55 protein-coding genes and 2 pseudogenes (1 of these 57 running past the window's edge) are annotated in these 115,343 nt (G+C 41.0%); 29 read left to right on the top strand and 28 right to left on the bottom strand.

Features of this window, described 5'->3' with window-relative positions; all coding sequences use genetic code 11:
* Nucleotides 1–195: 195 nt before the first annotated feature.
* The 6 genes from IPI99_08415 to IPI99_08390 form a co-directional block, all read right to left on the bottom strand.
* A complete protein-coding gene (locus tag IPI99_08415) occupies nucleotides 196–14,715 on the bottom strand; it encodes a T9SS type A sorting domain-containing protein (protein ID MBK7340536.1) in 14,520 nt (4,839 codons plus the stop codon).
* A 244-nt stretch (nucleotides 14,716–14,959) separates the two neighbouring features.
* Nucleotides 14,960–27,385: a DUF11 domain-containing protein gene (locus tag IPI99_08410; GenBank protein ID MBK7340535.1), complete on the bottom strand. Its 12,426-nt coding sequence runs from the start codon at nucleotides 27,383–27,385 to the stop codon at nucleotides 14,960–14,962.
* Between the two features lie 119 nt (nucleotides 27,386–27,504).
* A complete protein-coding gene (locus IPI99_08405; GenBank protein ID MBK7340534.1) occupies nucleotides 27,505–29,619 on the bottom strand; it encodes a hypothetical protein in 2,115 nt (704 codons plus the stop codon).
* Between the two features lie 26 nt (nucleotides 29,620–29,645).
* Entirely contained in the window at nucleotides 29,646–32,249 is a 2,604-nt protein-coding gene (locus IPI99_08400; protein MBK7340533.1) for a hypothetical protein, read from the bottom strand.
* Nucleotides 32,250–32,467: 218 nt separating this feature from the next.
* Nucleotides 32,468–35,173 (bottom strand): hypothetical protein, encoded by a 2,706-nt coding sequence (locus tag IPI99_08395; GenBank protein ID MBK7340532.1) that lies wholly within the window; start codon nucleotides 35,171–35,173, stop codon nucleotides 32,468–32,470.
* Nucleotides 35,174–35,389: 216 nt separating this feature from the next.
* On the bottom strand, nucleotides 35,390–35,734 hold the full coding sequence (locus IPI99_08390) for a hypothetical protein (GenBank protein MBK7340531.1): 345 nt from the start codon (nucleotides 35,732–35,734) through the stop codon (nucleotides 35,390–35,392).
* Between the two features lie 57 nt (nucleotides 35,735–35,791).
* Here IPI99_08390 and IPI99_08385 point away from each other — a divergent pair.
* From IPI99_08385 to IPI99_08370, 4 genes and pseudogenes are all read left to right on the top strand, one after another.
* Nucleotides 35,792–37,251: pseudogene (locus IPI99_08385) on the top strand (IS1182 family transposase).
* 199 nt (nucleotides 37,252–37,450) lie between these two features.
* Nucleotides 37,451–37,897: an erythromycin esterase family protein gene (locus IPI99_08380; protein MBK7340530.1), complete on the top strand. Its 447-nt coding sequence runs from the start codon at nucleotides 37,451–37,453 to the stop codon at nucleotides 37,895–37,897.
* A complete protein-coding gene (locus tag IPI99_08375; protein ID MBK7340529.1) occupies nucleotides 37,894–38,691 on the top strand; it encodes an erythromycin esterase family protein in 798 nt (265 codons plus the stop codon). Before IPI99_08380 ends, IPI99_08375 begins: the two co-directional genes overlap by 4 nt.
* 130 nt (nucleotides 38,692–38,821) lie before the next feature.
* Nucleotides 38,822–40,356, top strand: a pseudogene (locus IPI99_08370) (IS1182 family transposase).
* Nucleotides 40,357–41,081: 725 nt separating this feature from the next.
* Here the strand turns inward: IPI99_08370 and IPI99_08365 are convergent.
* Nucleotides 41,082–44,909 (bottom strand): hypothetical protein, encoded by a 3,828-nt coding sequence (locus IPI99_08365; protein MBK7340528.1) that lies wholly within the window; start codon nucleotides 44,907–44,909, stop codon nucleotides 41,082–41,084.
* Nucleotides 44,910–45,436: 527 nt separating this feature from the next.
* Between IPI99_08365 and IPI99_08360 the strand changes: the two genes are divergently transcribed.
* The 6 genes from IPI99_08360 (at nucleotide 45,437) to IPI99_08335 (ending at nucleotide 51,845) form a co-directional block, all read left to right on the top strand.
* On the top strand, nucleotides 45,437–45,823 hold the full coding sequence (locus IPI99_08360) for a BlaI/MecI/CopY family transcriptional regulator (GenBank protein ID MBK7340527.1): 387 nt from the start codon (nucleotides 45,437–45,439) through the stop codon (nucleotides 45,821–45,823).
* A gap of 26 nt (nucleotides 45,824–45,849) precedes the next feature.
* Nucleotides 45,850–48,066, top strand: a complete 2,217-nt coding sequence (locus tag IPI99_08355) for a M56 family metallopeptidase (GenBank protein ID MBK7340526.1) — start codon at nucleotides 45,850–45,852, stop codon at nucleotides 48,064–48,066.
* 233 nt (nucleotides 48,067–48,299) lie between these two features.
* On the top strand, nucleotides 48,300–48,833 hold the full coding sequence (locus IPI99_08350; protein ID MBK7340525.1) for an IS30 family transposase: 534 nt from the start codon (nucleotides 48,300–48,302) through the stop codon (nucleotides 48,831–48,833).
* A 112-nt stretch (nucleotides 48,834–48,945) separates the two neighbouring features.
* Nucleotides 48,946–49,266 carry an IS30 family transposase gene (locus IPI99_08345; protein ID MBK7340524.1) on the top strand — a complete coding sequence of 107 codons (321 nt, stop codon included), beginning with the start codon at nucleotides 48,946–48,948 and terminating at the stop codon, nucleotides 49,264–49,266.
* A gap of 98 nt (nucleotides 49,267–49,364) precedes the next feature.
* Entirely contained in the window at nucleotides 49,365–50,282 is a 918-nt protein-coding gene (locus IPI99_08340; GenBank protein MBK7340523.1) for a carbohydrate binding family 9 domain-containing protein, read from the top strand.
* A gap of 294 nt (nucleotides 50,283–50,576) precedes the next feature.
* Nucleotides 50,577–51,845: a hypothetical protein gene (locus tag IPI99_08335; protein MBK7340522.1), complete on the top strand. Its 1,269-nt coding sequence runs from the start codon at nucleotides 50,577–50,579 to the stop codon at nucleotides 51,843–51,845.
* A 40-nt stretch (nucleotides 51,846–51,885) separates the two neighbouring features.
* On the opposite strand, the gene IPI99_08330 is transcribed toward IPI99_08335, so the two are convergent.
* From IPI99_08330 to IPI99_08310, 5 genes are all read right to left on the bottom strand, one after another.
* The gene (locus tag IPI99_08330) at nucleotides 51,886–52,794 is read right to left on the bottom strand and encodes a hypothetical protein (protein ID MBK7340521.1); all 909 of its coding nucleotides are present in this window, start codon (nucleotides 52,792–52,794) and stop codon (nucleotides 51,886–51,888) included.
* Nucleotides 52,791–54,380 carry a hypothetical protein gene (locus tag IPI99_08325; GenBank protein ID MBK7340520.1) on the bottom strand — a complete coding sequence of 530 codons (1,590 nt, stop codon included), beginning with the start codon at nucleotides 54,378–54,380 and terminating at the stop codon, nucleotides 52,791–52,793. The genes IPI99_08330 and IPI99_08325 overlap by 4 nt, the downstream gene beginning before the upstream one ends.
* A gap of 109 nt (nucleotides 54,381–54,489) precedes the next feature.
* Complete coding sequence (locus IPI99_08320) at nucleotides 54,490–55,458, bottom strand: di-heme enzyme (GenBank protein ID MBK7340519.1); 969 nt, start codon at nucleotides 55,456–55,458, stop codon at nucleotides 54,490–54,492.
* 305 nt (nucleotides 55,459–55,763) lie between these two features.
* Nucleotides 55,764–63,206 (bottom strand): T9SS type A sorting domain-containing protein, encoded by a 7,443-nt coding sequence (locus IPI99_08315; GenBank protein ID MBK7340518.1) that lies wholly within the window; start codon nucleotides 63,204–63,206, stop codon nucleotides 55,764–55,766.
* Entirely contained in the window at nucleotides 63,151–71,010 is a 7,860-nt protein-coding gene (locus IPI99_08310) for a hypothetical protein (GenBank protein ID MBK7340517.1), read from the bottom strand. The genes IPI99_08315 and IPI99_08310 overlap by 56 nt, the downstream gene beginning before the upstream one ends.
* Before the next feature lie 376 nt (nucleotides 71,011–71,386).
* Between IPI99_08310 and IPI99_08305 the strand changes: the two genes are divergently transcribed.
* Both IPI99_08305 and IPI99_08300 read left to right on the top strand, forming a co-directional pair.
* Entirely contained in the window at nucleotides 71,387–71,743 is a 357-nt protein-coding gene (locus IPI99_08305; GenBank protein ID MBK7340516.1) for a YraN family protein, read from the top strand.
* 37 nt (nucleotides 71,744–71,780) lie between these two features.
* A complete protein-coding gene (locus tag IPI99_08300; GenBank protein MBK7340515.1) occupies nucleotides 71,781–72,194 on the top strand; it encodes a hypothetical protein in 414 nt (137 codons plus the stop codon).
* Between the two features lie 12 nt (nucleotides 72,195–72,206).
* Here the strand turns inward: IPI99_08300 and metG are convergent, their stop codons facing one another.
* The 4 genes from metG to IPI99_08280 form a co-directional block, all read right to left on the bottom strand.
* On the bottom strand, nucleotides 72,207–74,357 hold the full coding sequence (metG, locus tag IPI99_08295; protein ID MBK7340514.1) for a methionine--tRNA ligase: 2,151 nt from the start codon (nucleotides 74,355–74,357) through the stop codon (nucleotides 72,207–72,209).
* 138 nt (nucleotides 74,358–74,495) lie between these two features.
* Entirely contained in the window at nucleotides 74,496–75,578 is a 1,083-nt protein-coding gene (locus IPI99_08290) for a M48 family metallopeptidase (protein ID MBK7340513.1), read from the bottom strand.
* A gap of 278 nt (nucleotides 75,579–75,856) precedes the next feature.
* Nucleotides 75,857–76,819 carry an AAA family ATPase gene (locus IPI99_08285; GenBank protein ID MBK7340512.1) on the bottom strand — a complete coding sequence of 321 codons (963 nt, stop codon included), beginning with the start codon at nucleotides 76,817–76,819 and terminating at the stop codon, nucleotides 75,857–75,859.
* A 136-nt stretch (nucleotides 76,820–76,955) separates the two neighbouring features.
* Complete coding sequence (locus tag IPI99_08280; GenBank protein ID MBK7340511.1) at nucleotides 76,956–77,228, bottom strand: HU family DNA-binding protein; 273 nt, start codon at nucleotides 77,226–77,228, stop codon at nucleotides 76,956–76,958.
* A gap of 193 nt (nucleotides 77,229–77,421) precedes the next feature.
* Here IPI99_08280 and IPI99_08275 point away from each other — a divergent pair, with 193 nt between their 5' ends.
* Entirely contained in the window at nucleotides 77,422–77,616 is a 195-nt protein-coding gene (locus IPI99_08275) for a hypothetical protein (GenBank protein ID MBK7340510.1), read from the top strand.
* Between the two features lie 39 nt (nucleotides 77,617–77,655).
* Here IPI99_08275 and IPI99_08270 read toward each other — a convergent pair whose 3' ends face one another.
* The 5 genes from IPI99_08270 to IPI99_08250 form a co-directional block, all read right to left on the bottom strand.
* Entirely contained in the window at nucleotides 77,656–78,858 is a 1,203-nt protein-coding gene (locus tag IPI99_08270) for an ABC transporter permease (GenBank protein MBK7340509.1), read from the bottom strand.
* Nucleotides 78,855–79,895 (bottom strand): ABC transporter permease, encoded by a 1,041-nt coding sequence (locus IPI99_08265; GenBank protein MBK7340508.1) that lies wholly within the window; start codon nucleotides 79,893–79,895, stop codon nucleotides 78,855–78,857. The genes IPI99_08270 and IPI99_08265 overlap by 4 nt, the downstream gene beginning before the upstream one ends.
* A complete protein-coding gene (locus IPI99_08260; GenBank protein ID MBK7340507.1) occupies nucleotides 79,895–81,625 on the bottom strand; it encodes a hypothetical protein in 1,731 nt (576 codons plus the stop codon). Before IPI99_08260 ends, IPI99_08265 begins: the two co-directional genes overlap by 1 nt.
* Nucleotides 81,626–81,745: 120 nt before the next feature.
* Entirely contained in the window at nucleotides 81,746–83,098 is a 1,353-nt protein-coding gene (locus IPI99_08255) for a 4Fe-4S binding protein (GenBank protein ID MBK7340506.1), read from the bottom strand.
* Nucleotides 83,095–84,402, bottom strand: coding sequence for an FAD-dependent oxidoreductase (locus tag IPI99_08250; GenBank protein ID MBK7340505.1), 1,308 nt, complete (start codon nucleotides 84,400–84,402; stop codon nucleotides 83,095–83,097). Before IPI99_08250 ends, IPI99_08255 begins: the two co-directional genes overlap by 4 nt.
* A gap of 406 nt (nucleotides 84,403–84,808) precedes the next feature.
* Here IPI99_08250 and IPI99_08245 point away from each other — a divergent pair, with 406 nt between their 5' ends.
* From IPI99_08245 to IPI99_08215, 7 genes are all read left to right on the top strand, one after another.
* Nucleotides 84,809–86,323 carry a F0F1 ATP synthase subunit beta gene (locus IPI99_08245; GenBank protein ID MBK7340504.1) on the top strand — a complete coding sequence of 505 codons (1,515 nt, stop codon included), beginning with the start codon at nucleotides 84,809–84,811 and terminating at the stop codon, nucleotides 86,321–86,323.
* Between the two features lie 27 nt (nucleotides 86,324–86,350).
* Complete coding sequence (locus IPI99_08240; GenBank protein ID MBK7340503.1) at nucleotides 86,351–86,590, top strand: F0F1 ATP synthase subunit epsilon; 240 nt, start codon at nucleotides 86,351–86,353, stop codon at nucleotides 86,588–86,590.
* A 110-nt stretch (nucleotides 86,591–86,700) separates the two neighbouring features.
* Nucleotides 86,701–88,260, top strand: a complete 1,560-nt coding sequence (locus IPI99_08235; GenBank protein MBK7340502.1) for a glycine--tRNA ligase — start codon at nucleotides 86,701–86,703, stop codon at nucleotides 88,258–88,260.
* Between the two features lie 54 nt (nucleotides 88,261–88,314).
* Nucleotides 88,315–90,057, top strand: coding sequence for a hypothetical protein (locus IPI99_08230; protein ID MBK7340501.1), 1,743 nt, complete (start codon nucleotides 88,315–88,317; stop codon nucleotides 90,055–90,057).
* 123 nt (nucleotides 90,058–90,180) lie between these two features.
* Nucleotides 90,181–90,609: a hypothetical protein gene (locus tag IPI99_08225; GenBank protein ID MBK7340500.1), complete on the top strand. Its 429-nt coding sequence runs from the start codon at nucleotides 90,181–90,183 to the stop codon at nucleotides 90,607–90,609.
* A 7-nt stretch (nucleotides 90,610–90,616) separates the two neighbouring features.
* A complete protein-coding gene (locus tag IPI99_08220) occupies nucleotides 90,617–91,291 on the top strand; it encodes a DUF4956 domain-containing protein (GenBank protein ID MBK7340499.1) in 675 nt (224 codons plus the stop codon).
* Nucleotides 91,275–91,991 carry a hypothetical protein gene (locus IPI99_08215; GenBank protein ID MBK7340498.1) on the top strand — a complete coding sequence of 239 codons (717 nt, stop codon included), beginning with the start codon at nucleotides 91,275–91,277 and terminating at the stop codon, nucleotides 91,989–91,991. Before IPI99_08220 ends, IPI99_08215 begins: the two co-directional genes overlap by 17 nt.
* On the opposite strand, the gene IPI99_08210 is transcribed toward IPI99_08215, so the two are convergent.
* The gene (locus IPI99_08210) at nucleotides 91,988–92,902 is read right to left on the bottom strand and encodes a tyrosine recombinase (GenBank protein MBK7340497.1); all 915 of its coding nucleotides are present in this window, start codon (nucleotides 92,900–92,902) and stop codon (nucleotides 91,988–91,990) included. The two genes, IPI99_08215 and IPI99_08210, sit on opposite strands and share 4 nt — an antisense overlap.
* Nucleotides 92,903–93,035: 133 nt before the next feature.
* Between IPI99_08210 and IPI99_08205 the strand changes: the two genes are divergently transcribed.
* From IPI99_08205 to IPI99_08195, 3 genes are all read left to right on the top strand, one after another.
* Nucleotides 93,036–94,388, top strand: coding sequence for an amidohydrolase family protein (locus IPI99_08205; protein MBK7340496.1), 1,353 nt, complete (start codon nucleotides 93,036–93,038; stop codon nucleotides 94,386–94,388).
* Nucleotides 94,389–94,537: 149 nt separating this feature from the next.
* The gene (locus IPI99_08200; protein ID MBK7340495.1) at nucleotides 94,538–94,981 is read left to right on the top strand and encodes a hypothetical protein; all 444 of its coding nucleotides are present in this window, start codon (nucleotides 94,538–94,540) and stop codon (nucleotides 94,979–94,981) included.
* A complete protein-coding gene (locus tag IPI99_08195) occupies nucleotides 94,954–95,352 on the top strand; it encodes a hypothetical protein (GenBank protein ID MBK7340494.1) in 399 nt (132 codons plus the stop codon). Before IPI99_08200 ends, IPI99_08195 begins: the two co-directional genes overlap by 28 nt.
* A gap of 54 nt (nucleotides 95,353–95,406) precedes the next feature.
* Here IPI99_08195 and IPI99_08190 read toward each other — a convergent pair whose 3' ends face one another.
* Nucleotides 95,407–97,719: a CotH kinase family protein gene (locus IPI99_08190; GenBank protein ID MBK7340493.1), complete on the bottom strand. Its 2,313-nt coding sequence runs from the start codon at nucleotides 97,717–97,719 to the stop codon at nucleotides 95,407–95,409.
* 322 nt (nucleotides 97,720–98,041) lie between these two features.
* On the opposite strand from IPI99_08190, the gene IPI99_08185 reads away from it, so the two are divergent.
* Nucleotides 98,042–99,382, top strand: a complete 1,341-nt coding sequence (locus IPI99_08185; protein ID MBK7340492.1) for a hypothetical protein — start codon at nucleotides 98,042–98,044, stop codon at nucleotides 99,380–99,382.
* A 389-nt stretch (nucleotides 99,383–99,771) separates the two neighbouring features.
* On the opposite strand, the gene IPI99_08180 is transcribed toward IPI99_08185, so the two are convergent.
* The gene (locus IPI99_08180) at nucleotides 99,772–99,999 is read right to left on the bottom strand and encodes a T9SS type A sorting domain-containing protein (GenBank protein ID MBK7340491.1); all 228 of its coding nucleotides are present in this window, start codon (nucleotides 99,997–99,999) and stop codon (nucleotides 99,772–99,774) included.
* A 2,326-nt stretch (nucleotides 100,000–102,325) separates the two neighbouring features.
* On the opposite strand from IPI99_08180, the gene IPI99_08175 reads away from it, so the two are divergent.
* The 3 genes from IPI99_08175 to IPI99_08165 all read left to right on the top strand — a co-directional run bounded on the left by IPI99_08175 (nucleotide 102,326) and on the right by IPI99_08165 (nucleotide 104,612).
* On the top strand, nucleotides 102,326–102,487 hold the full coding sequence (locus tag IPI99_08175) for a hypothetical protein (GenBank protein ID MBK7340490.1): 162 nt from the start codon (nucleotides 102,326–102,328) through the stop codon (nucleotides 102,485–102,487).
* Nucleotides 102,488–102,504: 17 nt separating this feature from the next.
* Entirely contained in the window at nucleotides 102,505–102,675 is a 171-nt protein-coding gene (locus IPI99_08170) for a hypothetical protein (GenBank protein MBK7340489.1), read from the top strand.
* Between the two features lie 1,457 nt (nucleotides 102,676–104,132).
* Complete coding sequence (locus tag IPI99_08165) at nucleotides 104,133–104,612, top strand: GyrI-like domain-containing protein (protein ID MBK7340488.1); 480 nt, start codon at nucleotides 104,133–104,135, stop codon at nucleotides 104,610–104,612.
* Between the two features lie 53 nt (nucleotides 104,613–104,665).
* On the opposite strand, the gene acs is transcribed toward IPI99_08165, so the two are convergent.
* From acs to IPI99_08145, 4 genes are all read right to left on the bottom strand, one after another.
* A complete protein-coding gene (gene acs / locus IPI99_08160; GenBank protein MBK7340487.1) occupies nucleotides 104,666–106,591 on the bottom strand; it encodes an acetate--CoA ligase in 1,926 nt (641 codons plus the stop codon).
* An 80-nt stretch (nucleotides 106,592–106,671) separates the two neighbouring features.
* Nucleotides 106,672–107,055, bottom strand: coding sequence for a response regulator (locus IPI99_08155; GenBank protein MBK7340486.1), 384 nt, complete (start codon nucleotides 107,053–107,055; stop codon nucleotides 106,672–106,674).
* A gap of 609 nt (nucleotides 107,056–107,664) precedes the next feature.
* Complete coding sequence (locus tag IPI99_08150; GenBank protein ID MBK7340485.1) at nucleotides 107,665–109,227, bottom strand: T9SS type A sorting domain-containing protein; 1,563 nt, start codon at nucleotides 109,225–109,227, stop codon at nucleotides 107,665–107,667.
* Nucleotides 109,228–109,299: 72 nt separating this feature from the next.
* On the bottom strand, nucleotides 109,300–112,302 hold the full coding sequence (locus tag IPI99_08145; GenBank protein ID MBK7340484.1) for a T9SS type A sorting domain-containing protein: 3,003 nt from the start codon (nucleotides 112,300–112,302) through the stop codon (nucleotides 109,300–109,302).
* A 632-nt stretch (nucleotides 112,303–112,934) separates the two neighbouring features.
* Between IPI99_08145 and kynU the strand changes: the two genes are divergently transcribed.
* Both kynU and fahA read left to right on the top strand, forming a co-directional pair.
* Complete coding sequence (gene kynU, locus IPI99_08140; protein ID MBK7340483.1) at nucleotides 112,935–114,194, top strand: kynureninase; 1,260 nt, start codon at nucleotides 112,935–112,937, stop codon at nucleotides 114,192–114,194.
* Between the two features lie 234 nt (nucleotides 114,195–114,428).
* Nucleotides 114,429–115,343, top strand: partial view of a fumarylacetoacetase gene (gene fahA / locus IPI99_08135; protein MBK7340482.1) — the 5' portion only. The gene runs 342 nt beyond the window's last position; 915 of the gene's 1,257 nt are visible here — the first part of the coding sequence; the start codon lies at nucleotides 114,429–114,431; its stop codon lies off the right edge, out of view.

Below are 115,343 nucleotides of genomic sequence, written 5' to 3'. Positions count from 1 at the left end.
GCTCGGTTCTCTCATTATCTGTTGAAATCGTATTCTATAATGTCGCTTTAAGAAACCGTTTGGTCTTTCAAAGCCTACACATCATTCAAAAATTGAATCTCACTAAGATCCTTTAAGCAAAATCAAGGGTTAAACAAAATAAAAAAGCCCCTGTAGTCAAAACTACAGGGGCAAGTACAGTCAGAAAATTATCTCTTAACGAGCGATCATTATCTTCTCGGTTAAGGATTTATCGTTTGAAATCAATCTCACATAATACGTACCAGCAGAGAAGCTTGACATATCTAAAGTTTGATCCCATTCACTCTCTTTGGATGAAGTTGTATTCACCAGTTTCGTCAAAATTTTACCAGTCAAATCAAATACTTCAATAGTATGATCACCTGCATTCAATCCTTCAATATGGATAACAGTATAGTGATTCACTGGGTTAGGTTTGATTTCCATTCCCAATGTTTTGTTCACTGACACTTCAATCGAAATAATCGGACTAAATTCATAGGATCCATCATTGTCGACCATTCTCAATCGATAGTAATAAGTGCCTGCTTCAGCAACATCATAGTCAACGTATCCATATGAAGCTGCATGTATTGCCTGAACTGTTCCGATTTCGTAGAACGTCTTTTCTGATGTTTTTCGTCTTTCAACAGAGAATCGATTTACATTGACCTCATTTGCAGTAACCCAGGTTAATTGGTTATGTGTAACTGCGTTTCTACCTTCAAAGCTGATCAAGTCCAGTGGCAATGCCAAGTCCCAAATACCAGCATCAAAAGTAAAGTTATCAGTCGTGTTCACAACAAACAAATCTGTTGTTCCTGTACCAAATGTATTGGTTACATCACTATCGACATTGTCGAGGGAATTCGAAGAAACGTTTGCAGGTGCAAAATCTCGATTGAACGGCGCCACAAATTGCAAGTAATACGTCTTACCTGGTTCTACAGTAAACATATACATACCATTGTTATCGGTAGTGGTAGTTTGCAATGTATTACCCGCTGCATCTTTCAATCTTACAGTAACATTTGGTTCAGGATTTTCCCCTGGATCCTGAATACCATTCTTAAATCCCGGATCGTTTTTGTCATTGCTAGCACCAGTATCATTCCATACAAAATCTCCAATTTTAACACCTTTTATAAATCCGGCATCAATGGTTTGATTATTCGTATTTGCAATTACTGAGATATTACTAGTTGTTCCTGCACCATTGGCATTGTTCAAATCTGAATCAATTGTCGTGTTAACACCAACTATTGCAGTGGTAACAAAATAACCAGTTGGTTGAATGAACTCTACATAATAAGAACCTATAGTTAAGTCTGTAAATTGATAATAACCAGCTGTTCCGTTGCTAGGATTATTAGCAGTTATTGTTGATTTTACTAAACTACCAGCAGAGTTAAACAAGTTTACAGTTACACCATTGATACCCGGTTCACCTGTCGTTTGCAAACCATCACGATTAGTATCTTCCCAAACGTAATCTCCAATTTTATTGTCCAAATAATATCCTGCATCAAGATCAGCATAGTTTTGACCAGAAGTCAGCGTAACTGAAGTCGTCGTATTTGGACCATTAGCACCACTCAAATCTGAATCTGTCGATTCTGTACCTGTAACATTATTATTCGGAACAGTTGGAACATATCCTTGATTTGCAGGCGCAACTACTTGGATATAATAAGTTCCAGGATCAAGATTAGCAAATTGATAATATCCAGGTAGAGTGGTATTTGGATTAGTGCTGGTAACAGTAGAAGCTACGAACGTACCAGTACTTGTGTACAAATTCACCGTAAATCCATTGAGTCCTTGCTCTGTTGGATCCTGAATTCCATCTTTATCTAAATCATACCAAACATAATTTCCTAAAGTTGCTGTTCGATAAATTCCCGCATCTACCGTAAGGTCAGTTTCTCCAGATTCAAGATTTACTGTCGCTGTATTACCAGAAACTGTATTCACATCACTATCGGTACCACCAGTTACGACATTCTGAGTTGTAAAATTAAATCCATTAGGCTTCATTACCATAACGATGTAATCACCAGGAGTCAAATTTGAAAACAAATAATACCCTGCGTTACCATTGGTTGGATTATTACTCGTAACAGTAGTTTGTAATGTTGATCCAGAAACATTCTTCAACAATATGGTAACTCCATTCACTCCGGTTTCATTTGGTTCTTGAATACCATTTTTGTTGGCATCTTCCCAAACATAATCACCAAGTTTTGCTGGTATATAAACACCGGCGTCAATAGTATTCACGCTTTGTCCACTAGTCACAGTAATTGGATTAGAATTACCTGATGCATTTGGATCTGAGTCATTTGATGTATTGCTACCTGGAGCGTTCGGTTGAGTTAGCACGCTACCATTTGGTGCTACAAATTGAACAACATATGTTCCAGGATCAACGATAAATGAATAATATCCAGGATTTCCATTTAAAGGATTATTTGCAGTTAAGGTTGTGGAAATTACATTTCCAGATGCATCTTTTAAAATCACAGTTACTCCATTCACTCCGGTTTCATTTGGTTCTTGAATACCATTTGCGTTCTTATCAACCCAAACATAATCACCAATTATTGCCGGTAAGAAGAAACCTGCATCCAAATCATTATTTGTCTGACCAGGATTCAATACTACCACAGATGTATTTCCAGTTGATGAATTTGGATCTGAGTCAGTTGCATCATTTCCGCAATTCTTCGTTTCGGTATACTTATAGCTACTAGTTGGCTTTGAGAAATTTACATAGTAAGATCCTTTACAAGTAATAAATTCATAATAGCCAGCTTGCCCAGAAGTATTATTTGTAGTGACAGTTGTGGCAATGAGATTGTTTGCTGAATCATACAATTTAACTGTGACACCATTTATTCCTGATTCGTTCACCTCTTGACATCCATTTCCATTTGTATCCAACCACACAAAATTACCTATTGTAATCTTATCCTCTTCAATCACAGTAGTTGAAGCTACTGCAGTACAACCACTAGCAGTATTCGTAACAGTAACCTGATAACTACCTGGAGCACTCACATTGGTAGTTGAAGTAGAAGCCCCATTCGACCATAAATAAGAACCTCCACCAGTTGCGGTTAAGGTTACGCTTGTTTTATTACAAGTTAATGGACCGTCGTTAGTTGCACTTGCATTTGGCACACTTGTATTCACCGTCACTACTACCTGGTCTGTAGCCGTACAGCCATTGGCTGTAGTTGTTACTGTAAGCGTATAGGTAGTCGTTGCCGTTGGATTGGCTGTTGGATTCGCGATTAAGGAATTACTCAGTCCGGCAGCAGGGCTCCAGCTATACGTATTTCCTGTTACCGGAGCACTTCCGATCTGTGATCCGTTTGGATTCGTCGTACAGGTCTTCGTAAAGTCTGCTCCTGCATTCGCAGTAGGTGGTGTCGTATTCACCGTCACCACTACCTGGTCTGTAGCCGTACAGCCGTTGGCTGTAGTCGTCACTGTAACCGTATAAGTAGTCGTTGCCGTTGGATTCGCCGTTGGGTTGGACACTGTTGAACTGCTCAAGCCAGCTGCAGGGCTCCAACTGTAGCTATTGCCAGCTACCGATGCACTTCCGATCTGTGATCCGTTTGGATTTGTCGTACAGGTCTTCGTAAAGTCTGTACCTGCATCTGCTGATGGTATTGCAGTATTCACATTCACAACTATCTGGTCGCTAGCTGTACAGCCATTGGCTATGTTCGTTACAGTAACTGTATAGGTAGTAGTCGTCGTTGGATTTGCTATGGGATTAGCTATTGTTGAACCACTCAAACCCGTCGTTGGGCTCCAACTGTAAGTATTACCTACAACCATAGCACTTCCGATCTGTGCTCCGTTTGGATTCGTCGTACAGGTCTTTGTAAAGTCTGCTCCTGCATCTGCCGTAGGCGGCGTTGTATTCACTGTTACCACTACCTGATCTGTAGCCGTACAGCCATTGGCTGTAGTCGTTACTGTAACCGTATAAGTAGTCGTTGCCGTTGGATTCGCTGTAGGATTCGCGATTGTAGAACTGCTCAAGCCCGTTACAGGGCTCCAGCTATACGTATTTCCTGTTACAGGTGCACTACCGATCTGTGATCCGTTTGGATTTGTCGTACAGGTCTTTGTAAAGTCTGCTCCTGCATCTGCCGTAGGCGGCGTCGTATTCACTGTTACCACTACCTGGTCAGTAGTCGTACAGCCATTGGCTGTAGTTGTTACTGTAACCGTATAAGTAGTCGTTGCCGTTGGATTCGCTGTAGGATTTGCGATTGTTGAACTGCTCAAGCCCGTTACAGGGCTCCAGCTATACGTATTTCCTGTTACCGGGGCGCTTCCGATCTGCGCTCCATTTGGATTAGAGGTACAGGTCTTTGTAAAGTCTGCTCCTGCATCTGCCGTAGGCGGCGTCGTATTCACTGTCACCACTACCTGATCTGTAGCCGTACAGCCATTGGCAGTAGTCGTTACTGTAACCGTATAAGTAGTCGTTGCCGTCGGATTCGCTGTAGGATTCGCGATTGTAGAACTGCTCAAGCCCGTTACAGGGCTCCAGCTATACGTATTTCCTGTTACCGGGGCGCTTCCGATCTGTGATCCGTTTGGATTCGTCGTACAGGTCTTCGTAAAGTCTGCTCCTGCATTTGCTGTTGGTGGTGTCGTATTCACTGTCACCACTACCTGATCAGTAGCCGTACAGCCATTGGCTGTAGTCGTTACTGTAACTGTATAAGTAGTCGTTGCCGTTGGATTTGCCGTTGGATTTGCGATTGTAGAACTGCTCAAGCCCGTTACAGGGCTCCAGCTATACGTATTTCCTGTTACCGGTGCACTACCGATCTGTGATCCGTTTGGATTCGTCGTACAGGTCTTTGTAAAGTCTGCTCCTGCATCTGCCGTAGGCGGCGTCGTATTCACTGTCACCACTACCTGATCAGTAGCCGTACAGCCATTGGCTGTAGTCGTTACTGTAACTGTATAAGTAGTCGTTGCCGTTGGATTTGCCGTTGGATTTGCGATTGTTGAACTGCTCAATCCCGTTACAGGGCTCCAGCTGTATGTATTTCCTGTTACCGGTGCACTTCCGATCTGTGATCCGTTTGGATTCGTCGTACAGGTCTTTGTGAAGTCTGCTCCTGCATTCGCTGTAGGTGGCGTTGTATTCACTGTTACCACTACCTGATCTGTAGCCGTACAGCCATTGGCTGTAGTTGTCACTGTAACCGTATAAGTAGTCGTTGCCGTTGGATTCGCAGTAGGATTTGCGATTGTAGAACTGCTCAAGCCCGTTACAGGGCTCCAGCTATACGTATTTCCTGTTACAGGTGCACTACCGATCTGTGATCCGTTTGGATTTGTCGTACAGGTCTTTGTAAAGTCTGCTCCTGCATCTGCCGTAGGCGGCGTCGTATTCACTGTTACCACTACCTGGTCAGTAGTCGTACAGCCATTGGCTGTAGTTGTTACTGTAACCGTATAAGTAGTCGTTGCCGTTGGATTCGCTGTAGGATTTGCGATTGTTGAACTGCTCAAGCCCGTTACAGGGCTCCAGCTATACGTATTTCCTGTTACCGGTGCACTTCCGATCTGTGATCCGTTTGGATTCGTCGTACAGGTCTTTGTAAAGTCTGCTCCTGCATCTGCCGTAGGCGGCGTCGTATTCACTGTTACCACTACCTGGTCAGTAGTCGTACAGCCATTGGCTGTAGTTGTTACTGTAACCGTATAAGTAGTCGTTGCCGTTGGATTCGCTGTAGGATTTGCGATTGTTGAACTGCTCAAGCCCGTTACAGGGCTCCAGCTATACGTATTTCCTGTTACCGGTGCACTTCCGATCTGTGATCCGTTTGGATTCGTCGTACAGGTCTTTGTAAAGTCTGCTCCTGCATCTGCCGTAGGCGGCGTCGTATTCACTGTTACCACTACCTGATCTGTAGCCGTACAGCCATTGGCTGTAGTTGTTACTGTAACCGTATAAGTAGTCGTTGCCGTCGGATTCGCTGTAGGATTCGCGATTGTAGAACTGCTCAAGCCCGTTACAGGGCTCCAGCTATACGTATTTCCTGTTACCGGGGCGCTTCCGATCTGTGATCCGTTTGGATTCGTCGTACAGGTCTTCGTAAAGTCTGCTCCTGCATCTGCCGTAGGCGGCGTCGTATTCACTGTCACCACTACCTGATCAGTAGCCGTACAGCCATTGGCTGTAGTCGTTACTGTAACTGTATAAGTAGTCGTTGCCGTTGGATTTGCCGTTGGATTTGCGATTGTTGAACTGCTCAATCCCGTTACAGGGCTCCAGCTGTATGTATTTCCTGTTACCGGTGCACTTCCGATCTGTGATCCGTTTGGATTCGTCGTACAGGTCTTTGTAAAGTCTGCTCCTGCATCTGCCGTAGGCGGCGTCGTATTCACTGTTACCACTACCTGATCTGTAGCCGTACAGCCATTGGCTGTAGTTGTCACTGTAACCGTATAAGTAGTCGTTGCCGTTGGATTCGCAGTAGGATTTGCGATTGTAGAACTGCTCAAGCCCGTTACAGGGCTCCAGCTATACGTATTTCCTGTTACCGGGGCGCTTCCGATCTGTGATCCGTTTGGATTCGTCGTACAGGTCTTCGTAAAGTCTGCTCCTGCATCTGCCGTAGGCGGCGTCGTATTCACTGTCACCACTACCTGATCAGTAGCCGTACAGCCATTGGCTGTAGTCGTTACTGTAACTGTATAAGTAGTCGTTGCCGTTGGATTTGCCGTTGGATTTGCGATTGTTGAACTGCTCAATCCCGTTACAGGGCTCCAGCTGTATGTATTTCCTGTTACCGGTGCACTTCCGATCTGTGATCCGTTTGGATTCGTCGTACAGGTCTTTGTAAAGTCTGCTCCTGCATCTGCCGTAGGCGGCGTCGTATTCACTGTTACCACTACCTGATCTGTAGCCGTACAGCCATTGGCTGTAGTTGTCACTGTAACCGTATAAGTAGTCGTTGCCGTTGGATTCGCAGTAGGATTTGCGATTGTAGAACTGCTCAAGCCCGTTACAGGGCTCCAGCTATACGTATTTCCTGTTACAGGTGCACTACCGATCTGTGATCCGTTTGGATTTGTCGTACAGGTCTTCGTAAAGTCTGCTCCTGCAGAAGCTAAAGGTCGCTGATTAACAGTCAATATTAAAGCATCACTAGCAGTACATCCAACTGCATCTGTAACAGTTACAACATATGTCGTTGTAATCACTGGAGAAACGGTTTTAGGAGTGCCCGAACCTAACCCAGCAGACCAATTGTAAACATATTGAGGAATTCCATTACTTGCAGCTGCATTAATTTGAGCAGATTCACCAAAACAAATTGCAAAATCTACAGGCAATGAAACAATAACATTGCATACAAATCCAGCATCTACTGAAAGATTTGTTTGTCCCGAAATTATTGTTACAACTGAAGTATTACCTGTCAAAGGGTTGGGGTCACTGTCTATATCATCATTTCCACTATTTGCTGGGGAACCAGAATACCCTGTAGGTGTCATAAACATCACTATATAAGACCCTGGCTCAAGGTTTGTAAATTGATAATAACCTTGAGTCGCTCCGTTTGTGGCAGTTACCGTTGTAGCCAATGTTGCTCCATTTGCATCTTTCAGCAATACTGTCACGCCATTGATCCCCGGTTCTCCTGCATCCTGGATTCCATTGCCATTTGTGTCTTTCCATACGAAATTTCCTATAGTCGCTGGTCGGTAGAAGCCCGCATCAAGTGTTTGATTTGTACCTCCTGACGTCACCGTCACTGTAGGTGTTGTCCCTTGTGCATTCGGGTCACTATCATTTGTATCGACGGATCCAGGTGCGTTTGACTCCGTTGGATTGTAGCCTGTAGGTGTCATAAACATGACTGCATACGTTCCCGGCTCAAGGTTTGTGAATTGGTAATAACCTTGAGTCGCTCCGTTTGTGGCAGTTACCGTCGTGGCCAATGTTGCTCCATTTGCATCTTTCAGCAATACTGTCACGCCATTGATCCCCGGTTCTCCTGCATCCTGGATTCCATTGCCATTTGTATCATCCCACACAAAATTTCCTATAGTCGCTGGTCGGTAGAAGCCCGCATCAAGTGTTTGATTTGTACCTCCTGACGTCACCGTCACTGTAGGTGTTGTCCCTTGTGCATTCGGGTCACTATCATTTGTATCGACGGATCCCGGTGCGTTTGACTCCGTTGGATTGTAGCCTGTAGGTGTCATAAACATGACTGCATATGTTCCCGGCTCAAGGTTTGTGAATTGGTAATAACCTTGAGTCGCTCCGTTTGTGGCAGTTACCGTCGTGGCCAATGTTGCTCCATTTGCATCTTTCAGCAATACTGTCACGCCATTGATCCCCGGTTCTCCTGCATCCTGGATTCCATTGCCATTTGTATCATCCCACACAAAATTTCCTATAGTCGCTGGTCGGTAGAAGCCCGCATCAAGTGTTTGATTTGTACCTCCTGACGTTACCGTCACTGTAGGTGTTGTCCCTTGTGCATTCGGGTCACTATCATTTGTATCGACGGATCCCGGTGCGTTTGACTCCGTTGGATTGTAGCCTGTAGGTGTCATAAACATGACTGCATATGTTCCCGGCTCAAGGTTTGTGAATTGGTAATAACCTTGAGTCGCTCCGTTTGTGGCAGTTACCGTCGTGGCCAATGTTGCTCCATTTGCATCTTTCAGCAATACTGTCACGCCATTGATCCCCGGTTCTCCTGCATCCTGGATTCCATTGCCATTTGTATCATCCCACACAAAATTTCCTATAGTCGCTGGTCGGTAGAAGCCCGCATCAAGTGTTTGATTTGTACCTCCTGACGTTACCGTCACTGTAGGTGTTGTCCCTTGTGCATTCGGGTCACTATCATTTGTATCGACGGATCCCGGTGCGTTTGACTCCGTTGGATTGTAGCCTGTAGGTGTCATAAACATGACTGCATATGTTCCCGGCTCAAGGTTTGTGAATTGGTAATAACCTTGAGTCGCTCCGTTTGTGGCAGTTACCGTCGTGGCCAATGTTGCTCCATTTGCATCTTTCAGCAATACTGTCACGCCATTGATCCCCGGTTCTCCTGCATCCTGGATTCCATTGCCATTTGTATCATCCCACACAAAATTTCCTATAGTCGCTGGTCGGTAGAAGCCCGCATCAAGTGTTTGATTTGTACCTCCTGACGTCACCGTCACTGTAGGTGTTGTCCCTTGTGCATTCGGGTCACTATCATTTGTATCGACGGATCCCGGTGCGTTTGACTCCGTTGGATTGTAGCCTGTAGGTGTCATAAACATGACTGCATATGTTCCCGGCTCAAGGTTTATGAATTGGTAATAACCTTGAGTCGCTCCGTTTGTGGAAGTTACCGTCGTGGCCAATGTTGCTCCATTTGCATCTTTCAGCAATACTGTCACGCCATTGATCCCCGGCTCTCCTGCATCCTGGATTCCATTGCCATTTGTATCATCCCACACAAAATTTCCTATAGTCGCTGGTCGGTAGATACCCGCATCAACTGATTGGTCTATTTCTCCAGAAGTTACATTTACAATGCCAGTATTGCCTGTGGATTGATTTGCGTCGCTATCATTATTGTCATTACTTCCAGGAACATTTGGATCAGATAAAGTATATCCAGAAGGAGACATAAACATCACTATATAGTTGCCTGGTTCTAAACCGGTGAATTGGTAGTATCCTAAACTTGTGCCATTTGTGGCTGTGATAGTAGTTTTCAATACAATTCCATTTTCATCTTTTAATAAAACAGTGACACCATTTACACCTATTTCTGTAGGATCTTGAATCCCATTTCCATTAGTGTCTTCCCACACAAAATTTCCAATAGAGGCAGGTTGATAAACACCAGCATCTACATTTGTAACTACCTGTCCTGGATTTAAATTAATGACAGGGGTATTACCTGTAGCAAGATCAGCATCACTATCATTTGTGTCTGTGCTTCCAGCAGAATTGTCATTTGTAAATTGGTAACCAGTTGGTTTCATGAACATCACTATGTAGCTATTTGCCATGAGGTCTGGAAAAATATAATAACCTGGAAGCCCAGAAGGGCCCGTAGTGGTAATTTTTGTAGAAAGCACATTACCATTTTGATCTTTGAGTAATACTGTTACTCCATTGAGTCCAGATTCATTAGCATCCTGAATACCATCACCATCAGTATCAATCCAAACATAATCACCAATGCTTCCACAAGGAGTAACATCAACAGTCACTGAATTTGTCGCTGTACATTGTGCAGCGTCAACAACTGTCACTACATAAGTTGTATTTTGGTTTAGGGCCGGAGTGGTTTTGATGGCACCGGCACCTAATCCATTATTCCAAATATATTGAAAAGGACCACCTCTACCTCCATTCGCTGATCCTTGAGCGGTTAGGGTTGAAGTCTTTCCAGCACAAATTGGATCTGGATTTGCAGTTGCGGATACCAAAGGATTCAAAAGAGTATTCACAGTAACTGTCACCTGATCAGTTTTTGTACATCCATTGATAGTAGTGGTCAAGGTATAAGTAATACTTACCGGAGGAGTAGAAATTGGATTTGCGACTGTATTACTATTTAAATACAAATTAGGAGTCCAAAGGAAAGATGATCCGGATGGGCCGGATGGACTACCACCAATCGCAGTGGAACCTCCTTCACAAACTTCTTTGTCCGGACCTGCATTTGCAGTTGGATTTTGTGTAATATTGATGGCATGATTGTAAACAGCGTTGCAACCATTTGAAGAGGTAACAGTCAGCACTACATTTCTTGTAGTGCCTATCATTGAAATTGGCCAACTTACTGTAACACTTGAAGCAGTGCTGCTTGCAGGTGTTCCTCCATCGAAAGTCCAACTATATGTTGCGCCAGCTACCGGAGGATTAACTTGGAAGAAAGCCCCTTCAGTTGCACAAACTGAGCCGGGAGCTGATATTCCACTCACCGGTAATGGATTAACTGTAACAATAACTTGATCTGTTGCAGTACAACCGTTTGTAGTATTTGTCACCGTTACAGTATAAGTTGTTGTTGTGGTTGGGTTAGCAGTCGGATTTGCAATAGTCCCACTACTCAAACCTGTTGTAGGCGACCAAATATAGGACATGCCAGCTACTGGTGCAGTTCCGATTTGGACTGCAGGTGAATTCGCACATTTAGTTTTATCCGTACCAGCGTTAGCAGTTGGAACTGTAGTATTTACAGTGACCACAACTTGATCAGTAGCTGTACAACCATTATTTGTATTGGTTACTGTTAATGTATATGTTGTAGTGTTTAAAGGATTGGCTATCGGATTCGAAATAGATGAACTAGATAATCCTGCGGTAGGTGACCATAAATAGCTTCTAGCTGCAACAGGAGCTGTACCTATTTGAGCGCCATTTACATTTTGAGTACATGTTTTAGTAAAAGCAGCCCCGGCATTTGCTGCCGGAGGATTTGTGTTCACTGACACAACGACCTGATCTGTTGCAGTACAACCATTTGCTGTATTCGTTACAGTAAGTGTATAGGTTGTGGTGGCTGTAGGATTTGCGATAGGATTTGCAATAGTCCCACTACTTAAACCTGTAGTCGGTAGCCATGCATAGGTCATTCCTGTAACTGGCGCCGATCCAATTTGTGCGCCGTTTGGATTTGAAGTACAAGTTTTTGTAAAATTTGATCCTGCATTTGCGGTAGGAGGATTCGTATTTACAATTACCACCACATCATCTGTTGCAGTACAACCATTTGCTGTATTCGTTACAGTGAGTGTATAAGTTGTGGTGGTTGTAGGATTTGCGGTGGGATTTGCAATAGTCCCACTACTTAAACCTGTAGTCGGTAGCCATGCATAGGTCATTCCTGTAACTGGCGCCGACCCAATTTGGGCTCCGCTTGGGTTTGAAGTACAAGTTTTTGTAAAATTTGATCCTGCATTTGCAGTAGGAGGATTTGTATTTACTGTAACCACCACTTGATCAGTGGCCTTACAACCATTTGTTGTATTAGTAACAGTAAGTGTATAAGTTGTAGTGGTACTAGGATTTGCTGTTGGATTAGACACCGAAGCACTACTTAATCCGGTCGTAGGTAACCAAGCATAAGTCATTCCTGTAACTGGTGCCGACCCAATTTGGGCTCCGCCGATATTTTGTGTACACGTCTTAGTAAAATCTGCTCCTGCATTAGCAGTAGGTGGATTAATGTTTACTGTGACAATAACTTGATCTGTAGCTGTACAGCCGGAATTTGGGTTTGTAACAGTAACAGTATATGTCGTCGAAGTGGTTGGATTAGCAATTGGGTTGGATATCGCAGAATTGCTCAGACCAGCAATTGGTGACCAAGAATAAGTCATTCCAGCGACAGGACCACTCCCGATTTGCTTACCACTCGTGTTGATCTGACATGTTTTTGTAAAATCTGATCCTGCATTTGCAGTAGGAGGATTTGTATTTACAGTCACTATCACCTGATCCGTCGCTGTACATCCATTTGATGTGTTTGTAACTGTGAGTGTATAAGTTGTTGTTGCTGTAGGATTGGCTGTAGGATTTGCAATTGTCGAACTACTCAGACCATCAGTAGGTGCCCATATATAAGACATTCCTGATACAGGAGTTGAACCTATTGGTGCTCCATTTGGATTTGAAGTACAAGTCTTTGTAAAGTCAGCTCCTGCATTCGCAGTAGGAGGATTTGTATTTACAGTCACTATCACCTGATCTGTGGCTGTACATCCAGTGGTTGAATTAGTTACAGTGACGGTGTATGTCGTAGTTGTACTCGGATTGGCTGTAGGATTTGCAATTGTCGAACTACTCAGACCAGTATTAGGTAACCAAGAATAAGCCATTCCAGCGACAGGTGCGCTCCCGATTTGCTTACCACTCAAATTTATCTGGCACGTTTTAGTAAAATCCGCACCTGCATTAGCTCCCGGTATTGGGTTAACAGTAATCACTACAAAATCAGTATTTGTACATCCTGTGTTGTCAGTTACGGTTACTGTATAAGTAGTGGTATTAGCAGGGCTTACTGTCTTTGATTGCCCTGCTCCTAAACCATTACTCCAACTATAAGAATATGGAGATGTTCCACCAGAACCAGTTGCAGAAATAGTGGTGGAAGTACCTTGACAAATGCTTTTGTTGGCTCCTGCATCTACGGTTGCTGTGCAACATTCTGTTTCTACTGAAATTACCCCATTAATTGTATAAGAACCAGAAATTGCTTGTGTACAAACCTGTACATTATTGGTCGAACCTGGAACATTGGTAAAAGTAAAGTCAACATATTGAAAATCAGCACCTAAAGGAGGGCTACAATTTGTTACTGTTTGAGATTGCGAGGTTACTCCGGAAATGTTAACTGTAACCGATGCTGTGGGACCACAAGACAGATCTGAAATAGGCACCCGTACTTTCAAATCTCTTGCCCCTGTGGCTGTGCTTATAGGAATATTGTAACATGCGCTTGGGGTAGGTCCTCCAGGATAGAAAAATTGATCAATTGATTTACCTGAGGTTCCACCTCTGGTGCAATCATTCCTAAATACAATAACATCAAATGAGATTGGTTTACAAGATGTTGGAACAGTCAGAGTGGCAGTTCCCGTTGCGCCATCAATCTGAGCCCGATAACCCTTTGAAGCAGATTCTGATGAAGGGTTTTGACCATTAATATCTCCAGGGATCACATAATAAGGAGTGACTACAGATCCGGCAGCGGTTGATAAAGTAACACTTTGAGGGAAACAATTTGAATGTCCGCTAAGATCCCTGAAATAAGCTTGAAGAATAACTGACACAACATTTGATGAGTTTGGTATGGTAAGGGTATATGAGTTGCCATTCCAAGTATTTTGAAGGCCTACGCCATATTGATCAACAGATCTACAAGAAGAACACCCATAGTTCCATGAGACCATATCAGCAATTTTCGGTCCAACCGACAGTTGCAAATCACCCGCACCATTATCTCGGATGTTATTAGTTCCAGGATTGTTAACTATTACATCTCCCCAGGTTCCCGCACCAAATTGCCAATTGTTTTCCTCATAATGGTAAGCTGCACCATTGCCAAATTGCATCGTGGTATTAGGGTTACCGCTTTTAATTTCTATCTGAGCAGCATTATAAAGGCCACCTGCTACTCCATTGAAAATTAAACTTCCATATTTATAATTATACCAGCCCGCATCAGGATTTCCAGCACAACCTATCATATAGCCCGGATTCGTAGTTGTTCTACCAGACAAATTGATAACGGCGTCCCAACAAGCATTGTTGACGTAATTACCATTCCCATTAGTTCCGCAAAACCTTGCAGTAATTGTAGCTGTCCCATCACATTTTTCCACAATTTTAGGTGCTGGAGAGGGAACTACCATATGGTGATTATACTGTCCGGAATTTCCAAGAATGGCTATAGTTAATGAAGTTACAGGAATAGTACCGTCGCAATAGCCGATATTATCTAAAGCTCTGGTATAACTCAATGAACAAGGTGCCATCATTGGCGCATTTTCAAGCTTGGACAAAAACTGTTTTTTCTCTGATTTGGTCGGATTATTTCCATTTGAACCAGAAAATCCAAGCAAAGGAAATACGGCCATTACAGCAAAAAGCAAAGGCAAAAGGCCATATTCAATCGGTTTCAATTTATTCTTCATTACAATACTGTTTTTAGAATTTAATTCTTTTCTATTACTAATTTCAAAATATTATATCAAATAATTTAATAAATGGAAGTTTAATAAAATAGAATAAATATTCCATTGAGACATAACATTTCATCTATATAGACAAAATGATGAGGGATAACCCCTACGCAGACTTTAAAAATTTCTTATTTGCTTACTAAAAAAAAAAGGCCGGGTATAAATACCCAGCCTTTCAAATTCTTAAGATATTTTCTTATCTCGCCACTACAAATTTCTTGTTGATCACGCCTTGGGCGGATTCAATCATCAACACGTAATTTCCCGGCACCAACAAATCAGTGTTGATTGTTTCAGTATATCGACCCGCTTTCATTCTGCCTCCGAATGGATTGTACAATACCTGCTTTCCATTCTGGTCATATACTTTCACCTCAACATTGCTCTCTTCGCCAATCTGAAGATCTACTCTCAATCTATCATTCACCGGATTCGGATAAATGAACACTTCAAATACATTGTTCTGTGTTAACCTAACAGAAATTACCTTACTATAATTACTGCTGCCATCAAGATCTACCTGCTTGATTCGATAATAGTAGATTCCTGCTTGACTTACATTGTAATCATCATACGTATAGTTATGTAAACTCAACTCTGATTGTGAAGATGCGTCTTCTCTTCCGATTACCATGAATTCTTTCTCTGACTCGTATCTTCTTTCTATCTCAAAGTGACTGTTGTTCAATTCAACTCCTGTACTCCAATCCAACTCCGTGAATGCACCATTGTATCTACCTTCAAAGCTTAACCACTCCAATGGCAACACTTGCAATATCAAGCCTGCATCCACATTCGTCAAATTCTGGTCCGTAAGTACTCTCATCACCTCAGTTGTTCCTTTACCATTTGTACCGTCCACATCACTGTCCATTGCATCCACTCCCTGATGGGCTCTGGTAAATCCGTACTGACTTGGTGGTGCGAATTTCACATAATAGTCTCCCTGAGCGATTCCATCCAATGTGTATTGGCCGGAATTGTCAGTTGTGGACTGGCTCACAATTGCACCACTTACTTTGTAGGCGCTCACTGTTACACCGGCTACAGGTTTTTCACCTGAGTCTTGAATACCGTTGAGATTTGCGTCTAACCATACAAAGTTTCCAACTGTTGCTTTGTTCTGGAAGCCCGCACCAACATTCGGTATATGGTCACCACTGAGTACTGTCAACTTTCGTGTTGTATTGACTCCGTAGTCATGAGTGATGTCACTGTCAATATTCGGATCGGTTCCAGCCAATGCAGGTCCTGCGGCTAGATTGCCCGGGCGTTCAAATTGAACATAGTACATTCCCGGCTTCAAACACAAGCATGGGTAGTAACCATCATCAGAGAATTGGTTTGGATTGATTCCTGTAATCGTCTTACCAGCAATCTGATTTGTCATTGCATCGTAAATGATTACACTCAATCCGGCTATTCCATTCTCATCATCACGCTGGTAGATACCATCTTTGTTCAAATCATACCAAACATCTCCAGTAATACATGCACATTTCCACAAACCTAAATCCCATGTCCTATCATCTTCACCAGGACTTAAATAGGTAGTGGCGTTTGTTCCGGATCCATTGCTACCATCGACATCACTGTCTTTAAAGTCCGGACCCAAATTTGGATCTGTGACATTCCATCCTCCAGGTACAACATATTTCGCATAATATCTCATTGGCATCAACTTTTCAAATAAATAATACCCATTATTATCAGTCATAGTATTTCTGACAGGAAGATTTGTTTCTGCATCATACAAATAAACTAATATTTGACCAATACCTTCTTCTCCAGCATCCTGCATACCATTGGCATTGCGATCATGCCACACATAATCACCATACTTGGCTAATTGAACTAATCCTGCATCAATTGTACTATCTCTCTCTCCCCAATCCAAATGTGTACATTCTGTAACTCCGCTGGCATTAACGTCACTGTCCTTCGCGTCATCACCACCTTTGTTTTTGAATGTCCATCCATAGTTGCTGAAGTAAGGAGTTTTACTGTAATCAAATCTTACAAAATAATCTCCTGCGAATAATCCTTCAAAACCATAAATACCATTTGCATCTGTCGTATCTTTTTTCACTATGGAACCATCCCTGCAGTCATGTAAATAAACAACGACTCCTTGGATACCTGGTTCATTTGGATCCTGAACTCCATCACCATCCAAATCATCCCATACATAATCTCCCAGATATGCGGTCACTGTAACTCTATCTGGATCGTGATCATCTTCATCTTCATTTCCGCTGTCTGTAGTACCATTGCCATCGATCACATTGTCCCATGGATCACCGTCATGTACTTCCCTTTCTCTTGGAGAATCAGAAGCAGGATCACTATCCGCATCATCATTTGTACGATCTACTCCACTTGTATCTGTCATACTTCTTACTTCCGCATAATTCTCCCATGAGTAAATACTTACATTAGAAGCCGGAATGATTACTTCAAGGTTTAATGAAATCTGAACACTATCAGTAGGATTTAATAATCCTGTGTGAGTATATTCCAGATTTGATCCAATCAATGTCCAACCAGGATTATTCGCTGCATTAAAGCTGAATCCATTTGGCAAATAATCTCGCAATCCTATTGAAGCTGCGGGCACATTACCTTGGTTGAATACCGTAATTTTAAAGTTTACGGTTTCTCCCGGTAGGTAGAACAATTTCTCGTTTGGTACCCATTTTCTAAGAGCAAGGTCGACAATTGGCGGCGTTGCCGGATCATGGTCATCCTGATCATTTGGATCATCAATTTCATCATCTTTAGGTTCACCATCATTGCCCGGATCCGTATCCGGATGGCTATCAATGTCTACTCTAGGAGTATTAGTTGAATCTGTGAATGTCTTTATCTCCGCCAGATTGTACCAGGCATTTTGATTTCCAAGTTGAGGAACCACTTTCAAATAAATTGTAACGGCACCACTGTCTCCAGGTATAATTTTTGGAGCATAATTGGTAGTCGCTTTACGTGAAACCACGTCATATGTCCAATTTGCATTATTAGCTGCTACAAACTCATATCCCGTCGGCACATAATCAACCACCTGAGTGTTGATTGAACTCACATTACCTTGGTTAAAAATACTAATCGTAAATGGTACTATATTACCATAAGTGATTGGCAGTGTACCGGTATACTTTTTCCTCAAAGCAAGGTCAACAATTTGTGGACCTGCCGGATCATGGTCATCCTGACTTCCAACTCCTGTATCTGAGTTACTGGTAATGTTGTCATCACCAGGACTATTTGGAGTAACACCTTGTTCGTTTGGAGTATTGCTATTCGGATCACTATCAGCATCAACTCTTACTACATTATTGCTGTCTCTGCCTTCAGACACTTCTGCAAAGTTTATCCAACTCCTATATGTAGAAGAAGTTACACTTTCTAATGTCAAATCAAGAACTAGGACCACACTATCTCCAGGATTTATCCTATTAGAAATATTTCTGGTGATTGTTGGATAAGCTCCCGTCCAACCATTATTTGCACTAAAACTGTATCCTTCCGGAATACGATCTACAACTGTTACATTCTCTGCTGGTACATTACCCTGGTTGTAAACAGTAACACCAAAAGTCAATGTCTGTCCGTAACTGTAAGGCGCAGGAGTGATCATATACTTTCTGAGAGCCAAGTCGTAAACCTCAATTCTTGCAGGATCATGATCATCTTCATCTTCACCTTTCGAACCGTCTCCATTTGTTTTGTCATCATTTGGACTATCAGGTTCGCCACCCGGATCATTTGATGGATTCGTGTCTGAATCACTATCAATATCATCTCCAGGATTGCCATCCGGATCTTTAGCACCAGAAATTTCGGTATAGTTCGTCCAAGCTGTCGAAACATTTGAATAGCATGCCTTTACTCTCAATGTAAGAGTGATGGTTACACTATCTCCAGGTACTACAGGTCCTGCAATCACTGTACTTGCATTACTGGAGCCGCTATCGAATGTCCAAGTCGGATTGTTTGCTCCAATAAATTCATAACCGCAAGGTATGTAATCTACAATAGAAATCGTATTAGCTACAATACTTCCTTGGTTATAAACTCGAATATTAAATGTCACATCGTCACCATATTTAAATGGACCTGTCTGTGTTGTCCATTTCTTCTGAGCGAGATCGAATACTTCGATTCCACCTGGATCATGGTCGTCTTCTTCCCCACCGCGATCGATACTTGTGATATCATCATCCGCAGGATCTCCCGGTTCTACCGCTCTTTCATCAGGACCATCTGATCCCGGGTTGCTATCTGCGTCATCTGTATTTCTATTAGTACCTGTGCTATCAACAATTTGCTCTATTTCAGCATAATTGATATAAGCTTTTTCTGCTCCCGGAGTCATGATGATGCGAAGCTTCAAAGGAATTGTAACACTATCGCCAGGGTTTAATCTAGCTGTATACCAATAGTTAACAGTTGGATATGAACCTAACCAAAGTGGATTATCACCACTATTGTAACTGTATCCTGTTGGAATATAATCTTGGATATTCACTTCATCCATTGGCACATTGCCTTGATTTTTAACTGTAATACCGAAAGTGAGTAAATCACCGTAATGGTATGGGCCTGCTGTTTGTAGTACTTTTCTTAAGGCTAAATCGATCACTTCTATCCTAGATGGATCGTGGTCGTCTTCGTCTTCGCCAGCTTTGCCATCACCATCTTTATTGTCATCATCCGGTGTATCCGGATCACCGCCCGGATCATCATTTGGATTCATATCTGGGTTACTATCTATGTCTGTAACCACTGTTCCGGTTCCATCTAAAATTGATTTAATTTCAGCATAGTTGGTCCAGGCATTTGCTTCACCGGTATAGCAAGGTTTTACTCTTAAGAAAATTGATTTAACCGCACTATCACCAGGATTGATCACAAATGCCATGGTTGTCCTAGCCATATTAGTGCTTGCATCATATGTCCAACCAAAGTTAACTGCTGTGTTTTCAAACTCCAAACCACAAGGAATATAGTCTACTGTGCTTATAGCATATGCCGTTTGATTTCCTTGATTATAAGCGGTAATCTTATATTCTACCAAATCTCCATAACGATATGGGCCTGCAGTCACAGTTTGTTTGATTTGAGCAAGGTCAAATATTTTTGGACCTGCCGGATCATGGTCATCTTCTTCTCCACCTTTATCTGTACTTGTGATATTGTCGTCATTTGGACTTCCAGGTATCACGTCTCTTTCTTCAGGGCTATCTGAACCAGGATTACTGTCAATATCATCCAGAGTTCTATCTGCGCCTGTTGTATCCTTCATTGAAGTAATTTCTGCGTAATTTAACCAATTTGTCAAACCGCCATCTGTCATTTCCAAAGTAAGTAAGAGGTTGACAACAGCACTATCTCCAGGAGCCAATGGTCCTGCTATCGTGTAGTTCACACTTGGTGCAGCACCGCTCCAACCTGGATTACTTCCACTATTGAATGAATATCCGGTTGGAACATGGTCTGTGACAACTACATCTTCCATGTATTCATTGCCTTGATTGTACACTACTATCCTAAAGTTATGAACTTGTCCATAGCTATAAGGCTCCGATGTGGTCAATGTCTTGCGAAGCGCAAGATCAATAACTTCAATCAATGCAGGATCGTGATCGTCTTCGTCTTGTCCTGCTTTGCCATCTCCTGACTTGTTGTCATCGTCAGAGGTCAATGGTTGGCCTCCCGGATCATCGTTTAGATTTGTATTTGGTCTGGAGTCAATGTCTCCATCATTCATATTATTTCCATTGCCATCTTGGCTTCCAAAGATCTCAGCATAATTTACCCAATTTAATCTACCACCGGTTGAAGGTACAATATTGAGGTAAATAGTCAGCATTGATGAATCACCCGGCAATATTGGAGAAGTCCACGTCATATTTGCCTTTCTCGTAACAGAATTATAAGTCCACGTCGGAGTATTTGAGGCATTATTAAACTCAAAACCGGTTGGAATGTAATCCACTACTTGAATCTCATCTGCGGTTATATTGCCTTGATTGTATATCCAGATATTGAAAGGTACCAAATCACCGTAACTGTAAGGTCCAGTACCCGCTGGTTTTTTGATGAGTGCCAAATCATACACAGGTAGGCCTGCCGGATCATGGTCATCTTCTTCTCCACCTTTGTCTTGACTAGTTATATTATTGTCAGCAGTGCTTCCAGGTGTAACCGCCCGTTCGCCCGGACCGTCAGATCCTGCATCACTGTCAATATCATCATTCGTCCTGTCATTGCCAACCAAGTCTTGGGAAGATGCGATCTCTGAATAATTTATCCAGTTGTTCACACCCCCATTTGTCATGGCCAAAGTCAACACCAATGTAAGTTTTGCACTATCTCTAGGTGCAATACTGCTCGTAATCGTATTACTTATTGCAGGAGCCACTCCTGTCCATCCATTATTTGCAAGGAATGTGTACCCGGAAGGCACATAATCATTTACTACTACGTTGGTTGCTGTTTCATTTCCTTGATTGAACACAGTAATTTCGAACACAATCGGTTGACCATAAGAATACGGACCAGCAGTGATTGTTTTCTTTCTCAAAGCAAGATCCCAGATGCTGACATCCGCACAAACAGTATCTCTATCATCCGGAACACCATCGTTGTTCACATCTAAAGTGGTTCTATTGAACAATCCTTCTCCAGCTTGTGGAGTACCAGGATTTGCTGTACCACAATGATTGTAAATTTCATCACCCGCTGAAGGGCTGTCCACTAAATCAATTGTAGTTAAAACTGTAACCGTATATCTATGACTGGCTGAAGCCAGAATACTTTGATCATCTGCTAAATTCCAAGGACCACCAAGTGAAAGTGCAATCGAGCTTGGGTTGGCCGGATGTCCAGGTGCATTTGAAACATATGATGCACTCAACACCTGAAAATCATTCTCAAAACCAGGAATATCATTCAAGTCATATTGGCCTGTAGCGCCGCCTATATTCTGAACATCTATATAATATACTACTTGAAACTGATGATTGCCCAAATCAGTAATACTGGCAACTGTCTTATTATGAATCACATAAGGTAAATCTGCACACACACTGTCTCTTTGATCCGGAGTTCCATCATTATTCAGATCTAATCTTGATTCATTAAACAATCCTTCATTGGGTTGAGGATTTGAAGGGTTGCTACTACCACATTCGGTATAAACGTTGTCGCCAGGACCTGCATTTTGCAGATCAATGGAGGTATGAACGACAATCAAGTACATATCAATATCTCCGGCGGTGATCACCTGATTAGAAGCCAATGTCCAAGGTCCAGATCCAATCAAGGTGCCACCAGGTATTGTTGGCACGTCAGATGTAAAGTTTGCTCCTGTTATCACGATGTCAGAATCAAATACCGGTTGGTCCGATAAACTGTATGAACCTGAAGCACCTCCTTGATTTGTAACTGTAATCTTGTAAGTCACATCAAAAGTTCTTGCACCTGTTTGAACAGTGCTTACAATTGATTTTTCGTGAACAATTGCAGGTATATCCGCGCATACACTATCTTTTTGATCAGCGACTCCATCATCATTCACATCCATCAAAGATCTGTTGAATAAGCCTTCTCCTGCAGAAGGCACACCTGGATTGAGGCTTCCACATGCGGTGTACACATCATCCCCACCACTACCAGCTTGCAAACTAATGCTTACATCAACTGTAAGTGTGTATAATTGCACTCCTCCAGCTGCTATGGATTGATCAGTGGCCAGAGTCCACGGACCTGAGCCCGCTAGAATTGACGGGCCAGGATTACCTGTATTTCCACTTGCATCTGTTGAATAATTAGCTGCTAAAATGGTAACATCATTATCAAATACGGGTACATCTTGTAAATTGTAAGTGCCTGTCGCTCCACCTAAATTATTTACCTGAACCTGATACACTATTCTATATGAATTACCTCCAATTTGAGTCAATGAACTCACTGTTTTATCCTGGATTAAATAAGGTAAATCCGCACATACACTATCTCTTTGATCTGGCACTCCATCATCATTCACGTCGAGTAAACTACGATTAAATAGACCTTCTCCAGGATTAGGGATTCCCGGCACACTTGTACCACACTCAGTATATTGATTATCACCAGTTACTTGATCCTGCAAATTAAGGGTCAAGTTTACAGTTAGCGTGTACTGATGAGTAATTCCCGCATTTATTAATTGGTCAGCTGCCAAATTCCAAGGTGGAGTAGTTGGCAAGCCTAAACCTGGATTTCCAGGAGCTGTACTTGTATAAGAAACATTATTTATTGTGATATCATTTTCAAATACCGGTTCGTCTCTCAAATTGTATTGTCCTGTTGCTCCACCTAAATTTTGGACATCTATATGATAAGTTACATTCCAAGTATTTGGTGAAGTCTGAACTGCATTTACAAAAGTTTTGTCATGAATAATATATGGCAGATCCGCACAAGCAGTATCTCGCTCATCCACTGTTCCATCATCAAAAATATCCAATACTGATTCATTGAATAAACCTTCTCCGGATATAGGATTGCCAGTAGTTGTTTCACCACATGCAGTATAATTATTGTCTCCACCAGACGTTGCGGCCAAATTGATATTGACATCGACTGTAAGAGTATAAACATGTGTGGTATTTCCTGCTATAGTCTGGTTTGTGGCCAAAGTCCAAGGGCCTGAACCTGCCAATACCCCGCCAGGATTGCCCGGTGCTGTTGAACTATAATTTGACGATAATATGGTAATGTCATCATCAAAATTCGGAACATCATCTAAACCATAAGAACCTATACCTAATGAACTATTGGTCACTTCAATTTGATAAACCACAGAATAATTGTTTGCAGATGTCTGTGTGACAGATACAATGGATTTGTTATGAGTAATATCCGGACCAGTAATCCTTACCAGATAATCTTCAACTTCTCCATCCGGAGCAGCGCCAATTGGGCTCATGCTCGCTGCAGCATCAGTGCTCAATCTGAATCTAACCCCCAGTGGAGTATTCGGTACTGCATTAATTGGTACTGCAATAGGAACCAACATCGTGGTATTTGTCCCCGATGGTACGTTAATGGAAGCCATTTCTCCGGCATCCACCAAATCGCCATCATTATTAAAATCAACAAACATGGTCAATTTTGCTGTAATTCCAGTCATGTTCATCACAACTACCGGTACAGAAACTGTATTTCCTGTAACAAAAGCTGGTAAAATAACTCCGTCTTCGTCATCTGGTGTAACCCCACTGAAATCGTCGCCATCTGCATTTACGGAAGGGGAACCATCCGCTTCAGGGTCAACACTGAGACCCATCTTCAAGCCGCTTATTATTTTATGTGATGGACCACTGTCTGCGTTTGTTGTTTGGTAATTGTTTGAGGAAGTGCCTGCTCCTGTATCTGCTAAATCTCCTCTGTCAAATCCCATAACTGAAGCCATATAATCTTCCACTTCCCCGCTTGAGGAAACTCCCGTTGCGGACATAGCAGAAGTAAAGTCGTTGCTCAATCTAAATCGAACACCAAGATTTGTATTAATTACCGCATTATCAGGAACTGCTAATGTAAGATTTACACTACCGTTAGTTCCTGTAGGAACTGTCGTAGAAGTCATCTCTCCGAGATCGTTAAAATCTCCATCATTATTAAAATCCATAAACATGGTCAACTTTGCGTCTGATCCTGTCATATTCATGACTACAACTGGTATAGTTGCAGTTTCTCCAGCTATAAACATTGGCAAAGTAGCCCCATCCTCATCATCTACACTTCCCGTGTTACTTGAATCATCACCCGTGGCTAATGCAGATTGATTGCCGTCAATTTCCGGATCAACTGTAGCTCCAATTTTCAAACCAGAAATAATCTTATGAGCAGGGCCATTGTTTGCAGCTTGAGTTTCATAATTGAGGCTGCCTGTGCCTGCTCCACTGTCTGCTAAGTCACCATAATCAAAAGCCATCACTTGTGAAATGTAATCTTCTACTTCACCATCCGGAGCTGAACCCGTCGGGCTCATGCTAGCTGCAAAATCTGTGCTCAATCGGAACCTTACCCCGAAGTTTGTATTTGTTATCGCATTTATTGGTACTAATGTGGTTAGATTTACAGTTCCGTTAGTACCGGTTGGAACTGTGGTCGAACTCATTTCTCCTGCATCATCAAAATCTCCATCACCATTATAATCAATAAACATTGTAAGTTTCGCATCAGATCCAGTCATGTTCATGACTACAACAGGAATTGTTGCGCTGCTTCCTGCCACTAACATTGGTATTGTGACACCATCCTCATCATCTGTTCCTGAAGCATCATCACCATTGGCGATTGCTGAAGGGTTTCCATCTGCCTCTGCATCTTCTAAAGTACCTATTTTTAAAGTCGAAATAATTTTATGATTTGGACCATTATTAGCATCTAAAGTTTCGTAATTACTTGAGCCGGTTCCTAAAGCAGAATCGGCCAAATCTCCATAATCATAACCCATTATGCTTACCATATAATCCTCAACTTCACCATCCGGAGCCGGGCCGGTAGGCAGCATAGAGGCAGTCATATCTGTGCTCAATCTAAATCGAACTCCCAAGTCCATATTTAGAACAGCAGTCGATGGAACTACAATCGGAATATTAATCGCACCATTCGTGCCTGTCGGCACGATTGCGGAGTACATTTCACCCGGATCATTGAGAATCCCATTTTTATTATAATCTATAAACATAGTGAGTTTAGCGTCTTGTCCAGTCATGTTCATCACATTGACTGAAATCGTCGCTGCCTCACCTGCAACCAACATTGGCATGGTCACACCATCTTCATCCGCACCGTCACCTGTTGCTGTGGAATTAGGTTGACCGTTCGATTCAGAGTCGATTGTAGATCCTATTTTAATGCCACTTATGATTTCATGACTTGGACCAACTCCTTCACCTCCATTGGCGGTGTTAGTTGGATAGGATCCTGTTGTATTAGTATCCGGTAGATCTCCCCAGTCATAATATCTTGGACATGGCTGAACAGGTCCTACAACAATAGTTTGTGTAATGCAGTCATTGAAATCTGCGTCTCTCACTGTTAGTGAATAGGTCGTACTACCATCCGGTTTGAATGGAGGTGTGGTGGCATTCCCCACGTTTAGCGGTGTGCCGTATGTTCCCGTCCCAATAACTACCCCGCCGAGTACAACTTCAAAGGAATTTGAAGACCCTGCACCGGTATTGGAACTATTGACGGTTACTACGAAATAATCATCGGAGTAATCATAAGGAGTTCCATTGTCATTACAGGTACCAGGTGTAATTGTGGCGCTTATCGCGCAACAGTTTTTGGTAGCTACGTAAACTTTGCAGCATAATTCTCCCGGACAACCTGAAGCATCAGTTCCTGTATAGTAGATTGCTTCAAAACCATCTGCCAAATAGCTTTCGGTACCATTTATTGTCAATACTGGCCCTGTACCTATAATAGAATTACTGGTACTATCTCTCCAAACAACATTGGAGATGCCGACATCCGCCGTAAATGTTATACTTTGAGTACCATCATTGCAAATTGTATCTATTGAATAATCACAAACCAAAGGTTGAGAACACATGACATACATCGCACTTCCTTCAAAATCTGCATCTGTTGGCAGACCGGGAGTTCCTGGAATGTACACAGAGGTCACAAGGTTTCCACCATTGGTTCCCGGAGTCACATCCACAAATCTCTGAACTCCATTATCTGCTCCTATCAATTTTGAATTCACAGGATCCCAGACAACTGTCTCTATGTCAACTGATCCCGACAAGCCACCGTTAAGGTTGTTGTCGCTTACGGTAAGAATCGCACCAGTGCTTAAATTTATTGTGTATAGTTGATCGTCATACCCATCCACTCCGTATGTGGTACCATCAGGTAAAATTTCAAGTCCATCAAGATAATAAATATCTGCACCGGCACCGGTTAAAAGGCCTACTGGTATAGCATTAGTTGCTAACATTGGATTTGGATTTAACCCTGAGATAGTAATATAGGACAAACCATCTGTATTGGTATCTGTATTTAATGCTGTACCATTGGTTTGTGCAAAATATAATCTACCATTATTATAAGCTAAATTTTCTGAAGCATTGTCACCCTGTGCATCAATATGACCTACCAATTTGAATACAACACCATTTGTCACATTGACTGTATCCAAGTCCGCTGCCCATAATGCTTGTGTTCCAGATGGCCCCCCTGGAAGTCGATCAGCTGAGGTTAAATATACAATTCCTGTTGTTGGATCGACTGCCATACTTTCTATGTCCCCAGGATTTCCAGAAGTTGGGAAATTTGTGATTACATTTGTGATCGGATCGAAATATCTTGCTCTTCCAAAATCTATACCGGTTGCGTTAGCGTTGTTGTAATCACTGAATGACCAAAGATGATAATTGTCTGCTCCTTGATCTTCATCGAACACCCAAATAGTCGGTACGTCCTGACATGGTTGTTGGGCCAAAAGTAATTGAGAACAACAAACAAATAATAATAGCCATAAAATCAAAGATAATTTCCACTTAAAGTAATGTAAGGAAAATTCCAACGAATTTAATAATACTGATATAGCTTTCATTTTCATTCTGTTTACAGATAGATGAGAAAAATTTGTATGTAAATTATATATTAATAATTTTTTTAATATGTTTGGCATTAGAATCCAAGATGAACTTTCGTATTTCATATTTTTGAATTTTAACGCTGAATAGATTTTGTCACATTGAAACAATTCGGATCCGGGCAAATGCTACAAGACTGCACCGGACCAACAGATATTGTACTGAAGCAGGAGCTGTCAGCAGCATCTTCAATTCTCACAATATATGTACTACTTCCATTTGCTTGCAGCAGCGGGTTCCCTAACAATCCGTTACCACTTATTACTACTGGGGTACCGCTCATTGTCACCGGACTGGTAAAGGCTCCTATTTTTACCACATATGTTCCACTTCCATCAGTGACTGTGCCTGTCACCGTCAAGGTAAACCAATCATCTGAGCTTGTGGCAGGAGTACCGTTATTATTGCATAGAGTACTGAACGTTCCGGAGGTAGAGCAAACCACACAAGCTTGTGTTTTTACTCTTACCAGACAGCACAATTCCCACGGACATCCGTCTGCATCACTTGCGGTATAATATATAGATTCATAGCCATCCGACAAAAAAGACTCAGTGCCTACAATAGTCAGAGTAGCACCGGTACCTATCAAGCTATTGCTTGTACTGTCATACCACTGCACATTGCTTAAACCGTTCTCTGCTGTCAATGTCAACGATTCCGTCGCATTATTGCAAACTGTAAAAATAGTATCTACGCATAATTCTCGGAAAACGTCTATATCGCCCAAACTTCCTTTACCATTATTGTTATTGTTTGAATCCCAGTCAATTATATTTGTTCCTGTAATCGGATCACCAGTAGCTGTTATCGGGATTCCAACAGCTCCATACGTTAACCTATTTGTAGCCACTTGATTGATAATATTACTAGTGGTCCAGGTAAATTGATCCCTGCTTGTCAAATCAATTTCACTTTTGGCCCCATCATAGGTCAAATAACCATAATCCGTACCTCCCGCTGAATTCAATTTATTGTAATAATCTCCTGTATAATAGAGTTTTGGTGCAGTCCAGCCTGCACCGGATGGTGAATATTCGTATGTGTAACTGAAATGAGCTCTCTCGCAAAAGTCTGTGATCATCGTCTTTGTTGTCACCAACATTTTACCTTCTGATGAAAATTCAATATCTGTTATTGGATTGGCAACATAAGAGTTGCCATCACCGCCATTTCTTCCGGTATAAGGTTGTCCAAATGCATTTACAGGATAATTGACAGTAATTTCCAATACTTCTCCGTTGGGCACTGCAAAATCACCAGATGCACTCAATGCCTCAGACCATATTTCGTTGGGTGTCGCTGTTCCTATTTCTTGAACCTGTCTTCCGAAATAAACTTTTCCTTTATAATATCCTATTCCCCATACTCTTTCTCCCAAAGGGGCCATACCGTTTAGTCCATCATCATTGGCAAACGGGTCGAATGTCGAAAGAATAGCCCCAGACAGCGATAATCTATATATTTTACCATCCTCTCTGTTGGTTACAAAAAGTTGGTTATGATCTCTATCATAACATATATTCCCCAATCCAACTCCAACTTTTCTCCCACTCATAGGGTCTTCTCCAGCCCTATAGTAAGTCACCCTACCATACGGATCTGTATATTGACGACAAGGGTCACCCGTATAGGTTTTGTCAAATACAGGAAATACATTAGCGTTGGGAAGTGTAGCAAGCACTGTTACTGCTCCTGTAGAGCCATCAATTTTATATATAGCCCCAGAACCACCTTTCCCTTTAGGGAAAGCGCCCATTTGAAAGCATGTTTCTGTAAATGTTGCTGCACACTGTGTACCCGAGCCCATGCCTAATGTGGTATAATCAGTCACATAGATATTGCCATTCCTATCTGTAGCAATGCCAAACAAAGAGCCCATTTTGTCAGTCTTTACACCTGTAGCATCTACTGTGCCATATTCCCATTCCGGATGATGATATGTTGGTGCAGCCCAGACACTTGATGAATAAGCCGGTCGATTTCTCACGTCAAAAATCTGAACCACAGGAAGGTTGGGTGCATTATCCTGAAATGGATTCCACAAGTCTCTCTGGATTGCAGTCATCACAGATTGTCCATATTCCAAAGGCAGTTGCGCAAATGAAGTATTGAGTCCAAAAACAATCAAAGCAATTGTTTGCAGAACTCTTTCCGACCATTTAAAGATTACTGAGTTTATATTTTTCATTTTTATCATTCGTTCTTTTAAGGAAATTAATTTTTCTTAACGTCCACAGTTGCACACCTCTTTACCGGACAGTTAGTACTACAACTCACCGGTGCAGTATAAGTTGTAGTATTACTACAAGTTGCATCTGCACTGAAACTTACTGTAACCGTATGACTTGTTCCATCTGCTGTAAGTCCGGTAATCGAATAATTTTGTGGGCTTGTAAATGGTGGTGTGAAGGTCTGACTTCCGCCTCCGCTTACACTAACTGTCATGGTGCCGCTTGTCGGCGCATTGCTGAAGGTTACGCTACCTGTTAACGTATATTGATTATTTATAGGATTGCAATTGCCCGGTGTAGCTGTCAAACTTACAGAACAAGTTGCAGCAGACTTAAACCCAAAATCTAAAGTATGATTATTTTCACCAGCATTACCAGTTGTATATGTTATATCTGCATTTGTTCCCACTAAACTAGCATCATTATCGCCTAAGTCTTGAATGCCACCTGTTGGTTGATCTTTCAAAGTAACAAACTTTCCAGAAGGAATATTAGCTGCTTCAATTCTTATAGTATAAGTAGTATTGGGCAAAACACCATCTGCTGTTCCAAAATAATATTGCCCACCATTTGTGGTTGATTTTGTTGAAATTAAAGTAGTAACACTATATAATTTAACTGTAACACCATCTAATCCCATTTCATCGGCATCTTGAACTCCATCATTATTAGTATCCATCCATACACGATTTCCTATTTCGATGGAAGGGACATCTCCTAATATTTCAATATCTCCCATACCATTTGCTTTCCCAGGCCCACCTTCATCAACAGCTGCTCCATAATATGTTTGATATCTTCTCGTAGAACTACCATCAGTTATGCTAAAAGATTCTACACCTCCAGCATCTAAGGTGATTGGATCAAAAACAGAAAGGACAATTTCTTTTTGTCCTGGTACATATACAAGTCCTCCAACACTAATTTCAGAATGCCAACCACTAGATACTTGATCATCCCAATAAAATTCTCCTGGATTATTTTTTGATGGTCCTTGTAAAGAATTGACTCCACCATATCCTGAAATACCAGTCCCTGAACCTGAAGAAGTATATATTCCTGCTTTACCATCCTCTTCTAATTCATATAAACCTGTAGCAGGATTCAAATATGTTCTTAAAATATCGCCACTAGAAATCCCATTTCCATTATTAATTGCAAGTTCTTTATTTAATGGTGTTGCTGTTGGAAGTGCATTTCTATGACCAATTTGAAATCCAGATCTATCTACAAAAGCCAAGTGCATTGACCCTTCTTCATCAAACTCTATATCAGATAGAAGGGGTTGTGGATGTAAGAAAGCATTGTAATAATCGCCACCTTTAAATTCAAAATCATTAAAGTTGTCAGTCCATGGATTCCAATATGGGGCCGTACTTACACTTATAACTGAGCCTTTATTATAATCTAAGGGGAAAGTAATGATTGGTGTTGTATTCCAAGTATTAGTAGTTGGATTAAATGCATAAACATAAGCACTTAAATTGGACCTTGTACCCCCACTGCTAGCATCACAAATTACTCCAAGATACAATTTTCCTCTCCAATATTTTAAAGCCCAGGGTCTAGTAACTCCATTAGCACAACCTGGGTCTGGATAATTGGGTAAAGCCGCGGCACTGCTTGCAGTGGTAGCTGTAGCATCTAACGAATATACTTTTCTATCATTTAAATTTACAACATATAATGTCATGTTATCATCTGAGATTTCAATATCGCCAAAACCTACTTTCCCAGCTTTAGAAAAGGCTTCAACATCGACCGAATTTTTAGTTTTATCAGCTGGAATATCTCTTGAAGCATTGGAGCCAATCGTACCAGCCAAAGAACCGAAATCATAGAAAATTGAAGGCGTACCAGCATTTGTCGGGTCATTCATATCTATCTTCCAAATAATACCAATTCCATTACTGGTTAATCCTACATGCCTTTTTAACAAGGTAGATGCAAATAACCTTTTTTGGTCTTTCTGATAAGCCAATCCCCAGGTTGAACCAATTTCACCAGCAGTTGCAGTAGTAAAATTATCCGTACCTGTTTGATCAATTTGATCCTCTCTACCATTTGCAAGATATGGGAATGTTATCATTGCTTTATCATTAATAGCATTACTACCAGGATCTGTAATATCACCCGAGTTGTATGTAGGAACAGTTAATTTTATATTGTTAACACTTTGGTTGCTATATCCACCCGGATAAAATATACCATAGTCTACATTTGTTTGATTAGCAGTTACAAATTGTACAGATGAACCATTATTCGTTCCAATGAATGAAGAAAAATCAATTCCAGCTAATGGACCATTAGGATAGGTATTTGTTGATGGAATCTCAAACTCAATCCTAACGTTCCCACTACATCCTGAAATAGAATAATTAGGGCTAGAGATAGCAGTAGTAATAGCATTTCCACATGCAATGGAAGATCCAGGAGCATATGCTTTAACTATTATATTTCCCATTAAAGGTTCACCGCTTTGTTTTATTCCATCTCCATTAAAATCTCTAAATACAGTTCCAGAAATTTGTGCAGATAAGAAATAGGAGATGAATACTAATACTCCTAAAAAGTAGTACTTTTTCATTTTCATTCGAATTCATTCATTTTGAGAAGACAATAATTGTGCCATATATTATATTTTTATGTAATACATAAAAAATATAATTAAATACTCTTTTTGATCCATTAAAATTTACTGAGAGGGATGGAGATAAAGACGACCCAAATGTAAATACATATTATATATTTTTATAATATGTCTATATATTTAATATTTTAAATGTATAAACCACTCATTATTAGCTATCTAATAATCTGTTTCGTGACATTAAAACAGTTTGGATCCGTGCAGTTACTACAAGCCAGTACCGGCCCAACAGATATGGAACTGAAACATGTGCTGTCGCTTGAGTCTTCTATTCTGATGGTATAAGTGCTGCTTCCGTTGGCTTGTAACAATGGATTCCCTCCTTGGCCATTTCCTGTAATGCTTATGGGCATGCCACTAGGAGTGCCAGGACTGGTATAGGCTCCTATTTTTACGACATAAGTTCCACTTCCATCAGTGACTGTGCCTGTCACCGTCAAGGTGAACCAATCATCTGTACTATTCGCCGGGGTCCCGTTATCATTGCATTGTGTAGTATATATTCCAGAGGTCGAACAAATATTAACCATCGCAAATCCGAAATCAAAGGTATGATTATTGGCTCCGTTTATTGGGATATCTGTTGTTAAGATGGATGCTTCTACATTACTTCCAGATACTGCGCCATCGCTGTCCCGCACATCTGGCTGACCCGCTCCTCCTGTATTTGCGGTTGTAGGGTTCATATTCAAAAGTGCTGTCTGAGTATTGTATGATGGTATTCTCAAGGTATAGGCCATGTTTGGCATAAGCTGTATAATACCATATATCACTGAAGCAGTATTGATACCTGTACCACTACTGAAATAGTAATTTCCATTGGCGTCCGTCTGTGCAGTAGCGATTACACTACCTGTTTTTACTAATTGGACTGTGACTCCTGTTATCGCTGCTTCTCCCGGATCTTGAATGCCGTCATTATCTGTATCATTCCAAACGCGGTTGCCGATTTCGATCGGAGACTCCAGACCCAGTAACTCTATATCTCCCATAGCCGCTGACTTCCACAAACAGGCTGAAGCATTTGGATTACAGTCATCTCTAAACAGTTCATTCCCTCGAAGCTGATCGCCATTTAAATTATTGAAAATTAGATATCCATTAGATACGTCTCTTGCAGGATTTAATGCAGTAGTTACAACTTCATCTTTGTCGCCTTGTCTATATGCTGCCAATGCTCCCAGAACTGTCTCTGAATGACAATAGACTGCTCCTCCGCATATCACCTGTCCCCATCTTGCTTGATCTTGATAAAAATCATTATTCAAATATGATCCTGAAGCTGTGGTTGAAAAATTACAGTTGGCTTTAATTACTTTTATAATATCTCCATTTGCATAAACTTTAGTATTGGGAGCATTGCCATTTAAATCATTATTTCCCCCACCTGTCTGATAACCATTTCTGTCTGAAATGCCTAATAATAAGTCACCACTATTATCAAATTCGATATCAGTCAACATAGGTTCGTTCTCGTATGTGGTGAATTCATTCATCCAAGATCGCCATTTAGCTCCACCATTTCCAGTCATTGGTGCTGGTATTGCATAGTTCTGTAGATCATCAGTTTCTCTATAAGAAAAATCCTGAGAATAAAATAAAACAGGAGCAGAGGGTATATTATTTATTCCTAAATCATATTCATAAACAGTTAGTGAAATATCTGTTGAACTCGTAGCCACTTCATTATTCGATGCATCTTGTCCACTACAAACCAATCCAACATATAGTTTACCCCTATAAACTTTTAATGCAAACGGTCTGAATTCGCCATCTGTTGATGAAGAACAAGGATTTGTTATATTATAAGAGCTAATCTGAGCAGCAGTGGGAATTTGAGGATTGGCAGGATCCTGCAAATCCAATCTGTAAATCTTCCTGTCAAAGAGATTAATCACAAAAAGATATCTACCATTTTCACTAATATCCATATCACCTAATGAGGTTTTTCCTACCTGATCATAAGCATCTGCATCTGTCGTTGGAGTGAAATTAGGCTGAGCAGGTAATGCTCTAGTTGTATTAGATTTGATATTATAGGCTCCAGATGCAGCGTGGGTTGAAAATCCCAAAGCATCCAAATTTGCAAATGCTAGATTTGCATTTAAATCTGGTGAAGCCGGGTTGATCATATAAATTCCACCTGGACCCAATGGTCCCATACCACAATGACGTCTTATCATAGCAGAAACAAATATTCTATTAGCTTGTTTGCTATAAGCATTTCCCCAAAGAGTGCCAGTTTGGCTGGCTTTAGCTAAGGTATCCAAACCACCAGAAAAATCAAATGAATAAAATTCTGTATTATTGGAAGGTCGTGGATCGTCAAATAAGTAGTTACTTATCGTCACCGTAGGCTTATTGGCTGTGTAAGAAGGATCATTCGGAGGAGGAGGTGTTGTAGGTATTGGATCACCAGAGTTAAGCAATATGGAATAAATTGCAGGCTCAAAAGTACTAGATCCGCCGTATTCTGATGGATAATGCACTGCAAAATTGACATTTGAAGAATTTGCGCCTACAAACTGAACACTTGATCCATATGCACTGCCGCTTAAACCTGAATAATCAATGCTATTTGACAATTGACAAGCACTTGCAGGTATTTCAAATTCTATCCTCACTTGACCAGAACATCCATTAATGGTGTAATTGGGAGCAACAGCAGATGTGCTTGTCTGAGTAGTACCACATTGAGCACCCGAGACATCGTATGCTTTAACAACAACACCAGCGACAAGTGGTTCAGCTGACTCCTTAGTACCGTTCCCATTAAAATCTCTGAAAACAGTTCCAGAAATTTGTGCAGATAAGAAATAGGAGATGAATACTAATACTCCTAAAAAGTAGTACTTTTTCATTTTCATTCGAATTCATTCATTTTGAGAAGACAATAATTGTGCCATATATTATATTTTTATGTAATACATAAAAATATAATTAAATACTCTTTTGATCCATTAAAATTTACTGAGAGGGATGGAGATAAAGACGACCCAAATGTAAATACATATTATATATTTTTATAATATGTCTATATATTTAATATTTTAAATGTATAAACCACTCATTATTAGCTATCTAATAATCTGTTTCGTGACATTAAAACAGTTTGGATCCGTGCAGTTACTACAAGCCAGTACCGGCCCAACAGATATGGAACTGAAACATGTGCTGTCGCTTGAGTCTTCTATTCTGATGGTATAAGTGCTGCTTCCGTTGGCTTGTAACAATGGATTCCCTCCTTGGCCATTTCCTGTAATGCTTATGGGCATGCCACTAGGAGTGCCAGGACTGGTATAGGCTCCTATTTTTACGACATAAGTTCCACTTCCATCAGTGACTGTGCCTGTCACCGTCAAGGTGAACCAATCATCAGCGCTAATGGCTGGCGTACCGTCAGGTTGTGAAAAAACTCCCAAAAAATTAATATAAATAAATCGTGGCAATATTAATTGTAATGTGTATTTTTATACATTATGAATCATGTTACCGGCATACCAAGATTACAAATGCAGATGAGTTCATTGGAAGACTCAATAGGACAGGATAATCCCGTTCGATTTATTGACGCATTTGTAGAGCAATTAGATTTGTTAAAACTTGGATTTGAAGTAAAGACTTTAAAGAATGAGGGTCGACCTAGTTTTGAATCTGCTACACTTCTTAGAATTTATTTGTATGGCTATTTAAATGGTTTGAGAAGTAGTCGCCGATTAGAAACCGAATGCTGTCGCAATATCGAACTTCAGTGGTTAACATTAGGCTTGAAACCAAATTATCATACCATTGCTGATTTCAGAAAGACAATCCTAAAGCATTAAAAAAACGTGTTCAAATTATTTGTTTCCTTTTTGAAGGATATCGATTTAGTCAGTGGACAAGTTGTTGCTATTGATGGCACAAAGTCAAGAGCCCACAACAGCAAAAGAATAATTACAATCAAAAGAAAATTGAGAGACATTTAGCCTATATTGAAGAGAAAAGTACAGAATACATCAATCTACTTGAACAAAATGATTCCCAGGACGACTTAATCAAAGTTTCTGACATTCAAGAAAAAATAAATAGACTTAAGAAGAACAAAATTAAGTATGAAATTCTTCAGGAACAACTCCTTACTACAAACGAACCACAGATAAGTACTACTGATCCGGATTCCAGAGCATTGTTGGTTCATGGACAAGTCGTGGAGGTATGTTACAATGTCCAAACTGCGGTTGATGAAAAACATAAATTGGTCATTGCCACTCATACCATAAATCGCAATGACAGGAATGCCTTAACCGATATCGCACTCGAAGCAAAAGCAAATTTAGCTGCAGATAATTTTATTGCTATTCTAGATAAAGGCTATCACAATGGGCGAGAAATTCAGCAATGCAAAGATGCAAATATTGTTACAATCGTTGCACCTTCTGAAATAGTGAATAGCAACACACATGGAACTACACCAGATTACGTAGTAACCAATTTCATTTATGATGAAGAAAGCGATTGTTATACATGCCCACAAGGAAATATTTTAAATACAACAGGTTCCTGGCATAAAAAATCAAGAGATAATCATAACAGTTATAGATTTAAAAAATACCGAACACCCGACTGTAAAACATGTCCGGTAAAACATCTCTGTACAGGTAGAGCAAGTGGAGGCAGAGAAATAGAGAGAAGTGAATTTGCTTCTGCGGTAGAAGAGAACAATAAACGCTATAAAGACAATGCAGTATTGTACCGTAAGAGACAAGAAATTAATGAGCATATCTTTGGTACCATAAAAAGAAAATGGGGATATTATTACACCAACCTTAAAGGATTAGTAAAAGTCAATGGTGAACACAGTTTAATAATGCTTGTATACAACATCAAACGATGTTTCTCTATACTAGGGGTTCCGATGCTTATCGAAAAATTGAGAAATTGGGTTTCTCCTTACAAGAAAGACCCTAATTTTTCTCAAAATTGGCTTGTTTTAAGCCTGTGGGAGCTCTTATTTTTTTGTAACCTACTCGGCGGTCTATAAAAATATTGCCTGTATCATGTCTAAAATTCGGTTATATGAAATTTTACCGGGTGATTTATGCAGTTGAAAACAAAAAATATGGTATTTTCACAGTCTGCCGTTAGTGGATATTAAAATGAAGGCAACCTTTGGAATAATATTATTTTTTTTAATTCAAAGTGTATATGGTCAGATACACCCAATAGAGAATTGGGTAAAACAGAATTACAAAAAGATTGATAGCACCTATGGGATGAGCTCAATTATCTTGAAACCAGAAGTGCAAATCATTGGATTTGGTGAAGCATCTCATGGTCAAAGGAGTTTTTTTGAACATAAAATCAACAGTTTTAAATGGCTTGTTGAAAATGAAGGTTATAAAATTTTCGCATTGGAAGCAGGCTTTTCAGAAGCATTAAAAATTAATCAATATATCCTATATGGACAAGGAAGTGCAAAAGAAAGCCTAATAAACCTTAATTATGGTGTTTGGCAAATTGAAGAATTTGTAAAGCTTATTGAGTGGATGAGAGCATATAATATGAACAAGTCATCAAGTGCAAATAAAGTTTTACGGTTTTGACTGTCAAATGTCGAAAGGGGAGTGTAGATTATTTGAAATCCGTCAGTCATATCATTGGATATAATTTCAACTACGAAGAACTTTCATTGTTAGAAGATTTATTGCAGCTGCAACGCATACGAGACAAGCAATTAGCTCAACGAATATATCCGCTATTGTCGAATTTTATAACTTCATTTGCTACGAGAATTTCCGATTCAGACCAGGATACGACTTTCAAAAAGACATCTTTAACTGTATTGAACAATTTGAAATACTTTTGTGATACTGAAAGAAATGGTGAAAATCAGAATGGATTAAATCGTGCAAGATTTATGGCAGATAATGTCCAACACATACTTGAAATTGAAGGTAATAATATAAAAATGGTGCTTTCAGCCCACAATGGGCATATAACCGCAAATCCAAGAGAAAAAGATATGGGTTATTGGTTAAAACTTAATCTTGGCACTAAATATTATGCCATTGGTTACGAATTCAACGAAGGAAAAATTTTAGGATTTGATATTGTAGATGAAGAAGTTATTTTCAGAGAATTGACAATTACACCTGCAAAAAAGGGTACAATGGGAAATCTCCTCTCAAATTTTGTAGGTAAAGATTGTTTACTTGATTTGAGCGGTTCAAAACCGGATTGGTTTTTTAAAAAGCAGACAGTTTCCGACATCATGGGCTGTTTTGGTCAAAAAGGATGTATGGGCAGATACACAAAGATTAATTTAGCTTTATCTTACGATGGAATTGTATATATCGAATACACAGAAGCAGTAAACCGAATGAAAAACATCCACTAACAATGCACTGGACGGACAGACTTGCTAATGCTGCGTCCGTCGCCAGTGCCAACCGTCAAACTGTCTAAAAACTAAATCGATATTTTATTAAAAAAAATAGCCACATTTTGATTATTTCGTATATTTATGTATGCAATACATACAAGGAAATAATCGAAATCAAGGATTACTTTTTCCGAAGTGTTTGGATGATCTAGTCGATGAGGATAATGAAGTAAGGGATTATTGATTTATTCGTTGAATCGATCAACTTGGAAGACTTCAAATTTATCGTAAAACGCAAACACCGAAGGACGACCATCTTATAATCCAAAGGATTTTTTGAAATTATATATCTATGGATATTTAAATTCGATGCGATCATCAAGAGTACTCGAAAAAGAGTGTCACAGAAACATCGAAGTGATGTGGCTATTGAAAGAGTTGGCACCAGATCATAACACTATTTCAAACTTCAGGAGAGATAATGAGAAAGCTATTCGCAAAGTATTTCAATACACAGTCAGTATTGCAAAAATGTTTGATCTTATCGGCGGTAAATTGATCGCAGGCGACAGCACAAAATTACGGGCACAAAACTCCAAAAAAAATAATTACAACCCTAAGAAAATAGAAAGGCATTTAGCATATATTGATAACAAATTAAATGAATACAATGAAGCATTAGAAAATGCTGATGTTGACAATAAAGCCATCATACAAAATCAAATAGAAAAGCACAATAATCGAAAGGAATTTTATAATCATCTCACAGAACAATTAGAGCAAACCGGTGAAGTCCAAGTATCGACTAGCGATCCTGATAGTCGTCAACTCATCACACGCAATAACATTACAGAAGTAGGCTATAATGTTCAAACCACAGTGGATGCAAAACATTGTCTGCTAGTAGATTATAAAGTTACCAACGAAAACGACAGCAAGGCAATGGGTGGTATGCTTCGCAGGACAAAAAATCATCTTAGGCCATACAGATTTTACAGCACTTTACGACAAAGGATATCACACCGGATCAGAACTAAAAACTGCCTGCACGATGGGTATAAATCCCATGGTAGCCATACCAGGTGTATCATCATTTGCACCCGATCCGAATTATAATTATGATCAATTTATTTACAATGAAAATAAAGATAAATACACTTGTCCACGTGGAGAAAATTAACCACAAACGGCAATTGGTATAAGCGAAACACAGGTCGATCATATTACAAAGTTAAACATTATAAAACCAACAAATGCCAGACATGCCCAGCACGTGATTTATGCACAAGTGCAACAAATGGAAGAATCATCGAACGATCTGAATATGCACCCTACATCGAACAGAATAAAGGTAATATTGAAAATGATCCAGAGCTATATAAAAAGCGCCAAGCCATAGTGGAACACCCTTACGGTGTGATTAAAAGACGATGGGGATTTTATTACATTATGACCAAAAAATCCATCAAAAGAGCAAGTGCAGATGTAGGCATGATGTTCACTGCCTTTAATCTATGCAGATTGATTAATATCATTGGCAAAAATGAGTTCAAAAAGTACCTGGAAGGACTCGTTTTGTCATATTTCGCTATAATTGATTTGTATCGATCAATAAACTCAAATTTGCGCCCACCAATTTTTCAACGCATTTTTGTCCATGCAAAAATAAAAGTCGCTTAGAATGCACCTAAAACCGTCGTTTTTGGCTATTATTGCTAGAATAATTGGAGTTTTTAGACAGTCTGACGTTAGTCAAAATTTAAGCAGGCAAGTTTGAAAATTCAACCCTAATTGGGAAAGTCGATGGATTAGCTATTGTCAAAATCCCATTAATATTCGAGGTGGTGCTAAAATTGTTGCCAATGAAATCCAATAAGGTAATAGTTATACCATCGGTGCAAAATGTTTCACCAGCTTGTTGAATCCTGTAAACATTAAAGTCATTAAATACTAAACCGCCCAGATCGCCCGAAGTACAAGTATTGACAGGACACGGTGCGGGCAAAGTTTATACCGATGTAGCTGGGGAATATCTGTTATTACAAACAATTTGAGAAGTAATAGCCCCTTTTGTGGCAACAACATCTAACTCAACAACACAATTTGAGGAGGTCCACCTGTCATTAGCAATAAACTTTGATGCTTGCACCTTAATACAAATATTAATTCCTGAATACAAAATTACACACATTATCAATACTTGTAATATGTATTCTTATATTTTTTTAATTAATTTGTATTAAATTGAATATCAATTATATATATAATATTACGGAATTCAGTTTAATCTCATGAATACAACATGATTATTTTTCAAATCCCCATGATTTGTTCATAATTATTCTTTTACAGCAAATGGAACAGCCCAAAGTAATGTTATGAAAGCCATTTGCTAAGAGAAGGATTCAATTTTTGGTTACCTTTACAGTTGCACAGCGTTTTACCGGACACACAACTGTAGAACAGTCTACCGGTGCTGTAATGTCTTTATTGTACGTGCAGCTTGGGTCAACACTAAATGTCGCAGTAATCGTATGTACTGCACCATCTGAATTTAAACCGGTAATTGAAAAACTTTGTGGACTTGCAAAAGGAGGATTTAAAACAGTAGATCCCCCCCCACTCACAGTTAATGTAATGGTGCCTGTTGCTGGCGGATTATTAAATGTCAAAGTGCCATCGACAGAATATAGGTTATTTGACGGATTACATGGGTTGACAGTGATTGAAATATCCGAAATGATGCACGGAGAATAAAAAAATCCAAAGTCAACTGTAAAATCCAAATAAGAATCTAATGGTCCGGCGGCAAAATTTAAAAATCCCGGTTCGTTTATAGGTTCCGTACCATAGTCTAGTGTGATCAATGCAGATGAGATGCCGTTTGCTGCCGGGTTGTTGTTGTCAATACCATTTTCATCTACATTGTCATCAATTTGATTATCGCCTCCGCCGGCAAGAATACTCAAGTAACCATATAATGAGCCACCAAATTGGAATTGGGAAGCCGGGATGCGTACCTGGAATACACCGGGTTGGGTTGGGAAAAAGTATGTACCTGGGCCAAAGCCAATATCAACCGTTGTAAAACTACTGACGACATCATTGTCATCAGCTGTACCAGCAATTTTATCCGGCCCGAATCCGGGTTGATATAACTCTACCAATACTCCATTTATTCCCTCTCCGGTGGTATAAACTCCATCGTTGTTTGTATCTATCCAGACAACATTACCTAATCCGACAGTGGGTTTGAAGCCAAAATCAATTGTTAAATCATTATTATTGTCTTGGTCTTGATCAAAGCTTCCCTCTGAACCACTCTCCGAGGTAGTCGGTTCAGTACCTATTTGCAAATGAATTGTATCAGACCGAACGCCATTGATCCAACTTATACCTTCATCTATACCATTTTCGTCAATGTCATCATCGACTCCATTGTCTGCTCCATTACCGGGAATACTCACAGCATAGCTGAGTAATGTATTTTGAAAATTTGAACTGGGAATTTCGACTACATAATCGCCATTTGGCAGATTTTGAAAGTAATAATGCCCACCACCATTTGTTAAAGTAGAATTGACAATATCGTTGTCATCCGCGGTTCCGGTAATGCCATCAGGACCATAGTTTGGCCTATATAAGTTGACAGCTATTCCTCCAATTCCCTCTCCAATATCGAATAAATTGTTGTCGTTCAAATCCAGCCAAACTAAATTGCCAATTCCAACTCCACTATAAAATCCAAAATCTACAGAGTAATCTATATCAGCATCCGGAGTATCGGAACCGCCATTGAAGCCTAATTCAGATGTACTTTCTTGACCGGGCAAAAGAGTGATTAATTCACTATTCACACCCATGAGTAATGGGCTTCCCATTGTCATTCCGTTTTCATCAATTCCGTTTTCATCTGCATTGTCATCAATGCTATTGTCCGCACCATTTCCCGGTACTGATGAATATAGGGGCAAGTGGCCTCCATTATTAAACTCAAAATAGGGTATCTGGACATAATATCGTCCCGGAGATAAATTGAGAAATGAGTACTCACCATTGATGTCAGTTACAGTTGAATCCACGACCATGCCGTCGTCAGACGTTGCAATCACTCCATCAGCACCGAATCCCGGTCTGAATAAGTAAACTTTTACTCCTTCGATACCTTCACCTGAATCAAATAAATTATTGCGATTATCGTCGATGTACACTAAATTACCTATACCCACAGTGCCGACCCAAATCGTAGCCGGGTCAATGTCATCAATATCTTGTGAGGAATTGATCCCATAAATATAATTGTCTAATTCATTGATATCATTTCCAGCACCAATACTTCCATCTGAATCAGAATCAACGACTGAGTTTCCTAAAATGTCTTGCAATGAAATAATTTCTGCATAATTTGTAATACTTCCACTAGTAGTATTCACCGTAAAATCAATAGTGATGTCTTCATAATTTCCGGGTTCAATAATTGTATTGATAGTTCTTTCAGCAACCCCGGGATTTATTAATGACCAGTTTGCATCTGCCAAAACAAGCGAAGCCGGAAACTGATCTCTCACAAGAATACTCTGCGTAGCTTGAGTTCCTTGATTATATACACGTATTTTAAAACTTACTGTACTTCCATTTTGAAATGGTCCACTAGACACGCTTGAGTTTACAGTTTTCACCAATGCCAAATCATAAGGTACTGGGATCAAAGGGCAAGTGAAAACTTCAATATCTCCATAAGCGCCTTTGTTAGGATAAGTTCGATCTCCATCTAAATCCAATCCAAGTACTTGCAACGAGCTATATGAACCAGTTGAAGGCATAAATCCAGCTCCATCAACCCATCTTCTATGATCAGGTAAATTGTAATCATCAGAAACGGCGTCTGCTGTCGCAATAATAAAATCTTGAGATCCTATTGTATTGCCATCGTACACCGCACCAGGTGCGAATGAAATCCCACCTCTGGCATCAGTCCCAGAATAACCCGCAGGTCCGCCACAACAAGTACCAATTAAAAATTTATCTGTTGGTTCAGCAAGCCAATTTCCAGTAGAACCTTGGTATTCTAAAATTCTTGAACTGTGAGCATTACCACCTTGTCCAACTTCAGAACTCACGCCTTGTTCTGCCAACAACATACGGCTACCTGAAAAATCAAATTCGATATCGGAAACCGGATTACTATAAGTTCCATTGTACAAAACTGGTATTGTTATCTCTAATACATCAGTCGAAGCTGCGATGGATCCTGACATATCAATTTCTACAGAACGCACATAATTTAAATCTGTAGTAGGTGGAACTCCTCCAACGTCATTGGCCCAAATAGAATAATACAATCTCGACTCAGGATGATTGAAGCTGACATTAAAAATTCGTTGACCTAATGGTGCCATATTCCAATCCGGCGCAGTGGGTGCTGAAGCTTCATTTATTTCGTCCGGTGGAAAAATAGAATAAGTAATAAATGGACCTGTCTGATTAAGACCTCCCGACAAAGGAATTACGTAGATCAAGCCATCATCAAAATTGGAAGCATATACTTGATTATGGATTGTATCAATATCGATCCATCCTATACCTTTGTTGCCCGGTAAAGTAGCCAAAATATCAATCGTATTGCCATCTGCGCTGATTTTATATACTTTTGCATCTACTGTACCGGCAAAATTTGAAATAAAATTTTCATTATTATAAATCACTCCTGTAGCGGTATATATCTCTCTATTTCGTGGATCAAAAGTTAGTCCAAGTAAATCATTTCCTTCGAACTGGGATCTTCTCCACACTCTGGTAATTGGGGCGTAAGGACCATTGTCCACACTGTTTGAGGCTAAGTTTGCCGGGTCATTGTATCTGGCAGCCAAACCACTTATATCTCTAATTACCAATACTGTGTCTTCTACAGAATTGTATACCCGTTTTACATAAATAGCATAACCCGGTTGTAAAACATCGGTAGGTAGAACATTACAATCTCCAATATTGAAAGAAAAACTAAGATAATCGCTTTCACCAATATCCATAAGCCTTACAGAATGCTGCTTGTCAAAGTCTAAAGGAAAACTGATCGCATTCTCAAATGAGTTATTACATAGTGTTTCAATATTAGAGTTAGTTGATTCCGCTTTTATACCATCAGGGTTTACAAACAGGAAAACAATTGGGATCAAACATATGAAACAAAAATTCCGTGTTGTACCTGTCATCAATTTTTGGCAAAGTTTCATTTGCCAGAAAATACAATTTAGCCCGTAGAAAAAGCACTCAAGAGACATATCCAATAAGTTTAATAATCAGTTCATTGTAAGTCAACATCAAGAAAGGGATCTTTAAAATTCCCTTTTAGTCAAACTAGTTCAATTTAATCTTCTGACACAAAAATAATTACATATTATGATTGTTTATAATTTTTTAAAAATTAAATAATTATATTATATTTATAATAGTGTTTTTCAATGCATTTTATAATACATATTTTTATATATATAATATAAATCTTTAATTTCAAGTCTTATCCTAACAGAAAACCAATTACTCAAACTAGAACAGTGTCGACTCTATAATTTCAACTAGGAACAGTAAAAGATCCATTGTGCTTAAAATTTAACCGAGGCTATATTCCTATATATTATTGTTATTCTGTTCTTTATACATTAAATAAACATAAATTTATTTTTCTACGAAATTAAACGTAGCAAAAATTTGGACTACGAATTAAATCGTAGTATGTTTGTGCCAACAAATGAATTTTTTCATGAACGAAGAAAACAGTAATCTACCCACAGATTCTGAATTGGAGATTCTCAACATCCTCTATGAATTTGGACCTCAGAACGTGCGATTTGTCAACGATGAAATCAACAGGTTGAGAGAAGTTGGATATACCAGCACCCTCAAAACCATGCAGATCATGATGGAAAAACGAATGTTGCACCGCGTGATCATAGATCGAATACACATCTACTCTCCTGTTCAAAGAGAAGAAGAAACTCAACGTGCCGTAGTTCATAAACTGATGGAAAAAGCGTTTAGAGGGAACGCAGCAAGCTTGGTCATGAACTTACTAGGAAACCAAGAAACCAGTAAAGAAGAATTGGCGCAAATCAAAACCCTCATCGAAACCCTGGAAAACAAAAAATAATTTTCCCAACGATCAATTAAACTCACATGGAAGCGTTAAATCCCAACATTTATAAATTATACTATAGTCTATCATGGACTTTTCTCCACTCTCTATGGCAGGCAAGCTTGATAGCATTGGCAACAACTATTCTCATCATCATTCTGAATAAACTTAATCCTGCATTAAAATATAAAATATGGATCTCAGCCAATATACTTTTTGTCGTCATCAACTGTTCCACATTCTTCAAAATTTACTCCAACTTTGAAAGCCGATTACATTCAGCTTCGATGAGCCTTGTGCCAACAAGCTACCCTCAAAATTATAATCCAATATCTGAAGAAACAATATTACAAGCGGATCCGACTGATTCTAAACTACAAGAAACATCTTACATTCTCAATTATTTTGAATCCTTTGCACAATATATCAACAACAACATTCATTTCATTATGCTCCTGTGGTTGATTGGTATGCTTCTTTTCTTAGTGAGATTTTTGGGAGGTTTAAGTTATGTGTATTACATTAAATCACATTTTCAGATCCCTGTAGACTACTATTGGGAAACTATGAAAATCAATCTTCAAAAGAGAATGAATTTAGATAAACAAATACAACTTGCTGAATCTGCTCTGGTCCTATCAGTAATCGTGATCGGTCACCTAAAACCCATTATTCTTTTTCCTGCCGGATGGATTAACAAACTTGATCCAAAGGACGTCGAAGCCATATTACTTCATGAATTGGCACATGTATGTAGGAATGATTATCTGACAAATTTAATGCAAAGTGTGATAGAATTGATTTACTATTTTAATCCTATGGTGTGGTACTTATCCTCAAAATTGAGAGAGGAGCGAGAACATTGCTGCGATGATATCGCCATCGCTTGCGGATCTGATCCCATCCAATTTGCGAAGTCATTACTTCTCTTACAACAAATGCATTATCGGGATCGCAATGTAGCGCTTGGCTTTTCCGGAAGTAAAAAATATCATTTACTGGAAAGAGTAAAAAGAATTCTTCAACCAAGAGAAGAATATTATACTACTGATGTCCGATGGGCTAGTCTAATAGCGGTGACAGGTCTAATATTAGGTATAGCTTATACTAATTTGAAAGCAAATTCTTCTACTGAACATCCATTGTTATCTCAAATTACTGTATCCAATACTAAGTCGCTGTCAAAGATAGATTCCTTCCTATTGCGGAAGCAAATACCAGATGGGACCTATACATTCACCAACAATCAACTGACGAGTAAAATTGTTGTTCAGGAAAATAAAGTATATCAACTCAATTTTAACGGTGTAGAAGTAAGTCCAGAAAATTTTTCAAAGTTTGAAGACTACTTTTATACCATCCTGGATAATCAATTCAAAAATAAAGCAAATCAACCTGCTGCCTATGAAAGTTCAGACGTGAACAGTTCATTTATAATTTCCAACTCATTCTCAGAATCAAATAATACAAATACTGCGAAAATTGAACAGAATCCGGAAGAGAAAACAAACGGAATTAATAAAACCATTACTCAAACGGGAGAATACACAGTAATTGCTGAAAATGATTCCAAGAAAGGTATTAGAACAATCAAAACTTATAAAAATGGAGTTCTTATTCAAGAAATGATCAATGATGACCGTGGCTTCAATAGTATAAATCAATTTGACAAAAAAGGAAAAAATAGAATAAGCAAAACTGCTTGGCAAAATTCATTTTCATATCAAATTAATGACCCGCAAGCAATCGATCACGAATCCGGTTCAACGGATCGAAAAGAAATTCAAAAAATGATTGATCAATTACATGTTGAAGTGGAAGATCTGGATTTTGAACAGACAGAATCAATAGAAGACTTTAGATCTAACTTGCAATGGTGCATAGATCAATTGAGTAATCAAATTGAAAGTTTAGAACAAGATGGTAAACAAAACAAGGAAACAAAAAAGATAAAATCTGAACTCTCTAAAATGAATGAAGAAATTTCTAATATAAAAGATAGTTACAATAAGCAAGAACAAGCAGCGGATCGAAAAGATAATATGAATTTCTGGCAAATTTCCCTATACAGTGAACTTATCCGTCAAGGAAATTTGAATGAAGGTGACCGATTAATTTTTCAATGGAATGATGACCAAATGAACGCCAATGGTAAAACATTAGAAAGAAATGAATTTAATAAAATTCAAGCATTATATAAACAAATAACTGGAACAAAATCCTGCGATCATATCCAAATATCAATCCAAATGAATTAATTTTTTCCAAATTGTAATATCATGGTGCAATCAAGTGTGCACCTTGTGATTTTTTCCGAATTATCCGAAATAAAATTGTACAAATCACTTATACTTTCTAATAATTCATTCTTTAATGGTTATATATTTACTAGATTCCATAAATAAGTGCGACAGTTAATAAAATATTCTTTTGGAGAAAGACCTATTCTAAAAATAGGTACTTTCCCCTCAAGATTTTTAACTGTACACAAATGTATAAACAAATCACCTACCCTCAAAGGGTATTAATTGAACAATTTAGAAGGCAAGGAATGAGCATTATTCAGATAGCTTTGGAATTAGGGTTTCATAGAAGCACAATATATCGGGAACTCGATAGAAACTCTTCACCTGGTTCATACAAGTTATATGGAAGCGCAAGAGCGCAGGATCGGAGTGAACAGAGAGCACAAGGAAAGGGAAGGAAGAATAAAATTACAAGCGATCTTAGATGCAAAGTGGATCAATTACTTAAAATCAAGTGGAGCCCAGAGCAAATCGAAGGTCGAGCGAATATTGATAAGTATGAAAGGGTTAGTAAAGAGTGCATATATCAATATGTATATGAAGATAAAAGGAAAGGAGGTGATCTATGGAGTAATTTAAGACATTCCCACAGAAGAAGGCGAAGACGCAAAAATACCTATAAACAAAGGGGAATTATCAAAAACAGAGTATGTATTGAAGATAGACCAAAGATTGTTGAATCTCAAAAAGGTATGGAGATTGGGAAGGAGATACTATAGTAGGAAGGAATCATAAGTCCCAAATTGCCAGTATGGTGGAAAGAAAATCCTTGTTTGTAAAGATTATTAAGCTGGAGTCCAAAGGAGCTAAATTCACAGCCAAAACAATCAGTTGCAAATTGAAAAATATAAAAACTTATGCCACACAATTACATTAGACAATGGAAAAGAAAATGCAGATCATCAAACATTGGCTAAAGCATTGAATACTAAGATATACTTTGCTCATCCATATTCTGCTTATGAAAGAGGTTGCAATGAAAATATCAATGGTTTAATACGGCAATACTTGCCAAAAAAATCAGACTTTTCCATGCTCAAGCAAACTGACTTGGATCGAATTGAATCCCAAATAAATAATCGACCTAGAAAAAAATTAGGTTACAAAACACCAAATGAAGTATTTTTGAACCTTGTCGCACTTAAATGTTGAATTCAGCTTTTATTTTAAAAAAAATAAGCTTCCATTTTAAACTACAGCTCTGATACAATCCACATAAACGATTGCTAAACATACTTCAATTGAAATTCATGAAATCCATTATATATCTTCATATTCTATTCTTTTGCTCAATTTACTGTACACTTTTTGGTCAAGACACTCTCCCTGTAAAAAGAACGTACCACATAATAAAAACAACTGAACCAATCATTGTAGATGGAGTACTTTCTGAAAGTTTCTGGAATGTTGCAGAATCTCAAAGTGATTTCACACAATTTGAACCAATGCCATTTGCCAAGACAGAATTTAAAACTGTGGTCAGAATGTCATTTACAGATCAATACATCTATGTAGGAGCACAACTATATGATGATCCAAATAAAGTGAGTGCACAAGTTACAAGTCGAGATGAACTGGGAGAAACGAACGTGGATTATTTTACGATGAGTCTTGATACTTATGACGATGACTTGACCGGTTTTCGATTTATTGTGACAGCAGCCGGAGTACAAGCTGATGCCAGATTGGGCAAATTTGAAACGGATAACGGAACCAACCTACTCGATTTCAATTGGGATGGAGTATGGGAATCCGCTGTACAAAAATCCAATGATGGATGGAGTGTAGAAATGAAAATTCCACTTTTTAATCTCAGATTTCCAAAAAAAACAGATCAAAACTGGGGTCTGCAATTCGCAAGATTTGTGAAGCGAAATGGTGAAACCTCTTCCTGGCAAGCAATCAATCCAAATATTAATGGTATAGTGAGACAATATGGCAACTTAGTAGGAATTAAAGATATAAAAAATGCACTTCGCTTGTCATTACATCCGTATATTTCATTGAATTACAAAAGCGCTCCACCCAATCAGGCAAATAAAGAAAATACTCATTTACAAGTCCAAAAAGGGATTTCCGGAGGCATGGACATCAAATATGGGATCAATGAAAATTTCACATTGGATGCCACTGTCATACCTGATTTCTCTCAAGTTGCATCAGATTAAAAAGTATTAAATCTTAGCCCTTTCGAACAGCGGTTTGAAGAAAGGCGACCCTTTTTCACCGAAGCTGTTGACCTATTCAATAAATGTAATATTTTTTATAGTCGCAGAGTTGGTGGAATTCCATACTCTTACTTACAAATTAATCCCAATTTATCTGAATATGAAATTATCCAATCCATACCTTTCGAAGCACAACTTTACAATGCTTCAAAATTTTCCGGACGGACTCCTTCAAAATGGGGAATTGGAATATTTAATGCCGTTTCCGCCCCAGCGTACGCGAAAATAAAAAATATGAACTCAGGGAGTACAAAAAAAATACTGGTATCACCATTGACAAATTACAATGTCACAGTTATCCAAAAATTACTACCAAATCAATCCTCTGTTTCATTAATCAATGCAAGCACTCTCCGTAGTGGATTATATAGAGATGCAAACGTGAGTGGTCTTGAATATATCCAAAAAGATAAAAAAAACAACTATCAATTTGCCATCATACCAAAAATATCCGCAATTTTTAATCCCGGAAGCCGAGTTCGTTTAGGCTATACAAATGAAGCAAGCTTTGGAAAAATCAGTGGAGAAATCAATTGGAATGTTTGGAATGACATTATAAGTGACAGATGGGACCCTTCCGATTTAGGCTATTACTCCGGGAATAATAGGATGACCTCCGGTGGAGGGATTACTTATAATCAAACTTCTGCCAATAAGTATTTCAATAGCTCGAACTGGTGGATAAACGGTGGTTATTCTAATCAATACTCTCCTTTTAAATACGCAAATTGGTTCAGCAATATTGGATTTTGGGCCGGACTTAAAAATCAAGGAAGCGTGAATTGGTGGAATTACATCCAACCCTTTGCCTCATATGATTTTAACGAACCACGTATTGCAGGAAAAAAACTTAGAATCCTGCCCTATTGGAATAATGGATTCAATTTCAGTACAGATTCACGAAAAAAAATGAGGTTATTTGCATACTATAGTACAAGTATTGAACTTAGAAAAAATTATTACAACTTCAGCTTTGGCATTGAACCATCGTATCGCTTCAATGATAAAATCAATGTAAGTTATAATTTGTTTTACAGCTCACTGTACAATGAAAGAGGCTATGTTACAAATGTGTCTGATGATGAAATTATCATAGGGGAAAGGAAACAAGTTACCTTGAGTCATTCCATATACTTCAAATACAATATGACTAAATTAGCCAGTTTTTCCATTATCGCAAGACATTATAATACCAACCTTATTCACAATAGATTCTATGTACTGCAAGATGATGGCGGTTTAGGCACAAGCAATTATGATGGAGAGCATGACTTTAGCATTCAATTTTTCAATATTGACGCGGTATTACAGTATCAATTTCGTCCTGGTAGTTATTTGACCCTGGTTTGGAAAAACAGTGCCGAACATAGTCAAACTATAGATAATAAAAAACAACCTGATTACGGAAATCAATTAGATAAAATCTTGTCCGCAGCCAAAGACAATCTTTTCAGTGTAAAAATGGTTTACTTTCTTAATGGAGCAAAATACCTGAATAGATGATACTCAAGTCAAATACTAATTTTCATTATTCAAAAAATATTTAGCGGTATAATTCCCAAACACCACTTTCCTTATTTTGAATGAATACATAATTACTCTCCGGATTAATCGCAGCAGGTGTTAGATTATAAAAGAATGGTGTTCCGGTTGCAATCATTGACCCATCAGATTGAAATCTTATCTTCCTCACTCGATCATCTCCTCTTGGGCCTATACCATTGATATCAATTTCCATTTTAGGTCCCGCTGTCGCAATAAAATTTTTGTCCAATGGTATAGAATATACTATTGATTCTCTTGCACTTCCATAATATAATCGATAATCTCCAGTTAACTCCTTCCTCAGTGTCAGACCAAGAATATCAGTGCTATCGAGAATTTGAGTAGTTTTCCTTGTATTCACATCAATCGCATAAACCTGACCCAGCTGTTGTTGCGCATTAGATCCGGCAACTGTGCTTACAAAAAGAGTTTGAGTCTCACAATCATAATAAGAACCCATGAGTCCAAATACATTTTGAAGTGATCTATGAAATTGAATTGGCAATTTCACAAATGAGTCAAGTATGCCGGTTTTGGAATCAATTCTGTAGACTGTATGCATATGCTCTTCCGGATTATTCTCCATATTAACTGTTGGCTTGGGCAAAATATATGAATTTCCTACTTGGTCTGTAGCAATAGCGCCAACATATCCGGCAGATCGCCAACTTGGATGCTGATATAATTTTGTGCGTTCAGATTGTAAATTACGAACATCAGAAAGTTCTATAAGCACTACTCCAACGAATTTTCTTTCTGTAGAACTCAGCGCAGACCTTGTCCGATCAAAACCCAAATTTGCAAAATATCCTGGAGTTCTTGCACAAGATTGAGCATCAAGTCCATTCGAACAGTAAAGTAAAACAAAGCAAAATACAACTTGAAAGTATATTGAATAATATGTCATTTCAGAATAAATTTTGGCCCCGAAAAGCATGGATAAATTTTGGGTACAAACACACCATTCTCAAGCACGGATTCAGCCCAGCAATACTCATTACCCTTTCTGTCGTCATTTTTAATTTGTGGGACATACCAAAATACCAATGCACTATTTTCAATTGGCTCAGGTTGAGGATCGATGAACTTGTCAGGGCCTTGTTTATAGTCCAAATTACAACAAGGACCAATAGTTGGAAGATCTACTGTACCTTCATCTTGATTTGGATGATCTTTGGTCAGATAAAAATATGCTTTATCTCCACGACCTCCATCTCCGAATTGTCCCCTATTGCCTTCAATCCATATCTCAGATGACTTGCTGCCTGTAGTAAATTTACCTAAATATTTATTCTTAAAATATTCTGAAGGAAAATTTTCAAGAGCCCAATTTTCCATCGACCATTTCTTCCACTTATTCTTTTGAGCGGAATAAAAATTCATTTGTGGTGAAAAAAAACTAATTCTTGTTACCGGGCGATATGTGCCATCATTACCACAACCTCGTCCTATAGAACCAATCACAGGTCTGAAACTTCCATCATTAAAAAACTCAAAGTGCTGTTCATAATTATAACTGCAAGGCGTGGGCCAACCTTCACTAAAATATTTCTGAGATAAACCAAATCCAACGGTATCCTGATTTTCAATAATAGGATATATCACAGGTGGCTCGACAGCAACTACCGCTGCTTGACTATATTCAGGACAACCAATGGCATCACTGTATCCAAATCCTTCAGTATTGGAATAAGACACGTGCCAATCCACTGTTTTCACATCTCTGTAAAGTGGGATACCCTTGAATGATATATTACTTACTCGCAGACCATCCGATCTAGTCAAAGTATATAAAAAAGACCATCCATTCTTGCTTACTTTGTTTTCAACTTCGCAATAACAAGTCATCACTTTTTCATTTTGCAACATTCGCTCCGTAATGGCGGGTCCGGTTTTCCCAACTTCTGTCCATTTTACACCTACCACTTTCAATGAAGTTAGATCAACGATTACCCACATAGCGCGCTCATTTTTTACAAACGTTGGTGCCACACACAGATGTTGTGAACGCTGACAGGAAGACCTATTCAATGCTGTTTTTGTAGAAGACATCCGCACCGACAGAGGGTCTAAATCTTGACCATATTGTTTTATGACATCAGGATCAGACAAAGCGATATCTTCAGCTAAAGCTGCGAGATGAGGTGGAATATCAGGTTGAAAGTTTTCAAATGTGTGGAAATAAACAACTTTGGTTTTTTCAACATCAACCAATCCGATAAGAGATTGATTCATTCCAAAATTGTACAATTCCACACGATAAACTTTATCAGGATTTTCCAATTTTTGTCCCGGAGGTAAATCAGAAGGTCTTATTTTTGAAACAGAAAAAATTTCGTTCAGGTAAGGTTTGCCTGATTTCTCTTCTGAGAAATATGACTTTGTTTTGGGATAATTTAAAAATAATTCTTGAGCAATAAACTCCTCTGATTGATTCCCTGAAACTAATCTGATTACAGGAAAAGAATCTCTCAACACGTGAGATATTTGCATATTTCGTTTTACCAACAAATCTTGCCCAGATAATTCCAATACCAAAACTAAAAAAACTGTAATCTTCAGAAACCTGAATACAATTAAATTTAGTATAAAAAATCTTAACTTACTCATTTTCAAACGGATTGATAAAAAGTTTATTACAAAGATAGGAAGTATCTGTAAGTGTATTTAAAAATGCGATCAACTCCAATTTTTCATTATTTGACAGCCGAAACTTCTTCATTCTACTATCTTTCAATAAATGTACAAATCCTTCACCCTTACAATCACCAAAATCAACATTTCTACCGCCGCGAACATAATTCCCGATTACATCCAATAATTCATCTTCACTTCCATCATGATAGTATGGCCCTGTGAGTGCTACATTTCTTAAACTCGGAATACGAAATGACAAAGAATCTATTGCTAAACCATTTTTCACATTTGATATTTCTCCGGGGTCCAATTCCCGACAAGAATATAAACCGGTATTCGCAAAATGGGAACCAATCTCAGGCTTGTCAAAATCCTGTCCACCATGACATATAAAACATGAAGCCTTCTTTCCAAAAAAAATCTTCATCCCTTTCATTGCATCCTTATTTAAGGGATACATTTTTGGATCAATCTTATATTTATCAAATGCCGATTGTCTTGAATTTAACTGCAGCAAATAGCCTGATATAGATTTTTTAATATTGGTAAATGAAATGGGATTTAATTCATGAGGAAAGGCTTCTCTAAATAGTTTTTTATAGAAGCTATCAGTCCGAAACTTATTCAAAAACAAACTGTCATTATTTACAATTCCTAGTTCAGGTGGTGTCAAGGAAAACAAAGGTCTATCCATTTGGTCCTCCAACAAATGGAGGTCAGCTTTCTTCCAGTCTAAAGAAACTCTTGAACCCACATTGATCAAGGAAGGTGAGTTATGGGGTAGCGGGTCTCCATAGACGCCTACCGAACTTCGATATCCATCAGAGAAGGCAAGTAATGGGTCGTGACAAGAAGAACAAGATTTGGATGAATTTATCGATAATTTCTTCTCATAAAAAAGGAAATGGCCTAAGGTCACATCCGGTGAATTCATCCCAGGATCTTGCGAATAACCACTAAACCCAGCGGTAAACAATGCTAAAATAATGAAACAAGTCCTATACCAATACACCTCATTAAAAGATACCTTACAGATAACACCTTAACTGCCTCTTATGTTCGACTGAAACACAAAATCTAAATACTTTGGCTATTTTCTAACTCATTCCGGTTTATGGGATAAAACACTAAATAAATATTTATGTCCAGAACACTACTCAAGACTTCATTAAGGAATAATGTCCTTCATTTACTTGATCTTAAGCTTGCAATTATCCCCTTCTTTTTCCTAACCGAGTTCTATTTATCTTCCACAACCTGCATTTTACCAGAATATTCATCATGCTGCGTGTAGATTTTGTAATAATAAACGCCTGATGAAGGAATTTTTGTACGGTTTAATTCAATGTAATTTTGTTTCGAATCAAACTGATTGTATTCATGATATACCCTTCTTCCAGCGGCGTCAAACACCATAATACTCTTCAATGCACCTGCACCTATTGGCAAATAAATTTTTGTTTGCTTTGCCCAAGGATTGGGTTGACTGGAAATACTTGATGCCTGTTTTTCAAACTCATTGCCAATTGTAGCATTCCATCTCAAGATATGTTCCTGAAGATTTTCATCTACTGCTATTGCATTTGTTAAATCTGAGCCCAAATTAATCAGATCAGACAATTTAATCCATTGATTCACTTCAATTTCGAGTCCAAAAACTTCCTGAAATGATTCGATAGGATGTACCGTATGGCAAGCAAAGGAAATGTAACCTTGTTTTACTCCTTCCAAATTAAAAAATTCTGTTCCAGTCCCTTCCGATAAATTTGAATGAGCGACAACCCCCTTCACCAAATCTGGATTAAACCTTAGGGTACCCTGTATGGCAAGAACAGAGTTTAACTCTCCCAAATTAAAAGAAAGCTTATTGACTGTTCCCGGCATTAAAATGATATCCTCTGTATAAATATTAACCGGTTCAGTTGTTCGGGCTTGTACCTGACCAAAATGTGCATTAGCCTTAACGTTGCCGTTCAGATCTCCTACTTTTATACCTGTAAAAGGTACAAATGAATAAGCACCAGTTTTAGTTAAACTAACTTCCTCCGGCAAATTGTCATGCAGCGGATCATAATTTTGCAATAAATAAGGGTACGCATGGTCAATAAAGCGCCAACTTGTATTGCCCTCAACTTTGGATTGAACACCTAAAATCAGCTTTCTCAATTCACTGATATCTCGTGCTGTGATCGTGCCACTTCTGTTTACATCTCCCGCAATGTAAAGTGCCCCAGTCTGGAAGGATTCAATACCTAAAATATGTTTTTGAATTTTAACGATATCAGCAGTCGATACTCCGTTCAGCCAATCATCATTTTTATATGGTCTGAGTAAATATGATTTATCCCTTTGAATATGTTGAAATGAAAACTCACCCAATTCATCAGAAAATGTATTGAATTTTTTCGCCCCTGAAATCAAAACATCAGCATTTTCAACTCCATCACCTATAGCAGTCTTCAACTCACCCTCAATTGTCAATCCTGCTAAATTTTGATCACAGATTGGCACCTGATTTAGATCATCGACAATTACTATCGTCTTACAAAATGATTGGTTTCCGTATTCGTCAGTAACCCACAATTCCAGATCATTCCTGCCAATATTATCACAATTCAGTACTTTTTTTACGTTTGAAGTATCTTTGCTAAAACTAAAAATAAGTCGTTGACCACAGGATTGAGAACTTCCTGCATCAAGGTCTTTAGCCCAAACAACTACCTCCTCATCATCTGGAATTCCATCTTTATTTTTATCGACGGCTTCCAAATTCACTATTATACCCGTACGACAATAAACAGTCGGTAATTTACAAGATTTGACCTTCACAAAATAAGAACAACTGTTCTCTAAACCACAACCATTGCTAACAGTTACATGGATCCAGTGAGTTCCCATTGGCAAATCAAATACCGAATCCAACGAAAACTTGATGATATCTGTAACATTATCATTGAATAAATCACAACGAATCGTCCAATTTAACAAAGAATCAAAGCCGCAATGAGTAACTGCTCTATGACTAGCTTTCCATTTCATTGGAGAACAATCCAAATTAGGGTTACACAAATCTATATCCTCGCAGGTTCCCTCAAAGCGAGGAATATCCGTACTCGACACATTTACAATTTGATGATATGTAATAATATGCGGTAAACGATTTGGCAATTGGCTGCACCAATCTATTGCAGACCAATTTCGTTGGATTTTATAACAGGAAGCTGAAGCGCCAAATATTTCATCGGAATAAGAAAACAAAATGTTTCGACAACTATTTATTTTCACATACGGATAACTGTAATTCTTTGATTTTAGCACTTCTGGCCGCAATAAAAGTGGGTTACACACATCGGTAGTATCCAAATCTAGTGGCCACACGATTTCAGATTCCTCTAAGGCATCTAATGACCTGAAGGTGATGTACTGAATACAACTATCTATGATTTGATTAGCCATGTTAAAATAAAACACTCTCCTCATTACACCTATTCCACAAGAATTCAAGCCACTGCTATCAACATGCTCATCAATAATTATACTGCATGAGTGACTAACTAATCCATCTATTGCTTGCCCAATAAATATGGGATGTAGTGAGCTATCGATTTCAATAAATTTACGGTCCGTATCCTTTTGCACAAATTTTCCGTAAACACTCAATTCATTTTTGAATTGATGGGCGGAACAATCTACAATTACGTCTGGTAAACACACCACTGCAAACTGTGCTTTACTTTGGACTTCTACATTCACCATACAGATATTTTGGTTTCCACTTTGATCAGTTACTCTGATGGCAACCATAATTGTTTTACCAATATCTTCACAACAAAAATAAATTTTATCCAACCATTGCATAGAATCAACCAAACAAGGAGAATTCTCCATTCTTCTTCCTCGGATTGTAATCGTTGAACAATTGTCATATGAGTCCGAAGCAATAGAATTTGCATTTAGCCAAGCCTCACCATCTGTATTTAAACTCACCACAGTATTCGCATCACAAACTACAGTAGGAGCAGTTTTGTCGATAACCCTAATCTGTGAAGTAAAAGTACTTTGGTTACCACATGCGTCCGAAACTATATAAGCCAATATTTGATTACCTAATGGAATTCGAACTTGTTTTCCTTCATGGTAAATATCTGTAAAACCATTAATTGAATAACAAATTTGAGAAATCTGAGAACAATTATCTACTACATCCAATTTAGGTAAATAGAATATAGCTTCGCAATTATTCGCAGTCTCCAAATCAAATAAAGCCGAGAGAGAGCTAGTAAAAACGGGTGCTTCATTATCAATGATCTCAATAAACTGATTTAAGGTTTTAGTAATTTCTTTTCCACAATTCCACTCTCTGATATTCCACAATCTCCAGATTTTCTTTTTACAATCTGAAGTAATTAAATCGAGATCTGTATAATTGACAAAAATATTGCAAGTTAAACTCATTCCTGGTTTGAGCAAGAATTCTCCAAATTTTGGATACCCTGTTACTGATGGATCTGGATTTCCCTGTGCATCCTTCTTATACTTTTGGGAACATGTTAAACTCTGAAAGTCTGGTGCTCCAATGGAATCAAATGGAATTCTTTTAAAATAAATTTCGGATTCACATATTTCACTTTTATTTCCATAAGAATCCACAGCTTGATATTTAACTTTTTTCTTACCTAACACATTCTCATCACACATGATAGATTCATAAATCACATCAATCACATTTATTTTTGCAACACCACAAGCTTCAATCACATCCGGCATTATCAAGCTATCTTCAAAACAATACAAAGAATCTATACGACACACCAATTTAGGTGCTAATTTATCTTCCACCAAAACAGTTGTCCAACAATAATTAGGAGAACATCTATAGTACGTTTTTGCTGTTATCTTAGTACCGATATACTCCCTCGTCAGAATTTGATTCGGTATAGGTATATTATGTTCATCAAACAACAAAACAGTATAAGCATCATCGCTACAGTTTTTATTCAAGACAGTCAATGATGGATATACAATACCTTGGCAGTTTTCATCAAGTGAAAAATGTATATTTGAATTACAGATTATTTCCTCTCCTTGTGAACCTAATACAGTTACCAGGAAACTACACGTATCTGCATTTCCAAAATCATCAATTCCAGCAAATGTAAATTCATGGACTCCAACTGGAATTGAATCTATCCCAAACTGTGTAGGCATCAGTTGAATATACGTTAATGCTGTATCACAATTGTCGGTAAAGTTTATCAGATCCGCTATCGTTACCATTCCATCTTCAGTTAGATCGGCAAAACATTCGCATGAGTTCAGAGATATAGTTAAATCAGGTGGACATGTGATAGAAGGTGGAGTAATGTCAATTAATTCAACGATAGAAGAACATGTGCCAATATTACCACATTCATCTTCGACAAATACCTGAATTGTATCAAGATATAAACCTCTATTACAGAATATCGTGTCATGGTCAATGCTCTTAATAAAATGGTCTGAACAATTATCACTTAGATTTTTAATAAATAAATCTGGATAAACAATTACATAATGATCGCCTGAATAAACGAAGTTTGTATCTCTACATTCGACAATTGGTGCAATCGTATCAATAGTGGTGATCAACTGCGTGCAATTGCTCGCATTACCACAACTGTCCGTAGCCGTCCAGATCCGGTAGATAAATTTCTCATTCGCACAGGTACCGGAGACGATGCTGTCCCTGTGTATAATTTCTATTCCTCCCGCAGGGTCGCAATTGTCCGTAGCCGTCGCAAAGCCTCTTACTGCAGCACTCGTATCCGCTTCACAGCTGATCGTCAGGTCAGCAGGGCATGTTATCATTGGTGCTGTATTGTCCTCTGTGGTGATCAATTGCGTGCATCTACTCGAATTGCCACAGCTGTCCGTAGCTGTCCAGATCCGGTAGATAAATTTCTCATTCGCACAAGCCCCTGCGACGATGCTGTCCCTGTGTATAATCTCTATTCCTCCTGCAGGGTCGCAATTGTCCGTAGCCGTCGCAAAGCCTCGTACAGCAGCACTCGCATCCGCTTCACAGCTGATCGTCAGGTCAGCAGGGCATGTTATCATTGGTGCTGTATTGTCCTCTGTGGTGATCAATTGCGTGCATCTACTCGAATTGCCACAGCTGTCCGTAGCTGTCCAGATCCGGTAGATAAATTTCTCATTCGCACAAGCGCCTGCCACGATGCTGTCCCTGCGTATAATCTCTATTCCTCCTGCAGGGTCGCAATTGTCTGTAGCTGTAGCAAAACCTCTTACTGCAGCACTCGTATCCGCATCACAGCTGATCGTCAGATCCGCAGGACAAGTTATCATTGGTGCTGTATTGTCCTCTGTGGTGATCAATTGCGTGCATCTACTCGAATTGCCACAACTGTCCGTAGCCGTCCAGATCCGGTAGATAAATTTCTCATTCGCACAGGCACCTGCCACGATGCTGTCCCTGCGTATAATCTCTATTCCTCCTGCAGGGTCGCAATTGTCCGTAGCAGTCGCAAAGCCTCTTACCGTAGCACTCGTATCCGCTTCACAGCTGATCGTAGCGTTTGCTGGACAGCTTATCATTGGTGCCGTATTGTCTTCTGTAGTGATCAACTGTGTACACCTACTCGCATTGCCACAGCTGTCCGTAGCCGTCCAGATCCGGTAGATAAATTTCTCATTCGCACAGGCACCTGCCACGATGCTGTCCCTGCGTATAATCTCTATTCCTCCTGCAGGGTCGCAATTGTCCGTAGCTGTCGCAAAGCCTCTTACCGTAGCACTCGTATCCGCTTCACAGCTGATCGTAAGGTCGGCAGGGCAAGTTATCATTGGTGCCGTATTGTCTTCTGTAGTGATCAATTGCGTGCATCTACTCGAATTGCCACAACTGTCAGTTGCAGTCCAAATCCGGTAGATAAATTTCTCATTCGCACAAGCGCCTGCCACGATGCTGTCCCTGCGTATAATCTCTATTCCTCCTGCAGGGTCGCAATTGTCCGTAGCTGTAGCAAAACCTCTTACTGCAGCACTCGTATCCCCATCACAGCTGATCGTCAGATCCGCAGGACAAGTTATCATTGGTGCTGTATTGTCCTCTGTGGTGATCAATTGCGTGCATCTACTCGAATTGCCACAGCTGTCCGTAGCTGTCCAGATCCGGTAGATAAATTTCTCATTCGCACAAGCCCCAGAGACGATGCTGTCCCTGCGTATAATCTCTATTCCTCCTGCAGGGTCGCAATTGTCCGTAGCCGTAGCAAAGCCTCGTACCGCAGCACTCGTATCCGCTTCACAGCTGATCGTAAGGTCCGCAGGGCAAGTTATCATTGGTGCCGTATTGTCTTCTGTAGTGATCAACTGTGTACACCTACTCGCATTGCCACAGCTGTCCGTAGCCGTCCATATCCGGTAGATAAATTTCTCATTCGCACAGGCACCAGAGACGATGCTGTCCCTGTGTTTAATTTCTATTCCTCCTGCAGGGTCGCAATTGTCCGTAGCTGTAGCAAAACCTCTTACTGCAGCACTCGTATCCCCATCACAGCTGATCGTCAGATCCGCAGGACAAGTTATCATTGGTGCTGTATTGTCCTCTGTGGTGATCAATTGCGTGCATCTACTCGAATTGCCACAACTGTCAGTTGCAGTCCAGATCCGGTAGATAAATTTCGCATTCGCACAAGCGCCTGCCACGATGCTGTCCCTGCGTATAATCTCTATTCCTCCTGCAGGGTCGCAATTGTCCGTAGCTGTAGCAAAACCTCTTACTGCAGCACTCGTATCCCCATCACAGCTGATCGTCAGATCCGCAGGACAAGTTATCATTGGTGCTGTATTGTCCTCTGTGGTGATCAATTGCGTGCATCTACTCGAATTGCCACAGCTGTCCGTAGCTGTCCAGATGCGGTAGATAAATTTCTCATTCGAACAGGCGCCTGCCACGATGCTGTCCCTGCGTATAATCTCTATTCCTCCTGCAGGGTCGCAATTGTCCGTAGCCGTAGCAAAGCCTCGTACCGCAGCACTCGTATCCGCTTCACAGCTGATCGTAAGGTCCGCAGGGCAAGTTATCATTGGTGCCGTATTGTCTTCTGTAGTGATCAACTGTGTACACCTACTCGCATTGCCACAGCTGTCCGTAGCCGTCCATATCCGGTAGATAAATTTCTCATTCGAACAGGCGCCTGCCACGATGCTGTCCCTGCGTATAATCTCTATTCCTCCTGCAGGGTCGCAATTGTCCGTAGCCGTCGCAAAACCTCTTACTGCAGCACTCGTATCCGCATCACAGCTGATCGTCGGGTCGGCAGGGCAAGTTATCATTGGTGCTGTATTGTCCTCTGTGGTGATCAATTGCGTGCATCTACTCGAATTGCCACAACTGTCAGTTGCAGTCCAAATCCGGTAGATAAATTTCTCATTCGCACAAGCGCCTGCCACGATGCTGTCCCTGCGTATAATCTCTATTCCTCCTGCAGGGTCGCAATTGTCCGTAGCTGTAGCAAAACCTCTTACTGCAGCACTCGTATCCCCATCACAGCTGATCGTCAGATCCGCAGGACAAGTTATCATTGGTGCTGTATTGTCCTCTGTGGTGATCAATTGCGTGCATCTACTCGAATTGCCAGCTGTCCGTAGCTGTCCAGATGCGGTAGATAAATTTCTCATTCGAACAGGCGCCTGCCACGATGCTGTCCCTGCGTATAATCTCTATTCCTCCTGCAGGGTCGCAATTGTCCGTAGCCGTAGCAAAGCCTCGTACCGCAGCACTCGTATCCGCTTCACAGCTGATCGTAAGGTCCGCAGGGCAAGTTATCATTGGTGCTGTATTGTCCTCTGTGGTGATCAATTGCGTGCATCTACTCGAATTGCCACAACTGTCAGTTGCAGTCCAGATCCGGTAGATAAATTTCGCATTCGCACAAGCCCCAGAGACGATGCTGTCCCTGTGTATAATTTCTATTCCTCCTGCAGGGTCGCAATCGTCCGTAGCCGTCGCAAAGCCTCGTACCACAGCACTCGTATCCGCTTCACAGCTGATCGTAGCGTTTGCTGGACAGCTTATCATTGGTGCCGTATTGTCTTCTGTGGTGATCAATTGCGTGCATCTACTCGAATTGCCACAGCTGTCCGTAGCTGTCCAGATCCGGTAGATAAATTTCGCATTCGCACAAGCCCCAGAGACGATGCTGTCCCTGTGTTTAATTTCTATTCCTCCTGCAGGGTCGCAATTGTCCGTAGCCGTCGCAAAACCTCTTACTGCAGCACTCGTATCCGCATCACAGCTGATCGTCAGATCAGCAGGGCATGTTATCATTGGTGCTGTATTGTCCTCTGTGGTGATCAATTGCGTGCATCTACTCGAATTGCCACAACTGTCAGTTGCAGTCCAGATCCGGTAGATAAATTTCTCATTCGCACAAGCCCCAGAGACGATGCTGTCCCTGCGTATAATCTCTATTCCTCCCACCGGGTCGCAATTGTCAATAGCCGTAGCAAAACCTCGTACCGCAGCACTCGTATCCCCATCACAGCTGATCGTCAGGTCCGCAGGGCAAGTTATCATTGGTGCCGTATTGTCTTCTGTGGTGATCAATTGCGTGCATCTACTCGAATTGCCACAGCTGTCCGTAGCTGTCCAGATCCGGTAGATAAATTTCTCATTCGAACAGGCACCTGCCACGATGCTGTCCCTGCGTATAATCTCTATTCCTCCTGCAGGGTCGCAATTGTCCGTAGCTGTCGCAAAGCCTCTTACCGTAGCACTCGTATCCGCTTCACAGCTGATCGTAAGGTCGGCAGGGCAAGTTATTATTGGTAATGTATTGTCCTCTGTGGTGATCAACTGAATGCATTTGCTTGCATTGCCACAACTGTCCGTAGCCGTCCAGATCCGGTAGATAAATTTCTCATTCGAACAGGCGCCTGCCACGATGCTGTCCCTGCGTATAATCTCTATTCCTCCTGCAGGGTCGCAATTGTCCGTAGCCGTCGCAAAGCCTCGTACCGCAGCACTCGTATCCGCTTCACAGCTGATCGTCAGGTCCGCAGGGCATGTTATCATTGGTGCCGTATTGTCTTCTGTGGTGATCAATTGCGTGCAATTGCTCGCATTGCCACAGCTGTCCGTAGCCGTCCAGATCCGGTAGATAAATTTCTCATTCGCACAGGCCCCAGCGACGATGCTGTCCCTGTGTATAATTTCTATTCCTCCTGCAGGGTCGCAATTGTCCGTAGCTGTAGCGAAACCTCTTACTGCAGCACTCGTATCCGCATCACAGCTGATCGTCGGGTCGGCAGGGCAAGTTATCATTGGTGCTGTATTGTCCTCTGTGGTGATCAATTGCGTGCATCTACTCGAATTGCCACAACTGTCAGTAGCCGTCCAGATCCGGTAGATAAATTTCTCATTCGCACAGGCACCTGCCACGATGCTGTCCCTGCGTATAATCTCTATTCCTCCTGCAGGGTCGCAATTGTCCGTAGCAGTCGCGAAACCTCTTACTGCAGCACTCGTATCCGCATCACAGCTGATCGTCGGGTCGGCAGGGCAAGTTATCATTGGTGCTGTATTGTCCTCTGTGGTGATCAATTGCGTGCATCTACTCGAATTGCCACAACTGTCAGTTGCAGTCCAAATCCGGTAGATAAATTTCTCATTCGCACAGGTACCGGAGACGATGCTGTCCCTGTGTATAATTTCTATTCCTCCCGCAGGGTCGCAATTGTCCGTAGCCGTCGCAAAGCCTCTTACTGCAGCACTCGTATCCGCTTCACAGCTGATCGTCAGATCCGCAGGGCAAGTTATCATTGGTGCTGTATTGTCCTCTGTGGTGATCAACTGAATGCATCTACTCGAATTGCCACAGCTGTCCGTAGCCGTCCAGATCCGGTAGATAAATTTCTCATTCGCACAGGCGCCTGCCACGATGCTGTCCCTGCGTATAATCTCTATTCCTCCTGCAGGGTCGCAATTGTCCGTAGCTGTAGCAAAACCTCTTACTGCAGCACTCGTATCCCCATCACAGCTGATCGTCAGATCCGCAGGACAAGTTATCATTGGTGCTGTATTGTCCTCTGTGGTGATCAATTGCGTGCATCTACTCGAATTGCCACAGCTGTCCGTAGCTGTCCAGATGCGGTAGATAAATTTCTCATTCGAACAGGCGCCTGCCACGATGCTGTCCCTGCGTATAATCTCTATTCCTCCTGCAGGGTCGCAATTGTCCGTAGCCGTAGCAAAGCCTCGTACCGCAGCACTCGTATCCGCTTCACAGCTGATCGTAAGGTCCGCAGGGCAAGTTATCATTGGTGCCGTATTGTCTTCTGTAGTGATCAACTGTGTACACCTACTCGCATTGCCACAGCTGTCCGTAGCCGTCCATATCCGGTAGATAAATTTCTCATTCGAACAGGCGCCTGCCACGATGCTGTCCCTGCGTATAATCTCTATTCCTCCTGCAGGGTCGCAATTGTCCGTAGCAGTCGCGAAACCTCTTACTGCAGCACTCGTATCCGCTTCACAGCTGATCGTCAGATCCGCAGGGCAAGTTATCATTGGTGCTGTATTGTCCTCTGTGGTGATCAACTGAATGCATCTACTCGAATTGCCACAGCTGTCCGTAGCCGTCCAGATCCGGTAGATAAATTTCTCATTCGCACAGGCGCCTGCCACGATGCTGTCCCTGCGTATAATCTCTATTCCTCCTGCAGGGTCGCAATTGTCCGTAGCTGTCGCAAAGCCTCGTACCGCAGCACTCGTATCCGCTTCACAGCTGATCGTCAGATCCGCAGGACAAGTTATCATTGGTGCTGTATTGTCCTCTGTGGTGATCAATTGCGTGCATCTACTCGAATTGCCACAACTGTCAGTTGCAGTCCAGATCCGGTAGATAAATTTCTCATTCGCACAAGCCCCAGAGACGATGCTGTCCCTGTGTATAATTTCTATTCCTCCTGCAGGGTCGCAATTGTCCGTAGCCGTCGCAAAGCCTCGTACCACAGCACTCGTATCCGCTTCACAGCTGATCGTAGCGTTTGCTGGACAGCTTATCATTGGTGCCGTATTGTCTTCTGTGGTGATCAATTGCGTGCAGCTGCTTGCATTGCCACAGCTGTCCGTAGCTGTCCAGATCCGGTAGATAAATTTCGCATTCGCACAAGCCCCAGAGACGATGCTGTCCCTGTGTTTAATTTCTATTCCTCCTGCAGGGTCGCAATTGTCCGTAGCCGTCGCAAAGCCTCGTACCACAGCACTCGTATCCGCTTCACAGCTGATCGTAGCGTTTGCTGGGCAGCTTATCATTGGTGCTGTATTGTCTTCTGTGGTGATCAATTGCGTGCATCTACTCGAATTGCCACAGCTGTCCGTAGCCGTCCAGATCCGGTAGATAAATTTCTCATTCGCACAAGCCCCTGCCACGATGCTGTCCCTGCGTATAATCTCTATTCCTCCTGCAGGGTCGCAATTGTCCGTAGCCGTAGCAAAACCTCTTACTGCAGCACTCGTATCCCCATCACAGCTGATCGTCAGGTCGGCAGGGCAAGTTATCATTGGTGCCGTATTGTCTTCTGTTGTGATCAATTGCGTGCATCTGCTCGCATTGCCACAGCTGTCAGTAGCCGTCCATATCCGGTAGATAAATTTCTCATTCGCACAGGCACCTGCCACGATGCTGTCCCTGCGTATAATCTCTATTCCTCCTGCAGGGTCGCAATTGTCCGTAGCTGTCGCAAAGCCTCGTACCGTAGCACTCGTATCCGCTTCACAGCTGATCGTAGCGTTTGCTGGACAGCTTATCATTGGTGCCGTATTGTCTTCTGTAGTGATCAACTGTGTACACCTACTCGCATTGCCACAGCTGTCCGTAGCCGTCCAGATCCGGTAGATAAATTTCTCATTCGCACAGGCACCTGCCACGATGCTGTCCCTGCGTATAATCTCTATTCCTCCTGCAGGGTCGCAATTGTCCGTAGCCGTCGCAAAACCTCTTACTGCAGCACTCGTATCCGCATCACAGCTGATCGTCAGATCCGCAGGGCAAGTTATCATTGGTGCTGTATTGTCCTCTGTGGTGATCAATTGCGTGCATCTACTCGAATTGCCACAACTGTCAGTTGCAGTCCAGATCCGGTAGATAAATTTCTCATTCGCACAGGCACCTGCCACGATGCTGTCCCTGCGTATAATCTCTATTCCTCCCGCAGGGTCGCAATTGTCCGTAGCCGTCGCAAAGCCACGGGCAATAGCACTTGTATCCGCAGCGCAACTAATCGTAACGTTGGCTGGGCAGCTTATCATTGGTGCTGTATTGTCCTCTGTGGTGATCAATTGCGTGCAATTGCTCGCATTGCCACAGCTGTCCGTAGCCGTCCAGATCCGGTAGATAAATTTCTCATTCGAACAGGCACCTGCCACGATGCTGTCCCTGCGTATAATCTCTATTCCTTCTGCAGGGTCGCAATTGTCCGTAGCCGTAGCAAAGCCTCGTACCGCAGCACTCGTATCCGCTTCACAGCTGATCGTAAGGTCCGCAGGGCAAGTTATCATTGGTGCCGTATTGTCTTCTGTAGTGATCAACTGTGTACACCTACTCGCATTGCCACAGCTGTCCGTAGCTGTCCAGATCCGGTAGATAAATTTCGCATTCGCACAAGCCCCAGAGACGATGCTGTCCCTGTGTTTAATTTCTATTCCTCCTGCAGGGTCGCAATTGTCCGTAGCCGTCGCAAAACCTCTTACTGCAGCACTCGTATCCGCATCACAGCTGATCGTCAGATCCGCAGGGCAAGTTATCATTGGTGCTGTATTGTCCTCTGTGGTGATCAATTGCGTGCATCTACTCGCATTGCCACAGCTGTCCGTAGCCGTCCAGATCCGGTAGATAAATTTCTCATTCGCACAGGCACCTGCCACGATGCTGTCCCTGCGTATAATCTCTATTCCTCCCGCAGGGTCGCAATTGTCCGTAGCCGTCGCAAAACCTCTTACTGCAGCACTCGTATCCGCAGCGCAACTAATCGTAACGTTGGCTGGGCAGCTTATCATTGGTGCTGTATTGTCCTCTGTGGTGATCAATTGCGTGCAATTGCTCGCATTGCCACAGCTGTCCGTAGCCGTCCAGATCCGGTAGATAAATTTCTCATTCGCACAGGCCCCAGCGACGATGCTGTCCCTGTGTATAATTTCTATTCCTCCTGCAGGGTCGCAATTGTCCGTAGCTGTAGCAAAACCTCTTACTGCAGCACTCGTATCCCCATCACAGCTGATCGTCAGATCCGCAGGACAAGTTATCATTGGTGCTGTATTGTCCTCTGTGGTGATCAATTGCGTGCATCTACTCGAATTGCCACAACTGTCAGTTGCAGTCCAGATCCGGTAGATAAATTTCGCATTCGCACAAGCCCCAGAGACGATGCTGTCCCTGTGTATAATTTCTATTCCTCCTGCAGGGTCGCAATTGTCCGTAGCCGTCGCAAAGCCTCGTACCACAGCACTCGTATCCGCTTCACAGCTGATCGTAGCGTTTGCTGGACAGCTTATCATTGGTGCTGTATTGTCCTCTGTAGTGATCAACTGAATGCATTTGCTCGCATTGCCACAACTGTCCGTAGCCGTCCAGATCCGGTAGATAAATTTCCCATTCGCACAGGCACCTGCCACGATGCTGTCCCTGCGTATAATCTCTATTCCTCCTGCAGGGTCGCAATTGTCCGTAGCCGTCGCAAAACCTCTTACTGCAGCACTCGTATCCGCTTCACAGCTGATCGTAAGGTCGGCAGGGCAAGTTATCATTGGTGCCGTATTGTCCTCTGTGGTGATCAATTGCGTGCAATTGCTCGCATTGCCACAGCTGTCCGTAGCTGTCCAGATCCGGTAGATAAATTTCTCATTCGCACAAGCCCCAGAGACGATGCTGTCCCTGTGTATAATCTCTATTCCTCCTGCAGGGTCGCAATTGTCCGTAGCTGTCGCAAAGCCTCGTACCGCAGCACTCGTATCCGCTTCACAGCTGATCGTAAGGTCCGCAGGGCATGTTATCATTGGTAATGTATTGTCCTCTGTGGTGATCAATTGCGTGCATCTACTCGCATTGCCACAGCTGTCCGTAGCCGTCCAGATCCGGTAGATAAATTTCTCATTCGCACAAGCCCCAGAGACGATGCTGTCCCTGCGTATAATCTCTATTCCTCCTGCAGGGTCGCAATTGTCCGTAGCTGTCGCAAAGCCACGGGCAATAGCACTTGTATCCGCAGCGCAACTAATCGTAACGTTGGCTGGGCAGCTTATCATTGGTGCTGTATTGTCCTCTGTGGTGATCAATTGCGTGCAATTGCTCGCATTGCCACAGCTGTCCGTAGCCGTCCAGATCCGGTAGATAAATTTCTCATTCGCACAGGCCCCAGCGACGATGCTGTCCCTGTGTATAATTTCTATTCCTCCCGCAGGGTCGCAATTGTCCGTAGCTGTAGCAAAACCTCGTACCGCAGCACTCGTATCCGCTTCACAGCTGATCGTCAGATCCGCAGGACAAGTTATCATTGGTGCTGTATTGTCCTCTGTGGTGATCAATTGCGTGCAATTGCTCGCATTGCCACAGCTGTCAGTAGCCGTCCAGATCCGGTAGATAAATTTCGCATTCGCACAGGCACCTGCCACGATGCTGTCCCTGCGCATGATCTTGATTCCTGCAGATGGTTCACAATTATCTGTGGCCGTAGCAAAACCTCGTACTATAGCACTTGTATCAGCTGCGCAGCTGATTGTGACATTGGGTGGGCAAGAAATCATAGGTGCCTGAGAATCAACAGCCCTATAGAGAATTCGACACAAAACGGAATCTCTGCTATCTTTAATTTTGTAGGTCCTATAAAGTATCATAGTATCTCCTATGCAACCTTTTCCAGTGTTAAAAGAATCTTGGGAAGTAATTTTCACAGAATCACAAAAATTTCGGACTAAACCACCCAATAAGCGAAAACCCATGGTATCCGTCACAGGTACTGGAAAAGACTCTCTACATCCATACAATCCACCATTTGAGGAAGGGCAGCTTACATCGAGCACGCAACAAGAAACTGCTGTGAATTTATAAGTTTCCTTGTCAGCACCAGGTTTACAAACTAGAATTCTGATTGAATCCCCAGATGCTGGCTTAATATTGTTGAAATTGGTAAGTGGCATTGAGCAATTATCTTTCCATACCATTGTGGAACCCGGAGTTGGAATATTCATGGTGAGGCACAGACCACTACCCAAATACACTTTGAATAGCACACATCTTGATGCACCTCCACAACAGTTTGTTCCATCTCTGCTTGTATTGATGCTCACCATATTACCAACAGCGGGTAAATTGACAGTATGCATATTGAGCATCGGACTAGGGTCGCATCCAAATTGCGCATTGGAATCAACAGCCACTAAAATCAAGAAAACTAAGAGTACTAAGCGTTTATATATTATTGACATCTTTAATATGACGAAAAAATAACAATGAGTTTGAATTTTAGCTATTTCGTCTTTTAAAAGAGTCTGCTTTGGTTATCTACATATGTAGAGGCTTACTTCGAACCAGTTAAAGTTGAAGCGCTATTTTTGGGACAACAAATATATTTCAAGTTTTGAAAAATCCTGCTAAGTCAGAATAATTATTTTTTTTAAAGAGGAATGAACTTTTTTTTCAAAAAAACACCAATTTGAGCTGACCCAAAATTTTGTCCCTATTAATTCGCAACAAAGGATTTCAATCCAAATAAAAATAAATTTTCCTTATTACATACTCCAGTAATTTCAATTAGAATTAAGGCAATTTCAAAATTTTATTATTTTTAAGTCATATTCTAAAATGGTGTCCAATCTGCAAAAAGGTACTCAAGGTGAAAAAATTGCTCGGGAGTTCTTAAGAGCCAAGAACTTTCAGATCATGGATTGCAATTGGCGAACAGGAAGAGCAGAAATCGACATCATAGCCAAGGATGGGCAAATACTTGTTTTTGTAGAAGTTAAAACAAGAGCATATGATTTTTTTGGTTCCCCAGAGGAATTTGTAAGTAACCACAAACAAAAACTAATTTCTGAAGCAGCTCCAGTATATATGGAAAAAATTAAACATAACTGGGAAATTAGATTTGATGTCATTGCAATTATTTTAAAAAACAGTAAACTTGTAAAGTTAGAACACTTTCAAGATGCATGGTTTTAAAATAAAAAAATTATTTTTGCCTTCTAGTATCTAAAAAATGATCAATCGGATTACTTCAATATTCGCAGGTGTTTTTGTTGCAAGTCTCATAATTTTTGCAATAGAATCATTGTCTCACAGCATATATCCAACTCCAACTGGTCTCGACATGCTTGATAAAGTCAACATTGAACAATTTCTAAAAACCTCTCCTGCTGCTTCTAAATGGTTGATAATACTTGCTTGGTTTTTGGGCTCATTAGTTGGAACGTTCACAACAAAAAAATTATCACGTCAAAATAGCATAAGAAACACATTGATCACTGGATCAATTATATTTTGTTTCACATTAATCAATTTACTCATGATCTATCATCCGGCATGGATGCTGATCACGGGTTTAATGGCAATTGTGTCAGGAGCTGCAATTACCTTGCTGCTTTCAAATAAAACGATCACAAATCAGAAATAAATGAATACCTTATTACTTCACAGTTGAACCAGGTTGCCACTTTTTATCCGGGGATACAAAATTGAGCTTGCCTTCCGCATTTTCTGCCATCAGGATCATCCCACGAGACTCTATGCCTCTAATTTTTCTGGGCGCTAAATTAGCAACCACTACGACTTCTTTGCCAATGATTTCATCAGGTTTGTAGTGTTCAGCAATACCACTGAGTACAGTTCGTTTTTCAAAACCTAAATCCAAAGTGAGCTGCAACAATTTGTCTGCTTTTGGGACTATCTCTGCTAAGATAATACGAGCGGTACGAAGATCTAATTTTATAAAATCATCAATACTGATTTCAGATTTTTGCTCTGCATATTGAAGCTGTGTATCCGGTAATCCGGATACTCTCTGCTGGTCTTGTCCGGCAAGTTTTTGAATCTGAATATCAATGACAGAGTCATCTATTTTTGTAAACAGATAATCGAATTTGGCTAATTTATGATGAGGAGAAATTATCACACCTCCTTCTGCAAGTTCATCCAACATCTTTACCAATTCTCCTTTTTCCTCCAATCGATCCAATCCGAGCATGGTTCTTAATTTGTCAGATGTAAAAGGTAAAAATGGTCGAACAATAACACTGAGACATGCCACATATTGTAGCGCCAAATTCATCACCACTTCTACCCATTCAGGGTCGTTCTTGAAATTTTTCCAGGGTTCGTTTTTTTGCAGTAGCAAATTTCCAGAAGATGAAATGTCCATCACATATTTTAAGGCACCTCGGAAATCGTATTCTCTCAAGCATTGATTCATCGCCTGTATCTGATCAAACAAATACAGTAATTCAGTCTCATGATATCCGCCAAGTTCATCTCCTGCCACTCCTTCAAATGGATAATCCGGATCAAAATCCGGAACCACTCCTTTGAAATATTTATCCGCAAGCACAAAAACTCGATGAATGAAATTAGATAAATTATTTACTAATTCAGTATTGTGTGCTTCCTGGAATAATTTCCATGTGAATTCGCTGTCTTTTTGTTCAGGCATATTTTTGCATAAATAATACCTGAGAGAGTCTTGCATGTTTGGAAAATCTGCTAAATACTCATGCACCCAAACCGCCCAATTTCTGGAAGTAGATATTTTTTGACCTTCCAGATTCATAAATTGATTTGCAGGTACATTTACAGGCGAATTAAATTGTCCATGTGCTCTTAATATTGCCGGAAAAATGATGCAATGAAATACGATATTGTCTTTGCCTATAAAATGAATTAAAGCCGAGTCCTCTTTTTGCCAATAATCTTTCCAATCTTTCTGATGATCTGCTGCCCATTGCTTTGTGGCTGAAATATACCCAATCGGAGCATCCAACCATACATACAATTTCTTTCCCTTGCTACCTGGAATTTCTTGTGGTACATCCACACCCCAATCCAAGTCTCTTGTCATTGACCGCGGTGACAGTCCGGCATCCAGCCAGGATTTGCATTGCCCCACAACATGATTTTTCCAAGCCTCGGGATCATGGTGTTCCTTACCCTCAAGTGTTCCACTCCCGATCCACTCTTTCAACCATTGCTCATGTTGATCTAGACCAAGGAACCAATGTCTGGTGACTCTCAACTCCGGAACACTTCCAGTGATCACTGATCGTGGAGAAATGAGTTCAATAGGATTTAAAGAGCTTCCACATTTTTCGCACTGATCACCATATGCATCCGGGTGGCCGCATTTAGGACAAGTGCCCATAATATAACGATCTGCTAGAAACTGTTGAGCTTCAAGATCATAATATTGTTCAGTCTCTTGTTCAACAAATTGGTTTTTTGACAGCAATTCTCTGAAAAAATCCTGTGAAGTTTTATGATGCAGATCACTTGAGGTTCTCCCATAATGATCAAATGATATTCCGATACCCTCAAATGTTTTCACAAACATCTCATGGTACGTATCGATTATTTCTTGAGGTGTTTTAGATTCCTTTAAAGCCCGCATCGTGATCGCAGCCCCGTTTTCATCGGAACCACATATAAAAACAATATCCTTGTCCATCATCCTCATGAAGCGCACAAAAACATCAGCAGAAAGATATGCTCCTGAGAGATGTCCTATATGTAAGGGTCCGTTTGCATATGGCAGCGCAGATGTGACAAGATATCGATTATATTCTAGCATTTCATTCGTTCATAAAATAGGCCCAAATATATAAAAAATTATAATAGGTTGAGCCAGGTAAATAATGATTTCATCAAGCTAGTTGATCTACCAAAATATCATTGAATTGAAAGCGGTTATGAAGCCAAAAATAGAGAACTAGTCTTTTTGTTTCAATCTTTCAAAAATAGCCTTTAGTTTAATATTTTCATTTACTGACTCTGAATGACTATTGATTTTCTCCCTCATACCGTGGATGCGATCTTTGGTCAATGGATGGGTACTCAAAAAAGTGGGTATGTTTTGTTTTTCAGCTCCAGACTGATCTGATAAAATCTCAAATAATTCCAGCATTCCTTTTGGGTCGATTCCTCTTTCAATCATAAGTTTGCAAGCATTATCATCTGCCTCAGTTTCAAATTTTCGTGAGAATGATAAATTCCGTATAGAATTCAAGTTGTCCAGAATAATTGTGGAAATTCCAATAAGGTCTCCTACTAAAAATGATACAAACACGTATGAACCCAAGCTTTGAAAAATCATCTTTAATGAATGTTTGAAATACACATGAGTATATTCGTGTGCCAGCAATCCCGCGAGTTGCCGATAATGATACATCTTATCTACGATACCGGAATAAACCACAATATGACCACCCGGAATTGCAAATGCATTAACTGTTGGGCTATTTACAAAATACAGCTTGATATTCTCAGCATTTACAAATTGTAATTCTCCAAAAAATTGATTTAATTCATATGATTTTACAGTATCCGGTTTTTCTACAAGTAAAAGTTGTTCGATCGCCGCTGAACCCAGACTTTTCTCCCAATCCTGAGGCACTTTTGAGGCCATAACTTTAACGATATGGGGCAAAGCAAATAAATAAACAGCTGCTATAGAAGCAACGAAAGCACTCCCAATAGTCAGCAAGCCTGTCCACTTCCACTTTTTATAAAAAGGAATTCTTTCACAGGCAAATTTTTCGCTTTGATAAAAAGACCTTAGCTGCATTACATTATTCTCTCCTGTGAATTCAAGATACTCGCGAGGATCTTTGGTACCAAAGCTGATGATCCATATGTCTTTTTGTGGATTGAGATCGGGATTTATTTGTGAGAGTCTCCATTGAACTTTTTCCTTTGGATCATCTAGAATTTCAATCTCCAATTTATCAGGTTGTAAGTTCACATGACAATCCTGCCCATGAGGCTTAAAACCCCTGTAATATTTTGCCCTCAACCTGTTCAATTTAATCAGATTATAAATGAGTATAAATTCATGAACTTGTAATCAAATTACTCCAGAAATAAAAATAGGAAAAATAGCAGAAATCTTCAACCAGTCAGCTCAAAAACTCTCAAGTTCCAATCAGAGTATTAGTTTCTGACTTATTGGTATTGCACCTTTATCAGAATAATTTTTTTTCCTTCAAAATTACGCCAAAGAAACCATGGAGTAGATACAGTTGGATAATCCAATTTGAAGACAAAATCATATTAAAAGAAGGCTAATTTCTCCTACAATAAAGTTTTTATGAGTTTATCTACAGTTAAACCGTCAGCTTCAGCCTTGTAGTTCAGAACAAGCCTGTGTCTAAGAACCAACTCCGCAACAGCTTGAACATCTTCGATATCGGGTGAAAACTTACCAAGTAAAGCGGCATGACATTTAGCTCCAAGTACCAGATTTTGAGAAGCTCGAGGTCCAGCCCCCCAACTGATATAATTTTTCACTTCCTTGGTCGCTTTATCAGAATTAGGTCTGGTACGAGCTACTAATGAGACAGCATATTCCAATACATTATCAGCCACAGGAATTCTTCTAACGAGGTGCTGGTAGTCGGCAATCTGTGTTCCGGTCAACACACTATGTATGTCTGATTTGTCGTCGGAAGTGGTTTGTTTTACAACTTTGAGTTCTTCATCATAAGTTGGATAATCCAATAGGATGTTAAACATGAATCTGTCCAACTGAGCTTCCGGTAAAGGATAGGTACCTTCCTGCTCGATTGGATTCTGTGTAGCAAGTACGAAAAAAGGCAAAGGCAAAAGGTGATTGACACCACTTACTGTTACTTTGCGTTCCTGCATAGCCTCCAGCAAAGCAGACTGAGTCTTGGGTGGTGTACGGTTGATTTCATCCGCCAAAACGATATTTGCAAAAACCGGACCTTTATTAAACTTGAATTTTCGTGATTCATCCAATATCTCCGATCCAATGATGTCGGACGGCATTAGGTCCGGAGTGAACTGGATCCTTTTGAAATCTAAATCCAAAGCTTGTGCTATCGTATTTATGAGCAAAGTTTTGGCCAGTCCGGGAACACCTACCAGCAAGCTATGCCCGTTGCTAAACAAAGAAATGATGGTAGCCTTTATGACATCGTGTTGTCCTACTATTTTCTTTGCAATTTCATTTTTCAGGTCATTGTAAGACCTTGACATTGCCTCAATCGCTTCTACATCTGATTTATGATTCATCATGAGCTGATTAGTGGGAGGATATATGGTTAAAAATCATGGCTCTTAAAACGTATAAGAGCTTGATTTGTTGAGTACAAAAAATAAAAAAGCCCTGCCGGTAGAGCAAGGCTTTTGTTTCTTTTGAAATGAAAGATTACTTCACAGTATCAGAAAGTCCTTTTCCTGCTTTAAATCTTACGACTTTTTTAGCCGGGATTTTGATGGTTTTACCAGTTGCAGGATTACGGCCTTCTCTTGCTTTGCGCTTGTTTACAGAGAAAGTACCAAATCCAACAAGGATCACCTTATCCCCTTTTTTCAAACTTTTTTCGATGGATGCAAATACTGTATCCACTGCTACACCAGCTTGGCCTTTTGTAATTTCGGCTTCCTTGGCTACATTAGCTATCAAATCTCCTTTGTTCATATAAATTTAATTAAGATAAAAAATTGACATAAATTCGGGTCAAAAATATTACAATTATTAATATCTGTCAAACATATTTTAAAAATATTTATACTTCAAGCCCTTATCCAGCTTACATTTCGAACATAGGTCATCCAGAAAAGCCTTTAAAAACAATAGTTTTCACATTGATAATCAGTACATTGCCAATAAAATGAAGTGTTTCGTGTCTTATCTCATCAAAAGCCTCCTTTTCATCGCCCTCTTAGCTCTGATCACTCCCGCATGTCGCAGAAAAAGCGGTTGTCCGACCGAGGACATGCATACAAAAGTGGACAAAAAGGGCAACCCTAAATCCAAACCCAAATCAGGACTTTGGGACAAAAAACACAAAATGAATAAAAAATAATCGGTCAACACTGATTTGCTAAAACTTGCTGTAATTCGGTTAATAAACCTGAATATCAGCTTGTGGATCCCGATTTACCACTCTCCCTAGATAAAAAAAGTACGCGGTCAGCAAGCTAATCAGTAAACCCGGAAAAAATACCGCCCACCATGCAGATGGCATCTGTCTGGCGCCGGAAAGTAAGCTGCCAAGGCTGATTTGAGCCGGATCCAAGCCCATTCCTAAAAATTGTAATCCGGATTCAAAAACTATAACACCACTTACCAAAAAACAGCAAACTGAAACTATATCTCCTATGGCTCTCGGCACAATGTATCTTCTTAATATATTGAAATTGGGTAGCCCCAGCGAAACCGCAGCTTGAACATGATCTTGCCGCAAAGCTATCCTGGTTGCCGAACGAATGTATTTGGCTAGTAATGGTGCTATGATGAATCCAATCATTAACATCAATTTCCACATGGAAGGCTTTTTAACTATTTGTGTAAAAACCAACAACATCATGAGAACCGGAACGGATTTAAAAATGGAAATCCACATCACGATGAGTCGATCAGGATCCCAATTGACTTCAACACCCCGAAAAGAATATCGCAATCCAACAACTATTGAAATAATGCCCAGCGCAGTGTAAAACAGAGAAAATACTCGCTGTGATTCCAACACCACAAAATATGAGTACAGCCCAAATATCAGAATTAATCCTCCTAATAAAATCAAAAGGATCTTCACTATATTCAGCTTCCTCATAAAATAACTCTGGTAGGTACTCAATACCGTGATGGGAAAAGCAATGAAAAATCCTATGACCATGCTACCAAGACCTATCCACAGACTATTTTGAAGGCCATACAAACATGCAGCAAAGAGATCGCGACCCAGCTCGACTGTACCCCAGAGGTGAAATACTTTTTTGTCCCCAAGTTGTGTAAAACTAAGCGGCCCTTGCCATGCAGTGCTTGAACCAATAGACATTGGATCAATCTTTGAAAGTGGATAGAGGGCAAAATCAAAGTCTAATTGATCCCAGTTAAATTGATGATTAAGTAAATCTTCATTTAATTTCGAAGGAGATCTTGGTTTATCATCAAACAAAAGAAAATGATGCTCTCCCTGATAAACGCAATACACTGGATGGCCACCCATGATCCAGCGAGCCAATAAGCTCATCAACAGCAAGACAATACCTAAAATCTGTAAGAGTCTGTGCCGTCGGGAAAATGAATTTGGAACTGTCATCAAACAAGAGGCTTTTCACGTGGATCCCAATATTCATGGAAGCGATTGCTCAATAGAATGCTGGCAATGCTCAAAATAGATGTCGTCATTATCACAAATAAAACAACTGACCAATCTCTCTGCCCAATACTCGTCAATACCAACCTTCCCAATCCGGGAATCAGAAAAATATTCTCTATCAACACACTTCCTGAAATCATAGCAGGTAAGATGCCTGACATCCACCCTGTTAATCCAAGAAGAGCATGAGGTTTTGCTTCTGCACTCAGTCCTGATTTTAACGAAATCCCGGTACTTAATGCTCTCCACCAAAATGGTCGCGATGTGGACCATTCAAATCCGCTTCGAAGCAATATAGTCACCATGGCAATTCCAGGCAAAACCAGACTCAACAATGGCAAAATAAAATATACCGGATATTGCAACCAGATTTTTACCGGATTCAAATCGGCAACCTGAATAAATGAAGCGGGAAACCAATTCAAATAAATTGAAAAAAAGTAAATCAGTAATCCGGCCATCCAAAATCCCGGCATGCTGTGCAAGATGATTAATAGTGCTGAAATGAATTTTTTATTTTTGGAATTTTTTGTTTGTACCCATTTTAAAGCAATGAAATAAGCCAACATAATAATGATCAATAAAGCTGGAATTTGTAAACTCAATGTCCAAATCATAGCTGTAAAAACTTTCTTTTCAACGGCCGCTGAATCTACTTGTGATATTCCAAAGTCACCTTTCAAATATGAGCTCAGTGTATGATGAAATAAATTATTCTTTCCATTCCAAACTAGTGATGGCCAAAAAAAAGAAGACTCCTGTTTTTTCGAAATTCTAACAGCAAAATAAAAAATTGGTTTCTCATTTATAGGTGCAAATCCGCTTAATTCTATTTGCTCAAGATTTTCCTGATGTAACTGCTGGATATCTTGATGACTTAACGGTATCAAATCTATCAGCCATAAACTACCCAGCAAGATCATCAAAATGATAAACAAATTCGCAACGAGCTTGCCGGTCCAGATAAAGAATTGAGTCATTATTTCCGCAAACGGATTTGGTTCTCAACAAAACCAGGTTTTCGGTCTGTAGTGACCATCTCTATTCTTTTGGAGGAAATAATTCTCTCCAGAGGGCTGAACAAAAAAATCTGCGGTTGATATCTATACAACAATTCTTGCAATCCCCGATAGGCGTCCATTCTTGCAACATCGGTGGGAGCCATTTGAATTTGGCTGATCAAGGTATCGAGCTGTGGATTTGCAAATCGACTTCTATTTGTTCCACCAGGTTTGGCATTTGATGAATGCCATGAAGGGTATGGATCCCACCATCCCGGATTCTGTCGGATATTCAACAATACAAGTTCAAAATTGCTTTCATTTATTTCTTTAAGTACAATGTTCCATTCTTTCATTTGAACATCAATTCGTACTCCGACCTTTTTCGCTTCATCCTGAAAAATCAATGCAATATTTTTACTGACATCTTTAGGATTGATTGCAAGTTGAAGATTGAGAGAGTAATTCTGTGATCCTTTTTTCTTGTCCAATACACCATCCTGATCATTATCTTTCCAACCGGCTTTGGCAAGTAGTTCCGATGCCAATTTTGGATCAAAAGTAAATGGTTCAAGATTTTTGTTATAATAAGATCTGCTTGGATGTACCGGGCCAATCACTCGTTGTGCCAATCCTTGCATTTGATCTCTGATAAATTGATCTACAGGAATGAGATGCGCCAATGCTTGTCTTACCAAAGTATCTTCCAGAATAGGATTTTTGGTGTTGACTTCTATGTAAGAATATTGTTGAAGCATCGGAGTGTTGAACTCAAATTTGGATTGTTTCGAAGGATCATTTTTCCATTTGATGAAGAGCTGAGGATTTACACCGGTGACCAAATCCACACTACCTTCTTCAAGTGCATTCATCGCTGCTACTTCATCCGGAATCACATGATAGATAATTTTATCAGGATAAGCATGTAACATCTCATCTTTGGGATATGCCTCTCCCCACCAGGTAGATTTTTTGCGAAGTACAATTTGACTTTGCGGGAGCCATTTTTCAAGCACGTATGGTCCTGCTCCTGAAATTTGATTCTTGCAAAATGTAGCCGATTCAAAGCTTGCTAAAAAATTTTTCAAATGTGATTTTTCAACCTCTGTAAATACAGTTGTATCGTTGGTTTTTAACTTTGCGATTGTGAAACTACGAAGTGATTTTTCATTATCGTATATATGCTCAGGGTATAGATTAAAATTACCACTAATTTCCTGGTGTAGCAGGTAATTTCTTTTTACAAAAATTTTAAATTCTGAAGCATCTGGACTAGACGCTTCTACATTCATGATATTGCTCAATGGGTTTCGCCAGGATTTGTTTTTTGAAAATGGATTCAGAGCGGCTTTCACAGTAAACTCCAAATCAGCAGCAGTTATAGGACTGCCGTCATCCCACTTCGCATTTTTTTTGAAACTGTATCTATACATGAGTGTCGAGTCATCTACTTGTTGAGCAGTTGTCAGACTATCCAATAATATTGGAGTCAACACCATTTCACCGGCATTGTATTCAAACATTTGAGCCATGATCTGGCATTCAACCGGAGTTGACTGTGCAGATTGAGATACTATAGGCTGAAGACAATCCGGCTCTTCCTGAATCCTTACATGCAAATGAAAACCATTTTCTGTTGAGTCAAACTTGCAGGCAGGTAGCATTAATGCTGCTGAAATAATGATACCTAGTAATATTTTCAGATTCATAATAATATGTTTTTTGGGTAGTCTTTTGTTGTCGAATTGCAAATATCGTCGAAAATCGGGAGCTGTTAATCAAGAATCCTGCAGATCTTCATTCCAAATTTGAAACTCCAGCTTATCCAATTAATAATATTTTCCGGTCTGGTCACCGGAATTGAACAATACTGTTACATCTTCACTTGAGACAAATGCTTGAGTTTTTCTACTACTTGGGCTTGAATTTTCCAATTTGAGAACACCTCTGGGACATACTTCCGCACACATGCCGCATCCAACGCATGAAGCTCTAACAATGTCTTGAGATTCTTCTGCGTAGGCTCGCACATCTATACCCATTTCACAATATGTGGAACAGTTGCCACAGGAAATGCACTGGCCTCCATTGACAGAAATTCGAAAACGGGAAAAGTATTTTTGTAATATACCTAAAACGGCAGCCATTGGACAAGCAAACCGACACCAAACGCGTGAACCAAAAATCGGATAAAATCCAACACCAATCACACCTGATACGACTGCACCGATGACGAAACCATAAACTCTGCGAAACATCAAAACTCCGTTTGCAATGCTCGAATCCACCTGAAAATAGTAGGTCCACAACATCAAAATTGTCATTACTATTATAATCAGCAATACACTATAAATTATAGCCCTCTCCAGTTTCCATGAAAAGTGCGATTTGTCTGACAAATGTCTGAATGGGTCACCTGCAGTCTCCGCCAAAGCACCACATCCACAAACCCAGGAACAGTACCAACGTTTTCCAAAAAAGTAGGTTAATATCGGGATTCCTAAAATTATCAAAAGAATTCCCGATATCAGGACCGACTTACCATATGTTCCCTGGGCACTCATTAAATTCAGTTGTGATGCATCAAAAAAACTATAATTCAATGGCCAGATGTTTTTAAAATCATGGTAAGGCTTGTTCATTCTTTCAAAAAAAACAGGCAAGAGGAAGGCAAAAATTATCTGAAAAAAAATCAATGAGAAAGTTCGCCAAACCTGGTAACTATTGTGTCTGTATCTGATTACAAACCTGAATCCAAAAACAGCTACAAACCAAGTGTACAGAAATCCATAAAGGAACCATTGATCTGCAGCTTTGCCCCTTAATAAAAAACTCACCGGGTCCATCCAAGAAACCATTCCTGTATTCCCTGAATCATGGTAGCCTATTCGTGCAGGCCACCAATAAATAACAACATAAAATGCGATCAATCCAATAGCGAGAATGTACGCCACCACGCTTCTGTTTTGCAATGCATTATTCCATACATTGTCATTGGTATCTTTTATTTCTTTTGTGGAGTGAACACGCTTGTTCTCATTATATAGGATCGTGCATGCTATGAGTATGAGTAAAAAATAAAATAAAAACGCATCGAGCGGCTTGTGTACGAGCAAAAGAGCCAAAGAGAATAATACAGTAAATACAAGAGTAACATATTGATTCTGAATGATTGATTTCATTGCATAGAATGTTTATGTTGAAGAAAGAAATTTTTAATTTGAGCAGCATGTAAATTCACAAACTCTTGTTCAAAAAATGCACTCTCGATCTGGGCCACGACATTTGTCCAATTGACCTCATGTCTGATCCAATATTCACAGCTGTTTTGTTTCAATGAAATACCCAGAGATTGAATTCCTACCAGTTTCTTTGATTTTTTTTCAAATACTAATCTCAATGATTTTTTGTTCTGTTGATCTTGCCAAACTAATGTATCTAAAGGTGCTGAAATTATTGGTGGGACAAAGCCATAAACATGATAGAGGACATGAAAGAATTTCGCCGAATTATACCACAAATCCTGTTGATAAGGCTTCGGATTTGAGCTGAGATTTACTGCAAGATGCTCCCCCATTTTCCTTGCAACATACCAGACTGCTTCTATCTGCTTTCGGCCTTGACTCGGGAATTTCAATTCTGCACAATCACCGATGGCATATACATTTTCTATATTGGTTTTAAAATATTCATCAACTAAAATACCTCGATTAATCTCCAGAGCAGTGTTTAAAAAAATATGTACGTTTGGAATTACGCCAACTGTTATTCCTACATAATCACAGGGATGTTTTCTCCCAATTGTATCCTCTAGCTCGTATACATTTAAGTCTCCATCCAGATTTGCCTTTGCAATTTCGCATTCAGGATAAATTTTCACACCGCATTCATTCTCAAGATATTTGTGAATCATCTCACTCTCTTCATAACAAAGTACTGAAGACCAATAAGATTTCTCGCGGATGATAATAGTCACTTTTAAGCCTTTACTTCTAAGCATTTCTGCGATCTCGACACCAATGAGTCCACCTCCAATGATTACTGCATTATTTATTTTGTGGGAATTATTCAACAAATATTGCAAGTCATATTGATCATAAAATGATCCTATATTAGTACTGGAGGAAGGAACCCAGGAGAGCGATTTAGGGAGGGACCCTGTTGCAATAATCAAGCTGTTATATCGCAAAGTTTTATTACTTTTTAAAGTGATCTCATGCCTATCAAAATCTACAGAAATCAATGCATCATGAATAAATTCTATTCCATTTTGAATAAAAAATTGGTTCCGATGTATCACGATGTCCGACCATCTCATGTGACCCATAAAAACATACATCAACGCGGGTCTCGAAAAATAATCGGGAGATTCAGACGAAACAATTACGATACTGTGGTCAGATCGTTTTCGCAGTTCCAGCGCAGCCGTTACACCGGCTACTCCGCTTCCTATGATGCAAATTGGGTCTAGTGGCAGCTGCTTCATAAACTCAAATGGGTATGGAGTGCTGTTAATTTTTGCAACTCCGAAATTTATAAGATGAAACGCAAAATACCTGAATACTCATTGTGCAGGATAAACACAAAGGCACCAAAATGAATGCCGGGCAAGATGCAGAAATGTTTGAATATTTATGGTTTATTCTTTTGATCTGATTTGGCATAACAAACTATTAACAGTATTGCAAATTATATTAACCGCAAACAAGAAAAACAATATTTTGAAAATACTTTAATTTATAGCTATTTTGATTGCAATATACTTCATTTATAATTTTTCGTAAGTAAAAAAACTTGATGTTTTATTCTTGTGATTTAGCTTTATTAATATTTGGTATTACATCCCAACTGACTTAACTTTGCGCCGCATATAAAACCTTATATCTCGTACTATGGCAAATTATGGTAAAATCAGTCAAATCATCGGTCCTGTAGTGGACGTTTCGTTTGCTCAGGAAGGATCTAAATTACCTGAAATTTACAATGCATTGTGCATCAAGCGCGATGGTCGTGAAGACCTCATCCTCGAAGTTCAGCAACATTTAGGTGAAGACAGCGTTCGCGCAATCGCGATGGACTCCACCGATGGTCTGTCAAGAGGTATGCAAGTAATTGACTTGAATGAAACCATCAGTATGCCTGTTGGAGAAGAAATCAAGGGCCGATTGTTCAATGTAGTAGGAGAAGCAATCGACGGCTTGGGTACTGTCAGCAAAAAGAATACATATTCCATTCATAAAAAACCACCTACCTACGAAGACCTTTCCACAGAAACTGAAGTCCTTTTCACTGGGATTAAAGTGATCGACTTGATAGAGCCATATTCCAAAGGAGGAAAGATCGGATTGTTTGGTGGCGCGGGAGTAGGTAAGACGGTTTTGATTCAGGAGCTGATCAACAATATCGCTAAGGGATATGGAGGTTTGTCTGTATTCGCCGGTGTGGGCGAGAGAACTCGTGAAGGTAATGACTTGCTCCGTGAAATGATAGAAGCGGGAATTATCCGTTACGGTGACAAATTCAAACATTCTATGGAAGAAGGTGGCTGGGATTTAAGCGCTGTTGACAAACAAGGTTTGTTGGAATCAAAAGCGACATTTATCTTCGGTCAGATGAATGAACCACCCGGAGCTCGTGCCAGAGTAGCCCTTTCAGGTTTGACAGTTGCTGAATACTTCAGGGATGGAGATCTTGAAGATCCGGCAGGTGGTAAAGACATTCTATTCTTCATTGACAATATCTTCCGATTTACTCAAGCTGGTTCCGAAGTATCGGCTTTATTGGGAAGGATGCCTTCAGCTGTGGGTTATCAGCCTACACTTGCTACAGAAATGGGTCTCATGCAAGAAAGAATTACCTCAACCAAAAGAGGCTCTATCACCTCAGTCCAGGCGGTATATGTACCCGCAGATGACTTGACTGACCCGGCTCCAGCAACCACATTTGCGCATTTGGATGCAACTACAGTATTGAGTAGAAAAATTGCGTCATTAGGTATCTATCCTGCGGTAGATCCACTGGATTCCACATCTAGAATTCTTGACCCGCATATCATCGGTGATTTGCACTACAATACGGCACAAAGGGTAAAAAATATACTTCAGCGATACAATGAATTGCTGGACATCATTGCGATTCTCGGTATGGAAGAACTTTCTGAAGACGGCAAGTTGGGGGTGCACCGCGCTCGTCGTGTTCAGAGATTCCTCTCCCAACCATTCCACGTTGCCGAGCAGTTTACTGGTATCAAGGGTGTTCTTGTACCAATCGAAGAGACCATCCGAGGTTTCAACATGATCATGGACGGCGAGGTAGATGAGTATCCTGAAGCAGCCTTCAATCTCGTTGGAACTATTGACGATGCAATAGAAAAAGGTAAAAAACTCATGGCCGAAGCTCAGGCTTAATATTTGTAATTATCAAAAACAAGCTGAATGAAGGTTATTATTCTCACTCCGGAAAAATGTCTTTTTGAAGGCGAAGCTAAGTCAGTTAAGGTTCCCGGTGCCTCAGGAGGCTTCGAAATTCTGGATCGTCACGCTCCCATCCTATCTGCCTTGGAAGAAGGAGAAATCCAACTCACTGACCTTCAAGGGACAAAACACAAATTTGGTATAATCAATGGATTTGTGGAGGTGCTTGCAAACGAAGTCAGTCTGCTTGTAAGAGTTTGATTTACTCAAACATAAAAATTAAAATATAAACTTGCAGGCCTGTCAAATTGACAAGCCTGTTTTGTTTCATAAATAAATCCCGATCTTTATCATTAAAATCCAAATGTATTATGTTTACTCCTCAAGAAGATCTGTTCAAAAAAATAATCAGCCATAGTAAGGAGTACGGCTTTATCTATCCCTCCTCAGAAATTTACGATGGACTCAGTGCAGTCTATGACTATGGTCCCTACGGAGTAGAACTCAAAAACAATATCAAGACTTATTGGTGGAAATCCATGGTTCAAATGCATGATAACATCGTTGGGCTGGATTCTGCAATCTTTATGCACCCTAAAACCTGGAAAGCATCCGGTCACGTTGATGCTTTCAATGATCCGCTTGTAGACAACAAGGATAGCAAAAAAAGGTACCGAGCTGATGTTCTGATCGAAGATGCTATCGACAAAATCCAGGCAAAAGCGGACAAAGAGGTAGAAAAAGCTAAAACAAAATTTGGTCAGGAGTTCAATGAAGCACTTTACCGAACTACAAATGCTCGAGTTCTGGCTTATCAGGAGAAAGCAGGACTGTTTAGACACAAATTGGCTTCAGCAATGACAGGCAATGATATGCCGGCTCTAAAAACAATCATCGAAGAGCTTGAAATTGCCGATCCGGACAGCGGCTCAAGAAATTGGACAGAGGTCAGACAATTCAACCTCATGTTTCACACCCAACTAGGTAACATTGCAGGTGAAGAGGGCAAACTTTATCTCAGGCCTGAGACTGCACAAGGTATTTTTGTCAATTTTCTCAATGTACAAAAAACCACTCGCCAAAAAATACCCTTTGGTATAGCCCAAATAGGAAAAGCATTTCGAAATGAAATCGTAGCGCGCCAGTTTATTTTTAGGATGAGGGAATTTGAACAAATGGAAATGCAGTTTTTTGTACGGCCGGGTGAAGAAATGCAATACTTTGAATATTGGAAAAAATATAGAATGTCTTGGCACACCAAACTTGGGACTCCAGACAACAGATTAAAATTTCATAATCACGAAAATCTGGCTCATTATGCAAATGCTGCAGTAGATATTCAATTTGAATTTCCTTTTGGATTTAAAGAATTAGAAGGAATCCACTCCAGAACAGATTTTGATTTGAAGAGTCATCAGGAATTATCAGGCAAAAAATTACAGTACTTTGATACGGAATTAAACGAAAGTTATGTTCCTTTTGTCGTCGAAACTTCTATCGGTTGCGACAGAATGTTCCTTGCGATGCTATGCGAATCTTATTGCGAAGAGAAGGTACCGGATGCTGAAGGTGGTGAGTCGATGAGGACAGTGCTGAAGCTCCATCCTCTGCTTGCTCCCATAAAATGTGCCGTCCTTCCTCTTGTACGCAATAAGCCCGAACTCGTTGAACTAGCAAAAAAAATAGAGAAAAATCTGAGGACTGTTTGCAGTTGCACATATGATGACAAGGATGCCATCGGTCGACGATACAGAAGGCAAGATGCTATCGGTACACCATATTGCATTACTGTTGATTTCGACAGTTTGGAAGACAATCAAGTAACCATCAGGGATCGGGATAATCTAGAACAAAAAAGAATCCCAATCGATGACTTAAATTCGATGCTCCAAAAGTTGACTGATTGGCAATCTCTCATGCTAACTGATTGAATCTAAACAACAACTACCTATACATTGGCCGGGCTATTTTCGAACATAACAATCATGAAGTCAAGGCGACTAATACTGGCTGTTTTCTGTATTGCTTTTCACTTACAGTCCCAGGCCCAGTATTATGATGGTTTTCGATTTAATCGTTATGAATATTTTAAACAATTCGAGGGATTTACAATCGAAAATATTACGGTGCACAATGGATTTGAACAAGTTAAATTAAGAGATGCAGACCCTAAAGTCGTTCGAGCACTTGTAAAAACTTACAATTTTATCAACCGCGCAGTACATAGAAATTCAAGTGTAGAGAGATTGGAGGAGTACAAAATTGTAGAAGAAAAAATCATTGTTGATGCCTACCAATTCGAAGAATGGGAGAGAATCATGAGATCCAATTCCTTCCTGACTGAATTAGTTTATTCTATTGATGTCACAGATAGTTCTGAACGAAAAGCCAATCTGGACATTTTTGCAACAGATGGCATTTCGATTGTCCCTAATTTGCAATTCAATTCTCCAGAAAAATATGATATTTCTCTACTTGAAAATAATCTCTACGGGAGTACAAATGCCCTGGGAATTGCGGTATACCACGATAAGTTCTCAAAGATAGAATATGCGCCAAGTGTAGATTTTACGCTTAGAAATCCGAATGCAAATTATGTGGATTACAAATTCAAACTTTCGAGTTCTGACAAATCGACTACGGGAGGTGGAAGGACTGCAAATAGTCTCACTGTCGGCGCAGAACGACCTTTCATCAGCACGTATTTCAAATGGCAGGGTTCATTCACAATCAACATCCAATCCAATGCAAATTATCGAAATCTCGTCGAATTCGATTCTCTGTTTAAATATGGGACGTTTAGTATGGATTCCTGGATTGGATGGCACAATCCATTTATGAAAAGGAAGGTTACAAAACCAAATCAATGGAATTTTCTGTTTGCTTTGCGTAATATAAACAGAAGATTTTTTACACGTCCGGATTATATCAATCCTCAGAATGAACATTTGTTATTGAATCTATACACCGTATTTTCTCAAGTCAATTTCTTCAAGCGAAAATTTGATCGATATGATTATTTGTTTGATTTGGGAAGGGTAGAAGATATAGAACTAGGATTTAATATCCGGGGAGGTTACGCCTGGGGATTAAGACAGGAAAACAACTCCAATTACTTGGGTTTAGAAACTCAATATATCGGCGCTCCTGGCAGGGATCAGTATCTAGATTTCAGCTTTAAGATGGGTGCATATTTTGAACAAAAGACTTGGGTTGACATTCTCAATTCATGCAGTATTTTGTATTCGCCACGAAAAACGGATTTAAATAAAGTGGCAATACGACATTTTTTTACTTTAATTTACTCAGGACTACATGATGAGTCACTTTACCCTTTGCTCAGTGTATCCGGTGACAATGCCTTGTTGCATTATAAATCAAATGGCTTCACCGGCAATAATAGATTTGTGCTGAGAGTGGAATCTTTTTTCAATATCAAAAAGTCATTTCTGCAGCTCAAAATAGCTCCCCTATTAAGCGCTCAGATGTTGCTTTTAAATCAATCCAAAGATTTGCATAGCCAATTCCACAGTGCAATCAGTACAGGATTTCGTTTGCGCCACAATCAATACTCTTATCAGATTCTGGATGCCAGATTTTCGTTTTATCCCGCTTATACTTTTCCCGGAAACAATCCCAGATCCTTTGAAATTTTCCTGACGGTAAAGTCAAACTTCTACAACAATATTAAATTGGTGAGCAAACCCGATTTTATATACCTGTACTAAAGCTGCAATTTTGAGCGAATAAGATATCGAACACCAAAATATTCTTACCTTTCGGGAGTACAATAAAGCTGAAAAATGCTTTATCTACTGAATCATAGTATGATAACCAGACAGAAATATAATATGCCAAGATTAAAAACGACAACAAATAAGTACTTCCGGGCTCCCCTACTCGCATCAATTGCAATTATTATCCTCCAGAGTCTTAGTTCCTGTGCTAAAGAGGAAGGTGAAGGTGGACTTGCTAAAATTCATGGAAAAGTCTATGCATACAATTTGAACAAACTCCAGCAAGTGGCAGATTCCGGTTACATTGGTGCGCATAAAGTATATATTTCTTACGGCGATCACATTACTGTAGATGATGAAGTGGTGACTTCATATGATGGAAGTTACGCATTCAGAGATTTGTACAAAGGGGATTATACGGTTTTTACATATTCATACTGTGATGGCTGTGCATTAAACCAAGAAGTATTTATTCAAAAAGTTAAGATTAGCTCAGTTAGAGAAAGTGTAGAGCTCAAAGATTTTAAGGTCACCAAAGAATAATTCCAAAATGGATACAAGCGCTTTACAAGATCCAACCAACATCAATGAGATAACCAGCATCAATGATGGTGAATTCTCTGATTTTATGCTTCGCTTTGGAATTGATATAATCGCCATTTTCTTACTGGTTAGATTTATCTATTATATTAAATACAGAAATCGCGATTATGAATTCACATTTTTTATGTTCAATGTGTTGATTTTTTTGATATGCTATTTGTTGAATAACACAAAAATGAAAGTTGGTATAGCATTTGGCCTCTTTGCTGTATTCAGTATACTACGTTATCGTACAGTAACGGTGCCCATTAGAGAAATGGGATATTTGTTTGCCAGCGTAGCTCTGGGGACGATCAACAGCTTGACGGATTACAATGCACATTTATATGAAATTGTACTTTCGAACGGGATAATATTAAGCATGGTATCCATACTCGACAGAAAACACATTCCAAACACAGAAGCAGAAAGGATCGTGATATATGACCAAATGCATCTCCTCCATCCGGACAAAAAAAATGAATTAATTAAAGATCTGATATCAAAGACGGGATTGCAAATCAGCCGCGTTAAAGTTGAGAGGTATGATTTGATCAAGAACAATGCAAGAATTCGAATATTTTATCCTGGTACCGATAAAGACCTTAGACAAGAAGTAGTTGAAGATGATGACGAAGATTAAGTCACTACTGATTTTTCAGTCACTTTGCTTCTGTTCCGTACTATTTGGCCAATCAGAATTAGGTTCGAGTCAGGAGATCTGGTTGGGAGCAGGCATCGATGTCAAATTGGATAAAAGCTGGCAGACCGGATTTAATTTAGAAAATCGTAGTGATCCCACTCTCTTCCACAATGCTTCGTGGGTCAGTGATATTTCTCTGACACGCCGTCTCAATAAATCTTGGAACGCTCAGATAGCAGGACGATTTACTACAAACAACAAAAGGGACAAAACCAGATATAGCTTAGCCACTTCTTTCAAAGACAAATTTAACCAAGCAAAATTCAAATCAAAAGCTGCATTTTTTTTTGAAAACAAACTCAATGAATATAGCTCAACTTTTTTTCAGGAAGCGAATTACTATACAGCATTAGAATCCGAATGCTTATTTCCGATCTGGAAGAAAAAAATATATATTGGCCCTACTATAGAATTGAGAAACCAATGGCAACATAGATCCGTCCAATTTGAATTACTCAGATTGGGGATAAGCAGCAGTTTCGAATTCGCAAAACATCATTCTATCGAAGTATTTAGTTTCCTCGAATTCGAAAATTTATTTTTTTATTCCCCTGCAGTTGTCAGTGGTGTGAATTATCAGCTAGACTTGGATTTGTCCAAACTGAAGAAGAAAAAGAAAAACATAGAAGAAAAAAACTAAATTTTGAACTTCCTTTTCATAGGATGAAACCGATCAATTTCTTCTCTAAGGTATTGAGTATCTAAATGTGTATAAATTTCAGTCGTGGTGATGGATTGATGCCCTAGCATCTCTTGGACAGCTCGGAGATGGGCTCCTCCCTCCACCAGATGAGTGGCAAAAGAATGTCTTAATGAATGTGGACTGATAGACTTCCGGATTCCTGCTGAGGCAACCAGTTTTTTAATGATCTTAAAAATGCTCACTCTGGAAATTTTTCTGCCCTGATAATTCAAAAACAAATAATCACTATGACCTTTAACAACCGGCAATTGACAACGCACATGATTGCGATAATAGTTGATATGCTGTAATGCCTCTCCGCCTATGGGAACCAATCGCTCTTTATCCCCTTTTCCAATGACCCTGATGACATTCTGCTCCTCGTAAATACAGGAACACAACAAGCCACTCAACTCACTCACCCGAAGCCCGCATGCATATAAAGTTTCAACCAAAGCTCTGTCCCGATGTCCCAAAGGCTCTGAAAGGTCTATTGTGGCAATCATCGCAGAGATATCTTCTACACTCAACACGTCAGGTAATTTATGGGCAAGTTTAGGTCCTTTAATCAATTCGGTAGGATCCATTGAAACCAGATCTTCTATCAATAAATAACGAAAGAATGCTCGAATTCCTGACAATATTCGCGCCTGTGATTTAATACTGCTTTTCTCATCGTACAATCCAGCAAGAAAGCTTTCGATATGTTGACTTTCTACTTGGTTAGCGTGAAGAAGTGGCTGACTACCTGCTGCGAATAAAATGAGCTTATCCAAATCGTCAGCATAGGCTTCAATGCTGTTTACAGATAAGTTTCGCTCCCAGCGGAGATATTGTAAGAAAGACGTCTTTAACTCTTGCCAATTCATCCTGCAAATATATTAAATTATTTTATAATATGTATAAATCACATCTCAAGTGATAGAGTCCAACAGGAGATAAAACAGATGTTAAATAATTGCAAAAACATATGCTGGAATATCCAAAAAAGTAAATTTGCCCATGTTCGATAAGTATTCATTTCAATACCATTTCAAAGAAAATTTCAACACAATGCAAATCAAAGCATTTCTAACTCTGTTTGCATTTTCTATTTGTTCAAATGAAGTATTCGGTCAATCAATATTACTTCAACATGTAAACGTCATCACTATGTCTGATTCACTGATCAGATACAATCAAGACGTATTCATACAGGATGGCAAAATCACTAAAATTGCAGGGAAAATCAAGCCAAAGAGAAAGCAAAAAGTTAAGATACTATCACTAAAAGGAAAATATATTATGCCTGGATTGGTGGATATGCACGTTCATTTGAAAACGGAAAATGAGCTGGAAGATCAGTTGCTCTACTACCTGGCAGCGGGCGTCACCGGTATTCGTGTTATGGATAGTAAATCAGCTCAAAATGAGCTTACGAAAAAAGTAACTGACAATCACATTACTGCTGCCCCTGAACTTTATTTGAGCTATATCATCCGTCGAGAATATTCGTATTCACAAGAATCCGCTGATAGTTTGATGAGCGCTTTAAAAACGTCAAACTATAAATTTGTAAAATTATTCAGCTTATCCAACGACAGTACATTCCAACATTTAATGAATTCCTCAAAAAAATATGGAGTGATAGTTTGCGGTCATTACCCTATTTATAGGCAATTTAGCAAGGCAATTCCAATAGATTTCGATAAAGTCTTGAATTCTAATTTTAAAAGTATCGAACATCTGGGTGGATACACACAGTTGCCTGATGACAAAATCGCCTTGGCTGCTCAACAAACAAAAGCTAATAATATCTTCAACTGCCCTACCATAGATTGGGATATTATGGCTTACGATTTAATGTATCCTAATGAATATAAACAAAGATTTACTTATTCAATGATCCCTAAAAATACTCTGGATCAGTATGAACAAGATTATCTGACAAATATCAATAAAGCCGGAGGGAACGATGCTATCATTGATCAGAAAAATAAATACCTGCCTACTTATCAAAAGAAAATCAATATTCTAAAAAATCTTTATCAGTACAAATGCCCACTTCTCATCGGTGGAGATGCCGGTAATCTTTTTCAAATGGATGAATTCAACTTATATGAAGAGATGACCCTTTGGAGTCAGGCAGGAATTGATAATTACACAATATTGGAATCTGCTACAATAAATCCATCTCTGTTCTTTGAGGAATTAAATAAAAATGGGACAATCGAAGAAGGTAAATCCGCGAATTTAATTGTTCTGGAAAAAAATCCACTCGATAATATACGGAACATCAAGACCATCCAATACACCTTTAAAGATGGAATGATGTTTGAAAATGCAATCTTGCGATCAAAATTGGGAATTCATTAATTTGGCTTTAATAAATTTTTGACAGCAATCATGCTCCGAGGTCTTTTGCTCAACATTTTTTTTTAAACTGCCTGGCACTGGCAGCACAAATCAAATTTCCTCTAGAAGTAAAATCCGGACATCTGATTTCTACCTGGCAAGTTGCCGGATTGTCATATACCAGGGCATTCTTGGAATTGGGATTTCCTACACTGGTGATTGACAAGCACTTCGCAGATCAGCATCTGGCTGACCAGGTAACATTCAAAGAACCAAATCAGCAAAACTCCATTGTCCTTTGGGCTGAACAAAAGCAACACCAAATCATCTCATTGATAAATGATAGTATCCATGTGAATGGAAAAAAAATATTCTTGAATACAGTTGTAGAGGATTTAAGCCTCATTCCTGAATGGAAGGAATACCACATGATTTTTCAAATCAAAGAACTGGGACAAGTTTTAAAAATCAATTTACAAAATCTAAGTTTTGAAGTCGGCGGAGACATTACACTTGATGCAAGTTCGTGTGTTTGGAAAATGCAACCTGATTCCGACACCAAAGGATTGTTTTTATACATGGAAAGTTGGAGATTTTCGATTCCTGTGGAATAGCAGAAAAACTATCCGGAAATTTATTACTGGATCTTGGCGCAGCCAATGCATTCTATCTGTATTCTAACTACCCAGAAGTGGAGCAATTTCTGGAGAGATCAAAACGAATGAAACTCGATGAAAGTTCCTACAAAACATCTTCAAGTTTGAAGAATATCAATGTGTTAGTACCTGAAATTGTACATTTTCAAAACGTCGAAATATTTGAAAATCACATTGTCTCAATAAAACTTTTCAATTCGGGTAGAACAGAAAATTATTTCGGAATCATAGGTATAAGATTCCTTGAAAATTTTGAGACGACAATTGACTTTTCAGGTAATATTTTAATATTGAAGCCGATCACTTCAGTAGCCAGAAAAATCAAATAATCAAATCGACCAGCCTAAATTGTTTATGTATATTTCAAATCCAAGGACTAAAAATTATTCATCTCCCATCAGCGATACCTTTTGCATGTAAAGCTTCTGCTGATTGTCGTTCTGAAGCAAACTCAAAATACACATCCCTGCTGGAATATTGTCTAAAGCAATAGATGCCTCAGATTGAGCTTCCATATTTACTCTTTTTATTATCCTACCCGTCATATCAACCAGCATAATACTGTAATTACCTGCAGAGCTGAGTTCAACATGAATAAATTCCCTTGCTGGATTTGGGAATACTTTTACATCGATGAATACTGCTTCATTGGAAGAAATCGGACAGTTTTTAGAATTGTAACTAAAGCTTTTGCTGATAGCAAAAGCGCCTAATCCATCCGGACATCTTTCGTAAGAATAATCAGTAGGTATCGTGCCGAATGAAATGCTGTCCAAAAGCAATCCGTCAGGTCTGCTTAGGATCAACTCTTCTCCACTTGCAGATAGTTTGAAGTTGGCGTGCAGGCCATTGAGAGCATTTCCATCTTCGTCTAACCAAATCACAATTCTTGATTTTGGTCCAATCACCACGGAAGCAGGAAACTCCCATTTTTGTGGATTCGCAAAATCATCAGAAAGATAAAAACCGGCAAGATTTACTTCCTGATCGGTATTGTTGTATAATTCAGTCCAATCCTCAAATTTATTGTCAGTAGTATCAAGTACAGCTGTTTGGTTACTTGTCATCAATTCATTGATGACAACATCGCCTGATCCAATTCTAGGATAAGGATATTCTGCTTCAAGGACATGAAACTCAAACTCTGCTCGCTCAGGTGAAAATATTCCTGCATTATTATTTTCAGCATAAATATAGTACTGCGTTTTATTTCCTGTAGGAATAAAATACATACCAAAAACATGGTCTCCGGCAAGGCCATCATGGTGCAATCCATCATCGTACATCTGGTACTTTGAAAAAATATCAAATCTGTTTTTTCTGAATGCGCAGTAAGCATAATTTACATTGGAAACAGAAGCATTTAACCACGCAGTGTCACCGATGATTGCAATCTGAGCAGATTCCCATTTAATATCAGTTATTGTCGGAGCAGTTGCATTAAACTCAGCTATTGTTCTAAAGTATGCCAATCTTGCATCCATCAAAGTGCTGATGCCGGGTCTCGATCCCATCGGACCTCCACCGGATAAAATAGGAGCAGTAAGTGAACTTTGGAAAGCTGAATAGCTTGTCAGACTATTTGGATCTGTTTTGACCAATGAGTCAACAAAAGTCTGCAATTTCTTGGCAATATTTTCATATTCACGATTAGCTATAAATTCATTGCAAAACGTCCTCACATGAGCCGTGTACATTCTCTTAAACCTAGGATCCTGCAGAATTTTCTGGATCAAGGGTCTTGAGGCATTTGTCTCGCCAACGAATAAACTCGTCTTGTCTACAGTTGTGGTACCACCACCTGAGCCACCGGGAAAGCCACCTATGGACATATTCAGATCCCATATCACGGGCAACATCCTGCCAAAATCATCTTCATATAAATAATAATTCTGAGAAAAACTTCCTGTGTAACTATCGTAATTAGAAAAAACACTATTAAACGCATGCATCCAGATTGCACGATCGATATCCATAATTGAAGGCAAACGAGAAGAATTGTTTTTTAATGTATCCATCAAGGCTATTAATTTACTCCAGCCAAAATTATTTTCCATTCCATATAGGCTATAATATCTGCTACTATCATTGTTGATATAGACTAAATTGCTGGTGGAAGATAAACCGGGTCTGTCTGGATTTCCTTTTACAAAAACATGATCTGAACTTCCAAAGTGATCGCTACAAAATTTTTTATTTACTGCTTCCACATTCGAATAGAGTCCAATATACTTATCATTTATGTAAACCTTGGCAAAATTTGCCAATGAACAATCCATATAATTTTTCAAAATTTTATATGACAATACTTCTCGAACTACAGATTGATCTGAGAAATTATTACCCAGCTTTATACTGTTATATGTATCGTACTCCTGATTGTCTTTGACCCAATCGAGCTTCAAATGCAAAGGGTTTTTTACTTGTGAGGTATTATAAGAGCTGTTGCCTTTATATTTTACACCAACACTGTCAAATCTAACACCATTTACCAGACAATATTCCGCAAGAATATAATCTTCTTTTCCTGCTTTAGCAGTATCCAACCTGTAATCCCAATTGGAGTAACTGAAATAAATTTTAATTTCCTGAATGATATCTTCTTTATAAAAATTTTGAGAATAGGACCTACTGAACAAAATCAAACACAACAGGGTAAAAACAAATCTGACTCTTGTGCGAATTCTTTCTATCATATAACATGTTTACAACAAAAGTATGTCAATGCCAAAATGTAATGGATTTTTGAAATAAAACTTTTTTTCGAATCATTCTCATGAGAAGCTTTGCAATCCCCAAGATGCAGAAAAAACCAGCTTGAGCATAAAAATATATCAAAATCCTATTAAATATTTAATACTCTGTCATTCTATATTTTACACATTTATAAAATTATAAATCAATATTTTTATCTAATTTTCAGCTCGTAAATTATAAAAATTTGCTTAAAAAACACTAAATTGTCCTTTTTTTAATGGGAACAGTTTACCTTTACATCAAGAAACGAATGAAAGAAATATGAAAAAGTCTATTATTTTTCTGCTTGGTCTCGTCAGCGTACTTACTTTTTCCTGTACTTCGACCACCATTGTTGAAAAAGACGCTGAACTACAGACACTGTTGAAAAGCAGAAGTTTCACCGGCGATTTGGGGTTTTATATTATGCCTGAAAGCAATTACTATTCTCATCTACCAAATCAGGATCCTAATAATCCAGTCACAAGAGAAAAAGTGGTATTAGGAAACCTACTGTTTTTTGAAACAGGAATAGGTATGGATGCTAAACAGGAATTTGAAAAAGGAACATATTCTTGCAGCACTTGCCATGTTCCCGAAAAAGATTTCACAGCAGGTAGATTCCAGGGGATAGCGGATGGAGCCGTTGGGTTCGGAGAATTCGGTGAGGGCCGCGCCAAACATCCTTCTTACGACGGTACAGAAGTTGATGCTCAAGGTGCACGACCTCTTCCAACAATCAATTTGGCATATGTTAGAAATGCACTCTGGAATGGTTCGTTCGGTTCCTTCGGCATGAATGAAAATACAAGCGCAGTTTGGGGAGTCGCTGATTCATTAACAAAGATAAATTTTGAAGGTCGTGAAGGTTTGGAAGCAACGATCAATCGCGCTCTGACAGTACACCGCCAGGTTATCGACAAAGCCTTGATGGACAAGTTGGGTTATACAGACATGTTCAACCAGGCTTTTCCTGAAATTCCCGTCAGCGAAAGGTATACCAAGCAAACAGCAGCAAATGCCATCGCTGCATATTTTAGAACCATACTGACCAATGAGGCTCCTTTTCAAAGATGGCTCAAAGGTGATTTCGATGCTATGACTGATCTTCAAAAAGAAGGAGCGACATTATTTTTCGGGAAAGCCGGATGCGTTAATTGTCACAACAGCCCATCCCTGAATGGACAAAGATTTGCAGCAATAGGTGTCAAAAATCTTGACCAAAACGGTTATACTGTTTTCAAGACTAATGATGGCAGATCAAAAGGTCGCGCCTCGTTTACCTTAGATGAAAACGACCTCTATAAATTTAAAGTACCACAACTCTATAATTTGAAAAAAGTTGGATTCTATTTTCATGGTGCAAGCAAAACTTCTATGCGCGATGTAGTAGAATACTTCAATAACGGGGTTCATGAAAACCCACTCGTTCCTCAAGAAAAAATAGATGCTCGCTTTGTGCCTCTAGGGCTAAATTCCTCAGAATTGGACGCTCTCACAGAATTTATGGAAAACGGCTTGTATGATCCAAATATGTTGCGATACAAACCGGCTTCTGTAATGTCAGGTAATTGCTTTCCAAATAGCGACCCACAATCCAAAACGGACATGGGATGTAACTAAAAGCTCCAAAGAATTAATTCATATAGAAATGGTTTATCGAAGTCAAATTTGGTAAACCATTTTTCTTTTAATATTGATCCCTGCGGAATCCGTGATTAAAGCACTATGCTAGGGCTTAAATATGTAATCACAACGGGAAACTCTCGAGGAACAAAACCTTGGATTGATTAGCTTACAATCTCACTGAGAGACGACTTCATCATGATTATTGCTCCTGATCTGCATAATAAATGATTTTTTCACAAATCGACTGTTTTTATGGCTTGAACCCAAAAAAAACTTGCAAGACCAAGTTAGTATCGATTGTTTCAAGCTTTAAATGGTAAAAAAATCCAGAATAAATTTCTACTTACACACTTTAGGAGATATTGCTGAGTATATACTTCTTGTTACTGTCTTATCAACTTAGTATTGTACCACTGTCGTCCCTGAATATCTGATATACTGACGATATAAGTTCCGTGAGGTAGGTGTGAGGGAATATCCGCAATATAATGCACCCCTTCTGTGGCCTGAAATCTGCTGTGCAGTACCCTCTGTCCGTCCAGATTGACGATATTGAGATCCATCTCTTGGTTGAGCGCGGCGCGGCAGAGTATGGCCAGTCTGTCGGTCAACCCCGCCCCCCGCCCGGCGCCCCCCCGCCCCCGGGGGCCCCCCCCCCCGCCGCAGGGGAGCCCCCGCGCCCCCCCCGCCCCCCTAGCGCCACCACCCGCACCCCCCCCCCCCCCCCCACCCGCCCCCCCCCCCCCACCCCCCCCCCCAAAAACCCCCCAAAAAAAGCGAGCCCCGACCCCCGGGGGAACCCCCGGGGACCGAGGGGGCCCCCCGGGGGGGGGCGGGCCCCCCCCGCCCGGCCCGGCGCCGCCCCCACCCGCCGCGGGCGCGGACCCCCCCCCCCCGCCGGGCCGGGGCGCCCCGCCCCGCCCCCCGCCCGGGCCCCCGCGCCCCCCCCCCGCCCGGCCCCCCCCCCCCCCCCCCGGGGGCCGCGGCCCCCGCCCCCGCGGCCCGCGCCCCGCGGCCCCCCCCCCCCCCCCCCCGCCCCGGCCCCCCCCCCCCCCCCCCCCCCCCCGCCCGCCACCCCCACCCCCCCCCGCCCCCCCCGCCCCCCCCCCCCCCGCCCCCCCCCCCCCCCCCCCCCCCCCCCCCCCCCCCCCCCCCCGCCCCACCCCGCAACGAACCCCCCCCCCCCCCCCCCCCCCCCCCCCCCCCCCCCCCCCCCCCCCCCGGGCCCCCCCCCCGCCCCCCCCCCCGGCCGGCCCCCCCCCCCCGGGCCGGCCCCCGAGCGCCCCCCCCCCCCCCCCCCCCCCCCCCCCCCCCCCCGCCCGCCCACCCGCCGCCCCCACCCCCCCCCCCCCCCCCCCCCCCCCCCCCCACCCGGGGGGCGGGGACCCCCCCGCGCCCCGCCCCCCCCCCCCCCCCCCCCCCCCCCCCCCCCCGCCGGGGCACCCCCCCCCCCCCCACCCCCCCCCCCCCCCCCCCCCCCCCCCCCCCCCCCGCCCCCCCCCCCCGGGGGGGCCAGCGAGGGGGCGGGCCCCGGCGGGGACGCGGCCCGCGCGCGCGAGGGGGGGGGCCGCCCCCCGGCGGGGCGCCGGCCCCCCGGGGCCCAGGCCCCAGCCCGGCCGGGGCAACCCCCCGCCCCACCCCCCCCCCCCACCACCCCCCCCCCCCCCCCCCCCGCGCCCCCCGCCCCCCCGCGGGCGCGAAAGAAAAAGAGGGGGGGGCAGCCGCCCCCCCCGCCCCCCCCCCCCCCGCCCCCCCCCCCCCCCCCCCCCCCCCCCCCCGGCCCGCGCCGGCCCCCCCCCCCCCGCCCCGGGGCAGGCCCCGGGGGCCGGGGCACCCCCCCCCCCCGGCGGGGACCCCCCCCCCCCCCCCCCCGCCACCCCCCCCCCCCGCCCAACCCCCCCCCCCCGGCGGGGGGAAACCCCCCGCGGGCGGGGGGGGAAAAAACCTTTAGGAAAAACGCCACCCCCCCCACCCCCCCCCCCCCCCCGGCGCCACCGGCGGGGCGGGGGGGCACCCCCAGGGGGGGCGCCCGCCCGAAAGCGGGGGGGGCCGCCCGCGGCCCCCCCCCCCCCCCCCCCCCCAACGGCGCCCCGGCGGGCGCGGCCCCCCCCCGCCCCGCCAAAGGGGGGGCGGGCCGAGGGCCCCGCCACGGGCGGGCCCGCCCCCCCCCCGCCCCCCCCCCCCCCCCCCCCCCCCCCCCCCCCCCCCCCGCCCCCCCCCCCGGGGGCCCCGCCCCCCCCCGCCCCCCCCCCGGGAAACAAACCCCCCCCCGGCCCGGGGCCCGGGGGGGGAAACCCCCCCCCCCCCGCCCCGGCGGCGCCCGGGGGGGACGCCCCGCCCCCCCCCCCCCCCCCCCCCCCCCCCAACCCACCCCCCCCCCCCCCCGCCCCCCCCCCCCGCCCGGAGCCCCCCCCCCCCCCCCCCCCCCCCCCCCCGCCCCCCCCCCCCCCCCCCCCCCCCCCCCCCCCCCCCCCCCCGCCCGGCGCAAAAACCACCCCCCCCCCCCCCCCCCCCCCCCGGGGCCGGCCCAACCCCCCCCGCGGCCCCAACCCCCCGGCCCCCCGGCCCCGGGGGGGCCCCCCCCCCCCAAGGAAAAACCCCCCCCCCCCCCCCCCCCCCCCCCCCCCCCCCCCCCCCCCCCCCGGGCCCCCCCCTAAACAAAACCCACCCCCCCCCCCCCCCCCCCGGAAAACCCCCCCCCCCCCCCCGCTAACGAACCCAGCCCAAAAACACCCCCGCCCCCCCGCGCGGGGGGGGACGGGGCGGGCCCCGCCCCCCCCCCTCCCCGCCCCCCCCCCCCCCCCCCCCCCAAACAAAAACGGCCCCCCCCGGAAACCCCCCCCGGAAACCCCGCCCCCCCCCCCAAAACCCCGGGGGGGCGGGGGCGGGCCCCCCCCCCCCCCCCCTGCCCCCCAGAGGCGCAAAGGATTGGGGTATATGTCAAACGCTGTCTCTCTCCTCTGGTACACATCCTCCAGTCTGACTACTTTACCACATCCGGGGACCAAACATCCATCCGTGTCCAGATGGAGCAGCCAAGCCCTTGCAGTATTGGACTGTGAGTCTCCTACTCCTCCTGCTACTACCATCGTATTGTAGGGTGTGCATCTGATCTGATGGAAAGCCATCCCATATGTCCTCAGGCTGTCCCATCCTATGGGCAGATAGCGCCTCGTCCAGAGGCTATCTCCACGTTCAGACACCTTGTAGATCAATCCATAGTTGACATTGCCTTCAAAGCGATAATCATGGATGTCCCCGCAGGTCACGTAGCCGGATCCGTCTGACATTTTATCCCCATAACTTGTCCATTGATTTATATAAACTGTATCCTCGTAATGATCGTACATGGGCCTTATCCAGTACACTGTGTCGAACTCAGGGCTCATCCGCAGAGTCAGTGGTTTGCCAAATGAAAAATTATCACCAATTACCCAGTCAAAAGCTGAAATTACAAAACTACCGTCTGTATCTCTGAAAGTAGATTGATTATCCGCAATAGCAATTTTAATATTAAAGTTTCCAATCAAATCCTTTCTTTTTAGGACCTGCATATTACTGTCCAGTTTCAAATAGAATAAATTTCCTTTTCTTGTGGGTTCGTTTTTCCTAAACTCGCTAATCTGACCAACACATTCGATATTATTTTCGCTATCAGATGATACCCAGTAGTATGGAGTCAACGTACCGAGCTTGGGAATTTTGGATATTTTTTTTATATTCAATTTTAAATCAAATTCGTACACATAATAAGTGATATCCAAACCTTTGCTATGTTGAAATATCATCCGAAATCTATCTGAAACTATTCCTGACTTTGATACAGATACAAAATCGAGATCCCCGGGATCGGGTTGTGGAATCTTGTTTACAGATATGATTTTTAAATTTTTGATATCAATCATTAGCAAAACAACATCGGATCCATTCTGAGGTGAAATATTCAAACCCATTTGCAGAATATAAAGACTATCATTAATTTTTATCAATGGATCATTTGAAAATATAAATATTTTCTCAAAAACACTATCAGTAAGAATTTGACTCTTAAGCAAATTTCCATCGTAGTCAAAACGATTGATTTGCATCTTGACTATTTGTTTTCTCCCTGTGCTATCTTCCTCTGTCACTAAGGTACCTATGGTAAATATGCCCATGCTGTCAGGTACTATACCATTCAATAAACACTGTCCTCGCACCCCACCAAGATCGGGGAGTACAGAGAAAGTCTTCTGAGACCATAAAAGGATACAACAAAGACAAAGAGAAAGCAGGAGAATATATTTCATGCGGCGTCAATTACTATCAATATCTTATCAAGAGGCACAGGGTTTTTTAGTATAGCTCCTCAAATCTATCCTAAATATAGAATATAATTGGCAATTTGATCGATCCTCCTTAGTTTTTAATCCCTAAAACCGCAAAAACCGTTGATCGAATTACAAATGGATATTTTTTCTATAAATTAACGCTTCTACTCTATCCGGGGTGCCTGAATAAATCATGCAAGTACTGTTTCCCAATTATTGATTTTCCGGGAATAAGGGCCTGCTTTTACTCTATGAGATACTTCAGGGATACTTCATAGATATTTCTTTATAGATTTCTAGGAAAAACGCATGATAAATACCTGAGTATGTGTAAAATTGTCTGCTGAATTCAGCTAGCGCTTCAGGTCCTATCCGATAGCTCTAAAAAAAAAGTCATGAAATGAAATATTTTTGCACTCTATTGAATATTTCACATGGAATTAGAAATCATAAACATAGAGGAGCAACTGCTTATCGGCATTCATAAAGAGATGAGCTTGATGAATAACCTCACTCCACAGCTATGGCAAGCATTCAAGCCGAGACTTCAGGAAATAAAATCAAGGACTGACCATCTTTTAATTTCACTTCAAATCTATCCCGGGAATTACTTTACCGAATTCAATCCTGAACGCCACTTTCGAAAATGGGCAGCTGTTCAGACAAATTCAGACAGTGACGTACCAAAAGACCTGGAGTTGCTGCACTTAGTCGGGGGAGATTATGCGGTATTTCACTACAAAGGTCCACTCCATGATAAAAGTATCTTTCAGAAAATATTTACGGAATGGATCCCTCAATCGGCATTTGCTTTGGACAACAGACCCCATTTTGAAAGGTTTTCTGATGGATTAACTCTTCAGTCACCAGAATGGGAAGAAACGATATATGTACCCGTGATTAAAAAAGAATAATCTGGCAAACTTCCCCTCACTGGCAGGATACCCGGCAATCTAACTCAGTTTGCTTACAGGCGATTTAATTTAATTTCTTCTACAACTCCCGGATCCAATAGCGTAGAAGTATCGCCGAGTTGATTTAGCTCACCTTCGGCGATTTTCCTTAAAATACGTCGCATGATTTTTCCGCTGCGGGTTTTGGGAAGGCCTGTAACGAATTGAATTTTATCCGGTTTTGCTATTGGTCCGATCACCTTGCTGACAGTTTTAGCTATATCCTGCCGGGTGAGATTCTGATCATCCAGCAAACCTGTATAGATGACATATGCATAGATTCCTTGTCCTTTCACCTCATGTGGATAGCCGACCACTGCACTTTCTACCACACTATGGTGCATATTGATCGCATTTTCCAGTTCGGCAGTTCCAATTCTATGACCGCTGACATTGAGCACGTCATCGACCCTACCTGTAATTCGGAAATTGCCGTCATCATCCTTGAGTGCCCCGTCTCCGGTAAAATAGAGTCCCGGATAAGTCGCAAAGTAATTTTGTCTACAGCGATCGTGATCACCGTATGTTGTCCTTATAATTCCGGGCCAGGGTGCTTTGATACACAAATTTCCTTTGTAGTAACCATCCTGATCTTTTTCGGTGACCTCATTGCCCTTTTCATCTACCAAAATCGGCTGTACCCCAGGCAGTGGCAGGGTAGCCCAGCAGGCTTTGTGCGGCGTCACACCGGCGAGATTAGAGATCAGACAAGCTCCTGTCTCAGTCTGCCACCAAGTATCCACTACAGGACATCGAGACTTGCCGATATTTTCAAAATACCATTTCCATCCTTCCTCATTGATTGGTTCACCCACAGTCCCGATGAGTCTAAGACTAGACAAATCCTTGTCCGCGATCGGTTCCAGACCATATGCTATCAGACTCCGAATCGCTGTCGGTGCAGTATAAATGATATTTGCTTTGAACTTATCTACAATCTGCCATAAACGCCCCGCATCAGGCCAGGTAGGTATGCCCTCAAACATTAATGAACTGGCGCCGGCACTTAGGGGACCATACAAAATGTAAGTATGCCCTGTGATCCAACCAATGTCGGCTGTACAAAAATGGACTTCGCCCGGCTGGTATTGGAATACATTCACAAAAGTATAATTTGCCCACACCATATAACCCGCACAGCTGTGCACCACGCCTTTGGGCTTGCCGGTACTCCCTGAGGTATAAAGTATAAAGAGCGGATCTTCGGCATCCATCTCTGCCGCAGGGACAAAGCCATCACCTTGAATTTCAACTTTAGCAACTTCGTCGCTCCACCACACATCTCTTCCATTTATCATCGAAACAGGAGTTTTCGTCCTGGTCAAAACAATAACTTTCTTTACAAATGGGCACTGGGTCAGAGCTTCATCTATCACGGGTTTGAGAGGGATTTCTTTTGTCCCCCGGAATGCTCCATCACAAGTGACAATGTATTCGGCATAAGCATCTATTACCCTATCAGCGATACTCTGAGCACTAAAGCCACCAAAAATCACCGAGTGTATAGCTCCGATCCGGGCACAAGCCAATATGGCTATAGCCAGCTCTGGCACCATGCCCATGTAAATACAAACCCGATCACCCTTACGCACACCATTGTTGATCAATACTCGGGCAAACTGGTTTACCTTGTCATACAGTTCCTGATAACTCAGGATTCGATGTGCTTCGTTTGGATCGTTGGGCTCCCATATCAATGCAGCTGTATCAGCCATACCAGACAAGTGCCTGTCCAGACAGTTTTCTGTAATATTGAGCTTTGCACCGCCAAACCATTCTATCCTCGGCTCAGTAAAATTCCATTCCAAGATGCGATCCCACTTCTTCTTCCACTGGAAGTTCTCCGCAACTTCGGCCCAAAAAAGTTCCGGATGATCTACACTGCGACGATGAGCTTCCCGATAATTTTCAAGAGATAATATCTGATATGGATAAGACATATTGTTGAAATTGTATTGGCGAAATTAACTAGAATAAAATTGAAGCAGATTGAAAATATGGTCAAATAGTATAGCTGACTTTAAGCTAAAATTTCATTGATACTCTTTAATAACTCTCTTGTACTAAAGGGTTTGGTGACATAATGTACTGCATCGAGATCGTATGCCTTTCTGATGTCTGCAGGCCGCGTTTTTGCACTCATAAAAACCACCTTGATATGGCTTGTCACCGGATTTGATTTTATACTGCTACAAATGGCATATCCATCCACATCCGGCATCATGATGTCTAAAAGAACCAAGGCGGGCAGATGATCAGATATACTTTGCAATGCTTCGGTTCCATTGCGAGCGACAAAGACTTCATATCCATTCGTCTTCATTAAATAATCCAGCGACATCAGGATATAAGGATCATCATCGACTATCAATACTTTATGAGCTGTTTCAGACACTGAACTCATGTACTGATTCCTCCAAATTATTCATAGGTAAAGAAGAAAAATGAATGCATATACCCGATTAATTCAAATGCAATATCATCAGACTATATAGATATCCAAGCTTAATGTTTCTTTGTATCTGATGTTAAATAATGGATTTGTCTGTAGAAGCAGATTGTCAAGGTGAAAGCCCTTGATTTTATGCTCGCCTAGTCTCCATCCTGAATGGTGGAGTTGATGTAAAATTTGATATCTTATTCTTTCTATTCCTCGTTGTATCAATTTCATGTCTTAAATGGTCCAAAATTTTTTCATTATTTATAAGTCTATTCTAAACGCAAACCGGAATTGGTGTAGGTCACTTCAGTAATGATTTGGAACAAAGAAGAGGTTTTTAATGAATAGGAAAATTGTGCTATTTAATATTTGTATCCGGTATTTACCCAAGAATCCAGCACAAATGAAGCTTTGATTTATCCGCTTCCATTTGATTTCCTCAATTCTCAAAAAAATCCATTCTAAATCAATAAAAAACCAAGTCAGAAAAAAGTGACCCCATTTCTGGGGTCACGATGCACTAATCGATGGTCACGCATTTTGGACCTTATTTTATCTTATACTTCATAACATTTATCTTGCAATGATCAGTTTTTCGGTTTGCAATACACGCCCTTTATGGTCTGTGATCTGTATGACATAGCTACCTGTGTTCAGATCATCCAGACTCCAGAATACCTGATCATACTTCCTGTTATGATACGATCTACTGCATACCAATACTCCGTCTATCGTATAGAAATTCAAGTGTATGACTTCCTCTCCCTCATAATGTGATAGCAGGTAGAGTTGGTCAGATACCGGATTGGGATGAATCCGAAAAAAACGCTCCCTGTTCTTCTCCACTTGCTCAGAGGACGTAGTCTCGTTGCATCCAGGCACCAGACATCCCTCTTCGTCCAGATACATCATGTATGCCCTGATTTTACCGATCCGCTCATCATGGATGGAGCCTACCACCAGTATCCCGCCTCCGGGACTCTGAGCGATATGGTATGATGGTACAAATGATAAGCTGTCTCTCCTGGCATCTCCCGGGATGATCCGCTTGTACCAGAGGCTGTCTCCCACAGCACTGAACTTATACAATACGCAGTTTCCGGATAAAGTGTCAATATCGTGACCCAGCGCAATATACGCCGAGTCGTGATTGACCGGAATCATCGCCTGAAAATAATTTCTGGGTAATCGAAGATATGGCTCAGAGTACATTTTTAGCTCCCATCTCACAGTATCAAAATCCGGACTCGCTCTGACCGGATGAGGAAAAGCGTTATTACTATTGAGAATGTTTGTATCAATATTCTTGACCAGAAGTGTTGGTGTCATCACAAAGTCACCGTCTGACCTCTGGTGGATATATTTATTGGTATATATCCAGGTAGAAACAGGTACTGAGCTCGCGAGTCTTTTGTACCTAAGTATCTTGCCTACGCTATCACATTCAAGTCGCATTAATCTCCTGGTACCTACGAGGTCGGGGGCCTTTCCACTGCTACCAACGATAATGTAATCTTCTGCTTTTTTTTGAACAAAATCAGGCCATATATGTGTATAATTGGAATCTATTACTTTTATTCTTTTGATTAATTCCAGATTACTGTTCAATTCCAAAATTTCTATCTTATTGGTCTGGTCGAATGAAAAACTTGCAGCTATAAGTCTTTCATTCCTCATATCGTATCTCAGATCAGACAGCAATCCAATGTCATCGTTTTTGAAATAACAGGAGTTCACTATTTCTGCAGAGCGCAGATTGAGTTCTATGATATAATTTTCCAATTCACTCTGGTCATCAATGACCCTTCGGGTCATGAAATAAATGACACTGTCATTTTTGATGGCAAAAAAATCGCCTTTTGACATATTAAAATGTTTCTTGTATTTCTCATCCCACAGGGTGTCAAATGCGATTCGATAGCCCTCGTAGTCAAATATTGCCCTGAACGGTCGTATAGCAGCCCGTGCAGAGTCGATATAGTCTCCCAACACATAGATACTATCTCCTTGCGGTATCACAAAATAATGCTGACACTGTCCTTTGGGCTCGTGGTCGTAGATCTTGCTGAAGTACTGTGCATTCAGGTAGGAATGAAAAGATATAAGTATCAATATGAATGTGAAAAATTGCTTCATTTATGAGATTTGCTTAATGATTTTTTAAAAAGTGACCCCAGAAATGGGGTCACTTGTGCTAAAAGGATTAATTCAATACATTTTCACTATAGTTTGTATCTCGGATTTGCCCACTTCACCCAACTTATATCTGAGGTAATAAGTCCCTGATGATAACGAACTAATGTCCAAATCCTTGCCTTGAAAATTTTTTCGTTCAATCAGCACCCTTCCTTTGGCATCAATAAGTTCCAGATGCAAAACACTTAATACAGGATAACTGAGCTGAAGAACTCCACTCGTAGGATTGGGATAGATGATCAGGGATTTATCATTTGCAGATAGTTTAGTTTTTCCGGGAGACTGAAGCCCTCTCGATCGATTCTGGAGCAAAGGGTCTGATACCTGAATATCATATAGCAGATTGATCAAAGTACGGACACATGCCGTATAATCTCCAAAGCTGTCGTCACTAAGGTCTATCAGATGATTGAGTTGAACTGTATCAAGTCCAGCCAATGCTACTCCGTTTGCATGTAATGCTGAGAGGTAGTTGATGATACTCATCAATTGCAACTTGTCTGTCAGCACATTGATATCATCCGATGTTTGTACAGCAGCGATTGATGTTGCCTGCGTCCAGTCAGATGCCAATAATGCATTCATCATGGAGATATACAATGAGGCTTCAGTACCTGCTCTGTTCATCCAAGTCGTCATCGTCTGGATATCCGATGCTTGATGGATCGCTTGGAGGCCTTCGTTGACCACTTGACCCATCGCTACTTGCAAGTCCTCAATCTGGAGCAATAAAGCTGTATCCTGTGCGGATCCTTGATCGGACAGAGATGCTTGTAGAGCATTGATCTGCTGCCGGTATCCCGTCCAAGCTGCATCCAAAGCTTGCCAATCTACACTGATCTGATCTCCTCCACCGGTCGAACCACCTGGAGGATTTGAGCCCTGTAATGGAGCGGGTGGATAGGCACAAAGCACTGTATTTGAAATACTTTTATCTCCATAAAATTTGCTCAAATAATTAAAAATATAAGAAGGATCATTTGGTTTCTCCCAATTAGTTATACTAATCTCACTGCTCATAGTGGGAGGTACACCTGAAGCCGTCCATCGGTTACCGCTTGGTAGATCTTCATTTCCCCAATCCATAGGCGTCTTTGATGCATCTGATTCCACGGCAATTGATCCTTTCCAGGTATTGCATACAGCATCAGACAGAGCATTGTCCTTTGTCAGACAGATGATAGCTTCATTGATTTGGCTGGTAAAATAATTTTCGGAAATTTTGTTTGACTTTTGTACATTATTCAGCACCAGATCATCTTTAAAATGATTGTTATAATATGTTCCCAAGGCCACCCCAAAGGAACCAATTGTACAGTCAGCATAACTCTTCTTTACAACTACAGAGTTACACATGTTTTTTATGCCAAAATCGTAGCATGAGAGAAAGTCGCAATCGAATACACTAAGAGAGCCTCCAAGATCTTTAAAAATACCAATGTTAAAGTTTTTAAAAGTAGATTTATTTGTCGAGACCCTCCCGTTAATGGAGTTGATCCCAATAACACTCGTACTTTGTTCTACTATCTCAAAATTGGTATTATAAAGTGACACGCCTGACTTAATACAATGGATCTGATCTTTATAAATTTTAAGATGAAATATATCAGATGGCTTGTCAACTTTCAGGGTTGAATTGTTAATATTGAGATTGCCACTGCCACTTAGTTTAGCTATCCTACCATTATGCTCAAATGTAGAGTTCTCTACCAAAATATTGCCGAAATTTCTATTTCCGACTATTCCATTTTTTGAGTACTCGATTCTGGAACCGGATCTGATGATGAGATTGTTTCCTGAATAACCAGGTACTACCAAGCCAAAATTAAAGCCCGGACCAACAGAAACATCGCCCAAATAAATACCATCCCATGCTCCATTATTCACGAGAGTGGGACAATTGGGATTTGGTGCTTGCTTATCGCCTTTTGTAATGGTACAATTTTCGATAGTCAAAGTGACATTAGGAAGGATGATGATCCTTTGGCCTGGGCACATATGAATGACTAGGTTAGACCATTTTGTATTTTGACTTATCTCAATGTCAGCGCATGGAGGGTCGTTGTACAAGTCTTCACTGCAATCCAACTTGAGCTTAGAAACAAGTTCCAATCGGTTGTGCATTGCTACTTTTTGACAAGTAGAAAATTCATAAGGTGGACAAAAGTAATAACTCATCACATTGTGAAAAGGTACATGCCATGGCGTTGTGGCATCCATACATATGTCTTTTACATTAGCAGGAGGATTTTCATCACAATTTAATTTCGCATCCGGTAGTCCATCTGCAGGATTTACGTCTTGCGAAAGCGGATCAGCCGGTGTATCCATAATTTTATCACCCGTCGAATCCCAATTTGAACCATCTTTACATTCCCATGACAATGAGTTTGAGATAATCCCAACATCTCCCCCTCCATGGGTGTGGATAAGAGATAAAGTATGCCCTAATTCGTGTGCTGCAGTTTTAAAACTTAATAATCCGTCAAATCCTCCCAAATAAACATATGGATATTCAATAAACCGAGCATATGCTGCACCATTTCCCAACTCCTTTTGGAAAAAAAAGACGTTGATCGCATCGAAATCCCAAGCTAAATCAGGATCCGGATTAAAATTTATAGGTTCTCCGACTTTGTTTTTGAATATCACATCATTGGTGATAGAAGGTATAGCAGTTCTGTGCGGACAGTTACTTCCAAGCGAAAAGCGAATTTTAGAATCGCCAAATATCAAATTCACCTGTTCAATAAATTGCACAATTAACTCATCCGGAATGTCTTGCATCGGATTGTTCGTATTATTGATCAGATGTATCTGGATCTCTATACATTTGGCACTCAAACCTTCAAATGTTTCAAGGCAGTTTCCTGATCCTTGATTTGGTCCAGGGTCAGATGCCGAGGATGTAGTGCCACATTGGAAAGCCTGGCCACGAAGTGAAGAAGTGTTCGTTAATATCAATATTGCAACTAATGTAACATTGACTTTAAAAATAATTCCGATTTTTTTCATTTTTAATTTGTTTAAGGTTTTTGATAAAAATTCTTACAGCAAATGGTTATTAAACGAAAAATATCCTCTGCAACCGGAAACTATGAGGATGTATCAGCAAAATAATAATAACTTAAACAATGAATTCTAGGTGCTTGAAAAAATCTGCACATCTCCTGATGGCTGACCTCCATATTTTGATATTCAATTTTTAGATATACATATTAAACTCCTATGTTTAATATTGAATACCAATGTGTTGATCATTTTCACTAGTTCAGGCATCTTAGTCAACTATTGTTCCAAAACAAATATAGTGATATTTGTCAAATTTCATAATGTTTGTTGTTCAAAAATATAAATTTTCCTGAATTGAGGCATTTTTTCTTCAGGTATTATTTCAATGAACAAGTTCATTCAGTTTTCAAAGCGTTTTAATAAAAGGTAAGCTAAAAACATTTCGTCGGGCCAAACTTGATTGCTAAAACATGGATGAAGACGTCTGGAGCAATATTTATTCTCTCCTGACCATCATCAAACGGCTTCAAATTATGATGAGCATGCCGGTTGTTCCATTGCACAAAAAATGCAGGCAACAGAAAATATTTGCTAGACAAAAAAAAAATCTCAATTTCGCATTTGATATTTTGCTCATGTCCAATCAAACTATTTCGACTCATACTGACTTAAGTGCCTTTAAGTCCAGATTTCACATCCCCTTCAATTCAAAAGGTGAATACCGTTATTTTTGTGGAAATTCTCTGGGTCTACAGGTAAAAAGCACGCGAAATTTTGTTTTACAAGAGCTGGACGATTGGGCCCATCACGGTGTATTGGGGCATGAACAGGCGAAGTATCCTTGGGTACACTACCATGAATTTCTTACGGATCGTATGGCTGATGTTGTTGGTGCTTTAAGTTCAGAAGTGGTGGTAATGAATACACTCACCGTCAATCTGCATCTCATGATGGTCAGTTTTTACAGACCTACCAAAAAAAGATACAAAATCATCATGGAGGCAAGTGCTTTTCCTTCAGATCGATATGCGGTGGAGTCGCAGATTAGATTTCATGGTTTCGACCCTGCTGATGCACTGCTAATTCTTAAACCTTCTCCCGGAGAAACGATCATTTCAGATCAGGAAATCGCACATTTCATCAAAGTCAATGGAGAGGAGACAGCACTGATCTTGATTGGCTCTGTAAATTACTACAGCGGACAAGCTTATCCATTGGCAGACATAGTGCGCTGGGGACAAGCCCAGGGCTCAATGGTAGGATTTGATCTGGCGCATGGAGCTGGCAATCTGAGACTCAGACTTCACGATGATGGACCGGATTTTGCAGTTTGGTGCAGCTATAAATACCTCAACTCAGGTCCGGGGAGTCTGGCATCCTGCTTTGTCCATAGTAGACACCATGGGCAGTTTGACATACCTAGATTTGCAGGCTGGTGGGGCCACGATAAGGCCACTCGTTTCAAGATGTCGGACCAACTTCAGTTGATGCCGGGTGCTGAAGGCTGGCAACTCAGCAATCCGCCTATATTGCCAATGGCCTGCATGATGGCTAGTCTTGAAGTATTTGCAGAAGCAGGTATGGACCAACTCAGGAAAAGGTCACTCGAACTGTCCAATTATTTCCTTCACCGGATAAATGGCATAGCACATCCCGCCATTCAAATCATCACGCCTCAAGAAAACGAAAGAAAAGGTTGCCAGATTTCTCTCAGGATCAAAAATGCCGACAAGAGTCTTTACAACGAAATATCGGCTAAAAATATCATCGCCGATTGGAGAGAACCGGACGTCATTCGAGTAGCTCCGGTCCCGCTCTACAACGATGAATCCGATATAGATGCTTTTTGTGACGTGCTCAGAGAGAGCTTACTCTACGAAGGAAAGAGTAGCTGAATCACACTCTTGGATTAATTTTTGAAATAAAAGATGTACATGCCTGAACCTGCGTTTTTCTCATTTAGAAATAAATTTCTTATCGCACATACATCATATCTTAACAGATACCAATGAGGATATCTGCTTCATCCAAAGGAATTATTCGTCATGTCATTCCTTGTCCAAACAAGCAGTCACTATTTCTGTTAAACAATCGTAAGGCATTACTGCCCGCCATCAAAACTAAACCATATGTCAGTTCCCGTCATTATTGCTCCAGAGGCTAAGAGTTTCATACCCTACCCGATTGATACAGATTTTCCGGTTCAGAATTTACCATTGGGAATTTTTTCAACTCCTCATCTTTCACCAAGACCTTGCAGCATCATAGGTGACAAAATCATCCATCTGTTTGAACTGGCCAAAGATGGACATCTGGATATTCATTTTGGCAAACTCGACTGTTTGCAACACCGCCAACTCAATGGCGTTTTCGAATTTGGTAAAAGCTTTGTCAGAGCTATCCGCTCTCAATTGGCAGAACTTTTTGACATCAAAAACCTGGACAAACAGGAGAGCTTGAGCAAATATTTGATCCCTCTTGAAGAGGTCCAACTACATTTGCCAATACGAGTGGGTGACTACACAGATTTTTATAGCAGCCGAGAACATGCAACAAATGTTGGGATGATGTTCCGAGATCCGGCACATGCACTTTTTCCAAACTGGTTGCATTTGCCTGTAGCATATCATGGCCGATCTTCCTCTATTGTCGTTTCCGGAACTAATATACAACGTCCCTATGGACAGATAATTCCCGGCAAAGAAGAGATACCCATAACGGCACCCTCCCGCCAACTGGATTTTGAATTGGAGATGGCTTTTGTTATTGGAAAAGACACTCAGATGGGACAATCCATTCCCATAGATCAGGCTGAATCTTATATTCAAGGATTGGCATTATTTAATGATTGGTCTGCACGTGACATCCAACGATGGGAATACGTGCCACTGGGGCCATTTCTCGCTAAGAACTTTGCCTCGACCCTTGCCCCTTGGATCGTGGACCTGGACGCACTGCAGGCTTTTAAAGTAGAGGGACCGGAAACCAGCGTCGCACAACAATCTTATCTTCAACAAACCGGAAAAAACAATTATGACATCCAG

It is taken from the genome of Saprospiraceae bacterium (assembly GCA_016710235.1).
Taxonomy (GTDB): domain Bacteria; phylum Bacteroidota; class Bacteroidia; order Chitinophagales; family Saprospiraceae; genus Vicinibacter.
This window is presented reverse-complemented; position numbering and strand designations above follow the sequence as displayed.

Excerpts from the sequence above, each read along its gene's own strand:
- IPI99_08185 (MBK7340492.1), top strand. The coding sequence starts at position 98,042 with ATGAAAAAGTCTATTATTTTTCTGCTTGGTCTCGTCAGCGTACTTACT.
- IPI99_08255 (MBK7340506.1), bottom strand. The coding sequence starts at position 83,098 with ATGAAATCAATCATTCAGAATCAATATGTTACTCTTGTATTTACTGTA.
- IPI99_08325 (MBK7340520.1), bottom strand. The coding sequence starts at position 54,380 with ATGCAAATATCTCACGTGTTGAGAGATTCTTTTCCTGTAATCAGATTA.
- IPI99_08335 (MBK7340522.1), top strand. The coding sequence starts at position 50,577 with ATGAACTCAGGGAGTACAAAAAAAATACTGGTATCACCATTGACAAAT.
- IPI99_08205 (MBK7340496.1), top strand. The coding sequence starts at position 93,036 with ATGTTCGATAAGTATTCATTTCAATACCATTTCAAAGAAAATTTCAAC.
- IPI99_08350 (MBK7340525.1), top strand. The coding sequence starts at position 48,300 with ATGTATAAACAAATCACCTACCCTCAAAGGGTATTAATTGAACAATTT.
- IPI99_08265 (MBK7340508.1), bottom strand. The coding sequence starts at position 79,895 with ATGACTCAATTCTTTATCTGGACCGGCAAGCTCGTTGCGAATTTGTTT.
- IPI99_08360 (MBK7340527.1), top strand. The coding sequence starts at position 45,437 with ATGAACGAAGAAAACAGTAATCTACCCACAGATTCTGAATTGGAGATT.
- IPI99_08245 (MBK7340504.1), top strand. The coding sequence starts at position 84,809 with ATGGCAAATTATGGTAAAATCAGTCAAATCATCGGTCCTGTAGTGGAC.
- IPI99_08305 (MBK7340516.1), top strand. The coding sequence starts at position 71,387 with ATGGTGTCCAATCTGCAAAAAGGTACTCAAGGTGAAAAAATTGCTCGG.
- IPI99_08220 (MBK7340499.1), top strand. The coding sequence starts at position 90,617 with ATGGATACAAGCGCTTTACAAGATCCAACCAACATCAATGAGATAACC.
- IPI99_08405 (MBK7340534.1), bottom strand. The coding sequence starts at position 29,619 with ATGAAAAATATAAACTCAGTAATCTTTAAATGGTCGGAAAGAGTTCTG.
- IPI99_08330 (MBK7340521.1), bottom strand. The coding sequence starts at position 52,794 with ATGACATATTATTCAATATACTTTCAAGTTGTATTTTGCTTTGTTTTA.
- IPI99_08230 (MBK7340501.1), top strand. The coding sequence starts at position 88,315 with ATGAAGTCAAGGCGACTAATACTGGCTGTTTTCTGTATTGCTTTTCAC.
- IPI99_08250 (MBK7340505.1), bottom strand. The coding sequence starts at position 84,402 with ATGAAGCAGCTGCCACTAGACCCAATTTGCATCATAGGAAGCGGAGTA.
- IPI99_08175 (MBK7340490.1), top strand. The coding sequence starts at position 102,326 with ATGTCAAACGCTGTCTCTCTCCTCTGGTACACATCCTCCAGTCTGACT.
- IPI99_08400 (MBK7340533.1), bottom strand. The coding sequence starts at position 32,249 with ATGAAAAAGTACTACTTTTTAGGAGTATTAGTATTCATCTCCTATTTC.
- IPI99_08225 (MBK7340500.1), top strand. The coding sequence starts at position 90,181 with ATGCCAAGATTAAAAACGACAACAAATAAGTACTTCCGGGCTCCCCTA.
- IPI99_08365 (MBK7340528.1), bottom strand. The coding sequence starts at position 44,909 with ATGAAACTTTGCCAAAAATTGATGACAGGTACAACACGGAATTTTTGT.
- metG (MBK7340514.1), bottom strand. The coding sequence starts at position 74,357 with ATGCTAGAATATAATCGATATCTTGTCACATCTGCGCTGCCATATGCA.
- IPI99_08395 (MBK7340532.1), bottom strand. The coding sequence starts at position 35,173 with ATGAAAAAGTACTACTTTTTAGGAGTATTAGTATTCATCTCCTATTTC.
- kynU (MBK7340483.1), top strand. The coding sequence starts at position 112,935 with ATGTCCAATCAAACTATTTCGACTCATACTGACTTAAGTGCCTTTAAG.
- IPI99_08275 (MBK7340510.1), top strand. The coding sequence starts at position 77,422 with ATGAAGTGTTTCGTGTCTTATCTCATCAAAAGCCTCCTTTTCATCGCC.
- IPI99_08190 (MBK7340493.1), bottom strand. The coding sequence starts at position 97,719 with ATGATAGAAAGAATTCGCACAAGAGTCAGATTTGTTTTTACCCTGTTG.
- IPI99_08145 (MBK7340484.1), bottom strand. The coding sequence starts at position 112,302 with ATGAAAAAAATCGGAATTATTTTTAAAGTCAATGTTACATTAGTTGCA.
- IPI99_08300 (MBK7340515.1), top strand. The coding sequence starts at position 71,781 with ATGATCAATCGGATTACTTCAATATTCGCAGGTGTTTTTGTTGCAAGT.
- IPI99_08155 (MBK7340486.1), bottom strand. The coding sequence starts at position 107,055 with ATGAGTTCAGTGTCTGAAACAGCTCATAAAGTATTGATAGTCGATGAT.
- IPI99_08315 (MBK7340518.1), bottom strand. The coding sequence starts at position 63,206 with ATGAGAAATTTATCTACCGCATCTGGACAGCTACGGACAGCTGGCAAT.
- IPI99_08285 (MBK7340512.1), bottom strand. The coding sequence starts at position 76,819 with ATGAATCATAAATCAGATGTAGAAGCGATTGAGGCAATGTCAAGGTCT.
- IPI99_08355 (MBK7340526.1), top strand. The coding sequence starts at position 45,850 with ATGGAAGCGTTAAATCCCAACATTTATAAATTATACTATAGTCTATCA.
- IPI99_08150 (MBK7340485.1), bottom strand. The coding sequence starts at position 109,227 with ATGAAGCAATTTTTCACATTCATATTGATACTTATATCTTTTCATTCC.
- acs (MBK7340487.1), bottom strand. The coding sequence starts at position 106,591 with ATGTCTTATCCATATCAGATATTATCTCTTGAAAATTATCGGGAAGCT.
- IPI99_08215 (MBK7340498.1), top strand. The coding sequence starts at position 91,275 with ATGATGACGAAGATTAAGTCACTACTGATTTTTCAGTCACTTTGCTTC.
- IPI99_08165 (MBK7340488.1), top strand. The coding sequence starts at position 104,133 with ATGGAATTAGAAATCATAAACATAGAGGAGCAACTGCTTATCGGCATT.
- IPI99_08415 (MBK7340536.1), bottom strand. The coding sequence starts at position 14,715 with ATGAAGAATAAATTGAAACCGATTGAATATGGCCTTTTGCCTTTGCTT.
- IPI99_08340 (MBK7340523.1), top strand. The coding sequence starts at position 49,365 with ATGAAATCCATTATATATCTTCATATTCTATTCTTTTGCTCAATTTAC.
- IPI99_08170 (MBK7340489.1), top strand. The coding sequence starts at position 102,505 with ATGGAAAGCCATCCCATATGTCCTCAGGCTGTCCCATCCTATGGGCAG.
- IPI99_08235 (MBK7340502.1), top strand. The coding sequence starts at position 86,701 with ATGTTTACTCCTCAAGAAGATCTGTTCAAAAAAATAATCAGCCATAGT.
- IPI99_08410 (MBK7340535.1), bottom strand. The coding sequence starts at position 27,385 with ATGAAAGCTATATCAGTATTATTAAATTCGTTGGAATTTTCCTTACAT.
- IPI99_08240 (MBK7340503.1), top strand. The coding sequence starts at position 86,351 with ATGAAGGTTATTATTCTCACTCCGGAAAAATGTCTTTTTGAAGGCGAA.
- IPI99_08320 (MBK7340519.1), bottom strand. The coding sequence starts at position 55,458 with ATGAATTCACCGGATGTGACCTTAGGCCATTTCCTTTTTTATGAGAAG.
- IPI99_08260 (MBK7340507.1), bottom strand. The coding sequence starts at position 81,625 with ATGAATCTGAAAATATTACTAGGTATCATTATTTCAGCAGCATTAATG.
- IPI99_08280 (MBK7340511.1), bottom strand. The coding sequence starts at position 77,228 with ATGAACAAAGGAGATTTGATAGCTAATGTAGCCAAGGAAGCCGAAATT.
- IPI99_08310 (MBK7340517.1), bottom strand. The coding sequence starts at position 71,010 with ATGTCAATAATATATAAACGCTTAGTACTCTTAGTTTTCTTGATTTTA.
- IPI99_08210 (MBK7340497.1), bottom strand. The coding sequence starts at position 92,902 with ATGAATTGGCAAGAGTTAAAGACGTCTTTCTTACAATATCTCCGCTGG.
- IPI99_08380 (MBK7340530.1), top strand. The coding sequence starts at position 37,451 with ATGAAGGCAACCTTTGGAATAATATTATTTTTTTTAATTCAAAGTGTA.